Consider the following 115,343-nt stretch of genomic DNA (forward strand, 5'->3'; position numbering starts at 1 on the left):
CCGAAGCACCGGGGCGCGGAGAAGAGCACCACGGTGGAGGTCAAGACGACCGTCACGGAGCAGGGCGGCTCGCACGCCGTCACCGGGACGAACCTCACCCCGGAAGGCCAGGCCTGCATCCAGAAGGTGGTGGACACCCAGGTGAAGCTGTCCGCGCTGCCCAAGGGCGCGCAGCCGGTGGAAGCGGCCATCCCCTTCGAGCACACCACCAGCGGCCTCAACTCCGTCACCTTCAACATCAACGAGGGCTCGGACTTCACCGGCGCGGTGCGCCTCGCGCAGCAGAGCTGGTGTGACTGCTACGCCAACTTCAAGGAGCAGGTCCCGCCGCCGCTGACGGCGAAGATCAAGCTGCTGAAGACGCAGCCCACCCCGGCCGAGGTCACCTTCGCGCCCTCCGGCAACACCGAGGCGGACCAGCTGGCCGCCTGCCTCCAGCCGAAGATCGCCGCGCTGCCGGCGAAGCTGACCTCCGACGAGCTGGGCTTCTCCTACCGCTTCGTCCACTTCGACTCGTCCGCGCCGGACGCCGCGTCGGCCGCCCTGCCGCCCGAGCTGCGCTTCCTCCAGCTGGACCTCAACCGCACCCAGCGCGCGGCGGACTCGGCCATCGCCGACGGCGCCCGCACCCCGGCGGCCCTGGCCTACGCCGAGGTCGTGGACCGCTACCAGAAGACCAAGAACTGGCGCCTGTTCGACGAGATGTCCAGCAAGTGCGACGCGCTGGTGAAGGCGGACGCGGGCGTCATCGAGTCCATCAAGGCCCGCCAGGCCACGGACCAGGCCGCGCTGGCGCTGGCCACGGAGATGGCGGCGAAGGACGCGGAGAACTGGGGTGACGTCGTCATCGCCACCCAGAAGAACGTCGACGAGTCGGTGAAGGAACTGGCCGACGCGGAGAAGATGGCCGCGCAGGACAAGGCCGCCTGCCCGAAGAAGAAGTTCTAGGAGTCCCCGCCCCACGGCGGAAAAACACGAAGGCGCGGGAGCCCGGAAGCCGGGGCCCGCGCCTTCTGTGTTTCGGGGAGAAACCGTCGCCGCGGGGCGGACACCGGAGGCCCGGTGCCCCGCCTGCCCGGGACGGGCCTACGCCGCCGTCACCTTGTCGTCGTTGGCCGCGCCCGCCTCGCGCATGCGCACGCTGACGAGCTTGGAGATGCCCGGCTCCTCCATGGTGACGCCGTAGAGGGTGTTGGAGACCTCCATGGTCCGCTTGTTGTGGGTGATGAGGATGAACTGCGACTGCTTGCTCATCTCCTTCACCATGTCGTTGTAGCGGCCCACGTTGCCCTCATCCAACGGCGCGTCGACCTCGTCGAGGAGGCAGAAGGGCGTCGGCTTGATGAGGAAGATGCCGAAGATGAGGCCCACGGCGGTGAGGGCCTTCTCGCCACCCGACAGCAGGTTGACGCTCTGCAGCTTCTTGCCGGGCGGCTGGGCGACGATTTCCACGCCCGGCTCCCCGCCCGGCCCCTCGTTGGTGAGGATGAGGCTGGCCCGGCCACCGCCGAACAGGCGCGGGAAGATGGCCTGGAACTTCTCGTTCACCACGTCGAAGGTCTGCTTGAAGCGCTCGCGGCTGGTGGCGTCGATGCGCTGGATGGCCTCCTTCAGCTGCTCGATGGAGGACTGCAGGTCCTGCTTCTGCGCGGTGAGGAAGTCGTAGCGCTTGGACAGCTCCGCGTGCTCGTCGATGGCGGTGAGGTTGATCTCCCCCATCTTCTCCACCTGCGCGCGCAGGTCCTTCAGCTCCGCCTCCGTCTCCGGAGCCAGCGCGGCCAGCATGTGGTACTTGTGCAGTTCGTTCGCCAGCTCCACCTGATGCCGCTCGCGGATGCCCGCCGCCAGGTGCTCCAGCTCCAGGGCGATTTCGCGCTCCCGCAGCGAGATTTGCGACAGGCCCTGCATCAGCTCGTCCACGCGGCCGCGCAGCTCGCGGAACGTCGCGTCCTGCTCACGCACTTCCGCGGAGGCCGTGGTGTGCGCCGCGCGGCGCGCCTCCAGCCCTTCCGCGGCGAGCCGGTGCTCCTCGGCGCGCTGGGACAGGCCGCCCTCGGTGTCCGTCGTGCGCCGCGCCAGCTCCTCGACGCGCGCCCCACCCTCCACCACCGTGGCCTGGAGCCGGGTGATGCGCGTCTCCATATCCTTGCGCTGGGAGACGAGGCTGTCCAGCTCCTTGCGGGCCGACTCGCCACGCTCGCTGCCGGCGGCCACCTTGATGCGCAGGCCCGTCAGCTCGCCGTTGGCCGTCTCCGCGCGCAGGCGCAGCGACTCCTGTTCGGCCACCAGCTGCTTCACCCGCTCCTCACGGCCCTCTCGGTCCGCCTGGCCGTGCGCCACCTCGCCGCGGCTCGCCTCCTCCTCGTGCTCCAGGGCCTGGTGGCTCTGGGTGAGCTGCCCCTCCTCCACTTCCAGGGCCCGCACCCGCTCGCGCACGCGGGCCAGGTCCTCGCCCGCCTTGTGCAGGTCCTTCTCCTGGCTGGCGAGGTTCAGCTCCTCTGCGTGCTGATTCTTCGCCAACCCCTTGAGGACGCCCTCCGCGTGCCCCATCTGCTTCTGGAGCGTGTAGTGCCGGGTGAGAATCTCGTTGTAGCGCTCCTCCACGCGGGCCACCTCGGTGGCCAGCTCGGCGATTTCGCGCTTCTTCTGGAGCGCGCCCACCGCCGCGCCCTCGCTCTCACCGCCGACGATGGTGCCGTCCGGGCGGAACACCTCGCCCTCCACCGTCACCAGCGTGCACGCCGGGCCGCCCGACTCGGTCCACGCGCGCGCCGTGGACACGTCCTGGACGATGACGACGTCCCCCAGCAGCAGCTGGACGAGCGGCGTCAGCGCCTCCTCACACGTCACCTCACGCAGGGCATGCGCGAGCACGCCGGGCTGGCTGAAGTCCGGCTCCAGCGGGGCCGGCAGCGCATCCAGCGCGGGCACCGGGAGGAAGCTGCCCCGGCCCTCGGCGTGGCCCTTGAGGTAGTCCACCAGCTCCACGCCCTTGTCGCGGCTCTCGACGATGACGTGCTGAAGCCGCTCCCCCAGGGCGGCCTCCACCGCGCGCTCGTAGCGCGGGGTGACATTGATGACGTCCGCCACCAGGCCGAAGATGCCCTGCTCACGGGCCTGCACACCGGCGCGCGTCATCACGGCGCGCACGCCGCGGTCGAAGCCGTCGTAGTTCTTCTGGATGTCTTCCAGCGTGGAGAGGCGGCTGCGCTTGTCGCTCAGCTCCTCCCGCAGCGCGATGACCTCGATTTCGTTCTCCGTGAAGGCCGCGCGGGTGCGGGTGAGCGCGTCCTCCTCCTGGCCCTTGCGCTCGGCCAGCTCCGCGGCGAGGTGCCGGGTGTCCTCCACCCGCTTCGCCACGTCGCCCCGGACGTTCTCCAGGGTCTGCTCCTGGGCGCGCAGGGTCTCCAGCTCGCCCTGGAGCTTCGCGCGGCGGGCGCCCAAATCCCCCCGCTGGCGGGCGAGGTTGACCAGGTTGCTCTCGTGGTTGGCCAGGCGCGTGGCCACGGCCACCAGGCCGGCGCGCTCCTGCTCCAGGCGCAGCGCCACCTCTGTCTGGAGCTGGGACACGCGGCGCAGCTCCTCCTGCGCCACCTGCATCGCGACCTCGTCCTCCTTCCACGAGCCGGCGATGCCCGACAGCTCCGCCTCGCGGGCGGCCATGGCCTCGGACATCTCCGCCTTGCGCGCCAGGAGCCCGTCCAGCTCCACCTGGGCGGCGGCCACGCGGGCCCGCGTCTCCTCCAGGTCGCGCTTGCCGTAGGTCATCTCCTGCGTGTCGCGCTGCAGGGAGCTCTCCAGCGTGTGCACCTCCGCGGCCAGCGCCTGGAGCGCGGCGGACTCCGCCTCCAGCTCCGCGCGGCGCCGGGTGATGGTCTCCTCCAGCTCCTTCACGCGGTCCAGGCTCTCCCGTTCCTCGGAGCCCAGGTTCTCCAGCCGCGACTGGAGCATCTTCTTCTCCGCCATCAGCTCCAGCTGGCGGTGCGTGGCCGCGTGCAGGTCGATGTCCCGCATGCGCGACTTGAGCTTCTTGTACTTCTCCGCCTTCTTCGCCTGGCGCGACAGCGCGTCGAGCCGCTTCTCCAGCTCGTTGGTGATGTCGGTGACGCGCAGCAGGTTGGCGTCGGTCGCCTCCATCTTGCGCTCGGCGGCCTTGCGGCGGGCCTTGTACTTGGTGACGCCCGCGGCCTCCTCCAGCAGATGGCGCCGGTCCTCCGGCTTGCTGGACACGATGAGGCCCACGCGGCCCTGTTCGATGATGGAGTACGCCTTGGTGCCCACGCCGGTGCCGAGGAACAACTCGGTGATGTCCAGCAGCCGGCAAAGCGTCTTGTTGATGAGGTACTCGGAGTCGCCGTTGCGGAACAGGCGCCGCGTCACCGTGACTTCGGAGAAGCCCTGGTACTGGGGCGCGAGCTGGTCCGTGTCATCCACGATGAACGTGAGCGACACCTCCGCCATGGACAGCGGCGGCTTGTTCTCCGAGCCGTTGAAGATGACGTCCTCCATGCCGCGGCCACGGAGGTTCTTCGCGCTCTGCTCACCCATCACCCAGCGGATGGCGTCCACGACGTTGGACTTGCCGCAGCCGTTGGGCCCGACGATGCCCGTCACGCCTTCATCGAACGTGAAGACACTCCGTTCCATGAAGGACTTGAAGCCGGTGATGTCCAACCGCTTGATTCGCATGCCAGCGGGCTCCTAGAGCGGGCTCGGTACGAGGAGAAAATCGCGCGCGAGGCCGAAAAATCGGCCTCTGAGCGTTCAGCAGAAAGGAGTACCAGCCACCTTCCAGACGATCAAGCATGGCCATGCCACGCATCGCCATACGTTCGGTTGCCTGGTCTGCGACAGAGCGGACGTGCTCTGTAGCTGTAGCGCGCGCACTGCGAGGCGGCGGCGTGTGCACCGCGCTTCTACGCTCCCATGACGTCCTCCCGCCGGTGTGGCTGCTTCAGCCCTGTTGAGTCCTGTTGCGCCACGCGAGCGCGTGACCTTCCGCGGGACGTAGCATTCCGGTCTGACATGCCCTCGGTAGACGCTGGGTTCCTTCGGCGCGGCCCCACCCGAGCCCACACGAACGCGCCGCCCGTGCCCACCTGACAGGCAGGCGTGTCGACGCGATGCGGGAGGGCCACGTCGAGCACGCGAACGTCGATGTGGCAGCCGCGCGTGACGGGCATCACGCACGCATCATGACCAGGGGCAGGGTGAGACAGAACCGCCGCGTCGTGAAGCGCGGATCGCCCGCAGCGAAGAAGCCCCAGCCAGGAACCAGCGTCGACGGGCTCAGGAATCGTTCGAGGCGCTCGGGGGCGGCTCACCGGAGCCCGCCGAGCCGTCCGACACGGTGCGCGCGGGCGCCGTCCGCGACTGCGGCTCCACGGTGACGCGCACCACGCGTGGCCCTTCCACCGCGTCCACGACGATGCGCCACATGTCGAGCCGCAGCGTGTCCCCCTTCACGGGAACACGGCCCAGCCGCGTCATGAGGTAGCCGGCGATGGTCGTCACTTCGCCCTCTTCGTCCTCGTCCAGGTCGAAGTTGACGTCCAGCCGCTCCTCCAGGTCGTCGAGCTGCGCGGTGCCCGGCAGCTCGAAGCGGCCGCCAGGCAGCGCGCGGACCTCGTCCATGCGGCGGCCCAGCTCCGCGACGTCGCCCACCACCTCTGCCACCACGTCGGCGATCGTCACCAGCCCGGACGTGCCGCCGTGCTCGTCCACCACCAGCGCCGTCTGCCGGCGCCGGCGCCGGAACTCCGCCAGCAGCTGCTCCAGCGTGGCGCCCTCGGGGATGAACAGCACCGGCCGCTGCACCTGCGCCAGGCTGCGCAGCTCGCCCCGGGACAGCAGGAAGAAGAGGTCCTTGGCGTTCACCACGCCCTCGACCTCGTCGAGGTTGCCCCGGCACACCGGCAGCCACGTGTGGCCCGCCGCGCGAGCATCCGCGATGCACTTCTCCAGTGGCTCTTCCACGTCCAGGAACTTCACCTGGTTGCGCGGAACCATCACCTGCCGCGCCGTCTTCTGCGCCATCTCCAGCGCGCGCTCCAGCAGCTCCGCGCGTGCCGTCGTAATCGCGCCCGCCTGCGCCGAGCTGTGGAGGATGACCAGCAGCTCGTCCTCGCTGTGTGCCTCGTGCGCCTCCCCTACCGACTGGAGGCCAAAGACGCGCAGCACCCACGCCGCCAGCCCGTTGAGCAGGACGATGGCCGGGTAGAACAGGACGTAGAACACCCGCATGGGCAGCGCCACCGCGAGCGTCGTGTCCTCGGGCCGCTGAATCGCCAGGCTCTTGGGCGCCAGCTCACCGAGGACGATGTGCAGGAAGGTGATGATGCTGAAGCCAATCACCACCGCCGCGGAGTGGGCCAACGTGGTGGAGGCGCCCTCTGGTACCAACGGCACCAGCACCGGCTCCAACAAACGCGCGAAGGCCGGTTCACCCAGCCAGCCCAGGCCCAGGGAAGCCAGGGTGATGCCGAACTGCGTGGCGGAGAGGTACGCGTCCAGCTTCTCCACCATCTTCATGGCCGTGGGCGCACCCGGCGCACCTTCGTCCACCAGGGCCTGGAGCCGCGTGGCGCGGATCTTCACGATGGCGAACTCGGTCGCCACGAAGAAGCCGTTGGCGAATACGAGGAGGATCGCCAACCCCAGGAACAACCATTCGTTGCCCATGGCTCAGAACAAGGCTTCGAAGTCCGGGTCACCCTTGAGGGCGTCGAACATGGGGTCGGTGGACAGCCACCCCATTACCTTCGGCCGGTCCGCCGTGAGCGACTTCTGCAGGTACTGCACGGCGTCCTTGGGACGCCCCCACAGCGCGAACAGGGCGGACAGGTTGTAGTTGAGCAGCAGGTCTTCCGGGTTGAGCGCCCGCGCCCGCTCATAGGCGCGCTCCGCCTCCGCGTAGAAGCCCTTCTGCGCGAAGCAGATGCCCAAATCCAGCTGCGCCTCGAAGTTGTCCGGCTCCAGGCGCACCACTTCCTTCAACTGGGTGATGGCGGAGCGGTAGTCGCCCTCGTCCATCATCAGCGCGGCCAGCTCGTGACGGGGGAAGGCATCCTGGGAGTCCAGCTCGATGGCCGTCTGGAGCTCGCGCATCGCCTCCTCCACGCGGCCCTGGTCCGCGTAGGTGAGGCCCAGGTTGAGGTGGGCGTCCGGATACTCCGGGTCCAACTCGATGGCTTCCTTGTACTCCTCCACCGCCATCTCCCCCGCGTGGGTGGAGAGGAAGCAGGCCAGGTTGTAGTGCGCCGTGGCGCTCTCTGGCTCCAGCTTCAGGGCGGTGAGGTACTCCGACAGCGCCTCGCGGAAGAGCTTCTTCTCCGCGTAGACGGTCGCCAGGTTGTCGTGGGCGTGCGCGGAACTCGGGTCGAGGTCAATGGCCTTCTTGAACTCCTTGATGGCCTCGTCGAGCCAACCCCGGTCCGCCAGCTCGATTCCACGAGTGTTGTGCTCGTCGGAGAGAGCGATGTTGTCCTTTTCGCGGGCCATGAGCGCGCGGGCAATCTACGCGCCGCGCTCCAAGAGGTGCAAGGTAGAGTTTCCCCTCGCCCATGCGCCACGTCGCCCTGCTGCTGCTCCTGTTGTCCGCCTGTCACCCCCGCGCCGTCCCCCCGCCAGAGCTATCACCGCCGGAGGAGCCCGCCCGACAGTCCCCCGCCCCCGGGGATGCGGGCCAGGCGCCCGCCCCCTCCGCCGAGGCACCGGTGGCCGAGCCCCAGGCCCGCTCCGTGTCCATCATCGTGGGCGGCGACGTGACGCTGGGCCACAACTACCAGACACACTACGACGCGGAGACCGCCAAGGGCCGCCCCCGGGACGCCCTGCTGTCCTACGGGTTCCAGGAGGTGAAGCCCCTGACGGACGCCGCCGACCTGTTCGTCGTCAACCTGGAGTGCCCCTTCACCGAGCGCGGCGAGAAGCTGCCCAAGAACTTCAACTTCCGCGCGAAGCCAGAGCTGGTGGGCATCCTCACCGCCGGCGGCGTGGACGTGGTGAGCCTGGCCAACAACCACCTGATGGACTACGGCGCCCAGGGCCTGCTCGACACGCTGGACACCCTGGACGCGGCGCACATCCCCTACTTCGGCGCGGGCCGGAACCTGGCGGAGGCCCGGCGCCCCGCCATCCTCACCGTGGGTGGCCAGCGGGTGGCGCTGCTGGGCTACTTCTTCCTGGGCACGCGCAACATCGAACCGCCCGGGGTCTACGCCACGGAGACGACCCCTGGGGTCGCCGGCCACTTCTCCGACGAGGCCGTCATGGAGCAGATGCTCAGGGAGGACATCGCCGCGGCCCGGGCCCAGGCGGACATCGTCCTGCCCTACTTCCACTGGGGGCGCGAAGGCACCTACACCCCGGAGCCCTACCAGGTCCGGCTGGCCCACGCCGCCATCGACGCGGGCGCCGCGGGTGTGCTGGGCGCCCACCCGCACGTCCTACAAGCCATGGAGCTGTACCAGGGCAGACCTGTCGTCTACTCGCTGGGGAACTTCGTCTTCGGGGGGAACTGGAACCCTCGCGACAAGCGCGGCGCCCTGTGGAAGGGCCACTTCGGGCCCGACGGCGGCTACGTGTCCAGCGAGGTTCTGCCCTTGAGAACCGACCGCTTCCCGGAGTTGCCCTTCCAGCCGGTGCCCGTCACGGGCGAGGCGGCGGAGGCGGTGCTGCGGCTCCTGGCGGAGTCTTCAGAAGGCGTGGAGCGGATGCTGCCCGAACTGGAGCCGTGGGCCCGTCCGCCTCCCTCCCCCTGAAGTCCGAGGGAGGGAGTAGCCAACGCACTAGACCTTGTTGTTGGACTGGCCCTTCTTGGCGCGGCTGCGGCGGCGCTTCAGCTGGGCCTTCCGGCCCTTGGCGCGGTTGGCGACCTTCTTCTTGGAACGATTTCCCTTCTGGGCGGGCATGTGGAAGGACTCCGTGTAGGTGATGTGAAACCGACCGCTCAGCGCGGTGAGGGCGGCCCTTTTTTCATGCTCCCGCCCAAGCGTCCAAGGAATTTCTTGACTCCGCCCGCCCTTGCCAGAGGCCGTGCAAAGGGGCAATACCCCCCGGAACGACGATGATTGACAAACTCGAAGACGTCGAACGCCGGTTCGAACGCCTGACCGCCGACCTGTCGAACCCCGACGTACTCGCCGACTCGGCGAGGCTCCAGAAGGTGTCCAAGGAGCGCGCGGGCCTGGAGAAGCTGGTCGAGGCCTTCCGGGCCTACCGCAAGGTGCTCGCCGACCTCAGCGAGGTCGAAGCCTGGCTCGGCAGCAGCGACGCCGACGAGAAGGCCTTTGCCCGCGAGTCCCTGCCCGGCCTGAAGGAGCAGCGCGACGAGATGGAGGCCAGCCTCAAGATTCTCCTCCTGCCCAAGGACCCGAATGACGAGAAGAACGTCATCCTGGAAATCCGCGCGGGCGCGGGCGGTGACGAGGCGGCCCTCTTCGCCGAGGAGGTCATGCAGATGTACCTCCGCTACGCGGACCGCCGGGGCTGGAAGGCGGACATCCTGGACATGAGCCCGGGCAACGCCGGCGGCGTGAAGGACGCCACGGTGACGCTGTCCGGCGACGCCGTCTTCAGCAACATGAAGTACGAGTCCGGCGTACACCGCGTGCAGCGAGTGCCGGCCACGGAGACGCAGGGCCGCATCCACACGTCCACGATCACGGTGTCGGTGATGCCGGAGGCGGAGGACGTGGACGTGCAGGTGAACCCGGCGGACATCGAGATGCAGGTGATGCGCTCCACGGGCTCGGGCGGCCAGAGCGTCAACACCACGGACTCCGCGGTGCGCCTCATCCACCACCCGACGGGCATCGTGGTGAAGTGCCAGCAGGAGAAGAGCCAGCTGAAGAACCGCACCATGGCCATGCGCATGCTGCGGGCGAAGCTCTACGAAATCGAGCAGGAGCGCATCCGCAACGAGCGCGACTCCGCGCGCCGCGCCCAGGTGGGCACCGGTGACCGCAGCGAGAAGATTCGCACCTACAACTTCCCGCAGGACCGGCTGACCGACCACCGCATTGGCCTCACCGTGCACAACCTGCCGGGCGTCATGGCTGGCAACGTGGACGACGTCATCACCGCCTGCCGGACCTACTACCAGGCCGAAGCGCTCAAGGCGCAGACGGCCGGCGGCCCGAAGCCCTCCGCATGAGCAGCGACCCCTGGACCATCCGCAGGGTCCTCACCTGGACGACGCAGCACTTCGAGAAGCGACAGGTGGATGCCCCGCGGCTCACCGCGGAAATCCTCCTGTCGTACGTGCTCAAGCTCAGCCGCGTCCGGCTGTACGTGGACCTGGACCGCCCGCTCTCCAAGGACGAGCTGGGCGCCTTCCGTGCCCTCATCGAGCGGCGCATGGCGGGCGAGCCCACGCAGTACCTGACGGGGGTGCGTGAGTTCTACAACCGCCCCTTCAAGGTGGACGCCCGGGTGCTGATTCCGCGCCCGGAGACGGAGCTGCTGGTGGAGGCGGCGCTGCGCATGCTTCCCAAGGACGCGCCCGGCCGCGCGCTGGACGTGTGCACCGGCTCCGGCTGCATCGCTATCAGCCTGGCGGCCGAGCGGCCACAGGCCACCGTCATCGCCACCGACCTGTCGCCGGACGCCTGCGCGCTGGCGCGGGAGAACGCCCAGGCGCTGGGCGTGGCGGACCGGGTGACGGTGCTGCAGGGCGACCTCTTCGCCCCGGTGCCCGAGGGCGAGCGCTTCCAGGTGGTGGTCTCCAACCCGCCGTACATCGCCTCCGGGGAGATTCCCGGCCTGTCCGCCGAGGTGCGACGCGAGCCGAAGCTGGCGCTCGACGGCGGGCCGGACGGACTGGTGGCGGTGCGCCGGGTGGTGACGGGCGCGCGCCAGTGGTTGGAGCCTGGCGGCCTCCTTGCAATGGAGATTGGTGAGGACCAGGGCCCCGCCGTCCTGGAGCTCCTGCGTGCCGCGGGTTACGCGGACGCACGGGTGGAGAAGGACCTGGAGCGGCGGGAACGGATGGCATTTGGGACACAGCCCGTGGCCAGCGAGCCACAGGGCTGAAGACGCAGGGAACCATGGACAAGATCGTCATCAAGGGCGGCCAGGCGCTGCACGGCGAAGTGCAGGCCTCGGGCGCGAAGAACGCGGCGCTGCCCATCCTCGCCTCGGCGCTGCTGGCCGACGGCACCTCCACCTACCGCAACGTGCCGGACCTGGCGGATGTCGCCACCATGCTCAAGGTGCTGCGCACCATGGGCTGCGACGCGGAGCGCGACTCGGAGAAGACGGACGTCTGCCGGGTGGGCGTCAACGGCCACATCACCCCTGAGGCGCCCTACGAGCTGGTGAAGACGATGCGCGCCAGCGTGCTGGTGCTGGGGCCGCTCGTCGCCCGCTTCGGCCGGGCGCGGGTGTCCATGCCGGGCGGGTGCGCCATTGGCGCGCGGCCCATCGACCAGCACCTCAAGGGGCTGAAGGCGCTGGGCGCGGACATCCACCTCACGGAAGGCTACGTGGAGGCCACGGCGAAGCAGCTCAAGGGCGGCACCGTCAACTTCGACGTCATCACCGTCACCGGCACGGAGAACGTGATGATGGCGGCGGTGCTGGCCAAGGGCCGCACCCGCATGGAGAACTGCGCCCGCGAGCCCGAGGTCGAGGAGCTGGCCAAGGTGCTCAACAAGATGGGGGCGCGCATCGAGGGCGCGGGCACGTCCATCATCACCATTGAGGGCGTGGACGGGCTGAAGCCGGTGGAGCACGCCATCCTCCCCGACCGCATCGAGGCCGGCACCCTGCTGGTGGCGGCGGCCATCTCCGGCGGCGACGTGCTGGTGAAGCGCGTGGTGCCCGAGCACATGGACGCGCTGGTGGAGAAGCTGCGCGAGGCCGGGTGCACGATGACCACCGAGGGCAACGGCCTGCGCTGCAAGGCGCCCCAACGGCTGGACGCGGTGAACATCACCACCACGGAGCATCCAGGGTTCCCCACGGACATGCAGGCCCAGCTGATGGCCCTCATGTCTGTCAGTCAGGGGACGTCCGTCATCAGCGAAAACATCTTCGAGAACCGCTTCATGCACGTGCCGGAGCTGCACCGGCTGGGCGCGGACATCACCATCCAGGGGCACACCGCGGTGGTGAAGGGTGTGAAGGGCCTGAGCGGCGCGCCCGTCATGGCAACGGACCTGAGGGCGAGTGCGTCACTCATCCTGGCCGGGCTGCGAGCGGAGGGCCGCACCGACGTCAGCCGCGTCTACCACCTGGACCGGGGCTATGAGCGCCTGGAGCGCAAGTTGAGCGCCCTGGGTGCGGACATCCGCCGCGAGAAGGCGTAGGGCTGGGGGGCTGGGGGGCGACGGGACGGCGCGTTGCCAACAGAAGGCGCAAGGCGGGTTGCATCCGAAATTTCGCGCGACCTATCATTCTCCCATCGACTGGGGAGAACACCACTCCCCCCCAACAGGAGAATGGAACCGCCCCATGGATTGCCCCAGCTGCAACGTCGAGATGTCCGATCTCGAGGGGGATGATCAGACGTTGCGAAAGTGTGGAGATTGCGGCGGCCTTTGGATTGACGTCGCGGACCTCAACCGGGTCCTGCTCCACAACAACCTCCCCGGGCTGGAGAGCCAGGGCGGCAAGGTGGATGCAGAGGCACTGACCGGTCAGTGCCCCGAGTGCCAGGTCGACCTCGTCCGCGTGGACGGTGGCGACCGCCAGCATCCGCTGCATTACGACACCTGCGAGTCCTGCGGCGGTATCTTCCTGGAATCCGAGTTCCAGGACGCCACCGACGTGAAGATCGCGGTCGAGGAAATCATCGCGTTCTTCCGCCACTTCGGCGCGAAGCGGAAGATGGCCGCTCTGTAGGCGGAGTGCCTCGCCCCCCCGGGAAACCGGGCGGGCGGCAGCCAGCCCGTCAGCTCACCGCTGGCTGCGGAACTCGTCGCCCCAGGCCTCGGCGACGGGCCCGTCGAACGCCAGCGACGCATCCGGCGGGCGTGTCCCCTCGGAGTCCCCTCGCGGGAAGCGCACAGTCACCCGCCCGTGCGGGGGGACGTCGAGGGACAGCTTCTCTCCGGACAGCGTATAGGCGCCACTGACTGTCGTGGACACCTCGCCCTCCAAGGGCTCCTCGGTGAGGCTGTAGGTTCCGTCCAGGTAGAAGGACAGGAAGCGGTGCGGTGCGCCCTTCAGGCCACCGAACCAGGTGCCGAGCAGCGGCGCCAGCCGGCCGTTGTAGCGCAGCTTGGGCGCCAGCCAGGTTCCATTGAGGGCCTTCCCGCCGGCGTAGAAGACGATGTCGGTGACGCACACGGGCGCGTCGTCCTTGGCGCCCGGGAAGCGCTCCGACACCTCCAGCGTGAAGCGAGCGCCCCGAAGTCCGGGCTTGAGGGGCACCACCTGGAGCCCGCGCTTGTCCTCCACACTGACGCTGCGCGCTTCCTTGATGCCGGTCAGGGTGAGCTTCCGCGCCCGGGCGCGGGCCTTGAACGCGGCCCGGTCCGAGCCGTCGCCCGTGTACACGCGGACCTCGTCCACGGTGACGATGTCCTTGAAACCGAAGGTGAAGGACGCGGGCGCGTCTCCGCTGACACACCACGCGGTGGAGTCGCGGCCGTCGAGCACGTTGAGGGGCCCGTAGCGCTCCGGCTGACTGGTGCGGTCGAGCCAGTCGGAGGCCTGGACGTAGCCTGGCGGGACATTGGATGCGGCGGAGGCCGCCGTGGCGGACAGGAGGGAGGCGAGGAGCAGGCGTCGCATGTCTCCGCATCTTTGATCGCCTCGCGAGCGCGGCTCCAGTCCGAGCACGCACGGAGCGGCCGGGTAGATGCGGATGAAAGCGCCCGCGCGGATGTTGGGGTGCTTGACACTCCGTCCCTGACGGGAAGGATGGCGGCCTGTTCTGGAGGAGACCGTGATGAGACGCTGGGGGTGGGCCTGTGTGCTGGGGCTGATGCTGGCCGGCTGCAAGGAAGACAAGGCGCCGGAAGCTCCGGACGCGGGTCCGGTGGAGACGGGACCGGCCGCTCTCACGGAGAAGGAGCCCAACGACCGGCCCGACCAGGCCCTGGACATCACCCGCAACAGCACGGTGAGCGCGGAGCTCACCGCGCAGCCGAACAAAGCGGACGAGGACTGGTACCGGCTGGCGCCCGGCGCGCCGCGCATCGCGGACGTCACCGTGTCCGGCCTGCCCGGCGGGGACATCACCCTGGAGGTGTATGACCGCGACCGCAACCGCCTGGTGGGCGTCAACAGCGAGGGCGAAGGCAAGCCGGAGCGGTTCCCCAACCTCTACGTGGAGAACGAGCGCTTCATCCGCGTGGTGCCCTCCCGCAAGGGTGTGGGCGGCGCGTACACGCTCGAGGTCCGCATGCGCGCGCCCGAGGACGGCGAGGAGCGCGAGCCCAACGACCGCGCCGTAGACGCGGTGAGCCTGAGCTTGGGCCAGACGGTGACGGCCTATCTGGGCCATGCCGGCGACGAGGACTGGTACCGCATCGAGCTGCCCGACCCGACGCAGCCCTCGGCTCCGCAAGGCGCGGGCCCGGGTGGGACGGCGGAGGACCCCTCGACCGCGCCCTTCGGCGATTCGCCGTCGCAGGGCACGCCGTCCCCGGGAGATGGCACCGCGCCGCAGGGGATGGGCGGCACGCTGCCCGGCGCTGGAGGCGCAGGCGCCCCCCTGGGGCAGGACGACGCGATGGGCGGCGGCCTCGCCGGTCAACAGGGCACGACCGGCGCTGGCGCTCAGAACGGACAGGGCAACCCTAGGGCGGGCGCCGCTGGGGCGAGGCAGGACCTGACTGGCAACGGTTTCGAGACCGAGGAAGGCGCGGCCCCCCGGGGCACCGAAGAAGATGGAACGCCCGGCCTCACGGCACAGGAGGGCAGGCGGGGCGCGTCGCCCGGCCAGGGCGGAGTGGATGGCTTCGCGCGTGACGAGGCGCCGCCCTCCCCCGCCGTGGAGGGCACCTTCGCGGGCAGCGAGCCGCCGCCCGTGGGCAGCCAGGCGGTGGGCGAGGCCATTGCCCGCGCGCTGGACGCGGGCACGGCGGTGCCCGTGCCCCCCGAGCCGCCCTCGGTGGCGCTGAAAATCGAGCTGACCGGCGTGGACGGCGTGCGGCCGGAGCTGTCGGTGCTGTCCGCGGCGGAGGCGCCGCTCTTCACCCTGCGCGGCAAGGAAGGCGAGACGCTGTCGCTGCGCAACATCGGCGTGCGCGCCATGGACCGGGTCGTCTACGTGGTGGTGAAGACGAGCTGGGTGGGCACTGGCAAGGAGGCCCGCAGGCCGTTCAACACCACCATGCCGTACACGCTCACCGTGTCGCAGGAGGAGGCCGGCGCCAGCGCGGAGTTGGAGCCGAACGACGAGCTCCACAAGGCCACGACCGTCACGGCCGGGGGCTACCGCGAGGGTTTCCTGGCGCCCAAGGGCGATGTGGACCACTTCGTCCTGAAGACGTCCGAGCCGGTGCTGGCGAAGGTGGAGCTGACCGGCGTGGAGCGCCTGGACCTGGTGCTCTCCATGGTGGAGCCCCCGGAGGGGGAATCCGGCAAGGAGACGGTGCTGCTGCGCGCCAACGACGGCGCCATCAAGGAGCCCGAGCGCCTCAACAACGTCGCCTGCAACGGCGCCTGCTACTTCCGAGTGGAGGGCGCGTCGCGCAAGGTGGACGGCAAGTGGGTGAAGGACTTCGAGAACGCCGAACAGCCCTACCGCATCACCGTCACCACGGTGCCGGACAACGGCGGCGAGGAGCGCGAGCCCAACAACACCGCGGACCGGGCGCAGGACCTGACACTGGGGCAGCCGGTGCGTGGCACGGTGTATCCGGTAAAGGACACGGACTTCTTCCGGCTGGACCTGTCGGACCGGCCGGTGCGCACGCCCATCCGCGCCACGCTGCTGGGCATCCTGAAGGTCGACGTGGGGCTGTACCTGCACCGCGTGCAGCCGGACGGGAAGCTGTCGCTCGTGCAGACGGCTGACCGGGCCAAGGGCGACCAGCCGGAGAGCATCCGCTACAGCGCCGAGCCGGGCGTCTACCTCTTCGAGGTCCGGGACGCGCGCAACCGCGAGTCCAACTTCCAGGACTCGTACCAGCTCACCGTCGAGGAGTCGGAGTAGGCGCCTCACTTCCCGTTGACAAGCCTCAGGGCGGCCCGTACTTTGCGCCCTGCTTCGCCTGCGGTGGTAGCTCAGTTGGTAGAGCACGAGCTTCCCAAGCTCGGGGTCGAGGGTTCGAATCCCTTCCGCCGCTCACTCATGAAGGCCGGTAGTCCTTGAGGAAACTCGGGACTGCCGGCCTTCGTGTTTTGGGGCCTCGGGACGTCTTGCAGCAAGGATGCAGCAAACGGCGCGAAGCTGGTCCCGCCGCGCCCCTCCCCGGCTCGCGCCTGCTGCACCTCCGGCGGTTGCTGGGGATAGGCGCGAAGGACAGCTTGTCGAAATCGAAGCTCCTCCTCACCAGTCCTGCCCCGTCCACTCGCGGCCTCCTCTCCTTCATCGGCTCCTTCCTCGCCGCTGCCTGGGGCGCCACCATCGCCTCCTCTCCTGCTTTGGGGAGGAGCTGTCGAATCACGGCCGCTGCGGGAGGGGGCTTGAGATGGGAGGGCGTATCCGCAGCAATGGTGAGAATTTTCAGCGAGGCTGAGAGGGATTGCTGCACGCCTGTCTGAAGGGCGCGCTCGATATCAATTGAGAAATGGCAATGGGAATACACTTTCAGGTGAAAGGGTATTCGCGCCCGCAACACCGCTATCGAGTCGTAAACACCGCCGGTCCTGACGGAAGCGAGACGCCCAGCGCGGGGCGTGGGTCGCTGACGGGGCGCGGGCCTGCGGTCTGGAAGCTAACGCGCCGCTGGGGGACCGCGGCGCGCCGGTCCGGCATCGTCCGCCCGGTGAGTCGTGGCTCCTGGTGGTCTCACTTGAGGTATCAACTTGAATCCACACCACAGGACCTCATCCCGGGGGGATGGATGCACCTGCCCGTGTGCTCGCGCTGACTGCCCTTGCGCTCGCGACGCCCGCGCTAGCCGCCGAGGGATTCACCTCCGTCACCGCCAGTGGGGATGACGGCAACGTCCCCGCCAACGCCATCGACGGCGACCCCACCACGCGCTGGTCCAGCAACGGAGTGGGAGAATGGCTCACCGGCGACCTGGGCGCGGTGAAATCGCTCAGCGCCGTGGACATCGGCTGGCACCGTGGCAACGAGCGCGTCAACAACTTCGCCATCTCCACCTCCACGGACGGCACGACCTTCACGCAGGTGCATTCCGGCAGCTCATCCGGCAACACCGCCGCGCTGGAGCGTTACTCGTTCTCCCCGGTGAGCGCGCGCTACGTGCGCATCACCGTGAACGGCAGCTCGATGAACACCTGGGCCAGCATCGCGGAAATGCAGCCCGGCACCGGCTCGACCCCGCCCACCAACCCGCCCACCGACCCACCTGGCGAGCAGGGCCAGGACAAGTTCGGCGTGACGATGATCTATCCGACCAAGTCGGGCGGCGAGCAGTGGTTCCTGGCGGACAACGCTACGTCCGACAAGCGCTTCGACCCGCAGAACACCATCAGCCGCAACTCGGACGGCTCCTGGAAGATGAGGAACAGCAAGGTGCGCATGTCCGTGTTCACCTCCACGGGCTACAGCATCCAAGATTCCGACCTACGACCGCGACGTGCTGGCCAGCCGGGGCTACATGCAGGCGGCGAACGACTGGCGGAACATCGAGATGACTGGCTTCGTGAAGGTCAACTCGGTGTCCGACGTGTCGGACAACTTCGCGTGGTACGCGCGAGGCGGCAAGCACAACGACAACCACTCGGGGTGCGAGGGCAGCAGCTACAAGGGTTCGCTGCACTATGACGGCCGGGTCCGCTGGAAGAAGGAGACGTGGCACGTCTCCTACAACCAGGCGTCGTACAAGTCCGGTACCTCGGCGCTACGCGGCCGCTGGGTGGGATTCAAGTCGGTGATGCGCAACACCAAGGTCAACGGAAAGGAGGCCGTGCGCCTCGAGATGTACCTCAACGAGAACGCCGACAAGAAGACCTGGAAGAAGGTCTACGACATGGTGGACTCGGGCAGCTGGGGTGGTGACGCCAGCCACTGCGGCGGCGCGGTGAACGCAATGCCCATCACTTGGGGCGGCCCCATCGCGGTGTTCCGCTGGGACAGCGCCAACGACGTGGACTTCAAGTGGCTGTCCGTGCGCGAAATCTCGCCGGAGCAGTGAGCCGCTGACCACGTGACGCCCGCCCCGGTGCTCCTTCCTTGGAGTGCCGGGGCGTGGCGTTTTCAGGGCATTCGATGGGCGCCATCACCGGCGTCCGAGCACTCCACGGGGACCGCCAACAATCCCCCATCACCGCGAACTTCGCCACGAAGAGCGGCCATCTCCGGTGCATGGCACAGCAATCGAGCAATCCAATATCAGCCCAACAATGAGCCGATTTCCGGCCAGCACCGACCGAGCCTGCGACGAGCAGAGTCCGCGCCCTCTCGCCATGGATTGATGGCGGGCCCCCCTCCGGCTCCGCCGCCGGATGAGCGGTCTCGGGTCCCGTGGGTGCGGGGAGGCCAGAGCTGGAGGTGTCTCCACATGGAATGCCCGCATGAATTCGCGAGCCCTCCCGCACGCTGCGGGAGATGCCCTGCGGGATGAGGAGTGCGCCGAAAAAGTGTTCTCCACTGCGTGGAGGTCACGGCCCCCAAGGCGGTTGTGATGAAAGCCGCAGCACATCATCCTCCGTAGCCGCAACAATTATCGGAAAGGCTTGCGGTTCATGCAGCCTGACCGGTTCCGGGGGGTACCATGAACACACTGAAACAAAATGTACGGATGGCTTGCGGTCTGATTTTCGGCTCGCTGCTGATGGCGGCCTCGCCAGGCTTTGCCCATTCCTCTGATGCAGCCGGCTGCGCGGACCGTCAGCGTGAGGGATTCAAAGACATCGCGCGCTGGCCTGACATCGCGGGGTGCGCCGGTGCATGGCGGATTCCGGGCCTGCACACGGACAACCCGGGGATTGCTCCGGCCTGCCCGGGCCTCGTGACCTTCGACACCCTGACCCCCGCCTGCGGCCGCAAGGGCGGTGACGATGGCCCGAAGCCGGGTGGCGCCGGCTGCAACGTGGCCGACCTCTGCGCGAGCGGCTGGCACGTCTGTACGAGCGACGCCGAGGTGATGAGCCGGTCCTCCACCGGTTGCAAGGGAGCCACCAAGGCGGGAGACCAGGCCCTCTTCTTCGCCACCCGGCAGAGCACCAATGGCTGCGGCGTCTGTGCCAACGGAACCTCGACAGGTCCGGAGTGCGACTCCGACAGCTGCACTCCTGGCTGCCTGCAGACCGCCCGAACGTCGAACGACTTCTTCGGCTGCGGCAACTTCGGAACCGAGGCCACGTGTGGCCCCCTCAACCGGTTCTCGGAGAACCTGTGCTCGGGGCTTGAAGGCTCGCCATGGTCGTGTAACGCCGCGACGACCGCTGACGACAACGGCCTCTGCGAGGCCTACACGGCCATCAAGACGGGCTCCCGCTTTGGCGGGGTGCTCTGCTGCCGCGACACCTGCACCGATTCCGACAAGGACGGCGTCTGCGATAGCGCGGACCGCTGCGCGGGCACCGTGCTCCCCGAGTCCCTGTCCACAGGCTCCCTGCCGGGCATGAACCGCTTCGCCGATACTGACGGCGATGGCACCTTCAACACGCTGTCGTCGAACGACGGCGAGCCGGAGCGCCGCTTTACCCTCGTGGACACCGCTGGTTGCAGCTGCGCGCAGATTGTCGATGCGCTGGGGATGAGCCAGGAGCACGCCCAATCTGGATGCAGCCTCAGCACCCTGGAGAGCTGGGTGTCGCGCGTGAAGGAGAACTAGAGGGTCTGAAGTTGCCCCCATCCTGATGGGCCCCTCCAGCTCTCCTTTGATTTGGATACGAGTTGTGCCGCGCCTTCTGGTTCCAGGGTAGGAATTCTCCTGGCAGACGCCAATGACCGGCGACTCTCCTCCATCAGCGAGGTCTCCGTGGCGGCCGGAGCAGGCACGTCCAGTCTGCCGCCCACGGCCATCACCTTCTCACGTGCATTCCCACAGGGACGTACCACATCGTGCTGCTGGCGGATGTGCATGAATGGATTGCCGAGAGCGATGAGAACAACAACGGCGCGCACCGCGGGGGCTCGGCGGAAGAAGTCGTGCTCGGAGAGGAGAGGTGGTGGTCAAGGTGCCTTCCATTGGGCGCTGGCTTCGTCGCGTGGACGGACAGCCGCGTGCTGATCGACTCACATGGAGAGCGTCGCTCGCTCGAACGGGAGTCGCGCAACGAGAGCATCCCCGGTGATGTTCAAGCCAGACGGCGCCGCGTGGCCATGGGACGCTCCGTCCAGCATGGCCCAGCCCCGTGTGCGAAACCTTAAGCCCTGGCACCATGCGGTCCGCGGTCCCGCTCCCCACCCAACAAGCCGTTGAGGTCAGCTCACGCATGTCCAAGACCAACACCCCTTCAGGACTCGGGTCTGAGTACCACCCGCTCGACTCTCCCCAGCTCGAGAATCCTCATCCGTTCCTCGCGCGTGCACGGCGGGAGGAACCGGTGTTCTTCAGTCCGGCGTTGGGGGCGTGGGTGGTGACGCGCCATGCGGACATCAGCGCCGTGGTCGCCGATACCACACGCTTCTCGTCCGCAGAGTCCATCACGGTGGGCGCCGCGACGACGCCGCCGGAGGTGGTCACCGCGCTGATGGACGGTTACCCTCTGGTGCCCAGCCTCGTCGACAATGATCCGCCAGCGCATGGCCGCTTCCGGAGCCTCGTCAGCAAGGCCTTTACCGGGAGGCGCCTCGCGGAGAAGGAGCCCTTCATCCGCACCCTCGTGGACGCGCTCATCCACTCCTTCAGGCAGGAGGGGCAGGCGGACCTGTTCCTCCGGTTCGCCCATCCGCTGTCGTGCAGCATCATCGCGGAGATTCTCGGAATCCCCAGCTCGGACATCCACCGGTTCCGGCGCTGGTCCGATGAGCTGACCACGGTCCTCGCGGCGCATGGCCCCATCGAGCACCAGGTCGCGTGCGCGCGAGGTGTGGTCGAGTTCCAGCGCTACCTGGCCTCGGCGCTCCAAGAGCGGCAGGTGTCCCCCCGAGAGGACCTGCTGAGCGACATCGTCACCGGGGCGCAGGGGATGACGCCGCCCATGAGCATGGCGGAGCTGGTGAGCCTGCTGATGCAGGTGCACTTCGCGGGACATGAGACGACCGCGGGCCTCATCGTGGGAGCGGTGGAACTCCTGCTCGAGCATCCGGAGCAACTGCGAGCACTTCAGGACGACCCGGGCCTCATCGCGGGCGCGGTCGAGGAGGCGGTACGGATGATCTCCCCCGTGCATGCCATGTTCCGTACGGCGCTGGAGGCGGTGGAGATTGGGGGCGTGCCCATTCCCAAGGGAGCCCACATCCGCATCGTCTACGCGTCGGCCAACCGCGACGAGGCCCGGTTCCACGAGCCTGAGCGCTTCGACATCCGGCGGCATGAGGTCAAGAAGCACCTCGCCTTCGGGCAGGGCCTCCATTTCTGCATCGGCGCGCCGCTCGCGCGGCTCGAGGCACGCCTGGCAGTGGAGGCATTGCTTCGAAGTCTCCCGGGGCTCCGGCTCGTACCTGGGCAGAAGCCGGGCTTCCTGAGGAGCGTCACCGTCCGGAGGCACGAGAGCCTCGAGGTCGCGTGGGACACCCAGGCGCTTCAGGCCCTCTGACGACCCGACGCACAGGCCGGTGAAGAGACGGCCCTCCTCCAGCCCAGACATCAGATACGCGACGAGCGCGTCGATGTCCGAGGAACGGCCCCTCTCACGAGGCGCGGTTTGGAGAATGACAGACATGGACGGTATACCCCCCTCCATACGAGCCTGCCGCCCAATCGGTGAGCGGTGAGGGTCCGTGCCCATGAGGGGGAACATGAATCGAGTCGCATCGAAGTGGAGGAGCAGCACACTCGCGCTGCTCCTCGTACTCTGCGCCGCATGCGGTACGCAGGAGGAGCCGCGGACGGAGGGTGCCCTGGCGCCGGGCCAGCGCGAAGCGAGTCTGAGTGTGGACACCGGCTCCATGTCGGTCACCCGGTATGCCTTCTCCACCACACTGCTCACCAACGGCAAGGTGCTCGTCGTGGGCGGAAGTGGAGACGCCACCCTCGCGAGCGCGGAAATCTATGATCCGGGCACGGGGACCTTCTCGGCCGCCGCGAGCATGCCCAATTCACGCCGCAGCCACAGAGCCGTGCGCCTCGGTGACGGCCAGGTCCTGATCATCGGAGGCATGGGCTCCATCAGTTCCGACTACCCGACGCTGGTCCGGCGCTACGACCCTGCCACCAACACCTGGAGCACCGCGGGTAGCCTGACCACGGGCCGCACCAGTCATACCGTCACGTTGCTCGCGGATGGGCGCGTGCTCGCCACCGGCGGCTCGGCCAGCAACTACTCGGGGCTGGCGAGCTGCGAGCTGTTCAATCCCGCCACCGGAACGTGGACGAGCGCGGCGCCACTGAGCGTGGCGCGCGTGGGGCACTCGGCCACGCTGCTTCCGAGCGGCAAGGTGCTGGTCGTGGGTGGGAACGCCGCCGCCAGTGCCGAGCTCTACGACCCGGCCACCAACACCTGGAGCGCCACCAGCGCGCCGCTCCGTGCGCGCCGGTTCCACGAGGCCTTCCTCCTCCAGGACGGGCGTGTGCTCGTGGCCGCGGGCGAGGACCCGGGAACTTTCGAGCTCCCCACGAGCACCGAAATCTACGATCCGGCCACCGGCAGTTGGACCCCGGCCGGCGCCCTGAGCCAGGCACGCAAGCAGCAGGCGGGGGTGCTCCTGTCCTCGGGCAAGGCGCTGCTCTTTGGCGGTTACGCCAGCAACTACCTCGACAGCATCGAACGGTTCGACCCCGCCACGGGAACCTGGAGCACCGTCTCTCCCCTGCTTCGCCCTCGGGGAAACCACGGCACGGCGCTACTGAGCGGAGACAAGGTTCTGTTGGTGGGCGGCCTGTCCACCAGTCCGATGGGAGGGAGCGCGGAACTCTACATGGAGGAGAACACCTGCATCCCCACCACCTGCGCGGAGTCGGGCAAGGATTGCGGCACCCTCTCCGACGGATGCGGGGGCACGCTCATCTGTGGCGGCTGCGCGAGCGGTCAGTACTGCTCCGATGACAACGTGTGCACGGTGGGCTCGAACGGGAACGCGCACTACGACGCCCTCCTCCAGGCGCCCCGCTGCACGGAGAACGGGGCGCTCTGCGACTCCATCGGCCTGCTGGTGGGCCGCAGCGGGCTGGGCCCCGAGCCCCATGCGCCCAACACCCTTGCGGGCAGCTCATGCTCGGATGGGAACCTGGGGACCTTCCACGTCTACGCGTCGTTGGATCGCCTGAAGATGTCCACGCTGGACGGCACGCCGCTAGCTCCGGGCAAGCAGGTGCGCATCGAGGCCACGGTGTGGGCCAACTCGACCAGCAACAAGCTTGAGCTCTATCTCACGACCAACGTCAACGCGCCCTCGTGGACGTACATCACCACCCTCACCCCGAGCGGAACCGGGGCCCAGACGCTCTCCACGACCTATACGCTGCCCTCCTCGGCGACAGCGCGGTACGCCCTCCGCGGCGCCTTCCGGTCGGATGGCCAGACGGGGCCCTGCAGCTCCGGCTACTACAATGACCATGAAGATCTGGTGTTCCCGGTGAGCAGCGTGTCGGGGGATCTGCCGCCCACCGTGGCGCTCACCGCACCGGCCGCGAACGCCCAGGTCCAGGGGACCGTACTCATCACCGCGGACGCCACGGATGACGAGGGCATCGCGAGGGTAGAGTTCTATCTGGATGGGCAGTTGCTCGGCACCGATACGAGGGCCCCCTATACGTACTCCTGGGCGACGCAGAACTCCGCCAACGGTCAGCGTCAGCTCCAGGCCAAGGCGTATGACTCCATCGGCCAGGAGGCGGTCTCCTCGCGCCAGGTCCAGGTCTTGAACCACAACCCGGTTCCCACAAGCGCCATCCTGATGCCCTCCTCGGGGCAGTGGACAGCGGACCTGCTCTCCATCCAGGCGCGGGGCTCCGATGACACGGGGGTGACCCTGCTGGAGGTCTACGTGGATGGGACCGTCATCCACTCCTCCACGTCCAGCTTTGTGAACTTCAGCTGGAGCACCAGCGGCTTGTCCGAGGGGTCGCATACAATGTTCTCGCGCGCGTACGACGCCGCGGGGCAGATGGGCGAGTCCGCACTGGTGTATTTCTTCGTGGACAGGACGGCGCCTGTGGCCACCATCACCTCGCCCCAGTCGGGCTCGACTGTGCAGGGAGTGGTGACGGTGACGGTGGACGCGACGGACGAGCTCGGGATCAACACCGCGGATGTGGTGCTGGTGGGCCGCAACACGACCATCGCCCCCTCGAACAACTCCAGCCCCTTCCTCTTCACCTGGCATACCCAGTCCTATGCCAACGGCACCTACACCCTTCAGGCACGGGCCCGCGATTGGGCGGGGAACCAGGGGCTGAGCACGCAGGTGCAGATCACCGTCGCCAACTCCACGCAGCCCTCCGGTGGCGCCACCTACGACAGCACGAGGAAGGCGCCGGGCTGCACGCAGGCGGGGGTGGCCTCATGTGACTCGGGGAGCTTGCTGGTGGGCCGCGCCACGCTGGGGCCCGAGTCCAATGCCCCCAACACGCTCTACTCCTCGTGCCAGGACGGCACGGCGGGTAGCTTCCATGCGGACGAGTCGTTGGACCGGCTGAAGGTGTCCACGTTGGACGGGACAGCACTGGCCGCGGGCAAGACGGTGCGCATCGAGGCCACGGTATGGGCCTGGAGCGCCAGCGGCTCGGACGTGCTGGACCTCTACTACGCCGCTGACGCCAACAGTCCGTCGTGGGCCTACCTGACCACGCTCACGCCGTCCGCCAGTGGCCAGCAGGTGCTCTCCACCATCTACACCCTGCCGGGCGGCGCGCTGCAGGCCGTGCGCGGCGTGTTCCGCTATGGCGGCTCGCCGGGGTCCTGCGTGACGGGCAGCTACAACGACCACGACGACCTGTTCTTCGCGGTGCAGTAGGCAGCGCTGAACGTGTTCGCGGGTAACACCTCGAATCCCTCCAGGCGTTCGTTCTGGAGGGACGCGAGCACCAGCAGAGGCGGGTAGGGCTCATGCGCCAGGCGATGCGGCCATCCTCCGCTCGTGACAAACGCTCCAGCGCCAGCGCGCCACGTAACGGCCTCCCTCGAGGCCGCCAGTGTCGCGCGGAGGGGGTGCGCCGCGGGACGCCCCGGCCAGCGGGGCCAAGGTGACCGGGGCCAGCGCTCGACCAACGAGGCGTCGCGGCGAGCACTGGGGACCTGCTGTGCTCCGGGCGTCAGTAGTCCCAGCGGTAGACTTCCAGCTCCTTCACGTCATACCGGGTCGCGCCGCTCATGCTCAGACCGAAGTACTGGTACGTCTGGTCCGACGTGAAGGAGTGGACGTGCGTGCCACCGCCCGCGCCCGTGCGGGTGGCGAGCGTCACCCAGGAACTCATGCCCGGCGTCCAGCCCATCAGCGTGTAGCCGGGGGGCACGAAGCTGCCCCATTTCACGACGACGCGGCGCGCGGCCTCCGCCCGGCCCAGGTTGACGTTGAGCCACACCGTGTCCGAGGTGTTGGCGTGGTACGCCGAGCGCCATGCGCTGCGATAGTTCTCCAGGTGGTAGGCGCCATTTCCGTCCACGGCGGCGCTGGGGGCGCTGATGCCCGTGTTCTCCGAGTCGCTCGCGCTGGCCGCCATGCCGAAGGCGAGATTGGGGTTGGAGTCCAGATCGAGTGAGCTGCCGAGGTCGTTCACGACTTCGAAGTCGACGATGAGGTTTTCCGTCTCCGGCTTCGTGCTGCCCAGCGCCTGTTTCACGCCCGGGGTGACGTCAATCCAGCACCCCAGGGGCTTGTAGGGGGATGCCGCGCGGCCTCCCAGCGCGGCGTCACTGAGGATCCTGTCGGCGGGCCCGGAGTCCTGGAGCGTGGTGAGGACGCTGCGGCCGTAGCCCGCGTGCCCCGGGTGGCGGTTGGTGATGCGAATCTGCGTGCCCCACTTCAGCGAACGCGTGCTGCTGGTGCGCAGGTCCGACTGGGCCGCGGTGACGCCAGCCAGGTTGACGATGGTGTTGTTGGCGGCGTTGTAGCCGTAGTCCAGGGGGAGCGCGACGTAGAGCGCGCTCCAGGAGATGGTCTTCCCACTGGCGCCGGTGCCACCCCAGAAGCTGGAGGCATAGGCGCGGCGCTTGCCGGTGAACTGCGCGTTGGCGGTGCCGCAGAGGAGCATGGCGAGCATGAGCGTCCAGATGGGCAGGCTGCCGCGGGACAGGGATGGGAGCATAGAGCGAAGCCTCTCGGGGGAAGGGACCGGGCGAGCTTCGGAGCCATTCGGTGCGGGTGTCAAAAATCCGCCGAGGCCAAGGTTTCGGAGCGAATGCGCGCCCTGCTCGCCCGGCGTCGGGCAATGAAGGCGTCCACATCCGCAGGCAGAACGCGGATAGCGTTGCTGCCCCGGACGTGAGCCAGCTCGCCCCGCTCACACCGCCGGTAGACGGTGGCGGACCAAGCCTGGACGCCGAAGTGTGCAGCGGCAGGAACGCAGTTGCGTCCTCCCGTGACGCAGCAACGCCCCGCTTCCGGTTAAAAAATGCGCCCGCACCTGGAGGTCGTTGGGTGCACGAATTGCAGTGAGTCTCGGCTGGGGCTTCTCCCTGAGAAAGAGACATCAATGCCAAGCACGAGCGCTTCTGGAACCTGGGTGCAGTTCTTCGACATGTGGGGCTACCAGCACGCCTACATCAACTTCACGGGCGCCCAGAACGTCTCGGATCTGGATGACTACAAGTTCACGCTGTTTGGCTCCAGCGCCCCAGGCAGCGCCAAGGTGGGGGACCACATCGAGTCGCTGGTGACCGGCCCCCAGACCTGGCTCATCGTCTACGAGGATAAGGACTACAACAAAAAGCACCCGAGCAAGACGAAGCTGTATTTCGGCCCCAACACGCTCGTGTCCGACTTGGAAGGCGAGTACCGCTTCGGTGACAACATCGACAGCTTCCAGATGTTCAGCGCCCAGCCCGCGGACTGGCCCGGTGCGTCCGCGGCACGGAATGGAGCCATCACCCAGTTGGCGATTGTCGAAGAAAAAGCGCTCTTCGCCACCATCTCGAACGATCTGGAGTCGCTGGTGGGGGCGCTCATCAACCTCATCCCGGACATCGGAGGGTTCCTCAGCAGCTTGATGGGCATTTTCTGGCCCTCCACCACCAACCCCAACCTCATCTGGGAAGCCATCCAGCGGTACATCGTCAAGGCCGTCTACCTCGGCGTTGAGTCATCGGTGATGAGCTCCGTTGAGAATGAGTTCCGGGGCATCCTCAACGCCATCAAGCTGTATCAAAACGACCGGCTCTACAATGAGTACGACGGCCTGTGTCAGCTCATCGCGGACCGCGCTCCGTATTTCACCTACAACGCCAACTACCCCGCGTCGCAGTATCCCTCGCAGAAGCTGCCCTATAGCTCCGCCTATTTCACGATCGCGCTGGCCATCTACAGCGCGCGCTGGCGTTACTTCGACCAGATCTATGCCTCGGCGCCTTGGTATCCGACAGAGGGGCCCGCGAAGCGCGAGGCCTTCAGGTTGGCGCTGGACTCCTTGCTGGAGCAGGCCACGGCCGCGCTGAAGGTGATGGCGAAGCAAGCCTTCAACGAGCAGAAGGCCTGGGCGGAGTCGAAGGCGCAGAACCAGTACCGCGAGCGGGAGGCGTTCCTCTATACTCAACAGTTCGCCGTCAATACGCTGGGGTGGTTGGCGCCCTCCTTCATGTGGCCGTGCTTCGGCTCCACCGGCCAGCTCCCCGTCCAGAGCGTCATTCACGCACTGACGGGTCCCTACGGTGGCGCGGAGAACATCTCGGGAGGGGGCCGTGCGAAAGACGCCGCCGCCAGTGGCCAGAACATCTCCCGCGTCCTCCTTCGCACGGGCAGCCGGGTGGATTGTCTCCAAATCTGGATTGACGGCTCCGAGCAACCCATCCGGGGTGCCGCCGGCGGAAGCAATGTCTGTGACGTCACCTTCGCGGAAGGGGAGTATGTCGTCGCTGCCTTCGGGTATGGCGGCACCCTCGACGCCGGCTCGCTCAATCAACTCTACCTCCGCACCAACCTGGGGAGGCAGTTCGGTGGAGGCGCTCCGGGGAGCACTCGGTTCCAGTCGCTGGCACCCCAGGGCGTCGATGCTCGCCTGTCGGGTTTCACCAGCGCGCTCCAGCCCAATACCCTCAACAGCATCTCCTTGATCTGGCGCTTCGAGACCCCCACCACGCCCGGGTTCGACCCTATCGCGTGGCTGGACCTCCCGGGACTCACCGGCGGGTAGCGCCAGCCAGATGGCCCTTCGGCGCCGAAGGCTCCCGCGGTTGGGGAGCCTCGGCGCCTTTGTTCCGGAACGCGGGTCAGCAAGGCGCTGGGACAACAACGGCGGCCAGAACGTCGTCACCACCCGGTAGGCGACTCGCCGCGCGACGCTGCCGCGGCGAGCCCTTGAAATGAACGGCCGCGACTTGCGCTTCGCCTCCTCAATCGCGCGACGGTGTGCCCAGTCGACGGTCGCGTCTCACGACGCGCGCGAGCGCGAGCAGCGCCATGGGGAGCAACGCCTGCGGTCCCCCCTGGCAGCCGCAGCCAGACGCTGGCTCCGTGGGAGGCGCTGGCGAGCCTCCATCGTTGGAGCCCGCGTCCACGGCCGGAACTCCCGAGTCCGGCGTGGAAGTTCCCCCATCCGTGCCCGTGTCTCCTCCATCCGTGCCCGTGTCTCCTCCATCCGAGCCCGTGTCTCCCCCGTCCGTGCCCGTGTCTCCTCCATCCGAGCCCGTGTCTCCTCCATCCGTGCCCGTATCGCCCCCGTCCGTTTCAGGGATGGGACCGCCGTCCACCTCACCGGGCCCACCCGCGTCAGGGGTCCCCGCGTCCACGGGTCTGCACTCGCCCTGCTGGCAGGTCCCTCCCGTGCACTCCGTGCCGTCTTCCACGGGAGTCGAAGCGCAGGTGCCCGTCTCCGTGCAGTTGGGCAGATGGCATTCATCGAGCGCCACGCAGTCGTTCGCATCCCGGCACTGCGCACAGACGAAGTCCTCGGTCTGGCTCACACAGTACGGCGTTGATGCCCCACACGGAGAGCACGACGCGCCACAGGAGAGCGACGAATCACAGGGAGCGCACAGGGCCGCCGCGTTGCAGCGATAGCCCGCTTCGCATCCCCCATTCCCTGGCCCGTTGGAGAACTGGCGATTGCATTGGGCGCACTCGGTGAGGGTGGGTAGCAAGGACTGCCCCGACTCCGTCTGATGAAACATCTCGGGCGTGACGAGCACGAAGCCCGCTGCAGCCAGATTGATGACGGGCGGTGTGTTCGCGGCCCTCTCGAAGTCCGCGAAGTCGCCGTCGTACATCGAGATCTCAAGTGCGGAGTGCTCGCTCATGTTCGTGTGGAGCACCTCCACGCCGTAGAGTCCAGGCTGCTCGAAGTAGACCGTCTTGGTAGCGCGCCACGTTGGTGCGCCGAGCGTCGGCGGACGGTTGATGACCGGGTAGCTCATCTGATTCCGGTCAAAGAGCGTCAGGCTCACAGAGTCGTCGGCGTAGAACCCGAAGTGCAGGGGTCTGTTGAGCATGTCGTTCGTGACCGCGATGAAGCCACGCAAGCGGGTCGCGAAGGATGTGAAGTCATCGTCGTCGCCGAAGTCACATCCGCCGAGAGGGCAACCTGCGGCGACCCCGGTGAAGTCGCCGTAGCTCAGCGTCCTCCCATCATTGAGGTTGTTGGACAGGTCCAGGGGCGTCCGAAGCACCGACGTGACGCGATTGCTCCGGTTCGCCTCCATGAAGGCATTGATGCCAGCGACGTAGGTCGACTGAGTCTGCGGGAAGTCAGCTGCGGGATTCCGCGAGACGCTCGTCGCGGCGCAGAGGCCCAACCCCGCTGTTTCGGGAAGGGGCGCCACGGGAGGTCCGCTCACCGTGACGAACTGGGCACTGGCGGGGAGAGGGATGGACAACCCACACAATAGGGGAAGAAGGACGCGGAGCAATCGCATCCGCGGATCTTACTCATGACAAGAGAGCTCCGACCAGTCGAATGCCACCAGTCGCTTGGGCCGTCCAAACGTGCTCAATGCCTCTCCGAGCGCATCGAGATGCCGAGGGCCGTCCACCCTCACAGGCGTCATGTCTGGGGGGATGGAGCCGCGGGCCGGGGAGGACTGCCGAGGCGCGCCCTCACAACGCACCTGCGATGTCGCGACATGAAAATCCCCTGGAAATCACCGACCGAAGACTTTCCGGAGGGGTCGTTCTTCAGGGCGCGGGATGACCTCGTTCCAGGATGAATGGACCGGCGCACCGCGCGCAGTGTCGCGAGAGCCGACTCATGGAGAGTCGCTCGATGCGATTTCAGAAAAGGAAAGAAATATGCGTAGCGGAATGAAGTGGCTCGCGATGGGAAGCCTTGGCCTTGCGCTGTGCACGGGATGCTCGGGGGCGGAGGTGGAGCAGGCCGGCCCCGGTGACTCCGAGACGCCCGTCAACACGACCACCGAAGCCAGCGTCGTGCTGCGCATCGAGGTCGAGCCGGGCCACACCGTCACGTTCCATGAGCCCGCGCCGGGCGCCCTGTACCTGGCTGAGCACAAGCTGCCGGCCCAGTCATTCGTGCTCGGCGACAAGGAGTCCGCGAACGCGCTGCTCGCATTCGAGCGGCTGCGCCCCGGTGCGCCGGTCCCCGCGGAGCTCCAGGCCGCATACGACCGCGCGCTGAACCTTCCGAGCGACGTGAATGAGCAAGAGTCCTACGCGGGCGGAGGTGAAAGGGAGGACGCGTCCGCGCGGGCGCAGCGCCCTGGCGTCAGCGAGCAGGCGCTGACGTCTTCGAGCAGCGCGGCCACGTTCGTCAACAACGGCGGCTGCAATTGGGGACCGAAGTGGAGCACCTGCGCGGTGAACTGGGCCAACGGCTACTATGCCTATTCGACCTCGACGTCCGGCCTGTGTGGCGTGGACCACTACTCTGGCAATGGCGTGATCATCCAGATCACCGTCGGGAGCACCATCTCGTCGGTGTTCCAGGGGGCGGGAACTCACGCCCAGTACAGCCTGGGCTCCGCCGGCGTTTCGACCACGCGCCGGCTCGACATCACGAATGCCTCCGGCGACAGCTTCCACGTGGGCTGCCGCTGGGGCATCTGAGGTCATGAGCAGGTGATTCGTGGCCCGTGCTGCCGCCGGGGACTCCTCCGGCGGCGGCATCCACGACCGGCGAAGCCGGAGTCCTACGAGGCCACCGGCTTCAGGCAGTAGAGCGTGGTGCGCTCGCGCGAGCGCGCCATGTGCAGCGGGTCTGACGTGTCCTTCGCTTTCGAATGCCGCGCCGGGGTCGACCGGGCCCACTGCACCGACAGGCCGCACCGTTCGAATTCCGCTTCGAGCCACCCGGGTGGGCGCAGGCCGAGCAGCACCGCGAGGTCCGACAGGAGCAGCAGGCCCACTCCGCCAGGAGCAAGCGAAGCGGAGAGTCCTTCGAGAAAGCGCCGCAGGAACTGGCTGTCCTCGTCGAACACCGCGCGGTCCACCCGGTTCTTGGGCGGTTCGGGAATCCAGGGTGGGTTGCACACCACGAGGTCCGCCGTGCCCTTCGGGAACAAGTCGGCCTCGGCCACCTGGAAGCGCTTGCCGAGCCCGAGCCGCTCCGCGTTCTCCCGGGAACAGGCCACGGCGCGGGAGTCACAGTCAGTCGCCTGCACGGACGCCGCGCCCCGCTGGAGGAGGATGAACGAGAGCACGCCGGTTCCTGTGCCGATGTCGAACACGCGCGTGCCCTTCACCTCCGTGAATGAGCTCAGCAGTTCCACGTAATCCGTGCGGGTCGGAAGGTAGACGCCATAGTGCGGGTGAAGCAGCCCCGTGAGGCCAGGAACAGCGAGTCCCTTGCGGCGCCACTCCGCCGCCCCGAGCATACCGAGGAGTTGTTTGAGCGGGACCACGGTGGTGTCCGTCGTTGGAGCCCCCCACACCTGATGGCATGCCAGTGACGTGTCCGGTGCCCGCGCGAGCCCGAGCCGGTAATCGCGGTCGAGAGACACCACGATGCGCGACAGCGTCTCGTGTTCGAGCTGCCGGGCCCGCCGCTCGGCACGGAATGCCTCCAGCGGCGAGCGCGCCTTCGCTGGCTGCGGTAGCCGCCGGCTCAGCGCGCCGAGGAGCTGCTTCGCGTTGTGGAAGTCACCGGAGTACAGCAGGAACTCGCCTCGGCGCACCCGCTTGAGCGCCGTATCCGCGCTGAGCCGGTCATTCACGGGAGACAGCCGAGCAGGCGCGGGTTCCGCGCTCTCTGAGTGCCAGGTGAAGGCGGAGTCCAGCGGCGGCTCGGACGGAGAGGTGGAGGGGTTCGGCCCCTCGGGCGAGGCATCGGTTCGGGGAGCGCGAGGCATGGCGATGGGGTAGCACGTCCGCGCGCTCCCGTCGCGTGTGGGAAACCACCGGCGCTCCCCGCGCCCTCAGCGCTTCTGACGGCGACGCTGTCGCCCCGACGCACGGCGCTTCGAGCCACCGGCAGGCGGGCCGCGCCTGAAACGTTGTGCGCCGGAACGCTGCTTCGGGGCAGGGGCCGGCTGCGGCTGCCTTCGCTCGCGCCTCCCGCCGCCGTTGCCCTGTGGGGCGTGCTTCGAACGCTTTGAACCGCCCGCTTGCATCGAGCCACTGAGCGCCTGGCTTGCGTCTTTCGCCACGCCTTCGGGCCCGACCGTGCCCTTCACGGCGTCTCGCACGGGTCCACCAGGCCCGAGTGCCTGGTCGGCCACGCGGTTCACCGTCCCGCCGGGTTCCAACGCCCCCTTCGCCGCCCCTCCCACGTCCTGGACGGCCTCGGACACCGCTCCGCCAGGCTTCAGGCTCTCATGGGCGGCTTCCCCCACCTCGCCTATCGCATGCCCCACGGGCCGAAGCAGGCTGGCGAGCAGTTCGGGGTTGTTGTCGAGTGTCTGGAGCGCACGGTCCAGGATTTCATAGACACGCTGGAGCCGGACCTTGAGCAGCGCCTGGGCCTCCACGCCTTTGATGGTCAGCTTGACCCGTTCGATGCCCACGTCAGCGCCCACATCGAGGCGCACGAGATTGGCCAGCTCGGCATGCAGTGAGACGCGTGCACGCAAGTTCTCCACGTCGAGCGTAATCTCATCCACCTTCACCGTCGGGACGTCGAGCAGCACGTCGGGCACGATTTCGATGGGCCCCTCGTCGACGCCCGCCTGCGCGAGCGCATGCCGGGTCTCCTCTCGCGTGGCTCCGCCTTCCCGCTGCGAAGGCCGCTCCTCGGGATTGTCATGCTCCGTCTTGTTCGCGGACTTCGTTCCCCGTAATCGCCATGCCCCCCATCCTGTCTTTGCCACGTTCGACCTCCTCCCTCTGTCAAGAGTGAGGAGCGGACGACGGGCCTGACACCCGGTGTGGCCAAAGGGCCTCGTCCCACTGGCCTCAGTCCCTCGAAAGGAACTGCCGGCAGCCCGCAAGGCTTCTCACGCAGGCAGCCAGGGACCCCACGGGAGCAGGCCACGCCCGCCTTGCCACAGCCTCCCGAGCAACGCGTCTCCAGATTGAAAGGGAGCTGTTGGCCCATGCCCCAGGGAGTTCCCCATGCCGGTACGTCGACCACCGCAATCAAGTCACGCGCGTTTCCAGAGCGCGCCATTGAACGACCAGGAATCCGAGCTGAACGATGACGTCGCCATTGCCGCAAGCGCCCGGGGCGAATCGCTCATCGTGCATGCAATCCATGGCGTTCATGTTCGCACCTGGTCGTCTCCTGGCGTCGAGAGCGTCCACACCTCGCACCGGACGGGAGTACCGGCGCCCCTCACGACAGGGCACTACGGGCCCTTCGAAGCATCCATGCATGTGGGAACACGGTTTCAGGAGCCTTCAGCGCCCCCACGGAAGCGCTCCGGGCGGAGACGCGACTGAACCTCCATCGGCCGCCAGGGCGGGCCGCCCCCCGTCCCCCACCCGCCCGGCGCTCACCCACCCTTTCGGTCCACCCGCTCCAACTTGCGCCGCGAAGGACCTTCCTCGGGCTCGGGCCTCAAAGAGGCCAGCTGCTCGACTGCCGCGTCCGCCGCCATCTGTCGTACGGCCGCCAGGACTTCTTCGAGTCGCCCCGGTGCGTCCAAGCGGTCGGCCAGGTCCCGCGCCTTTCCCGCCGCACGTGTATAAGCGCGACGCTCCAGCGCCGAGGCCGGCAAGAGGGAAGCCGACAGGAAGCCCAGGGCCAGGACCCCAAGTCCCGCCCCCACGGGATGCTGTCGCATCGCCTGCGCTGTCCACGTCTGGGCTCCCACCGCGCGGGAGCGCGCATCGTCTCGCGAGGGAAACTTCTCTCGGAGACTCCCGGCAACCGCCCGGCCCTTGTCGCGGACCGTCCGCAACGGCGCCAGTCCCCCTTGCGTCTGACCTGGAGCGCCGCCGTTCCGTCCCTCGCCCGCAGCCGTCTTGTTCGCGCTACGTCTCATCACTCAGCCTCCCCTTCCACATCGCCAGCACCGCTGGCGCGAAACATCCGCCCCGCGAGCAGGCCTGCCCCCAGCAGTCCCGTGAGCAACCATCCCGGGCGCTGCCGCACGAACTGTCCCGTGCGGTCCATGAATGCCGCGATGGATTGCTCATCCAGCCGCGAGGAGGCGCCGCGGAACATGCGCTCTCCCGTCTCCAGCATGCGTTGCGATGCCGGGCTCGGTGCACGCCGGGTGGCGCTGCCCAGCCCCTCTGCCACGTCCTCCAGCACCGACACGAGCAAGCCCCGCTGGAAGTCCAGGCGCTCCATCACCCGACCCCGCGCGTATCCCGTGACCTGTTCGAACTGCTTCTGCGCAGCTTCCATCCTGGGTGATGCGTGTCGCGCTGGGCCGCGCGAGCGCTTCCTCTCCTTTGTCTTCGTCGAGGCCATGATGTGCGTCCTCCTGACACCGAAGGTAGACACCTCCGCGTCACGTCCGGGCAACCAGACCACTCACGGCGTGGTCGTTCGCACGCACGTCCCGTGGGTACCTTGCGGACATGGCCGTCGCCACGTTGATTCATCAGGAGGCGAACATGAAGCCAGAGCAGGAGAAGACGCTTCACGAAGAGGCCGTGGCAACGGTGGACCGCCTGGTGCTCAAGCACCCGGAGCTGAAAAAAGAGCTGGAGCAGGTACAGGGCTATGCCGTCTTCCCCTCGCTGGGCAGGGCATCGCTGGTCCTCGGCGGCTCGTACGGCCACGGCGAGGTCTTCGAGAAGGGCAAGCCGATTGGCTTCGCCACGCTGAGCCAGTTGACCCTCGGAGTCCAGGTGGGCGGACAGACCCTGAGCGAGCTCATCTTCTTCGAGGACCGTGATGCCATTGAAGCGTTCAAGGGAGGAAAGGTGGCCTTCGCCGCCAACGCGTCCGCCGTGCTCGTGAAGGCGGCGGCGTCCGGAACCATCAACTATGCGAAGTGCGTTGCTCACGCCTACTCGCTTGGCGGCATGCTGCTCGAGGCCTCCCTGGGCGGACAGAAGTTCACGTTCATTCCGCGTTCGTCGGACGCATCGGAGCGAGGGAACGGCGGCCTGGTGCAGCGCTTCCGCAGGCAGGGTGCCTCCGAGGAGAACGGGGCCGATGACACCGGGCCGCGTTCGCGGCTGCAAGCGGCGCAGCCCCCTCCTGCCCTGACCACGGGGCTGACGGCTGCCGCCCTGCTGCTCACCCGGATCCTCAAGGCGCAGGCCAGTGCTCGCCACGAATGAAGCGCCCATCCGAAGCAAACTGGCGATCCAAGGCCAGCGTCTGTTGAAGCTCGCGCGGAAGGAGCTGGACGTCCACCGCAGACTGCATGGTGACGCACGGGCGGCATTGCACCGGCTGGAGGCCCGCTCACCGGAGCTGGCTCGGGCGAGGGCTCGGGCCTACGCCTATGCCGTCTTCCCTTCGCTAGGCCAGGGGAGCGCCGTGCTCGGAGGCACCTGGGGGATGGGCGAGGTCTTCCGTCGGGAGCGGCTGGTCGGATACGCGGCGCTGGTCCAGCTGACCGTGGGAGTTCAGCTGGGCGGACAGACATCTTCGGAGGTCGTCCTCTTCGAGGACCAGGAGGCTTTCCAACGCTTCAAGCATGGCGGGACGGGACTGGCACTCAACGCGGCCGCGACCCTGGTCAAAGCAGGCGCGGTGAAGGCGCGGGGCCCGGCTGGCAGCACGGCGGTCGCGCTGGCCACGGATGGAGGAATGTGGGCGGGCGCCGCGCTCGGCGCCCAGCGCGCCTTCGTCGTGCCGGCCGTCCTCACCCGCAGCAGTACATTGCGCCGGCTTCTCTTATCCATACCTTCTTTGACACGAGGAACGTCGGCCCCCAACGAGGGCGAAACGAGGGAAAGCGCGATGGCCAAGCCGCAGACGAGTAAATCCGGGGGAAAAAGGTTGGGCAAGCTCACCGCGGCCTGGAAGCGCCGCAAGGCCCAGGCCGAAGAGAAGACAGGCCCCCAGAAGGTGGCCGCGCACACACGCGAGGCCATGCAACGGGTCAGCACCCGGGGGCGCGAGACACTGGAGCATCTGCGAGACCGGGTCCCCAGTGGAGACAGACTCCGTGAGCGAGCAGGCAAGGCACGCACCTGGGCAGCCGACCAGTTGGGTGAACACGCGGTGGCCATCGGACTGACCACGCTGGCAGCAGGCGTCGCGGGGGCGGCGCTGCTCCCCGTGTCGGACCGGGAGCGCCGCGCGTTGAGCTCCGTGTCCCACAAGGTGCAGGGACTGACCCACTCCCTTGGAGCCGCCCCCCGGGTTGCGCGGCTGACCCGGTCCGTGAGCGGCGCGGTGGCACGCGTCCGCCGCGGTGACGGCGCTGCCACGGAGGAGGAGAAACCCCGGGCCCCCCGCCCCAAGAAGCTCGCGGCGACGCGTGGCAAGAAAGCCGCGGGGAAGCCAGCGGCGGCCGCCAAGACATCGCGCCGTTCCCGGAAGGGCGGCCCTCCGCCTCAGGCCACTAAGTAGGGACGCAGGCCGGAGCGCCCAGCGGAACGTCGCCTGTTCCCGTTGCGCGGAAGGTGAAATCGGACGCGGTGTTCGTGGAGGGACTGGAGGCCAGCGCATCGCCATTGCGGGTCCACAGGGGGCGCGTAAGGTGGCGGGCGAAATGGCCTCCATTCGCGCTATCGCGCTCTCCTGCCTCGTCGTGCTCGGCTTCGTAGCTGCTTGCGGTGACGATTCCCCCCCCACCCCCACCGATCCACCCGACGCGGCTGTGCCAGAGACGTGCGACAGCGTTGGCGTCGCGCTGTGCGGCGACACCTGTACGAGCATCGAGACCGACCCGGCGCACTGCGGAGGTTGCGACCAGGCTTGCGGGACTGCCGAGGCCTGTGAGGGTGGCGTCTGCGTCGCGCGGTGTCAGATCGGCGACCAGCAGGTCGCCTCCGGAGCAGTGAACTCGGCGAATTCGTGCGAACAGTGCGAGCCGGCGACGTCCGCGACCACGTGGACGCAACGCACGGACGGGACGCAATGCAACCCGGGACAGGTTTGCTCGGATGGCGTGTGCAGCCCGAAGTGCTTCATCGACGGCACGCTCTACGCCGAGGGTACGGCGAACCCGGCCAATGCCTGCGAAACGTGCTCACCGGCGGCGTCGACGACGAATTGGACGGCGCGCGCAAGCATTCCGCTGCTGAACGGCGGCGACGACATCACGGAGCAAGGCTGGACGACGGTCGCGCAGACACCGAACACGCTCACGTACGGCGCGGACTACGTTCGCCTCTCGACGTCGACGAACAGCGACTCGGCGACGAGTGGGCAACTGCTCATCACGCGGGCAGACGCGTTCGACGGAACGAAGCCGTTCAAGCTTCAAGTGACGATGCAGGTCGAATCGGTGAACGATCACAACCCGCTCGACAGTGGAGCGGCCATCCTTGGGAGCTTCACGAGGCCGTTTGGCAACGCCTTGGATCGTTCGCAGATGATCTACCTCGACAGCGCGGCGATTGGCTGGGCGGATGACACTCAGTCCGCGGCGTTCTCAGTGACCGACGGCGCGTATCATGTCTACGAGCTCGCGGTGGATGCGGCGAAGGTGGCGACGGTCAGCATCGACGGCGTCGCGAAGCTCACGCGGACCCACTTCACGACGAACGGCACCCTCGCCATCGGCGACCAGACAAACGATGCGAGCGTCAATGGCGCGGTGCGGATCAAGTCGGTCGCGTTGATGTGTCCCTGAGTATCTGCGAAAGAATGGCCCGACGACGAGGGGGCAGGCCGCGCCGCTGCCATCAGTCCCGACCTGCCAACCTTCGAAGCCTGCCCGACGCTGCCGGTACCTGAGTTCGCACGGCCACCTTTCGCCACATTTCAACGGCCCCCAAGGTCGCGAAGCAACCCCCACGTCCTCTCGCAAGTCGCTTCCGCAGCCTGAATCAGGAGCCACGCAGGCCTTCTGCCATGCAAGCCCCGCTGGCTCCTGACAGGATTTCGAAGGCGGCGCGTTGGCCAGAGAAGAGCGCCCCCTCCATCCAACCGGGCATGGGAGAGGTTTGGTCGCCGGCGAAGTGGACCCGGCCTTCGCGCGTTGCGAGCGCGTGTCCCCACTGCGTGAGTTGCGTCGGCCGGAACCACGCAAAGGCGCCCCGTGCCCAAGGGTCCAGGTCCCAGGTGTAGGAGGTTCCGCTCTGCACTTCGGAGGACAGCTCCGGCGCGAACTGGCTCAAGCCCCGGACAGTCATCACGATGCGCTCCTCCTCGGAGAGAAGGCCCGCCGCGCGGGCGCACGGGCCCGCGCGATACGCCTCGAGGATGCCTGACGGCGGAGGTTGAGTCGGTGCCGCGTCGAGAACGTGCATGATGGGGAGGTCCGTCAGCCACCCATTCGACCACCCCCACTCTGTCCAGAGGCGGCGCCGGTATTGGATGAAGGTACGCACGACGGACGTATGCTCGAGCTCGCGAATCGCCCGCATCTTGTCCGCCGAGAAGACGGGGGCGAGTTCGATGTCGCGAAGGACCGAGAACGGTATGGCGCACACGAGCCGCTCCGCCGTGAACGTTCTGTGTTCTCCCGTGCTGCCGCGGCAATACACGCGGACGGCCCCCTGCTCTTGCTCAATGCGCTTCGCTGCCCATCCGAACTGAATCCTTCCGCCGAGCGTTTCCGCCAGGGCGGCGGGGAGCCGGTCACTTCCGCCTCTCACGGTGTAGGCGCTCGCGCCTCCTCTGCCGACAGTCAGCAACTCCCGTCGAAGAACGCCAAGCGCCGAGCTTGCGTCGATGCCATCACCAACGAGGTCAAACCGCCCCAGGCTCACCGCGTCGATGGCCGCTGAAGAAGCGCCCCGTTCCGCGAGGGCCTCACGCATCGTCAGGCCATCGAGGCGGGTCGCGCCTGGACCGGGCCAAGTCTCATGGAAGGGGTCGCCGACAGCCTCCACGAGGGGGGCCACGTACCTCCGATAGAGGCCTGAGAGGCCGAGCTGCTGCTCATCCGCCCTCAGGACATGCGGGAGGCCCGTATCATCACCGATGGGGGCCAGGATGCGACGTCCCCGAAGATGGAGGGGCCGCAAGGCCGACGCGTGCGGAACTGGCAGCGGGTCGAGCTCCAGGCCGAGCCTCCTCGCAAAGCCGAGGACCGTCGAGTGCCCGCTGAGGACATACTTCGCGCCCGCCTCGGCGTACATTCCGTCCAGGAACGGCTGCCGCAGGGTCAGGACCCGGCCACCGACTCGAGAGCGCGCCTCGAGCACGACGACGTCCTGGCCTGCGAGGACAAGCGCATGCGCTGCCGCCAGTCCTGCGAGGCCCGCGCCCAGAATGATGACGCGTTCGCTCATTCGAGACGTCGCCTCGCGCCTTCGGTGAGACTCATGCCAGCGGAAGCAGGTACGGATTCAGCAGTCCTCGCCTGAGCTTGAGCGGCGATGAGGGCGGCTTCGGATTCCGCGGGGGAAGGCGGCGCGGCAGCAGCCCGCTCCCGAGGCGTAACAGGCTCGGACAGAACGCCAGAGGCTGCGTCCCAAGGACCAGCGCCTGGCAAGTCCGGAACGGAGAGGCCGCCGCCAGTGTGAGATTGATGACCAGGGTGCGCAGCCCATGCTGTCGGAACCTCGTGACGAGCGCCCCCGCCGCGTCGGGGACCCGAACACGAGGGAGCGCCACCGGGGGACCCTCCAGGAGCAGGTCGACAGCGCTCCGCATCGCGGGGTTCAAGTAGAGCAACGTGATGTCGAGGAGGGAGTCGATGAGCCAGTAGTTCTCCAGGACCGGGGGCCGCCGGAGCGCCTCGAAGTCAATCGCAAGCTGCCGACGAAGGGCCACCGCCTCCGTCAACATTCGCATTTCACGGAGCGCTCGGTGCACGGCCACTGCCGGGTCCCCCGCGGCCGCGGCGGCGAGGAGCGTCCCTCCTTTGGGGAACGCACCCTCTCCTGTCGCCTCGGCGATGAGTGCGATGACGTGAAGGCCGGCGCGACCGGGCAGGTACGAGAAGTGGAGGGTCCAGCCCGAACCCTTGAAATGACTCGACACCCCCTCATCAATGTCGAGCGTGGCCATGTCGAGGCGCCGCGCCCCTTGACCTCGGTACCAGGCGAGCTGGAGCGCATCGCGCTCTACCACCTCCAGGAGCGCGGACCGCAACGCGGCGTCATCGCTCGTATGCGTCGCGACGCCATTGGATGAGGCACACAGGAAGCGCGGGCCCACGAGCCGTTCGGAAGTCGTGAAGGCTGCGGGAACGAGCAAGTGCTCACCGGTCTCCGCATCCGTGGCCCTGACCCAATCCAGTGGCGTGTCCTGGGTGACTGGCGCGTAGGGGAACCCCGGGCTTGCGTACTGCTCCGGCGTGTAGAGGTCCCAATCACGCATGGACAGGAAAGGCTGCGCGAGCGCACGCGCCGGAGTCGCGCAGACGTCGGGCACACGCAGGAGGGACGAGGCACGCTCGATGGCCTCTGCTCGCGCGGTCAGCCTCCGCTCTTCCAGGGATGCTCCGACGCCCACCTGGGCCAGGGAATGTCCTGACACCACGGGACGACCTCGTTTCCGAAGACGCAGGGTGGCGGCACCCCAGGTCAGGGTGACAATGGGAGGAGCCCCCCGCCTGCCGCGGACCGTGGCTTCGCGCGTCGCGATTCCCACGCGACCCAGCGCGGCACCAGCCATCCGCGAGCCCTCCAGCTTGCCGATGCGGTTCGCCGCGCCCCAGTTCGCGGAGCACGCGCATCCCGCCGCAGGCCGGGACCGGATGCGTCTGGCGCCTGGCCGCCCGTAGGCGCCCTCTGTCCAGGCACGCGCATCGAGGGAATGCGGCTTCATGGCTTTCCGGAGGGCCGTCAGATCGGCTGCCCCCAGCGCAATCACGGCGCGGAGAGGGAGCGCATTCGCCACGGCGGCTGCCTCATCGGGCGCATCCGCGCTCTGGACCTCCCAGAGCAGACCACAGGCGACACACACACCACTGCCAGCGCTTCGCCAACGTGTGGCGCTCAGTTGGATGAGCGCTCCGCTGTTCTCGGAAATGTCGGCCGTGCGAAGAGGCCCCAGTCGCAGCCTGCCGGTGATCCCCAATGCCTTGCGGAGGGCTTGCTCGTCCATCAAACGTGGAGCGCCTCGCCCCAGCGCCCCTTCCTCTTCGAGCCGCGCTCCGAGCTCCCTGGCGCCGGTAGGGTCGACGCCCGCCTTCACCAGCGCGCGGACGACCGCGGCGCGCCCTCCGCGGCGAACGTCTCCGAGGATGGAGACGAGAAGAGCAAAGGGGAGGCCCCGTATCTCCATCAGCGCCCTGCGGGTCTGAAGGATGGAGATTCCCCTCGCCATTTCGAGGAGCACGACACCTGACTGAACTCCCATGTCGTGCCCGGGACGCCGCTACTTCGAAATGTGGGAAATGCTGGACACGGTGGTTTCAAATGCCTTGAGCGCGGACACCTTCAGAACGCGCACCGTGACCTTGAGAGTCTTTGCACGCTTCGTACGAGCAGGCTTCTTCATGTTCGGCCTCCCTGGGTGAGTAAGAAGTGTCCCCTTAAGCCACACTTCGAGTCAACAACAGGCCAGGGCACTTTGAGCCGTGATGGGAATTGCCGTGGCCCACACAGGAGATGGGCCTACCTGTCAGAGCGCAACACCATGCGCGCTGACAGTCCATTTCAGTTTCGAGCTGACCTCAGGCACGCCCCGAGGTCAGACAGGACTCACGACCAGAGGATTGGCAACGACGATATGTCCGCGCCGGGCTCTTCGTTCTCAGAGGGCCAGCCCCTTCCCATTCTGGGGGCGCGTCACAACCCGCCTTGAGTGAAACTGAAGGGGCCCCGCATGTCCCGTCTTGGTCTTTCGTTCATCGTATTGTTCGCATGCACGTCCGCATTCGCCTCCCCACCTCCGCGGATTGAAACCGAAGCGGAATCGCTCGCGTCGACTCCGACACCGTTCCCCGTGCTGCGTGAGTTCGTGACCGAGGACATCTATCACTACCGATTCGACATTCGTGTCGGCACCGCCCCCAACGCCATCGTGCGGGTCCATCGCGTCGTCCGAGAGCGCGCGCCGTGGCGGCCTCGGTCGCCCGCCCACGCGATCATGTTGCTTCACGGAGACTTCGCCAACTTCGTCACGAACTTCGTGCCGACGCTCGGCAATCCCGCGTCATCGGCGCCGGGGCTCGCTCCGTACCTGGCGGCCCGGGACATTGACGTCTGGGGTGTTGACCGTCGCTGGACGCTGCCCTCCGCCAACGGAGACATCTCCGACCTGGGCGAGATGGGGGTTGCCCAGGAACTCGGAGACATCGCCATCGCGCTCACCTTCGCACGGGCAACGCGGCCCAGCGGCGACCGCGATACGAGCCGGATCGTGCTCGGCGGATTCTCGCATGGCGGCGAGCTCGCCTACGCGTATGCCGCCGCCAACGGCCGCCACGTGTCTGCGGTCGCCGTGCTCGACGCCTATTACGACATCGCGCCTGAGCACGCGGAACTGCGCGAGCTTGCGTGCGCCAATGCCGCCGCGGGACGTGAGGCGCTTGCTCAAGGCGTGACCGACTCCGACAACAGCTTCTTCATCACGTTGGGCGAGCTGGCCCGGAGCGCGCCCCAGGCGCAGTCTCCCGTGTTTTCGAGCTACACCAACCGCGGTGCACTGCTCGCGATGAATGGACTGACCTACCTTCTCGCGCCGTACACGCCGCTGTACCATTTGAGTGCGCCCATCCTCGACGCCAACGGCAACGTCACGGCATTGCGCGAGTCGTCCGAGGACAGCGTGAGCGCGTGGTTCGCCAGCGCGCCGCCGCACCAGTCGCTGCGTGAGACCGTGGAACTCGACGAAATCTGGTGCGGGACGACACCAAGGCCCGAGCTCTCGAACATCCGCGTTCCGTTGCTCTACCTCGGTGCCGCTGGCGCGTTCGGTGACTACGGGTTGTATTCGACGACCCGGGTGTCATCGACGGATGTCACGGCGCTCGTCGTCCGCCGCTTCGGTCCGGCGCGAGTGGCCGAGGACTTCGGCCATGGCGACCTCTTGTACGCGGCAGACGCACCGGCGCTCGCGTGGCAACCGCTCGCGACGTGGTTGCTGAGCCACTGAGGAGAAGCATCTCTCGGGAGACTGGGGCGGCCTGGAAGAAGTCCGCGGGCATCTGCCGCCCCGGCTCATGACTCACGGAGCGGACCGGCCCCAGACTCGACAGTCAGAACCTCGCCCTGCCTCATGATGATTCCATTCGACGCCGGAGGTAAGACAGCGTTAGGACCCGGCTCATCGTCGTCAGAGAGCGAACGCGGCGTGCGGACGGGATGCCTCTGTCGGGCGCGCCGGGGCTACGCATCGACCCCATCAGGATGCGCCCCGAGGACCCACGGGGCCACGACTTCCACGCCAACCGAATCGAGGGACTCGATTACGAGTTCATGCAAGAACAAGGTTGGCTGTTCCCATGCGAGCCCCCCGGATACGAGTGGCTGTGCCGCCCAGCAGGCAGCGAGGTTGCCACCACGAACTTCAAGTTCGTGGCCCCACTCATCCAGTACCCGCCCCACGAGGCCGCATGAAGAAGGCTCTCGGCCCGCGAGGGCGGAAGTGGGAGCCCTTCGCATCGGACAAAGGGCCCCATCACCTGAAGTGCCGTTGGGCTTACGGCCCGTCGAGCACGGCCAACATGCGCGGCAGCACGTCGAAGAACGCGTAGTTCCAGCAACTGAAGTTGTGCCCGCCGTCACAACCGAAAGGCTTCTGGCCCGGCGCGGGGCGGCCATACATCTCGTAGTGGTGCGGCACGCCCGCGGCATTCAGCGCATGGTGGAACCGGTCCGTGGACGCCCCCGGGACGCGTTCGAGCACGTCCCCATCCCAGATGCCCGAACCCGCATACAAGGCGACGGCCACGCCCCGCAGAGACGCCGCACGCGGAATGGGGTTGTTCATGTTCCATGCCTGGTCGAAGGGCCAGAATGGAGAGCCGAACGCCCCATCCGGGTTCTGCAGCCACCGTGTCCCCTCCTCCGTGATGGTGGCCCGGATGGCGGCGTCACCAAGGTCCAGGGCCCCCGAGAAACTGGCCGCATAGGCAAACAGGTCGGGGCGCCGCGCGGCGTAGCTGATGGCCCCGAAGCCGCCCATGGACAGCCCCGCGATAGCACGGCCCCGCTTGTACGCCAGCGTGCGAAGGTTCTGGTCCACCCACGGAATGAGCTGGTTGAGGTGGAACTCCTCCCATGCCTGATTCACTCCGCGAGGGAAGACCCAGTTCGTGTACCAACCGACCTTGCCGCCATCCGGCATGATGGTGATGACGGGCATGTTCTCGGTAATCGCATACGCCGCACCGAACTCCACCCACTGAGCCGAGTTCGCGCCTCCACCGCCGTGCAACAGGTAGACCGCGGGGTAACGCACGCCCGGGTTGTTGTAATACCCCGTCGGGAGGAGCACCCGAACGTGATGGCGTGGGTCATAGACCGCGTGAGGCGCGATCAGCGGCGTGGAGATTTCCACGTCGATGAGCCTATCCGTGATGTGCCGCACCGCATGAACCGTAATGCCATGCCCCGAATAGAAGTTCGGCGCGAGCGAGGCATCTGATGCCTCCGCGCCGCCTGGCACTCCGAGGAACAGGGCGACGAACAAGACTCCGACGAGTCCGCGTGCGGCACGGGCGGGAGACTCGCATCGCTCAAGAGCGGTGCTGGAAACAAAGACGTCCTGGGGCAGCAATCTGCGCATCCTCTGACCTCGGAGAGTAGGTGGGGCGACAACGGGCTCTTCATCCGCCAATGACAGGTGCGACGCTAAGGGGCGTATCTGACCATGGCAACGCACACGTTGGAGCGACCGTGTAATTCCCTGGCGAGGGCCGCTGAGGCTGTGTCTTTCCCGCGACTGTGGACGCGAGCTGTCCGTTACTGCGCGGCGTGGCGGGCTGAAACCCCACCTGCCCGCGACCCGAGTTGGTAGAGACTCCGCAGCCCTGAGCCCCGAAGTCATCGAGCCATCCATGAACGTCGTCATCACCGGTGCCAACCGGGGCATCGGCCTCGAGTTGGTGCGTCAGTGTCTCTCCCGCGGTGACGTGGTGCACGCCGGTGTGCGCGCTCCCGTGCACGCAGCGGAGCTCACCGGCCTCATCCGGGGCGCTGGCGGGAGACTCCATGTCCACACGCTCGACGTCGCGGACCCGGCGAGCGTGCGTGCCTTCGCGATGGGGCTCCCCGGTCCCGTGCACCTGCTCATCAACAACGCCGGCGTGCGCAGCCGCCCGGACGAACTCTCCGACCTGGACGGCGACGACCTCACCCGCACCTTCCAGGTGAACGCGGTGGCGGCATTGCGCGTGACGGCGGCCCTGCTGCCGCAGCTGCGCGCGGCCGGTGGCGCGAAGGTGGCCAACCTCAGCTCGAACCTCGGCTCCATCGCGGACAACAGTTGGGGTGGCGCCTACGGCTACCGCATGTCCAAGGCGGCGCTGAACATGGCTACGCGCTCGCTGGGACACGACCTGAAGGAGGACGGAATCCTCGCCTTCGCTCTCAGTCCCGGCTGGGTACAGACAGACATGGGCGGAAGCGAGGCCCCCACGGCCGTGGACACTTCGGTGGCGGGGCTGCTCGCCGTGCTCTCCCGCTTGAGGCCCGAGGACTCCGGAGGCTTCTTCGACTTCGAGGGCAAATGCATTCCTTGGTGACTCACTTCGTCCCGGAAGGCCCCACCCTCGAATGACGGAGTCCTCGAACGGGACACAGCCGCGCCCTCGCCCAAATCGTCCTCCCCCACGCAACTCCGTGCGCAGATGAAGGACAATTCCCACAAAGGCATGAAGGAACGCACCTCATGCTTCAGACCAGGGGGGTCTACATCATGGGTACCATCTCGAGGGTAACGACGACGTTCTTGAAGCAGGGCGCGCGAGGAGTGTCCCACTCCGGCGGCCACGGGGCGCCCGCCCGCGTGCTGCAGCAGGTCGCCCATCATTCCACCAAGGCTCCAAGCCCGTCTCAAATTGCGAGCGAGACGCGGGCGCGGAACAACAGCCTGGACCTGATGAGCGACATCATGGAGGCAATGGACCGCCGTGATGGCGGCAACAACGCGGCCATGCCTCGTATCAAGTTGGATGTTCCGCTGTCGCGCCGTGAGAACTTCGCGTTCGACGCCATCCAGCCGGGGTACGGAACCCCGAAGTCCGCCATCGACAAGCAGGGCAAGCTCCAGCCCGCGGGCGACAGCGTCACCGTCAGCGCCTCCGACCACGTCGATGGCGAAAAGTCCGTCAAGGCGAAGACGCCGTATACGTCCTTCAGCGGCCCGCCGGTGGGCGTGGACGGCACGGCCACGGGGCCCCTGGTCGACAACCCGCTCTACGGCAAGGACCGCATCGTCACCAACCCGGCCAAGGACCCCAAGAGCGGTGTGGTGCTCGACCAGTTCGACATCCAGCGCGACCTCCGGACGAGCACCAAGCCCGGCTTCGACGAGACCGCGGTGCTGCGCTCCGAGCCACGTCCGCAGCCGCTCTGGCAGCCCACGCCCGAAGAGCGCGCCATCATGCCCCAAGTCGGTGTGGACCCCGAGAAGCCCTCGTTCACGTTCCGCGAACGCGCGATGGTGAACTCGGCGCGGGACAACGAGTACCTGGTCAAAGGCACCATCCACGAGTTCGACTTCTTCCAGGGCCAGCCGGACGGCTCGCTCAAGCCCCTCTCCATGCAAGAGGTGATTGACGAAGCCAGGAAGAAGCTCTGAGCCACCGCGCATCGTCCCGCCACAGTGCCAGGAGAACCTCGACCCTCGCGGCGACATGTCGCGCCGCGAGGGCCGTGAGCCCGTCAGCTCATCGTCGTACGTGCCGGTCGGTGGCGTCTTCCCGGCGATCCAGCGGACCCGCTCAGGCCCCCTCCCGGACGACGCCACCGGGTCCAGCGCACCGAAGTCCGTCTCGGCGCTGGGGCGTCCCCACGTCGTGGCGATCTACAGCGTCGGTCCAGGCTACCCCATGACGCAGACCCCCGACGAGCAGGTCTTCGCCGCCGGACAGACAACGCCGCAGGCGCCGCAGTTGTTCTCGTCCGACGACACATCCACGCACTGCGCGCCACACTGCACCCGGGGAGCCGGGCAGGAGCCACCCACGCAGTCATAGCCACCCGGCGTGTTGACGCACACCTGGCTGGGATTGCACGCGGCAGTCCCGTTCGAGCACTCGTCGATGTCACTGCACGTCCAACCATTTCCCGAGTAGCCCGGCCTGCAGGTGCAGGTGTAACTACCCGGCGTATTCGTGCAAATCGCATTCACCGAACACTGCGCAGTGCCATTCGTGCATTCATTGACGTCCGTACAGACACTGGGCTGCATGCCATTGCAGGTGTACCCCGGCTCCACCCGGCAGATGCTGCTACAGCCATCCGACGAAACCCGGTTGCCGTCGTCACACTGTTCCCCATTGCTGATACGGCCATCACCACACACGGCGCTCACACCGCCGCCCGTATCCTCCACCGCGTCCAATCCGTACAACGAGGCAATCCCACCGCGCAGCCTCACGTAGCGGTACGGCGTGGAATTGCTGAATGGCACCAGCGTGGAGTGGGTCCCGAGCCCCAGGTCCAGCAGGTTCGCCTGCCCCGTGCTGATGATGCTCATGTCCCCACGAAGGAATTCCACCTGGGCAATGACCGCCAGCGAAAGGCCCTGGTAGTAGATGCGCAGCGGCCCTGTGCCCTCTTCGCCCAGGCCCATGTCCAGAACCATGGAGCCGCCCAGGAGCCCCAGGAACGTCGCGGCGTTCCCATCCGGTGCGCCCACGGCGTTGTTCGGATTGAGGACGGCGATGACACCGCTTTGGACGACTGCGTTGGCATAACGATCACCGGCCATCGCCGACACCGCGTCCGATGACGACTCGCCGTCCACCGGTGCCTCTTCGGAAACAACGGACTCGTCCTCCAACTCAGGACCGCATGCGCTCATCACGCCGAACGCCAGGGCCGCACTCAGCATTCGCCACATGGGGGCCACTCGACTGACCTTCATTGTCTTGCTCCAATCCGCTTGGACTTGGGGATGGCGGTCCAACGTGAGCACAGCCACACCGGATAACCGCCACAACAATGAACGCACGAATTCCTTTTTCAGCTTTAAAGGCACGCACGTCGAAGCCAGAACGCGTGTGCCATTGGACAGCTTCTTCTCCAGGTATCGCCGCGTCGACCGCAAGGCGACACCCACCCTGGACACGAAGGCTGAGACTTCTGTCCCAGCACGAGGCTGCCTTCTCGATTCTCGGGAGTGGAGAGAAAAGACAGCGGCGGCGCGCCCCCTCAATCCCAGCCACGAAGTGGCACGCGGCCGCGGCGAACGCACCGAACAGCCAACTGCGTTCCACCTCGCCCAGCGTCGCATGCAAGAGTCCGGAGCCACCCGCGAGCATCAGCCCACTCGCCGCGAGCCACGTGTCGCACCCTCCACGACAGGCCGCCCCCGACGCCTCCGCGCCCACGCCTGTGGGGCGTTGATCGCCCGCACCATTCGCCCATCGTATGCTTGGGGAAACGCCTCACCCTTTCCCAAGGCCCCATGCGACTGTCACTGACGAGCTTGCTCTGCCTCCTGGTCTCCGCTGGCTGCGGAGACGATCCGTCCCATTTACCGAATTCCTCGCTCGCGGCCTGCTCCTTCACCGACGCATGCGCGAACGCCGACGAGGAGTGCTACGTCAGCCAGGTCTGTGGCCCGCCCGCCCCTGACGAAGAGCTCTACTGCCAGGCGGAGAAGGGCGACCGCCAGTGTCACCGCCGCTGCCAGGACAATGACGCCTGCGGTCCCGGTGAGACCTGCAGGACAGTCGAATGGGTCAAGCGAACGGACGTGCTGACCACGACCACCCTTTGCTTCAATTAGCCGGCGCAAGCATCCCAGGGACCGACGCCGGTGACGCCCCCAGCTCCTCACCGGCGCAGGGTCCCCAGGGCGCCCGGTGCTTAGGTCGCCACCCGCGCGCTCAATCCCAACCGCGAAGCTGGACGCGGACCCGCCGCACGAGCAGTTCCCACTCCTGACGCTTCAACGTCGTCAGGACGCGCCCGCCAATGAGTGTGAGGCCGGTGAGCGTCATCACCAGGAAGCCGATGCGGTGGTCCCTCAGCCCAGCGTCGAGCAGCGTGGCCGCGACGTCCAGCGTGAGGAACAGGGTCCCCAACGCCAGGTAGGCGCGAATCTGGAACACCATGCCCGCCACCACGCCGAGCAGACACACCCCGCCAAAGGCGAGCGCATACGTGCCGTCGGGAGACTGGCCCACCTGGACCGCGATGCGCGCCGCCGCGGGCACATACAGCAACAAGCCCCCGAGGATTCGCACCGTGTTGCGCGCGGCGTGCGGCAGGCTCTCCGCGAAGAGCTGGCCCAGCATCAACAACAGCAGGCCCATGGGCGCCAGGTAGATTTCCAGTCCCTCCAGGCCAAAGGCCAGCGCGGAGATGAGCAGCGCGAAGTTGCACGCCGCCGCGGCGAACGCACCGAACAGCCGGCTGCGCTCCACCGCGCCCAGCGTCGCGTACAGGAGTCCGGAGCCCCCCGCGAGCATTGCCGCCTCTTGCGTCGCCTCGCCTGGCAGCACCAGCGCCATGCCAATGGGTAGCAGCGCCGCGAAGCGCCGGGTGGCCGCCTCCACGGGCTGCACGCCGGCCCGCCGGGCCAGCACCGTCACGCCTACCAGGATGAAGCCCAGGGCCAACGCGAAGAATGCGTCGTGCTCGGCGCGCAGGCCCGGTGCATACAGATTGCGCACCAGGGCGTAGACCCCGACCACCGCTGTCTGCACGAAGTAGACGTGCCGGCCGGTGTGCTGGCTCCAAGCGCAGTGCAGCGCCACCAACACCAGGATGCCAATGGAGGCGATGGCCAGCGGAAGAGCGCCGTCGGAGGCGGAGCCCCCCACCGCCAGGGCCGCGAGCATCAGCCCACTCACCACGAGCCCTGTGTCGCGCCCCCACGACAGGCCGCCCGCGACATCCGGCCGGCGCCTCCGCACCCACTCCTGGGCGGCATGGAGGGCCAGCACGCCCACGGAGGCGGCCAGGGACAGGGCCGCGCCATGGAGGATGAAGAGCGCGCCATAACGCAGCCACGGGCCGACCAGGCTCGCGCGAATCGAAAGGAAGGCCATGAGGGAGGCGACAAAAGTGCCACCCACCACCCAGGCCCCCAGCGTCGCGACGAGCGAGGCGAGCGTGCCCTTCCACTGGAACGCCGCCACGAGCACCGACGCGGCAACGAGCGCCAGCGTCACAGGCAACGCGGGAGAGACCATCCAGCTCCCGCCCATGCTCAGCAGCATCTCCCCCAGGAGGTTGAGCGCGGCGAGCGTCGACGACGGCGTTCCATTCGTCGCCAACGCGTACACGAGCGCTGCCAACAGATAGATGGCCATGGACTGGTGGATGCGCATGCGAGCGGCGCTCTCGGACAAGCCCCTGCGCCGGACAATCCACGGCCCCAGCGTCACCACCGCCAGCCCCACCAGCGCGAGCACCGGGCCGGGCCACACCTCGAAGATGTCCACACGGTGCGCCAGCGCGTGGACCAGCAGGAGGATGCTCGCGCCAAGCACACCGCGCCCCTGCGCCCTGCCCCCTCCGAAAAGCAGTACCAGACCGGTGATGCAGACCAGGCCTGCTGCCGTGAGCCCGGGCTGGAAGAGGGCCGCGACGAAGACCACGCCCACACTGATGACCGAATGGCGCTGCAACAGGCGCTGGAAGGAATCGGGCAGCCCCCGGAGCGAGGCAACGGCATAGACGAGCCCCGCGGCGGCGATGCCCGCGAAAGCCCGCTGCCACATCAGGAACACCGTGTCTCCTGGTGCGAGCCACGCGGCCTCATCGAGCCAGTGCAGGGACTCGGCGCCGATGCGCACCCACATGCCTTCGGACGACCACGAGGGCATGAGCCTGGGCCCGAGCAGCGACTGCCTCGCGGCCCAGAGCGCCGCACCGGGCAGGCCGAGCCAGAGCCCCACGCTCGCGAGCCGCACCGAGCGCGCGGACACGGAGAGCAGCAACATCAATACCGCGGGCCCCAGCAACATCAGGGGCGGAATGAGGGCCAGCGCACGGGACGGCCGGGGCAGGCCGACGAGGAGCGCGCCTTTCAGGAGCACACCTGCCAGGACCGCCACGCCCAGATGGGGAACCCAGTGGTAGAGCTTCCCGTGACGAGGCTTCTCCAGAAGCCCGGCGACCCAGGGCCCGAAGCGCCGTGTCGCCAGCGCGACGCCCCAGAGCGCGATGCCGATGAGCGAGGTCCGCAGGGCGGCGACATCCGGCGGCGACGGCCGGCCCGCGCGGTTGAGCAGAGCGGTGAGCGCGATGAGCCCGCCCAGCGACGCGAGCGTCACCACCGAGCCGCGCAGGTACCAGGCCTCGAAACCGCGCGACACGAAGGCCACGAGCGCGACCAGGAGGAGCAGACCGGCCGCGAGCAGGCACGTGGCGCGCTCGGCATCCGTGGGCCTGCCCAGCCACCCGGCCAGCGTGAGCGCGGCGATGACCGTCTGCACCAGCGCCGCCGTGGCGAAACCATCCGTGAAGAGCGGCAGCCCCCGCGCACCGAGCGGCAGCCTGAAGAGATCGAACATCCTCCGGCCCCCGCGCCCGGCAGCGGTGTCCGCGGCATCCAGCGGAGTGCGGCCGCGCAGCGCGGAGAAGGCCGCGAAGCCGAGCGCCAATGACGCGGCGACCAGGGCAGCTCGCGGGGATGCGAAGTCGGAGACGGTGCCCATCACCTGGGAGACCGCGAGCGCGAGCCCCGAGGCCGCGAGGAACCCGACGAGCCTGCTGCCATCCCGCCGGACACGCAGCAGCAACCAGGCCGTGACCACGGCCGTGGGAAGCGCGGAGAGCACACTGGCTGACAGCCCCGTGGCTGACACGAGCAGGTCCGGAGCGCTCGGGGAAGAATCCACGGCCAGGAGGACTCCCGCCGCGGCCAGGCAGAGGGCGAGGTCATCCAGGGGTAGCAGCCCGTCCTTGCGCGAGACGGGCTGCGCCCACGCGCCCTGCACGAGCCCCGCGACACCGTAGAGCCCACTTACGAGCGCGAAGACCGCCAGCCGGCCCCAGCTGCCCTCCAACGCCGGTGTCCCCTCGGCGAAGGCGAGCACACCAAAGAGAAGACCCACGCCGCCCAGGTAGTGCAGGCCCCGCCAGCGCCAGCCGCCAGCAACATGCGCGGCCCCAGCGATGACCAGCCCCGTCAGCACCTGGGGCCACGGCGAGGCGGCGCTGCCCACCTGGCTCACCAGGGGCATTGCCACCAGCGACCCAAGGATGGTCCAGGCGAGCAGGCGGATACGTCGTCCCGGAAAGGCACTCCAACGCGCCAGGAGCATCAAGCCCGCGGTCGCCACCGTGCCGCCGAATACCCACCAGCCCGGCTCCGTCGGCGCCTGCGTGCGAGCGAACAAGGCTCCGGCGAGGAGCGTCGTCATCACCATGAGGTGGACCAGGGCCCCCCGCCGTGGCTCCAGCAGGAAGAAGACACCCGTCGCGATGAGTGGCGCGAGCGCCGAGGCAAAGTCGACCTGGAAGTCCCCTCCCGGCTCGATGGAGAACGCACCCAGCGCGCCCACGACCGCGCCACTGGCGAGCACCGCGTAGGCCACAATCTCCAGCACCGGACTCACGCGCGGATGGGCCTCGCGAGCGGCGTCGGTGGTCGCGGCCACGGCGATGACGGTGGCCAGGGCCTGGGCCCACAGCGTGAGGCCCGCGAACAGAGCGCTACCTGGCTCCAGGGCGTCGAAGCCCGACGGTGCGCTCACCACACAGAAGACGGCGAGCCACAGCGCGCCATAGAGCGCGGCGCTCGCGCTGACGAGCGCCGTGTTTCCCTCCGTCGCCTTCCGTGCGCGCCATACAGTGGCGGCCAGGGCCAGGACACCCACGGAGGCACAGAGCGTGCGCAGCCAGGGCGCGTCCTCGAGCGCCATCAGTGGAAGCCCCGCGAGCAGCGAAGGCAGGAGCGCCAACCCCAGGGCCGCGGCGGAAGTGCCATGCAGCAGCCGTCCCGCCGCCCTCAGCGGCACCAGGCCCAGCGCGGCGACGCCAAGCGCCACCGAGGCACCGAGCCCAGATGACAGGGCGAACAGTGACGACAGCGCGATGAAGGCGACGGGGAGCAACGCGAGGCCAATGCCCGCGAGCACGCGGCCGACCGGCATGGAGCGCCGGGACAGGAACACACCGAGCCCGATGAAGGCCGCGTGGTACCCCCACAGGGCGCCCGTGACGAAGAGCTGGCGCGGGACGCCACCAAGCGCGCGCCAGGCCTCGCGCACGCCCATGAGCGAGCCGCCCAGCACCAGCATCGCGCCGAGGAACCACCAGATGAACTCCTGGAACCGGGGAGTGCTCTCCGGCCGTGCATCGAGCGCCACGACGGCCTCGAGCCCTCCGCTGAGCGGGCCTGACGCATCCCGGTCGAAGTACGTCTGCCCGGAATCCAGCGCCGCGCCCAGGTCGTCCTCTCCCGCCTCCGAGCCAGGCCGGAGCCCACGACGCTTGCGCGCCTTCTGCTCCCGCTCCGCCTTCGCGGCTTCGTCCAACGAGCGCGCGAGCGCCGCACCCCAGCCCCACAGCCGCCATTCTCCCCCGTTGCGAAGCGAGGTCGCGACGCCATCCGCCCAGGCCTCCGCGCGGGTCGCCGCGTCCACGGGAGGGACCGCCTTCGCTTCGAAGAAGTCCTGGGCGGGTGCCTGCTCGCCCTCCTCGGCCTTCGGCGCTCCGGGGTCAAGGCCATCCGCGCCAGGCGTGAGGGACTCGGCGAGCCGGGCCGCGGTGACGACATCGATGAGCGCGCTGGCCTGCCAGCCTTCGATGTGACGCCGCAGGCTCTCCCTGACGAGTGCGTCGAGATTCGGCTCGGTGGCGGGCACGAGCGGGGCACCACACTCCTGACACATGGCCCCCGAGGCCACGTCACGGAGCCGAGCGCAGGCTTGGCAGATCATGATGTGACAGCATAGCCCCAGTTCCATGAGGCCTGCTTGATGCCCGGCGCCCTACCCCTCAGTGCAAGAGCGAGCTGACGCCGCCATCCGTAATCATTGAATGGCCGGTGACGACGACGCGGGTGCCCTCTCGCGCGAAGTCGAGCGCCGCCGCTCGACCGATGCCCGGGTTGCCACCCGTCACCAGAACGACCTTGTTCTCGAACGTCTTCATGGATTGGACCCACCTTGCAGCAAGATGTTCAAATACTTGTCCGACCCGAGCAACGTCGCTCGTCGAGCACGCCCACGGATGCCTCGCGAGCCGCCCATCGTCCTTCCCGTTTCACTGCCGCTGCTCCGGCATGCGAACCCGTGGGCGCTGCTTCTCTCCGAGGAGGAAGGCTATCCACTCTCCACCGCCGCCCTCCTCTCAGAGCGCTATGCCCTGAAAAGCGACGAGAAACCCTTCGTACGAGAGCTGCTCAATCGCAAGCGGAACCTGTGGGTCTTCCGCTGTGACCAGCGCCGCTTCGCCGGAGACTTCGTCGTCGTGGACATGGCGGAGCCCCGTCCCGCTCGACGCCGGGTAGTGGTGCTCGACCTCAAGATGGGGGCGCCCCTCGTCCTCGGCGGCGGTGGTGCCGGCATGCAGCTCACCCATGCCCAGGATGCGGTGAACGGTGTCGCTGCACGCAAGGGCCTCATCGCACCGGGCACACCCTACGTACTGGCCACGGGTGGAAAGGACGCCATGCTCGCGTATCTGCGGGCGTGACCTCTCCAGGCGCGACGCTGCATTCTTTGAAGTGCCATTCAGCACCCACAATGAGGCGGTCCACATGGAACTCTCTCCAGGAAGCAAGCGAGGCAGTTCGCGACGGAGCAGATGTGAATGCAGCCGACGAATACGGTGAAAAACCCCTAACGGAGTCCGTCGCAGTCGGAGCAGGAGTTCAAACATCAACGAAACTCGTCAAATATCTACTCTCCCAAGGAGCGCTCCTTGCAAATGAGAACTCCAGGACGGGTTCTGGAACATCGATTCATCGCGCGACAAGAAGCGGGAGCATCGAGAATTCTACTCAAGAAAGATGGACACGCAGCCCTTTCGCAGTTTGACGTTCTCGGCCTCACGTCACTGGCAGTCGCCATGTTCAACGATTCGATTGAAACAGCACGGCTGCTGATTGATGCCAAGTCGCCGCTCAACATACGTGACAAGGAGGAGCTAGGAGATCCGGCGCTGCCCCATGCGGTAGGGAATCACAACGCGGCCCGCATGCGCTTGATGCTAGGATTCCCCAGCCGGGAAGATGAGGCCCCCCGGTCAAGCAGGCGTACATTCAGGCCAAGGACATCGTGGGTGGAGTCCTGTCCGCTGGACTGCTTCTGGTAGGCTGGTGGAGCAGATGCGAGCATGGGCGAGGATGCGCTGCCCTTCTGAGGCAACGATTCGTACTGGATTGACTTCTATTCAGACGCGAGCCTCACGCGGTTGGCCGGCGTCAAGTCCTGTAGTTGTTACGAGACGGCACACATCTCCGGACGGCAGACGGCGTTCTGCCGTGACGGACTTCTACTCCGTCTGTCGTTAGCCTTCGTCTCCGTGGGCTCCCAGCGCCCGGCCCTTTCACCTGATAGGGCCGGGTCGTTCCGTCGATGACACAGACACCGCAATGCGTCATCCAGCGACGCAATCCGTTTCAACCCACCGGGTGTCAGAAACACACCATTTACATTAAGTGAAAACCCCCATACACACCGCGTGTCTCCAATTCGGAGACAACTCGCAATGAGGGGGAAGTCATGAAGAAGCTCAATACGTTGGGAGTTGTGGGTCTGCTGTCTCTGGCTGCCGTTGGCTGCGGTGGGGATTACACGCCGGAGGACGAGCAGGCCATGCAGCAGCCTGAGCTGAGCGATGTGGAGCAGGCCATGGAGTCCGCGTGGATTGACGCTGGTCAGACGCGCGATTTCTCGACCTGGCTGTTCGGCGTGACGCCGTTCTCCATCCAGAACGTCGGTACCGCCCCCACGTCGTATTACGCGTACTGCGGGAGCAACAACATCTCCGGTACCGTGGGTGTCGGCCAGACGCACAGCAACCTGAACCTCAACTGCGCGTGGCCCGGGGCGCGGCTCTACGTGAGCAACACGAGCGGCACCGTCGGCACCCACAAGCTCTACGTCTGGACCTGGTAGCGCGCTGTTTCAGCAGCCCACCATCCGGATGATGCACTGGGGGAACTCTCTGCAGGGGGTTCCCCTTTTTCGTTGTCGCTCGCCTCTTGACTGAACGTGCTTTCAGGCCCACGGTGGGCGCATGAAGGCGCGTCCCATCGACAATCCGCCCAACCCCTGGGCGAGCACCGCGGTGGAGTACCTGGACGAAATCCCGCCGTCCAAGCTGGAGGTCTTCGAGGACCACAGCCGACAGGTGCTGTCCCACAACGACAGCCCGGACGTGGGCTTCAGTTGGAGCGTCAACCCGTACCGGGGCTGCCTCCACGCCTGCGCGTACTGCTACGCGCGGCCCACGCACCAGTACCTGGACATGGGCGCGGGCACCGACTTCGAGACGAAGCTGGTGGTGAAGCCCCGGGCGCCGGAGCTGCTCCGCGAGGCCTTCGAGAAACCCTCCTGGAAGGGTGAAACCGTCGTCTTCAGCGGCGTCACCGACTGCTACCAGCCGCTGGAGGCCTCCTTGCGGCTGACGCGAGGCTGCCTGGAGGTCTGCGCCGAGTACCGCAACCCGGTGGGCATCATCACCAAGGGCGTGCTCGTCGAACGGGACTTGGACGTCCTCCAAAGGCTGGCCCGGGACGCACGCCTGTGGGTCAGCATCAGCCTCCCCTTCCACAACGCGGAGCTGGCCCGGGCCATGGAGCCCTATGCCGCCTCCCCCATGCGCCGACTGCTGACCATCCGCCGGCTCACCGAGGCGGGCATCGACGTGGCGGTGTCGGTGGCCCCCATCATCCCGGGCCTCAACGACGAGGACATCCACCGCGTGCTGGCCGCGGCGCGTGAAGCCGGCGCCACCCGCGCGCACCACATCCTGGTGCGGCTGCCCGGCCCGGTGAAGGACGTCTTCGCGGAGCGGCTGCGCGCGAAGCTGCCCCTGCGCGCGGAACGGGTGCTCCACCGCATCCGGGAAACCCGCGGCGGGGAGCTCAACGACAGCCGCTTCAAGCACCGGATGCGCGGTGACGGCCTCTACGCGGAGACCATCCACCGCCTCTTCCACACCGCGGCGCGCAAGGTGGGCATCCGCGCCTCGTACATCACTGAGGACGCCCCGGACACCTTCCGGCGTCCGGAGCGCAAGCCGCCGCCCACGCCGCAGCTCAGCCTCTTCTGAGCGCGCACGCGGGCGGCGGGCGTCATTTCCGGATGGCTTGGACGATGGAGATGAGGATGACGGAGCCCACCGTCGCCACCAGCAGTGACCAGAGGTTGAAGCCCGTCACCCCGGTGCCGCCCATCAGACTGAAAACCCAGCCGCCAATCATGGCCCCGACGATGCCGGTGGCGATGTTGGCGAACATGCCCATGCGGGCGTTGGTGCCCTTGATGATGCTGGCCAGCCAGCCCGCGATGCCACCCAGCACCAACCACGTACAGATACCCATGACGACCTCCTTCGTGCCCTCCGGTTGCTATCAGACCTCCCGCCCTCGCGCAGCGGCCGACCGCCCTCCTCATGTACGCACGGGCCGTGGACGCATTGCATCCGGCCCCTGAAACGACGACGCCCCGTGCCTCGCTCGGAGACACGGGGCATCCGCGGCGCGCGCGTGTGTCACTCAGTCCTTGCCGAGCATGCCGTCGCGCAAGCTGCCATCCACCGGGCTCTTGCCCACGAAGACGGAGAAGAGCGCGTCGGAGAAGTCCTTGCCCTCGACGGAGATCTCCTTGCCCGTCTTGCTGGACACCTGCGTGCCCTGGCCGGGGATGTACGTGAGGATGAGCTCGTCACCCTTCTTCACGTCCGGGATGGCCGCGTTGAAGGTGTCCAGCTTGGGCTGGAGCTCCGGCAGCTTGGAGCCCGCGTTCTTCTTGAAGCCGTCGCCAATGGCATCGACGATGGTCTTCTTGTCCAGATCCCTCAGCATGTACATGCGCACACGCTTGATCTGGTCCGAGCTGATGATGGCGGCGCCGTCCTTGGACGGCGTCTCCAGATAGAGCCCCGCCGTATAGACCTTGAACACCAGCTTGCTGCGCAGGCCCACGCCGTTGAGCTTCAGCTCCTTGCCGGCAACGGACGCGGTCTCCGGGTACTTCACCCCCGCAACCTCCTTGGCGAAGGCCGGAACGGCGAACATCAGGGACAGCACGACGGCGGTCAGCGAGGCTTTCATGAATCCTCCGGGTGTGGGTAATCCGTGCGGTTGGACGCAGCCTACCCGCGTGTCTTCACGAAGTGGTCCATGAAGGCGGCCAGCGTGCGCACATTCTCCACGCTCACCGCGTTGTACATTGAAACGCGGATTCCTCCGGCCGTCCGGTGCCCCTTGAGGCCCACCATTCCTTGCTGCTTCGCGTCAGCGACGAAGGCCGCATCCAACGCATCCGAGGGCAACTGGAAGACAGCGTTCATCACTGAACGGGACTCGCGCTCCACCGGCGCGCGGTAGAAGTCCGGGTACCGGTCCACGGCCCCATAGAGCAACGCCGCTTTTTCCCGGTTCCACTGCTCCAGCTGCGCGAGGCCCCCCACCGACTGCACCCAGGCCAGGACGTTGCGCACCAGGTAGACGGCCAGGGTGGGCGGCGTGTTGTAGAGCGAGTTGCTCTCCGCGTGGGTGGTGTAGCGGAAGATCTTCGGAATGTCCGTCCGGCCCCGCGCGATGAACGCCTTGTCAGCCACCACCAGCGTCACGCCGGAGGGCCCCAGGTTCTTCTGCGCGCCCGCGTAGATGAGGCCGAAGCGGCTGACATCAAAGCCCTTCCACAGGAAGTCCGAGCTCATGTCCGCCACCAACGGCACGTTCCCCACGTCCGGGAAGGTGTGCCACTGGGTGCCGAAGATGGTGTTGTTGCTCGTCAGGTGGACATACGCCGCGTTCGAGTCGAGGCGCAGCTCATCCTGGCGGGGCACCCGCGTGTAGCGCTTGTCCGGCCGCGCCGTGCTCACCGCGACGCGCGGCGTGCCGTAGTACTTCGCCTCGTCGAAGGCCTTCTCGCTCCACACGCCCGTCATGAGGTAGTCCGCGCTGGCGCCGGGCGGCAGGAAGTTCATCGGCACCTGGGCGAACTGCTGGGAGGCGCCGCCGGTGAGGAACAGGACCTGGTGGGTGTCGGGAATCCCCAGCAGCCGGGTCAACAGGGAGACGGCTTCGTCGTGGACCCCCTCGTATTCCCGTCCCCGGTGGCTGTGCTCCATCACCGACATGCCGGAGCCCTGGAAGTCGATCAGTTCGTCCCGAGCCCGCTCGAGGGCCGGCAGTGGCAGTCCGGCCGGGCCGGCGTTGAAGTTGATGACGCGCATGGCAGTGTCCCTTCTTGAAATGAACGGCCGCGGAGACATTCTTCCCCCCAGCGCCCCCCCGGGTGCCAGCGAGAAAAAGGTTGCCCGCCTGCTTCCATGGAGACGGTGGCGTCCACCGGCCCTGTGGCCGGCGGGCCTTTGCGAGGGTCTGGAGGACAGGTGGCTGCGTCGGAGGGACTGACGGAGTGGGTGCGGCGGGCATCGCAGGGGGAGGCGTCTGCCTACAGCGAGCTCTACCGGCGCACGCGTCCTCTGGTGACGCGGCTGGTGGGCGGCTTCGCCCAGTTGGACGCCGACGAGGTGGAGGACGTCATCCAGGAGACCTTCGTCCGGGCGTTCCGGGCGCTCCCCCGGCTGAAGGAGCCCGGGGCCTTCGAGTCATGGCTGCTGTCCATTGCCCGAAACCGGGCCCGGACGCGGCTGGAGCGGAAGTCCAGCACCCGGCGGCTGGAGGAGGACGTGGCGGACCCGGAACCGGAGACGGTCCCCCACATTCCCGAGGCGCTGCAACTGGAGCGTGACATCGCGGTGGTGCGGCGGCTCATCGCGGAGCTGCCCGAGGGCGAGGAGAAACGGACGGTGCACCTCTTCTACGTGGAGGGTGAGCTGTCCGCGCGGGAGATTGCGGAGAAGCTGGGCGTGGGAAAAAGCGCGGTGACGATGCGGCTGGAGCGGTTCCGGTCTCGAATCAAGCGCGAGCTGCTGCGGCGAGTCCTCGCCGGCCGGTGGGAGTGAGTGTTCATGAAACACCTGGACGATGGCGCACTGAGCGCCCTTTCCCGCCGAGAGCCCGAGGCCGTGGCGTACTTCGCCGGACACCTGGCGCACCCGTGTGAGACTTGCGAGGCGTTCCTCGCCACGCACCCGGGCCCGGGCCTGCTCGACGGTCAGGCGGACTCGCTGCTGCTGGGGCTCGCTCCAACCGGCGCGTCCGCTCCGCCCCTGGATGAAGTGGGTCTGGCGCGCGTGCGGCGCGCGCTGCGAACCCATCGGCCCGCGGCCGGGCGCTGGGGCATGATCGCCGGCGGTCTTGCCGCGTGCCTGCTGGCGGTGGTGTTGCTGCCCCGCATGCGGGGGGCGGGGCCCTCCGGCCAGGAAGGCTCGGCGGAGGAATGGACGGGTGAGAAGGGACGCTTGGCGCGCATCGCCCTGGAGCTGTCGGTGGTGGCACGCGACAGCGCGGGAGGACTGCGGCGCCTGGACCCGGGCAGCCCGGTGAAGGATTCGGATGTGCTGCTCCTGCGCTACCACGCCACCGAGGCGGGCACCGCTCTGCTCTTCGAGCAACGGCGGGGCGAGGCGCCGGAGCTGCTGGGCCAATTCCCCCTGGTCGCGGGCACCCATGACCTGCAGGGGCCGCAGGGGCTCGCGGGCGTGAGCCTCGCGGGCGAGGCCGGCCCGGTGACGCTGTGGCTGGTGGGCTCCACCGGTTCGCCGCCCGAGGCCGCGGCGGTCGGTGAAATGTTGGAGGGAAGAAGCGGCGCGGGACTCCAGGGCCCACTGGCCATCATCCGGTTCGACGTGAGCGTGCGAAGCAGCCAGAATCGTCCCTGAACGGTTCCACGTGAGGCGACTCCTTCCCATCCTGCTGGCCTGTCTGGCCGCGTGCGCGACGCCCTCCTCCTCCGGGGAGAAGGGCGGACTGGTGCCGCTGAAGCTCGATGAAGCGTCGCTGTCCAGCGCCTACAAGCCGCGCCGGATGGCCCTGCTGGTGGGCATCGCCTCGTTCGACGACCCGCGCTGGAAGGAGCTGCGCTACACCGGCAAGGACGCCCGTGATTTGGGCGCCGCGCTGAAGGACCCCGCGCGCGGCGGGTTCGACCAGGTGCGTGTGCTCACCCGCCGCGAGGAGACGACGCGCAAGGCCATCCTCGCGGCGCTCCGGCAGCTCAAGAAGGAGGCGAACCGCCCCGATGACGTGGTGGTCGTCTACTTCTCAGCGCACGGCACGCTGGCGCGCGACGCGAAGGGCGAGCTGCGGCGCTACCTGGTCACCCGCGACGCGGCATACCGGGACATCCCCCAGACGGCGCTGAGCATGGACACGCTGAAGGCGGAGTTCGACGGGCTGGCCAGCCGGCGCCGCATGCTGGTGCTGGCCACCTGCCACAGCGGCAGCGGCAAGTCGTTGCTGCCCAAGGAATTGAAGGCGGAGCTGGAGGGCATCAAGTCCGGCTTCTACACCCGGCCGCTGGAGGAGTCGTCGCGCGCGTCCATGGTGTTCGCCGCCTGCGACTGGGGTGAGACGGCGCGAGAGGACGAGAGCCTGCGCAACGACATCTACACCCACTTCCTCATCGACGGCTTGAGCGGCGCGGCGGACCGCAATGGTGACGGCGCCGTCACGGCCACCGAGGCCCATGACCACGCACGCCGCCGCACCTTCGCCTTCACCGAGGGGCGGCAGCGGCCGTCGGCGGAAATCCTGGAAGTGGGCGCGGACCCCGTGGTGCTCTCCGGCAGCATCACCCGGACGGGCCGCCCCGAGCTGTTCTCCTACAACCCGCGCCTGGACGGCTTCACGCTCAAGGTGGACGGCGAGGCGCGCACGGACCTGCCCGGCGGCGCGGCGGTGACACCCGGCAAGCGGACGGTGGAGCTGACCAAGGGCGACGCCGTCCTCATGCGCCGTGACGTGGAGGTGGGGCAGGGGGACCGTCTGCCCCTGGAGCGGCTGCTGGCGGAAGCCTTCCCGCGGCGTTCGCTGTCGCTGCTGGGCGGCATCTTCAGCTTCGCGGACGCCCGCAGCCGCACCGAGCTGCTGCCCATGTCCCCCGAAGTCGCCCTGTCACTGCGGCTGGAGGACCAGCCGCTCCAGGATTTCGGACTGCTCTTCGACGTGGCCTTCAGCACTGGCAACCGGGCCCTGCAGCTGACGCCGGGCAGCGAGGTGCCCTTCCGCTACACCACCGTCTCCGCCGGAGCGGCCCTTCCCTACCTGTGGCGCTGGGAGCGGCTGACGTTGTTCGCGGGGCCGCGTGTGGCCGGCCTGTACCTCAGGCGGTCCTTTGACGTAGAGGCTGCCGCCAACGGGCAACGGTTCTTCACCGTCAGCCCCGGCGTGGTGGGCGGCATCGTGTGGCGGGTGGGTGAGCGGCTGGAGCTGATGTCACAGGCCCAGTTCATGCTGACGTATGTCGTTGTGGATGGGCAGGGGCAGGCCGTGGGTTTCACGGGTGGCTGGGCCGGCGCGGGATATCGTTTCTGATGCGCTCGACGTTTCACATCGCGGTAGCCACCCTCCTGGCCTGCTGCGCCGCGGGCTGCGGCAACCTGGAGAACGCCCCCTTCCGGGTGGGCACCGTGCATGGGCAGCTCACGGAGAGCGACCCCTCGGTGGCCATGGTGTCGCTGGTGGACCAACCCGGCGTGAGCAGCCATGTCGACGCGGACGGGCGCTTCACCCTGGAGGACATCCCCACGGGGATGGCGGAGCTCTTCATCGTCGCCACGGCCGAAAAGGCCGCCCGCGTCCAGGTGCAGGTGCTGGGAGGCCAGTCCGTTCAGGTACAACCGGTGGCGCCCACGCCCGCGGGCTTCCTCGACCTGCGCGTGAAGACGACCAACGGCTTCCGGCTGTCCGCGGCGGAGGTGTCCGTGAAGGGCACACCCTTCCAGCGGCTGCTGCTGGACGCGAAGGGGCGGCTGCGCGTGGGGCCCCTTCCGGACGGCTGCTACTCCGTGACGGTGACGGCCCTGGGCTTTCCGGCCACCCAGGTCGAGGACTGCGCGGGCCCCGGCGAGAAGAAGGAGCTCAAGGTCGACCTGGAGGCGGACGAGTCGCTCCTCGAACAGGGCTGCCAAGAGATTGGCTGCGAGGAAGGCCTGGTGTGCGCGCCGAACAAGAAGTGCCTGGAGTGCTTCGGCAACTCGCAATGCGGCGCGGGCCTGACGTGCAAGGGCAACCGCTGCGAGGGCCCCGGTCCCCTGTGCGCGCCCTGCACGGGCGACTGGCAATGCGCCGCTGGGACGCACTGCGAGGTGCTGCCCGAAGGAAGCGCCGCGTGCGTCGCCCGGTGTGGCGACGACGATGACGCCCCCCCCACGGCCCAGGCCTTGTCGGTCGACGATTACTCGGCGCGGTGCGCGCCGGGCTTCACCTGCCAGTCCGGGCGGTGCTTGCCAGATGCCGCGAACTTCGCGGGCTGCCATGCCCTGCGGCGGATGGACGCGCCCTGCACCGACGACGCGAACTGCCACGAGCTGGGACTGCCCGGCGGGCGCTGTGTCAGCGGGGCCTGCACGGTGCCCTGCGCAACGGACCGTGACTGCCCGGACACCCGGTGGTGCGTGACTTCATCGGCGGGCCGCGTCTGCCAGGTCGGGACGTAACACCGTGGCGAGCCAAGGCACCCCGCGGCTCCGCATCATCCTGGTCACCCTGTACACCGTCACGACGTGGGGCTGTGAGCCGGCCCCCCGCCATCCTTCGACGGTTCACAACACCCCTCCCCGGCTCGAAGTCAGCCCCACCCTGGACATCACCCCGCTGCGAGTGGGCCAGGCCGTGGAGTTCGTGGCCTCCGTCGAGGATGCGGAGGACGGCGCCGCGCTGGGCGCCAACGTGCTGTGGGTGTCCTCCGTCGAAGGGCAACTGGCCCGCGGCGCACGCGCCACCCTCGCCTTCAGCGAACCGGGAGAGCAGCGGCTGACCGCCTCGGTGGTGGACGCCGGTGGACTGGCCGCGAGCGCGTCACTCCACTTGAACGTCCTCGCGCGGGGCGCTCCCGTGGCCACCGTGCTGCGCCCCGCCCCGGGCAGCACCTTCAACCTCGGCGAGGTGTTGGGCCTGGAGTGCGTGGCGATGACGGAGCGTGGCGCGCGGCTCCAGGGGCGCGCGGTGCAGTGGACGTCCGCCCTGTCCGGGCCGCTGCCTGCCGGCGACGTGGTGCGGGCAACCCTGTCCGTGGCCGGCGAGGACAGCCTCCGCTGCACGGCGGTGGACTCCGCCACGGGTGTCTCCGCCACCGCCGCAGTGCGCGTCACCGTCCGCGCCACGCGCGCTCCCAGCGTGCGCATCCTCCGGCCCGAGCCCGCGGAAATCTTCGTGAAGCAAGGCGAGGCACCACCCCACGGCGCCTCCGTCCGCTTCGCGGCCACCGCCCAGGACTTCCACGCCGAGGGCGGCGCGGGCAACCTGGACGGCGTGGTGGAGTGGCGCTTGGCGCCCACTGGGCGTCCGCTGGGCCGAGGCCCAGCCCTGACACACGCCTTCACCGCGCCCGGCGTCTACACGGTGATGGCGCGGGTGGTGGATGGGCGCGGCAACACCGCCTCGGACAGCGTGCAGGTGCGGCTGGTCACCAACCTTCCGCCCCGGTGCGAGCTGGAGCTCCCCGCGACCGAGAATCCACGCCTGCTCGTGGGCGTCCCCAGCCGGCTGCGGGCCCGCTGCGTGGACCCGGAGACGGAGCAACCGGTGGAGCCCACCTGGACCACCAGCGCCGAGCCCACGCCCCTGGGCACGGGTGAAGCCGTGAGTGCAGTGCTGTCCGTGGCCGGTGCGCAGGTGTTGTCGGCGTGCGCCGTGGACCCCGAGGACACCGAGCTGCGCGGCTGTGTGGAACGGCCGGTGCGCGCCATCGTCAACACGCCCCCCATTGGCTGCGCCATCCAGGCACCGCTTCCGGACGCGGTGGTGAACGCGGGTGTGCCGCTGACGCTCACGGGTTCGGCGTCGGACGCGGAGGATGCGCGGACGGGCCTGCGCTACACGTGGGTGTCCTCGCGGGACGGCGCCCTGGCCCAGGGCCCGAGCACGCACACCGTCCGGCTGTCCACGCCCGGCCACCACGTGCTGACGCTCACCGCGACGGACCCCTGGGGACTGGCCTGCGCGGCGACCGTCGCCGTCACTGTGAATGGCGCGCCCGACGTGCGGGTGGAGAGTGTGCTGCAAGGCGTGCTGGATTGCGGCAGAGGCCCATGCCTGGAGGGGCAGCCCGTGTTCCTCACCGGCTTCGCGAGGCCCGCGGCCCCTCAGGGGCACATCGCGGAGCTGACGTGGCTGGACAACCTGGCGGGGAGTCTTTTGGCGGTCGCGCTGCCGCTGCCCACCGCCACCCTCGCCTTGCCCCTCGCCGGTCGCCACACGACGGTGCTGGCCGCCACCGACCAGAACGGCGCGGTGAGCCGCGCGGCAACGTCCTTCACGGTGCTGCCGCTGGGAGGCGCGCGGCTGATGGAGGACGTGCCGGACGCGCAGCGGCCCGTGGTGGCCCTGGCACTCACCCCGGAAGGGCTCCGCTACGCCGACGGCGCATCCCCTCGGGTGTATGCGGAGCGCGCCTCCACGACGGTGCTGGACGTGGACGCCCCGGCCCTGTCGCTCCATACGTTTCAAGGAGGAGACGGCAACGTGCTCTTCGTGGGCACCGACGGCGGCGGCGTGCTCCGGTGCGTCCAGCACACCTGCACGCGACACACGGGCGCCATGCTGGGCGCCACGGGCGCGGCGGTGACCGCGGTGGCCGCGTGGGAATCCCCGGACGTGCTGCTGCTGGGCACCCGCCGGGGCGTGGTCCTCACACGCGCGAGCGACCCCGCCTCCGGAGGACGCATGGGCACCGTGGGCGGCCGCCGCCTGCTGGACGGACGCGAGGTGCGCCAGCTCGCCATCTCCCCGGACTCCAGCCCGGAACGCGTGACGGCCTGGGCGGCCACCTCGGGTGGGCTCGCGGAAATCACCATCTTGGCGGACGACGACTTCGAGCCCGGGCTCGCCGAAGTCGTGGTGCGGATCCACACTCCACCGGCCATTCCCGATGACGACGTCCTGTCCGTGGCCGTGGGGCCCGAGGGCCAGGTGTTCGCCGGCACGAGGAAGGGCTTCAGCGCGCTGGGACAGCCCGGTCCCGCGCTGCGCGACGCGCCCTGGGGACTGCAGGACGAGGAGATTCGCGCGCTCCACTTCGAACGGCAGACCGTGGGCGCGCGCACCCGGGACATCCTCTGGGCCGGCACGAAGAACGGGCTGGTTCGCTATGACGTGTCAGTAGACATCGCCACCCACTTCGGAACGGAAGAGGGCTTGCCGGACCCGGACGTGAGCGCCCTGCTCGTGGCGCCCGGAGGACCGCGCTACGTGGGCACGGCGCGAGGCCTGGTGACGTACCCCTGGCACTGAGCGCCCGGACAGCGCGGGCCCTTCAACCCCCGCTGCCGTCACCCGGGAGGAGCACCAATCCATCGCGGCCGAAGCGCGCCACTGTCGCTCGCAGGTCGGCCTCCGCCATGCCCGTGGCCGCCACCACGTCCGCCAGTGCCAACCCCTCCACCGCCATCTTCAGCACCAACAGCGCCGGCGGCGTGGCGGCCATGTAGAGCGTCTTCAACTGCTCCGGGTGGCGCCACAGCAGCGCCAGCTCCGCGCCCGACGCTGGTGACGTCGCGACGCCTCGGGCCCGCACGTACGCGCACAGGTGGAAGTCGTGCTCCAGCACCACCAGGGTGGGATTGGCCGTCAGCCGCTCCACGCGTTCGGGCGAAGGCTCCAGGGACGCGAACACCGCGAAGTCGGTCCACTCGAAGCGGGCCAGTGCGGGCACGAACAGCGCCAATCCCCGCGAGGCCGCGTCCGCGAGAAACGCGGGAAAGCCTTCGCACAGGTGGTTGAGCTCATGGTGCCGCGCGGGCCGCTTCCGCGTGAAGGCCGCCACCAGGCCGTCCCATGCGTCCTGCCCCAGGGCCTGGCGCGTCAGCGGAAACACCTTGTCCAGCGCGGAGCGCACATGGCCGAGCACGAAGCCGCCGTAGAGAGACACCCGCTCACGCGGCGCCTCCCACCCCGGGTGCCTCGCGTACAGCGCCGCCAGTGACTCCGGGCCGGGCTCGGCGAGGTAGCTCCCCATGCTGTCGAAGAAGTCGCGCAGGGACGGCTTCATCGGCCGGCGACCTCCCGCAGCGCGGCTCGCGCCACATCCGCCTCGTCCAGCACCGCGTCCAGGGAAGGAATGTCCTGGTCCCACTCGATGAGCGTCGCTACCGGACCGGTGCGCGCCAGCACGTAGCGGTAGAGCGACCACACGTCGTCGCAGACGCGGTCGCCATGCGTGTCGACGATGACGTCCGGGTAGCACGTGTGGCCGGCCAGGTGAATCTGCACCACGCGCTCCAGCGGCAGGGCGTCCACGAAGGCCCGCGCGTCGTAGCCATGGTTGCGCGCGTTGACGTAGACGTTGTTCACGTCCAGCAGCAGCCCACAGTCCGCCTGCTCCACGACGTGGCGGAGGAAATCCGCCTCCCGCAGCGTGCCGCCGGGCATCCGCGCGTAGTAGCTCGGGTTCTCCAATAGGAAGGGACGGCCCACGCGGTCCATCACCTCACGCACGCGGGGCACCACGTGCTCGACAGCGGCCTCGCTGAACGGCAGCGGCAGCAAGTCGTGCAGGTACACACCGTCCAGCCGCGAAAAACAGAGGTGGTCGGAGAAGAAGGGCGCGTCCACCCGCTTCACCAGCGCCGACAGTCCCCGGACATAGTCGTCATCCAGCGCGTCCGGGCCGCCGATGTTCAACCCCACGCCATGGGGCAACACGGGCCACCGCTCCGCGCATGCGTCCAGCGCGCGCTGCGAGCGCCCCCCCAGCGACAGGAAGTTCTCCGGGATGAGCTCCACCCAGTCGAGCGTCCGTCCGGTGCGCGGCAGCTCCGCATAGAAGCTCCTGCGCAGCCCGATGCCCGCACCCAGCGGCTTCAGCCCATGTCGCTGTGCGTACGTCACCACGGCAGAAGCCCTCTCGAGGCGTGGGAAACAACCCGGGCGGCGGTGGAGCTGCTCAACCGCCCGGCAACAAGGGCCCGGCCTTCACCAGGCCCTCGGGACTTCGGTCCGGAGGAACTACTCCTTCTTCTGGCCGCCGCAGGAGCCGGAGCCGCACGAGCCGGCGCCACAGCTGCCCTCGGCGCCCTTCTCCTCGGTCGCGGCCGGAGCGGCCTCCTGCGACTCCGTGGCTCCGCTGCTCTCCGCGCCAGTCTCCTCGGCCGTGGCGGGCTCCATCTCCGCCGACTTCTTGGTCACACAACCCGTGGCCAGCGCGGCCAGGGACAGGGTGCCGACAACCGCTGCAAGCGCCTTGACGTTCATGGATGAGACTTCCTTTCGGTACTGCGTGGGGGGTGTTGTGTGGAGGTCACGGGTGCATTCAGGGTGTTTCGCCGTGGCTGCGCCGACCGACCACCGAATCACGCAACAGACTGTCTCGGGCGGGTACCAGCGAGACGCCGTTGGGTCCGTCCTGGACACCCAGCGCTTCTAGCAGACCGGCCTGTTCCGCAAAAGCAGGCCGCGGCAAGTGCCGCTCCAGCAGAGCATTGAACAGCGGCTGTCCCGCGACGGCATCCACCGCGGCACCGAATGCCCCGAAGGTCGAGGAACTGCCGCGAGCCGCGAGCAACTCCAGCACGTCATCCAGCCCGCGCGTGTTTCCAGTGATACGGCGCAATTCCACATCCAGATGCAACGCGAAGAGCGCTCCCGTCCAATAGACAGCGAGCGAAAAGCTGTCTTGAGACACGGCCTCCTGCATGGTTCGCGTGTCATTGCCCTCTCGCCCCCGAGCGAAGCCGCCCAGCAGTTCCTCCCAGGCGCGCCGCGAGTCCTGCCGCCCGGAGCGCGCACGCGCGACCTCCGTGTAGTAGGTGGCCAGCCCCTCCGACAGCCACGGCACGCGGGGCACGAAGACAGGATGGGTCAGGTGCAGCATCTCGTGGACGGCCACCCAGTCCCGCGCGAAGTCCTCCGGCCGCGCCTCCTGCCCCACGCTGATGGAGATGCTGGGCGGCGAGCTCCAGCGCACCATGCCGAAGACGCTGGGCCCGCGGTGCCCAGGCGCGGGGATGACACGCACGGTGATGCGCGGATGCGGGAAGGCGCGCCGCACGGTGCGGACTTCCTCCGCGGCCTTGCCCAACCAGGTGCAGACGGCCGCGTCGCTCAGGTGCGTGAAGTGTCCGAGGACGGCCACGTCCAGCACCGCGTCCGGCAGGCGCACCTGACACCGGCGGCCTCCGAAGCCGTGGAAGCCCGAGTCCACCAGGTCCTCGCCGCGCAGCCGGTACACGCCACTCTCCCCGGGCTGCCACGGCAGCAACGCATCGGTGCCCACCAGCGACAGCTCCACGCGCAGGCCCGGCTTCACCACCCGCGGCCGGATGAGGTACGCGCGGCCCGCGACGTGCCGCGCATCGCCGTCTCCGGAGCCCTGGAAGAAGTCAGGGCCCCGCTCCCGGATGGAGGCATCCAGCGGGTAGCGGTAGCGCAAGAAGCGCGTCCCCCGAGGCAGCAAGACGCGGCCCTCCCGGACGGGCAACGTCTGGACGCCCCCATCCTCCCGGTGCACGGACACCGTCGTCACGGCGCCCGGCTGACTGAAGAGGAACTCTCGCGGCGTTCCCCGCACCAGCACCACCTCCACATCCACCGCGTGCTCGGGCTCACGCACGTAGGTGAGGTTGTAGCGCAGCGCCGCCGCATCCTCCCTGGGGTGGTGGCGCAGTGGCGCCTGACACGACATCAGCGACAGGCCGAACAGGATGACGGCGGCGGCTCGGGCACGCATGCGCAGCGGTGCCCTGCTCCACGTTCGCGGCCATCCATGCCCACCGTCCATACACGGTGAAGGTTCGCCCATGACGCGCCGGAGGTGAATGGCGATGAGGCCTCCGGGAGCGCGGGCCGACACTTCTCCAGCGTCAACCCACACTCCGTGGCACGGCGGGGCAGCCCGAGCGTCGTGCTCAGCGGGGCTTCTTCCGGGCGGGAGCCGCGGCCGGGTCACCCGGACCAGCGGCATGGCCCCGAAACGAAGCGCCAGCGTCGCCAGCGCGCGCTTGCGCGCCGTGACACCGCCCTCCCCTGGCACACGGGAGCGGCTACATCAACGCCCCTGGCACATCGACGGACCTGGGCGACGCCCTGGAGATGGAGGGCATTGCCCGCGTCTTCGGGGACGCGGCGCGCTCGGTCGCCGTCTCTTCGACCAAGTCGATGACGGGCCACATGAACGGCGCGGCCGGCACCGCGGAGGCCATCATCAGCGTGCTGGCCCTCACCCGTGGCCTGCTGCCGCCCACCATCAACCTGGAGCGGAAGGACCCGCGCATCCAGCTGGACTGCGTGCCCCACACGGCCCGCCCCGCGCAGGTGGACGCCGTCACGAGCAACTCGTTCGGCTTCGGAAGCACCAATGTGTCCCTGGTGTTCCGGCGCCGATCGCCCACGGCCTCCTCCGCCAGCCTGTAAACCCACGCTTTCGCGTTTACCAGAACGTGCCCCACCCATGCTGCAATGCATCAGTAAATGTTTGACAAGGCGCTTTGGAGAGAGAGGCGGCAGGTTCCCCACACGCCCTGAAGGGCAGTGATTTCATGGACTTGAATGTACCCGGCGCCCTGGTTCCGACCGCCGGCCAGCCGGTCCGTCGCCGGGCCGACAGGGGTCCTCGTGGATGAAAACGATCATTGCAAATCGGTAAATCGATTTGCAAAGTGGGTGAAGAGCCCGAGGCGCGCGCGGCCATTCGCGATCGCCGGGGGCATCAACGCATCCGGCCATGAACGACAACGCACTGAACGCCAACGTGGGCCTGAAGCTTCGGGGTCTGCGCCTAGCACGGAACATCAAACAGGCGGACGCAGCCAAGGACCTGGGCGTTTCCCCCGCGTACCTGAACCTCATCGAGAAGGGCAAGCGGGTGATGCCCTTCCCCCTGCTCTGGAAGGCCCTGCGCTACTTCGACCAGGACCCCGAGCAGTTCATGTCCACGCTGGGCGAGGGCCGCGTGGACGAAGCGCTCGCGAAGCTGCTGGACGAGCCGCTCCTCAAGAGCCTCGACATCGACCCGGAGTCGCTCCAGTCCCTCTCCGCGGAGCCGAAGCTCGCGGGCACGGTGGCGGCGCTCTTCAACCTCTACAAGAACACCCGCACGCAGTTGGAGAACGTGCTGGCGCAGCTCAACGTCGAGGAGCGCACGCGCGCCCAGGGCGGACTGGGCAACGGCGCCGCGCCCGGCGTGCGCTTCGACTACTCGCCCTTCGACGAGGTCAGCGACTTCCTGGAGAAGCACCGCAACTACTTCCCGGAGCTGGAGGAGCAGGCGGACGCGCTGCGCCGCGACGTGCGCCTGGAGCGGCAGCTCACCAGCGGTCAGCTCATCCGGCTCCTGGAGGAGCGCTTCGGCTACCGCGTCCTCTTCGACGACCCGTCTCCCTCCGGCTCGTCCGTGGTGCGGCGGTTGGACCCGGAGGAGCGGACGCTGACGCTGTCGCCCTTCCTCACCGAACAGCCGCTGAAGTTCCAGATTGCCGCGTCCATTGGCCTGCTGGTGATGGACCGGGAGAAGCTGCTGGAGCGCGTGCTGGACGCGGGCCGCATGCGCCACGGCGAGACGCAGCGGCTCATCAAGGTGAACCTGGCCAACTACTTCGCCGGCGCGCTGATGCTGCCCTACGGGGACTTCTTCAAGGAGGTCCAGCGCACGCGCTACGACGTGGAGCTGTTGTCCAGCATCTTCGGCTCCACCTACGAGACGGTGGCCCACCGCCTGTGCAACCTGTCGGACCCGAAGCGCCCTGGGCTTCCGTTCCACTTCCTGCGCGCGGACATCGCCGGCAACATCTCCAAGCGCTACAGCGGCACCGGCATCCGCTTCGCCACCGGCGGCGGCAGCTGCGCCAAGTGGGCCGTGCACCTGGCCTTCCTCAACCCGTCCCAGCTGACGCGGCAGTACTCCATCATGCCGGACGGCACCGCCTATTTCTGCTTCGCCAAGGTGCAGCTCCAGCCGATCGAGGGCTCCATCGTCAAGGGCACCGCCTACTCCATCGGCCTGGGCACCCACGCGGAGAACGCCAAGTACCTGGCCTACGGCCTGCCCACGACGGACCTGCGCAAGGACGCCATTCCGTCCGGCATCTCCTGTCGCTTCTGCGAGCGCACCGACTGCAACCAGCGCGCGGCGGCCAGCTACCGTTTCGCCTTCGCCTTCGACGAGTACACGAAGAAGGACTGCTTCTTCTCCCCCATCCTCGTCCACGAGAAGGCCGACAAGGTGGAGAAGGACCGGCACCCGGGCGCCCATTCCCTGGCCGTGGCCGCCAACGGGACTGACGGGAGCGAGAAGGACGATTCGTTGGACAAGACCTCCCGCCGCCGCAAGGGTGGCGACGCCTGAGGCCCCCCATGCACCACCCGCCCGAAGACACCCAACGCACCCACATCCTCGACGCCATCCAGAAGCAGAAGAACGCGCTGGCGCCGCTGCGCATCACCGGCTCGCCCACCGAAGTGGGCCAGGGCCTGGTGAACCTGGCCGAACTGCACGGCCTGCTGGAGGACCACGCCGCCAGCCGGCAGTTCTACGAAGAGGCGCTCGAGAAGTTCCAGGAGGCCAAGTACAAGCCCGGCCAGGCGCAGGCCCTGATGGGGCTGGGCGTGGTGAAGGCGAACTTCGAGGATCACCGCGGCGCCATCGAGCAGATTGCCCGCGCCGCCATGCTCTTCAACGAGTCCAAGGACCGTGAGGGCGAGGCCCTGGCCCGCGCCTGCATCGGCGAGTCCCTGCGCTCGTTGGGCCAGCCGGAAGCCGCCGAGGAGAAGTACCAGGAGGCGCTCATCCTCCTGCGCCAGACGCGCAACACGGAGCGGGTGGCGCGGCTGCTCATCGACATTGGCGACATCCGCATGGAGAAGGGCGACTACGAGCCCGCGCGCAAGCGCTTCCTGGAGGCCGTGCCGCTGCTGGAGCAGGGCGAGGACCCGGAGGCGCTCGCGCTGGGCCACCTGCTGCTGGGCGAGTCCGAGGGACTGCTCGGCAACCACGAAGGCGCGCGCCCGCACCTGCTCCGCGCGGTGGAGCTGTACCAGGAGCTGCACGACCACGCGTATGAGGCCCGCGCCCGCTGGGATTTGGGCCTGTCCTGCTACTACCAGCAGGACTTCGCCGCGGCCCGCAAGCAGTTCGAGACGCTGATGCCGCTCTACGGGGATCTGGGTCAGACGGGCGAAGTGGCCAAGGTCCAGAACATCCTGGCCCACTTCACCGCGCGCGGCGTGTGAGCGCTCTTCCCTGACACCGGGGAGAGCGCCGTCACACGCGCTCTTCCTAGGCTTGGATGCCGGTGCCCACCGCGATGGCGAGCAGCCCCAGCACGCCCGCGGCCATCGCCATGTAGCGCCACTCACCCCGCAGGCCCAGCAGCGTGCCCGCCACCGCGAGCCGCGCCACGGGCGTCACCAACAGCAGGGACGCGGCGCCCTTTCGCAATAAATCGATGGCGACGTGCACGCGCTCGGATTGGGGCATGGCCTCCAGCCCTAGCGACAGGACGAACATTCCGCCGCTGACCACCGCGCCGACGCGCAGCACCCGTGCGATCCACCGGTCGCCCACCACCGCGCGCTCACGGTGATGATGCCGCACCTGCTCCGCCGCCCCCGCGTCCGGTTGCGCCATGGGCGCTCCGTCCATGGGGGGCGTCAGCGACGCGGCCCCTCCCGTGACTGCCACATTGCGCGCGACGACGGGATGCTCCGCTGTCACCGCCGACACGGAAGCACATGCCGCGCGCGCTTCCTCGGGTTCACTCACTTCAGGATGCTCGGCCACAATCCCTCCCCTCCCTTCCACAGCATCTGTCCCGCGACCACCAACAACACCACCGCGAACAAACGCTTGAGCACCGCCGTGGGCACCCTCGGCATCAACCGGCTGCCCACGTATGCGCCTCCCAGGACACCCACCACCAACGGTGACACCAGCGCCAGTTTCAGATGGCCCCTCAACGCGTACGCGGCAACGCTCGCGGCGCCCGTGACGCCAATCATCAGGTTGCTCGTCGCGCTGGCCACCTTGAACGGCACGTGCATGCCGTACGCCATCAGCGGCACCTTGAGCGGTCCTCCGCCCACCCCCAACAGCGAGGACAGGCCACCGGCCACGAAGGAGCCGGAGATGCCCAGCGGGTAGTTGGCGGGCGCGTAGTCGTCCAGCGCGGCGGGCTCCTGGCGCGGCGAACGCAGCAGCAACATCTGCAGCGCCACGTAGAGCGTGAAGAGCCCGAACACCACCGCCACCATCGCCGGCGCCACCATGGCCGCCACCATGCCGCCAGCGATGGCACCCATCACCGTCGCCAGCTCCAGCGACAGCCCCAGGCGGATGTCACTCAGGTGTTTGTGCACATAGCCCGCGGCGGCGGAGCACGAGCTGGCCACCACGCACATGAGGCTCGCGGGGATGGCTTGCTCCAAGGGAATGTCGAACCCCAGCACCAGCGCGGGCACCAGGACGATTCCGCCTCCGATGCCGAGCATCGCACCCAAGGTACCCGCGAGTGCGCCCACCGCGATGAGGAGTAGGACCGTCATTCCTCTTCGAGGATAGGAGCGGCCTCGCGCTTCGGACAGCGCCATTCCCCGAGGGGAACCGGGCTCGCCAGGACGCCTGCTCTGCGGGTGTCACGCCGCCCGTGCGCCCAGCGTCCCTTCGGGGAAGGCCTCCATGAAGCGGGCTCGCGTACGGGGCGTAAAGGTGCCCCTCGCCATGTAGCCGTGCAACCGACGCAGGACGCCACGCGCCGTCTCCAGCGCGCCTTCCACCTCCGCGGCGAAGTCGAACGTGTCGTTGCGGTACAGCTCCTGGAACGACAGCCGCGCATAGGCCGGCAACGCGCGCGCCCGGCCCATGGGGCTTGAAAGGAAGAGACCGGAGACGTAGAGGCCGCGCACCCAGCCATCGACCTCCGACTTGCTGGGCGCCTGGCCCACACGCTCCTGTGAGGACAAACGGACCAGCTCGTAGAGCCCGCCGCCAATGCCCCGCCACGGGAAGCCCGGGCTCTTCACCACCTGACACTTCTCCCGCAGCCGCGGCGTGCCGAGCAGCTCCATGCCGTGCAGCTCGCGCAGATAGAAGAGCGTCTGCGCCCATTCGATGTCGCGGTGCGCCTCCAGGGCGCGCTCACCGCGGCGGCGGTGTCGCACCACCAACCTGTCCACCACCGGATACAGACGGCGGTCCAGGCACAGGTGCGTGAAGTAGCCCGAGAGCACCGCGAGGCCAGGCTCGGTGCCCACCAGCGCGCCGGAGGCCACCAGCTCCGCCATCTTCAGCCCGAAGCCCACCGGGGCGCGCTCATGGTACAGCCGCGCGAAGTGCGGCAGCTCCCGTTCGGGCAGGAAGGCGGCGAGCCCGCCTCGGATGCCTTCGCACAACGGGAGGTCTGGCAGCGCCGCGCCGAAGCGCGCATACGGCAGGTCCTCTGACAACGCACGCACCCAATCCGCCGGCAGCTCACCCGGGTTGGCGGCCATCCGTTCAATGGCGGTCAGATGCATCAGCAGCGTGGGCATTCCCCACACTGCTACCCAGTGCAACGAAGCAATGCAATGCTCGAATGAAATCCAACGCTTTGCGTGTAACAGGGCGGGCGTTACAGTCCGCGCCCTTTCCATCAGCCCTAGCCTTTTCACTGTTCAGGAGTTCCACGGCCCATGAACTTCAGCTTCGTCTCCGGCGATGCCACGCGGACGAGCGGCGACCTGCTCGTCATTCCCCTCTTCGAGGGTGAGCTGGGAGACAGCGCCCCGTCCTCCCTCTCCTTGGCGGATGGCGCCCTGGAAGGACGCCTGCGCGGCGCCGCCACCCAGGAGGGCTTCAAGGGACGCGCGGACCAGAGCCTGGTGATGCACACCCTGGGGCGCACGTCGTCCGAGCGGGTGCTGCTGCTGGGCCTGGGAAACCGCGCCCGCTTCCACTCAGAAGTGCTGCGGCTGGCCGCCGGCCGCGCCGCGAAGACGGCGCAGCGGCTCAAGGTCACCTCGGTGGCGTTCGTCCTGCCGGCCACCGAGTCCGCGCAGGACGCGGTGCGCGCCGTGGTGGAAGGCGTGGCGCTGGGCCTCTACCGCTTCGACAAGTACAAGTCCGCCGCGCGCGAGGAGAAGAAGGGCGCCGCGAAGCTGGGCAAGGTGTCCCTGGTGCTCCCCGAGGGCACGGAGCGCACGCGCGAGTTGGATGACGCGCTGACGCTGGCGCAGCGCGTCGCCGAGGCGACCAACTGGGCCCGCGACCTCGTCAACGAGCCGCCCAACGCCGTGACGCCCACGGTGCTGGCCGAGGCCGCGCGTCAGGCCGCGAAGGAAGGCGGGCTGAAGGTCACCATCGGCAACCGCCGCGACATCGAGAAGCTCGACATGGGCATGTTCCTCGGCGTCACCGCGGGGAGCACCGAGGAGCCTCGCCTCATCCACCTGACGTACACGCCCAAGAATGCGCGCGACGCCAAGCAGCCGCCGCTGGCGCTGGTGGGCAAGGCCGTCACCTTCGACTCGGGCGGCCTGTCGCTCAAGCCGACGGACGGCATGGTGGACATGAAGACGGACATGGCGGGCTCGGCCGCGGTGCTGGGCGCCATGAAGGTCATCGCCGCACTCAAGCCGCCCTTCCCCGTGCACGCCTTCATCGGCGCGTGCGAGAACATGCCGGCCGGCAACGCCTACAAGCCGGGTGACATCCTCACCTCGCGCCTGGGCAAGACGGTGGAGATCACCAACACGGACGCGGAAGGCCGCCTGGTGCTGGGCGACATCCTGACGTGGGCCACCGAGCACAAGCCCGCCGCCATCATCGACCTGGCCACGCTCACGGGCGCCTGCGTCGTCGCGCTGGGCAACTACATCGTCGGCGCCTTCGGCGACCACGAGGAGACGGTGACGCAGGTGCTCCAGGCCGCGCGCACCGCGGGCGAAGAGATGTGGCGCATGCCCATCAGCGACATGCAGAAGGACGCCCTGCGCTCCGAGGTCGCCGACATGAAGAACTCCGGCGAGCGCTGGGGAGGCTCCATCAACGCCGCCATCTTCCTCCGCGAGTTCGTGGGCGAGACGCCTTGGGTGCACCTGGACATCGCGGGTCCGGCGAGCAGCCCCAAGGAGCGTGGCTACCTGAACAAGGGCGGCACCGGCGTGGGCGTGCGCACCCTGGTGGAGTACGTCCGCCTGCGCGCGCAGACGCAGGACACCGCACCCGTAGAAGCAGCGCCGGAGCCCAAGGCCAGCAAGGCCAAGCCGGCCCGGAAGCGCGCGAAGTAGCGCGGACTTCCAGCCAGAGGGCGTCCCGGATGAAGGGGCGCCCTCAGCGCTGAGGCACCTTCCACGCCGTCGCCGGCCCCACCAGCGGGCGGACGCCCTGGATGAGCGCATCCACGCTCTGGGGCACGTCCGCCGCGGCCTGCGCCGGCCAGGTGGCCAGCATCATCAACACGCGCCCGGGGATGCCTTCACGCACGGCCACCTTGCCGTGCACGCCATCCCCCACCTGGAAATCGAAGCCCACCGCGGTGTCCGACAGCGGAATGGGCTCCGGGTCCGTGGTGGTGAAGCCCGGGTGCTGGCGGAGCCCTTCGGTGAGCCGCTCCGCGAACTGCGTGGGAGATGCCACCGCGGGCGCCACCTGCAACACCACCTGCGCTCCGGAGACGTTGTGGCGGAGGATGACGGGAATGGCGAGCCCCTCCGGCGTGCGCTCATTCGTCTCGTCCAGCTGCCAGTCCGCCGTGGGCCGGATGATTTCGAAGCCCAGGTCCTCGTCCACGTAGCGGCGCGTCGTCGAGCGGCTGTCCTCGCTCGTGGCCTCCGCTGATGGGGCGGGCCCGGAGCCGCCGGTACCCTCGTGCTTCACCGTCTGGCGAGCGCCACCGCAGGCCGTCGTCAGCGCCAGGAGTCCCCACACCCACTTCCGCATCGCGACCATGCCCGCTCCCCGCCCCAAACGCCGTGACGGCGAACGTGGGCACGGGCAAACCCCTAGGCCAGTCCTCCTTGGAGGGTGCGGTAGGTGTTGGACAGCCGCTCCGCCACGTCCGCGGGCAGGACGTTGCGCGCTGAAAACAACGCATAGGACACGAAGGCGTCCAGGGCCTCCAACGTGAGCGCCCGGCCCACCGCCTCGCCTCCCGTGGAGAGGTTGGCCCTCAGCCGCGCCACGTCCACGCGCCCGTCCGCTGCCAGCGTCACCCCGGCGTACGCGTCCTCCAGTCCCTGCGGCGGCGCGTCCAAGAAGCCGCGCAGCAGGTCCGTGTCCTTTCCGGCGTCGCGCAGGGCCCGGTGCACCAGGGACAACAGCAGGTTGTAGCGCTCCTCGGCGGACAGCAGCTCCCAGGCCATGCCCTCCACGGCGGGCGCCTGTGCCGGAGGCGGCGCCGCGGGGTGGACGGCCACGTTGCCGCCACGCACGGCCTCCTCGAGCCACGTGTAGAAGGCGTGCGGGCCTCCTTCATAGGACGCGCGCAGGCTGGCCAGCGGCAGCCCGTCCGCCAGCCTGGCGAACAACCGCGATTCACCAGGCAGCGGTCCTTCGGGCCCCAGCGTGACGCGCGTGTCGTCCGGGAAGCGCCGACGCAGGCGCGACACCAACTCCGCCCGTTTGATGCCGGTGAGGACCAGGTCCCGCGTGCGCTCGGGCAGCTTCACCACGTCCGCCATCGGCGCGGGGCCTTCGACGAAGACGAAGCTGCCGTCCTCCAGTTCGAAGAGGCTGAGCACTACCTCACGCACCACGTACGTCATGGCGCTGTACAGGTTGGCTTCGGAGACGAGCCCTTCCGACGTGAGCACCTGGCCGATGCGGCGCGACGGCGTCACGCGCGACAGCGCCTGCGTCAGCTGCGCCTGCGTGAGCAACCCCAGGCGGAGCAGCGCCGCGCCCAGCCGCTCCCAGCGCTCCGTGGAGGTGGCGAACACCACCTGTCCGTCCCGGAAGGACACCGTGCGGCGCCCCGTGGCGTGCTGCACCGCCAGCAGGCCGCTGCGGATGCCGGACAGGACGTGGGCGAAGACCTCCTCCACCGACAGGGTGCGCAGGCTGCCGGCGAGGAAGCCAGCGAAGCCGGGCGGCTCCTGGAGGAGGACCATCCCCTCCGGCCCGTGGAACCAGGCCTGGAGGGGACGAGACGGGGACAAACCCTGGGCGAGCGGCCGCTCCAGGTCGAGCGATGCCGCATCACCCACGAGGCGGGGCGTGGCTTTGGGTCGTGTCGCCACTGCCCACCTCTCCGACTGCCGGGGACTACTTCTTCGGCGCGTTCAGCTCCGCGTCGATGATGCTCTTGAACTCTTCGAAGGGCTGCGCGCCGGACAGCAGGATGCCGTTGATGAAGAAGGCCGGGGTGCCAGACACGCCCGCCTGCTTGCCCTCGGCCAGGTCCTTCTGAACAATGGCGCCCTTCTCACCCGAGTCCAGGCAGGCGTTGAACTTCGCCGTGTCCAGCTGCAGGTCGGCGGCGTACTTCTTCAGGGAGTCCACGCCCAGCGCCTGCTGGTTGGCGAAGAGCAGGTCATGCATCTCCCAGAACTTGCCCTGATCGCCCGCGCACAGCGAGGCCTCGGAGGCCTTCGGCGCCTCCTTGTGGAAGTCGAGCGGGAAGTGGCGGAACACGATGCGGACCTTGTCGCCGTACTCCTGCTGCACCTGCGCCAGCGCCGGGTTGGCGCGGCTGCAGAACGGGCACTGGAAGTCGCTGAACTCGACGATGGTGATGGGCGCGCCCTCAGGACCACCCTTGGCGGCGCCCGTGGCGGCCACCTGCTTGCGGACAACGGGGGGACGCGGCGGCTCCGGCAGCGTCAGCTTGACATTGGCGGACTTGCGCAGCTCCTCGAAGAGGGCCTGCGCGCGCTCCTGCTTCGGCTGCTGCGTCAGGAACTCCACGATCTGCGGCTTCATCTGCTCGTAGGTGGAACCCTCGGGCAGCTGGCCAGCGGCACCGTCGTAGACTTCCTTGATGCGCTCCTCGGTGGGCGCGGGGACCTTGTCGTCGATCTCCGCCTTCAGGTACGCCTCTTGGGAGAGGCCGCGCTTCTTGGCCTCGGCATCCACGAGCTTCTCCGTCACCATGCCGTCCAGGCCACGCTTCAGGAGCTGCGACTTCTGCTTCTCCAGGTTGGCCAGCGGCTCCTGGAGGCGCTCGTTGAGCTCCTTGTAGGTGATCTTCTGCCCGTCGCCGAACGTCGCGACGACAGTGTCGGGCGCGGGCTCACCGGCGGCCTGCTGCGCCGCGGGAGCGGTGGCCGGCGCCTTCTCCTTGTTACAGCCGGCGGTGAAGGTGGCCGCCAGGAGCGCGGCGAGGATGACGCGGGTGGGACGGTTGAGCATATCCCGCCCACTTAGCCGAGCCTTACCGGACCTGCAAGTTAATGACGTCAGGCGACAAGCGGCTCGAACTCCAGCGCGCCGGCCAGTCCGGAGAAGCCCAATCCCATGCCCTCCAGCTCGCGGCGGCGGGCGGGAACGATTTCGTAGCAGCTCGGGTCGGACATCACCTTGCGCACCAGCTTGTGATTGAGCGCGTGGCCCGTCTTGTACGCCGTCATGTGGCCGATGACGGGCCGGCCGAACAGCGACACGTCGCCGATGGCGTCCAGGATCTTGTGGCGAACGAACTCGTCCGGGAAGCGCAGCCCGTCCGGGTTGAGGATGGAGACCTCGTCCACGACGATGGCGTTCTCCAGCGAGCCGCCCCGGGCCAGGCCCATCTGCTTCAGCTTCTCCACGTCCCGCAGGAAGCCGAAGGTGCGCGCGCGGGAAATCTCACGCGCGAAGTCCCGGTCGCCGAAGTCCAGGTCGAAGGACTGGCCCTGGATGACGGGGTGCTCGAAGTCGATGGTGCAGCTGATGCGGAAGTGCCGGGCCGGCGTGAGCGAGGCCTGCTTGTCGCCGTCCACCACCGACACCGCCTTGCGGATGACCAGCAGCTCCTTGGGCGCCTCCTGCTCCCGCACGCCCGCGCTCTGGATGAGCGCCGCGAAGGGAGCCGCGCTGCCGTCCATGATGGGGACTTCCGGGCCGTCCAGCTCCACCCGGAGGTTGTCGATGCCCATGCCGGCCAGCGCCGCCATCAGGTGCTCCACCGTGCCCACGCGGACACCGTCACGCCCCAGCGTCGTGGCCAGCGACGTGTCCACCACGTACTCCGCCAGCGCGGGGATGCTCACCGGGCGGGCGAGGTCCGTGCGCACGAAGACGATGCCATGCCCCGGGGGCGCCGGGCGCAGGGTGAGCGTCACCCGGGCACCCGAGTGGAGCCCCACGCCCTGCAGGGAGGCGATCTTCGAGAGAGTGCGCTGGTTGTAGGAGGACGGTCGCATTGTGGGTGTCGCCTCGTGGCTTCTCGGTGCTGCGGAGCTTCCGCTCCAGACCCGCCGGAGGGGCTGGAAACGTTCATCAGTGGTCTGATGTGACGCGCGAGTCGAGCAAGCAGCATGCCACTTCCGTGTGACATGCCTGGCAGCGCCGCGGGCTTGAAATTCAGCTCCAACCCCTTGGAGTTGCTCGGCTTTTTCGTGCGTCATCAGGGGCACCGGTTCCGGCCTGGCGCCCCTCCCCCCGTGGCGGATTGCTGATTCCCTCCTGAACCGCGACACCGATGTCGGGGATTTGTCATCCCCGTCCTTGGCATCCCCGCGCCCTCCCCCTCCTCACCAACCCGTGTCTTCCATGCAACACGGGCGCGTCCATAGCGCAAGGAACTCAACGACGCAAACACCGGCCGTGACAATCCCCCCCACACAGGGACTGTTATGCGGGGTGGCCAGTAGCGCCGCGACAGGGCTGTATCAGCGTGCGGGGGTGGTGAGGAACCTGTCCCGCAGGGCTTCTGCGTCCTGGCGATCAAAGCCCCTACCCAGGAGGTGGGTGCGGCGGCTGACGGCGTGGAAGGTGGACTCCAGCGTCTGGATGAAGCGCCGCAGGTCCTCGCCGAGCCGGGCGCGGATGCCGGGCCCCTCCGGGGGCCAGGGCAACTCCACCAGCAGCGAGGTGAAGCGGTCGAAGGCGTCGTAGTCGCCGTAGCGCAGCAGCTGGTAGCTGCCGTCGTGGAAGTAGCCCAGGAAGCCCTTGAGGGCGTCCAGCACGCGCTCGGCGGCGGGGACGTCCTCGGCGCGCAGGTGGGACTCCGCGGCGCGACACAGTTGGGCGTACACCCACAGGTCCTTGCGCAGGCGCAGCGCCGCCTCCTGCGGGCTCATCAGTTCGTCGAAGACGCCGTCGGCCAGGCCCCCGTTGGGCGCCAGCGCCTCCACCAGCGCCACCACCTGCGTGCGCAGCACCGCCGTGAAGGCGGACGCGGCGCGCAGGGGGGCTTCCGCGTCGCGGTCCAGGTTGACCAGCACCTCGCGGGCCACGCGCTCCGTCTCCCGGGCGATGTCGCGCGCGGCGCGCAGCGTGGCGGCCTGCAGGGACTTGGAGCCGGCCTTCGGGGACAGCTCCGAGTGCATCCACGACGCCAGCGCGGTGGCCTCGCTGCGCACCAGCGCCAGCAGCACGCGCACGCGGCGGGAGAAGGGCGGCTGCTCCTCCGCGTCCACATAGGCCAGGTAGTGCAGCAGCCGGAAGAGGCCCAGGAAGGCGGTGGTGAAGGCGGTGCGCTGCTCCTCCTGAAGGGTGACCAGCGTGTCCAGCAGCCGCACCGAACGGAGCCGGTCGTATTCGACGCGGAACTCCAGCGGGCGGAAGGGACGGAAGTAGCGGTTGAGGACGATTTCCCGCAGGGACAGCTTGCCCACGTCCTGGAACAAGCCGAGGTTCGCCGCCGGCAGCTTGAGCAGGTGGTCCAGCAGGTTCTTCAGCGCGTCGAAGGCCTCGCGCAGCACGAAGAGGCTCTCGGGCGGCGTCTCCTGGTCCAGCTGCTCTTCGATGAGCGCGCGCCGGACGCGGTCGTCCGCGAGCTGGGTCTCCACGTACTTGCGGAAGACCATTTTCTGGTCGCTGTCCGGGTCCTGCAGGTGGCGCGCGACGCGGATGGCGCGGTCCATGGCGTCGCGCACGTCCGCCAGCTCCTCGCGGAAGTCACGCGTGACGAGCGGCCTGTCGCGCGCGTCCACCACCGTGTTGAGGTTGAGATAGCGCTCCACCGCGCGCAGCAGCATCTCGAACTCGAACAGCAGCTCCTCCCGCCCCTCCACGGGCACGCCCCGCAGCCAGCGCTCGCGTTCGGCGAGGAAGCCGGCGCGCGACGTCTGGGAAGCGCGCATCAGGTCGGCGTAGAAGTCGCGGGGGACGCGGGGCGGTGAGGAAGGCGTGTCCTGGCTCATGGCATCTCAGAAGAGGCTGCCCTGGGGCGTGGGCGGTGGTTGCTTCTTGAAATATTGGTACGTGCGGTGCGTGGCCATCCGGCCCCGCGGCGTACGCTGGAGGAAGCCTTCCTGCATCAGGAAGGGCTCGTACACGTCCTCAATGGTATCGCGCTGCTCGCCCACGCTGGCGGCGATGGTCTCCACGCCCACCGGGCCGCCGCCGAACTTGTCGAGGATGGTCAGCAGAATCTTGCGGTCCATGGAGTCCAGGCCGCTGGCGTCCACCCCGAGCCTGTCCAGCGACTTCTGCGCCAGCTCCAGGGTGATTCTGCCATTGCCTTCCACCTCCGCGAAATCACGCAGCCGGCGCAGCAGCCGGTTGGTGATGCGCGGCGTGCCCCGCGAGCGGCTGGCCACCTCGCGCGCGGCGTCCTTGTCCAGGGGAATGCCCAGGATGCGCGCGGAGCGGTGGAGGATGCTCTCCAGTGCCTTGGCGTCGTAGTACTCCAGCCGTTCCTGAATCTGGAAGCGGTCGCGCAGCGGCGAGGTGAGCAGGCCGGTGCGCGTGGTGGCGCCAATCAACGTGAAGGGCGGCAAATCAATCTTCATCGCCCGGGCGGCGGGCCCGGTGTCGATGGTGATGTCCAGCCGGAAGTCCTCCATGGCCGGGTAGAGGTATTCCTCCACGGCGGCGTTGAGGCGGTGGATTTCATCGATGAAGAGCACGTCGCGCGCGTCGAGGTTGGTGAGCAGGCCCGCGAGGTCCCCCTTGCGCTCCAGGGCGGGGCCGCTCGTGACGTGGATTCCCACGCCCAGCTCGTTCGCGATGATGTGCGCCAGCGACGTCTTGCCCAGGCCCGGCGGGCCGGAGAACAGGCAGTGGTCCAGGGCTTCACCCCGGCTGCGCGCGGCCTGCACGTAGACCTTGAGCTTTTCGACGACGGGCCCCTGGCCCACGTACTCGTCGAACGAGCGCGGACGCAGGGAAGCCTCGAGCCGGACGTCCTCGGGCAGGACGTCTTCCGAGAGTGTGTCGGACTTCCTCGCCATGACCATCCGGACCCTATACAGGAAGGCCGCGCGTGTCGCCGCACATCTGGCGGCGATACATCCCGTGGGCCGCCGGGCCCGCCAGCCAGGCGGGCGCGGGCAGGGGAAGGTGGGCCCCTCTCCCAGCGTTCCAGGCACAGCCCCCGCCGATACTCCGAGGCGATTGAAGTGCGCCTGCCGTGTGCGAAAGTCGAGCCTGGAGACCGCATGAACACGAGCCCTGCGTTTCGTCCCCTCCCCTCCCTGGCCGGTGCACGCGCCGAACCCGTGCCCGGGCTCCGGCTCCAGAAGCTCCGCCGGGCCGCGTTGGATGCGCGGGAGGCCTTCGTGAAGGAAGGCCCGGTGGCCGCGGTGGCCACCTGCGACCTCGTCACCTTCCCCTACCCCGCCCAGTTCGCCTTCAGCGGCGCGGCGTCGTCTCCGGCCCCCTATGTCATGCTGACGAACCGGATGCAGGTGGTGCAGTTCGTGGACCGGGAGGGCGCGCGGCGCACGCTGCTGTTCAACCCCTCCGACTACGAGCGCGGCGCCTCCGCCCCCTTCTACCGCGCGCTGCGCGAGCGCTACGGCGCCTTCGTCTCAGACAAGGTGATGTCCACGCGGCACGGCTCGGTGCAGAGCCACCTGGCCGCGCTGGGCCTCACCCCGGCGGATGTGGACTACCTGGCCTTCGACCACCTCCACATCCAGGACCTGCGCGGCTGGCTGGGCGGTGACGGCATGCCCGCGTACTTCCCCCGGGCCCGGCTGCTGGTGCAGCGCGCCGAATGGGAGGTGGCCCTGGAGCCGCACCCCATGCAGGCGGTGTGGCTCGTCCCGGGCGGCGCCGACATCCCGCGCGAGCGCGTGGTGCTGCTGGACGGTGACGTGTGGCTGGGCCAGGGCGCGGCGCTGCTCAGCACGCCCGGCCACACGCGCGGCAACATGTCGCTGGCGGTGGCCACCTCGCGCGAGGTGTTCGTCACCAGCGAGAATGGCGTGGCCACGGAGAGCTACACGCCGCTCCAGTCCGCCATCCCCGGCGTGCGCCGCTTCGCCGAGCACATGGGCTGGGAGGTCGTCCTCAACGGCAATACGCGCGAGGACTCCCTGGACCAGTACTCCTCCATGGTGGTGGAGAAGCTGTTCGCGGGCACGTCCTCCGTGGAGGGCGCGTTCATCAACTTCCACCCGTCCTCGCAGCTCACCGCGCACGTCATGGCGCCCGGCTTGTCGCCCACCATCGTCCTGCCCGCGCCCAACTTCGGCGACGTGCGGCCCACCCCCGCGTCACGGCGGGCCGCCTAGCGCTCAGCAGTCCCGGCTGAAGCAGAGCCACCAGGGGCGGAAGGGCACCGCGTACAGCTCCTGGTCCCTGTCTCCGTCCGACGCGGCGAAGAAGATGTTGAAGCCGGCGCGCACGAAGTTGAACGGGTTCGACGACGCAGCCCCCGGCGCGATGTCCAGCAGCCGGCTCGTCACCCAGGGGCGTCCGGCGCTGTACCAGACCTCGCGCCCGTGCCCCGCCGTCTCCGCGGAGAAGAACAACCAGCCGGACTCGGCCTTGAGCCCCGTGGGCACGCTGCCCACCGGCCCCGGCTCGATGTCGCGCACCATCATCGTGCCCTGCGCCGTGCCGTCGGTCCGCCACAGCTCGCGGCCGTGCACGCCGTCGTCCGCGGTGAAGTACAGCTCGCCCCCCAGCGCGACCAGCTCCTTGGGCATCGAGCCCTGGGGGCCGGGCCAGAGGTCCCCGACGAGCCTCGTGCCCTCCACCGAGCCGTCACTGCGCCACAGCTCGCCGCCGTGCACCGCGTCGCCTGGGTTGCCGTACCAGTCGCTCGCCCCCGCCAGGAAGTACAGCGTGTCATCCAGCGCGGCGAGGTACGCCGGGTAGTCACCTGGAAAGGTCCGCACCCGCTCGGCCGACGGCGGGGCCGTGCGCGCCACCCACAGCTCGGCCTGCTCCGTGCCCGGGTCCAACAGGAAGAACAGGTGCCGGCCCGCCGGCGTCAGCCCGAAAATCACCCCGGCGCCCTGCTGGGAGAACAGCCGCGTCGGCTGGCCCTGGAGGTCCACCCACCAGAGCACCGTCTCCGCGGCGTTGGCCGACACCAGCGCCAGGCCCTTGCTCCACGCCGTCAACTGGCTCAGGGCGAGCGAACCCGCGCCGGGCAGGAATTCGTGCACCCGCTCCGTGCCCTTCTCCGTGCCGTCGGTGCGCCACAGCTCGCGGCCGGACACCCCATCATCCGCCGTGAAGTAGAGGGCGCCGTCCACCTCGGTGAGGAACTCCGGCGCCGCGCCCACCGTCCCACGCCGCACGTCCCGCACCAGCACCGTGCCATCCGCCGTGCCGTCCGTGCGCCACAGCTCCGCGCCATGCACGCCGTCGTCCGCGACGAAGAAGACCCAGGGCCCCACCCGCGTCAGGTTCCGAGGCTGCGAACCCGCCGGCCCCGGCCTCAGGTCCTTCAGCCTCATCGTCTGCCGCGCCCCGTCGATGCTGGCCCACAGCTCGCGGCCGCTCACGCCGTCATCCGCGCTGAAGACGAGCACCTCGCCCGCCCGCGCCAGCTCCTGCGGCTGCGAACCCGTCAGTCCCGGCCGGATGTCACGCAGCCGCTGGGCCGTGTCGCTGCACACCGCCCAAGGCTGCGGAAACAGGACGGGCGCCTTGCGCCCCGACGACTCCGTCGACACGTCGACAGGTGCCTGCGACCCAGGGACGGCCCGCGCCCATTCCTCCCCCGCCTCACCTTCCACCAGCGGCTCACACCCCGCCGCTCCCCCGCCAAGCAGCAACAGCCCCACAGGAATGGCACGCCATGACGTCATGTATGCAACCCTCATCCTCGGCGCCGTGCCGGCCCTCGCCGCTGGAGCTGGAAAGTGTCACCCATGCCGGATGCTCCTACTCGGACTCGGGTAGGAAATCGCGTCTGCTGTCCGGCATCACGCGACGCCTGACGACTTCTGCAGACAGGGCAACACTGGGGCCTTCTGGCCCCAGCGCCTTTCAAGCTCTCAACGGAAGAGAGGACGGTACGGCCCAGCCGTTCTCCCGGATTTTGCCGTCACAGCGCCGTCACACCGGCGTGTCGTAGCGCTCAGCCGCCGGAGCGGAGCGCCTTGAGGGCCTCGCGGAACAGCGCCTGGAAGGTGGCCTCCGCCCCCAGCCGTTCGCCAGCCAGGTCCGCGGCCTTCTCCGCCTGGGGCTGCTTGTAGCCGAGGTTGAGCAGCGCGGAGACCAGGTCCGCATGGGCGCCGCTGACGGCGGCGGGCGCGGTGCCACGCGACACCGCTTCCAGGTGAATCGTCTTCACCTTGTCCTTGAGCTCCAGCACCAGCCGCTCGGCGGTCTTCTTCCCCACCCCGTGAATCTTCGCCAGCCGGGCCACCTCGCCCCGCGACAGCGCCGCCACCAGCTCCGGCACCTCCATGCCGGACAGCACCATCAACGACAGCCGGGGCCCCACCCGCGACACGCTGTTGAGCAGCAGGAACACCTCTTCCTCGCCCTTCGTCAGGAAGCCGAAGAGGTCGAAGGCGTCCTCGCGCACCACGGTGCGCACGCGCACCTCCACCGGCTGTCCCTCCGCCGGCAGCTTCCCCAGCGTCAGTGAGGAGAAGTTCACCCGGTAGCCCACGCCGCCCACGTCGATGGTGGCGTCCTCCAGGTCCTTCTCCAGCACCGTCCCACGCAACCGCGAAATCATCTCGCCTCCGGACGCCGGTACGCGGGCGCCAGCCGGTCCGCCAACAGCGCCGCCGCGCCCTTGCGCTTCTTGCCCGACGCGGACGCCGCCGGTACCGCGGCCCGCCCATGGTTGAGGTGGCACAGCGCCACCGCCAGCGCATCACTCGCGTCCGCGCGCTCCAGCACCGACGCCTCCAGTTCCAGGAAGGTCCGCACCATCCGCGCCACCGCGTCCTTCCCGTCCGCGCCGCCCGCCCCCACCGCCTTCTTCACCTTCGCCGGCGCGTATTCGAAGACGGGCAACCCCGCCTGCGCCGCCGCCAGCAGCGCGACGCCGCGCGCATGCCCCAGCACCAGCGCGCTGCGTGCGTTGCGGAAGGTGAACACGCCTTCCACCGCCACCGCGGCCGGGCGGTATTTCACCAGGGCCGCCGTCAGCGCGCCGTGCAAGTCCCGCAGGCGGTCCGACAACGGCAGCGCCGGGTCGCCCTTGATGACGCCGTGGCCCACGTGCACCAGCCGGCCCCGCTTCTCCTCCACCACCCCGAAGCCCATGAACCGGCTTCCCGGGTCAACGCCAAGCACGCGCACGTTCCACTCCGTTCCAGGACTCCGCTACTGCAACAACGAATCCAGCATCGCGTCTTCGATTTCGTAGTTCCCGTGCACGTTCTGCACGTCGTCGTTCTCCTCGAGCGCGTCCAGCAGCTTCAGGAGCTTCTTCGCCGTGTCCACGTCCAGCGCGACGGTGTTCTGGGGGAGGAACACCCACCGCTGCTGCCCCAGCGGCAGGCCCGACTCCTGGAGCCGTCCCGCCACCGTGTGCAGGTCCGCCGCCGCGGTGCGCACCTCGGAGCCTTCGTCCCCCAGCATGATGACGTCCTCGGCGCCCGCGTCGATGGCCTGCTCCATCAACTGGTCCTCGGAGGGGCCGTACTTCACGCTGATGACGCCCTTCTTCTGGAACATCCAGGCCACCGCGCCCTCGGCGCCCAGGTTGCCCCCGTACGCGTTGAAGGTGGAGCGCATGTCGGCCGCGGTCCGGTTGCGGTTGTCGGTGAGGCACTCCACCAGGATGGCGACACCGCCGGGGCCGTAGCCCTCGTACGTCACCTCCTCGTAGTTCTCTCCCTCCAACTCGCCCGTGCCCTTCTTGACGGCGCGCTCGATGGTGTCCTTCGGGATGTTGGCCTCGCGGGCCGCGGCCAGCGCGACGCGCAGGCGGGCATTGCCGGAGGGCTCACCGCCACCGAGCCGCGCGGCGACAGTGATTTCCTTGATGACCTTGGAGTACAGCTTCCCCTTGGTCGCGCCCATCGCGGCCTTCTGGCGCTTGATCTTCGACCACCGATTGTGACCGGACATGGTGGGTGTGCCTCAGCGGGCGCCCAGCGGATGGAGCACCCCGCGCCGGGCCTTGTCCCCTACCGGGGGCCGCCGAGTCAAACCCTTCAAACGCCCGCGTCGTCGGACCGGACAGCCCCCGCCAGGTCCTCCGCGCCACTCGACGCGCCGGGGACCTTCTTGGGGAAGTCCAGGATGACGGGAGGCTGCGCGTCTCCGACCAGGGTGAAGGATGCGGAGGACCCATCCCCACCGCAGGCAGCGGGGGCCGTCTCCTGAGCATCCACCGGCACGGCGTCCACGGAGGGCTCGGGCTCGAAGAAGCCGGGCACCGTGGCGCCACAGCGCGCCCGCTCGCGTTCCTCCAGCAGGCACGCGGGCACCAGGATGCCCAGCGCGAACAGCCGCGTGGACGCCTCGTACGCCACCGCCTCCGGGAACTGGCACTCCAGCAACATGGCGCGCAGCGTCCGGCGCCCGTCGAAGAGGCGCACCACTTCGCCCACGTCCTCCGGCAACGACGCCAGCATCTCCGCCAGCCGGGCGAAGTCCACCGTCAGCCGCGACGCCAGCGGCAGGCCTCGGGCACGCAGCGCGTCGAAGCGCTCCAGGCCCTGCAGCACCGTCTCGCACAGGTAAGGGCGGTCCATGGTGAACGAGCCCTTGTGCAGCTCGGGCCCCAGCACCACCGAGTAGTCCCCCGCGCCGAAGCAGAGCATCCGCCGGAAGGCCAGGCTGCCGCGCTCGCCATTGAAGACGGCGTCCACCACCAGGCCGTGCCGGAAGGCGAACCAGCCCTGGCCCTCCGCCATCACCACGCGGCCAGAGCGGACGCCCGCCAGCAGCGCTCGCGCCACGTCCGTCAGCGGCAGCCGCTGCGTGTCCGACTCGAAGGCCGCGTCACCGCTGCACCGGCCCGCCTTGAGCCGGGCCAGCGCCACCACGTCTCGCGCGTCCACGGGATGGGCCAGATAGTCGTCCGCGCCCACGCCGCCCGCCAGGTCCCGGTGGAATTCCTCTTCACGCCGGGCCAGCAACAGCACCGGCAGGTGCGCCGTGCGCGCGTCCGCGCGAACCTGGCCACACAGGCTGAAGCCGTCCCCGTCCTGGAGCTCCACCTCGGTGACGACCAACTGCGGCGCCGTGCCGCCTTCCACCAGCGACGCCAGCGCGGCCTGCGCGCCCGCGACCAGCAGGACCTCGAAGCCCGCCTCCGCCAGCGCAGCGGCCAGCACGGCCTGCGCGCCCGGCGCCGAATCCACCAGCAACACCCGAGGCCGGCCCCGTGACGCACGGCGACGCGCACCCGCCTCCGCCAGGGCTTCCGGTCCGGCATACGTGGAAGGTTGTGGGAGCGCGGTAGCCATGAATTACGAAATCTTCGCGCTAAGCCGGACAAATACGCAAGGTGCAGACAAGCCCCTGGAATCGTTGGGTTTCCGCCCGCCACGGTGCGGGGTAGGGTGTCCACATGATGCGTCCCGGCTGCTTCGGCCCTCTCGTGTCCGCGCTGTTGCTCGTCTCCCTGGAGTCCGCCGCCCAGGCGCCGGCCCCTGGCCCCGCCGACGAAACGCCACGCGTCACGACGTTTGACACAGCGCTTCTGCGCGGCACGAGCGAGGACCCGCTGGGCGCGGTGCTGGCACCGGTGACGCTGCCGGACGGAGCCACGGCGCTCTATGGCTTCGTGGGCGCGCCGGAGATTGGCGTGGGTTTCCGGCAAGGCATCTCCGGCTTCGAGTTGGAGGCGCGCGCGCGGCTCCAGTGGTTCCAGCTCTCCGCCTCGCTGGAGCTCGCGGTGCGGCGCAAGGTGCTGGAGCAAGGCATCCTGTCCCTGGCGCCCACGCTGGGCCTGGGCGTGGTGCTGAACTCGGGTGCCACGTACATGGATGACCGGAACTACTCCGGCGTGCTGTTCCGCGTATCGCCCGGGCTGGTGGCGGGCTGGCGCGTCGCGGACACGGTGTCCGTGCTGGGACTGTTGGACGTGCCGGTGGACATCGGCCTGTCCAATGGCCAGTCGCGGCGCATCCAGGCGCTCGGCGGAGGCGGCGTGGAGGTGTACCTGGGCAGCAACCTGTCGGCGCTGGCGGCGGGCCAGCTCGGCGTGGAGTCCTTCCAGGAGCGCTCGGGTGAAAGCCACACGCGCCTGGGCTACAGCGTACGGCTGGGCCTGGGCGCCCGGCTCTTCTGACTCACGTCAGTCCGAAGCGCTCCAGCTTCTTGAGCAGGCCCTGTCGCGACAGGCCCAGCGCCTCCGCCGTGTGCGTGCGGTTGCCGTTCAGGCGCCGCAGGGCCTCCTCGATTTCACGCCGCTCCAGCGCTTCCACCTTCTGCGCCAGCGTGGTGGTGCCCGGAGTACTGGAGGGCCGTAGCCGCTCGGTGCCGGTGAAGGACAAATCCTCGGGTTGGATTTCGCGCCGCTCCCCCGCCAGCACGGTGGCACGCTGCATCTCATGGCGCAGCTCGCGCAGATTCCCCGGCCACGCATGGGCCAGCAGGGCCTCCGCCGCGGCGTCCGACAACAGCCGGGCGCGGCCGTCCGGGCACAGGTGCGCGCACTGGTTGAGGAAGTGCTTGGCCAGCAGCGGCAGGTCCACGGGGCGCTCTCGCAACGGCGGCAGGCGGATTTCAACGCCCTTCACGCGCCAGTAGAGGTCCTCGCGGAAGGAGCCCTCGTGAAGCATGCGGCCCAAGTCCTGGTGGGTGGCGGAGATGAGCCGCACGTCCACCTGGACAGGCCGGTCCGCGCCCACCGGCAGGATGTCGCCCGTCTCCAACGCGCGCAGCACCTTCACCTGGAGGGACGGCGACATGTCGCCCAGTTCGTCCAGGAAGAGCGTGCCTCCGTCCGCCTCCGCGAAGAGGCCACGGTGGTCCTTCGTCGCCCCAGTGAAGCTGCCCTTCACGTGGCCAAACAGGGCGCTCTCCAGCAATGACTCTGGAAGCGCGCCGCAGTTGATGGGGACGAAGGGCCCGTCGTGGCGGCGGCTCTTGAGGTGGACGGTGCGCGCGAGCAGCTCCTTCCCCGTCCCATTCTCCCCGGTGACGAGCACTGGCAGCTCACTGGCCGCCACGCGCTCCGCCAGGGACGTGGCCGCCAGGAAGGATGCGCTCTGCCCCACCAGCGAGACACCGCCCGCCGCGCGCGTCAGCGAGCTGCGCAGCGTCTCCACCTGCCGCTCCAACGTCACCCGCGCGAGCGCCCGCTGCACCACCACCAGCAGCACGTCCGGGTCCACCGGCTTGGTGAGGAAGTCGTACGCACCCAGGCGCACCGCCTCCAACGTGTGCCGCGTATCCCCTGCCCCGGACACGACGATGACCTTCGTCCCGGGCTTCGCGCTCAGCAGCGCCGCGAGCCCTTCCAGCCCCGCGGAGACACTCCCGTCGGGAGGCAGCATCAAGTCGAGCAGCACCAGGGGGAAGTCGCGTGCGTCGAAGGCGGCGCGAGCGGAAGGACGCTCCGCGGCTTCCACCACCTCGTAGCCCGCCTCGCGCAGCAGTCCGCCGTAGACTTTGCGGAACGCGGCGTCGTCATCCACGAGCAGCAACGGGTGCGGTGCGGACATGCGTGTGGCCTCCATCTCAGTCCGGAAGCGGCGCCTGGCGTGGCGTCCCCATCAACTCCAGGGTGCGCAGGGCCACCTGGATGAGCGTCTGGGCACACGGCTCGCATCCACCACCACAGCACCGAGGCCAGCGGCCTTCCGGGTTGCGCAGCAGCGGGCGCACACACGACTGGTAATAGCTGGGGAAGCCGAGCTCCTCGCTGGCGCGAACCAGCGCGGCTTCGAACGGAGGTGGCGCGGATGGGGTGACGTCGGACACGGGGCCGTTTTAGCAGCCACCGTGTCCGCTGCCCACTCGCCCGCGCCACCCGCTTGGACTCAGGGTGTCACGAGCATCCGGGAGCCCACACGGCCATCGTTGGCGGGCGTCAGGTCCGGCGCGCTGCCCGCACTCGCGTGCGCGCCCACGTACCAGACATCCCCGCTGCTCACGTTGGCCAGCGACGACACCGCCAACGTCTGGCATTGATTCCGGGAGAGCGTCACGCTCGTCTGCCCGACACGGACGTCACTTGAGGCGTCGAGTCGTGAATCCCGGGACAGGTAGGCCCTCACCGTAGCGGAGCCTGACAGCGTGCCGTGATTGCAGACCCTCACCGACGTCGTGTACGCGCCTCCGGTACGGACACTTTCGGGGGCGCTCACGGCGGTAACGGTGAAGTCACTTCGATTGCCGACGCCCATGGGCACTGAGAACGAGAGCGCACGCCGCTGCGCCTCCGTCATCGCATCCGCCCAGTGCCCCAGCCGCGTAACGACGCGGTAGGCCCCGTCCAAGGGGACGCTGGCCGAACCCGACAACGTCACCTGCGCACAATCCCCCTGCGCCAGATTGGGAGGCGCCCCTCGCGCCGGCAAGTGGGTGACAGGGAAGCCATCCGCCGTCTCCAACGCGAGGTGAATCAGTGTGTTGGACGGCGCATAGGGACTCCGGTTGCACACCGTCGCCACCGCGCTGACGACCTCACCCTGCCGGACGGCAGTGGGCGCTTGGACTCCGGTGATGACGTAGCCTGTGAACAACGTCACCCGGAACGCCTCACCCTCCGCCAGGTTATTGGATTCCACCACCTCCTGGATGGCATTCCTTTCGTCCACGATGCCCCTGAGGCGCCAGCCCCCCACGAACTGTGGCGCCATCATCTGCACGTCCAGTTCGGCGCACGCGCCCGAAGCCAGGGAGTCAATGGGCACGGTCGGCCCCACGACGACCGACTCAGAGCCCACGTCCTCCTCCGGAACGATGAAGGTCGCCAGGGACGCTCGCGGGGAGCGGTCATTGCCCAGATTGCAAACCGTCACTGCGGCGGCCACTGGGACGGAGGGCCAGGTCACCGAGACGTCCGGCGTCAGCCGCGTCACCACCAGGTCCGGGCCAAGACCAATCCCCACCATGGGGCCGACGAGCGCGTTGTCCTCCAGGTTCAGTTCCCCCCCTTGCGGCGCGATGAGCTCCACGCGCGCCTTCACATGGACCTCTCCCCCAAGCCCCTGAGTGGGAACCGTCCCCACCACGGGAACCACGGCGCACCCCTTCCCCAGTGCGGCGAAGGTCCTCATTCCGACATGCGTGCCCACGTCCGGGTCCTGGCTGTCCTCCGACAACAGGACATGAACGCGCAGTTCACTGGCGGCAATGCTGCCGGTGTTGCAGACGGTGACCTCCGTGGTGAACGTGGTCCCCGGAGCGAGCCCGTTCCTTTCCGGCGCGATACGAGTGACCGCGAGCTCCGCCAGGTCTCCCACGCGAACGTCCACGGCCCTGACGTTGTTGTCCGTGTGGGCCTCGGTCGCCACGCCCTCCGGGTCCACCGTGGCCACCAACTGCCATGCGCGAGGCGCATTTCCGACCGAGCCCAATGACTCCTCCCACTCGGCGCACTGATTCGCGGCCAGAGCGGGAACGCCTCGGGACGAGACACGCAGGACGCCTTCGGCCAAGGGGCCGTTGGCTTTCAACTGGAAACGCACGCCGGTGGCCGGCGCGGGCGCGGTGCCCTGGTTGCACACGGTGATTCGAACCGGCAGCGGCCCGCTGCGCGACTCCACCGGCGGCGCCGTCAACGCGGCGACGGTGTAGTCCGGCAGCGAGCCCACCACCAGCGTGGACACCGGGCTGGAGTTGTTGCCGTCATCATCCTCGGAGTGCTCGTTCAGCGGATCCGCGATGGCCGCCAGGTACCAGCGCCCCGGCTGAGGCACCCAGCCCTCCAACGCAATGGCCACACACCGCCCGGCCGGAACGGAGAAGCCATGCCGCGAAGCCAGCTCGATGTCCGCCGAATCGACGAGCGCGTCGGGGGACAGGTAGAGGGCCACCGACGTCGCCCAACTCATCCTGCCCCGATTGCAGACACGGACCAAGGCCGTGAACTCCGCATTCGGGAGCACCACGGAAGGCAGCACGACCGACTCCACGACGAAGTCCGTTCCGCTGCCTTCGACATACACCTGCGAGGCAGGTCCGACGTTGTTCGTCTCGTCGTACTCGCGAACCTCGCCCCTGGTGCTGGCGACCGCCGCCAGATGGAAGGCGCCCACCCCCTGGAGGACCGCCGGGATGGCGTGCTCCGCGCACTGGCCGGGCGCCAGGATGCCCAGGGACACCTCCCCGAGCAAGGGGTCCGAGGGCGTCACTTGGACGTCGCGCGACGCATGCAACGTCACCTGCGCGGGCGCGGGCCCGCGGCCTTCGTTACACACCCGCACCGATGCCGTGAAGGACTGCCCCGGTTCGAGCGGGGACGGCGCACGCACGGCCTCCGTCACGAGGTCCGCGAGCCCGTCCTCCACGGAGACAGGATGGCTGACGCGCTCGTTGTTGTGCTCGTTGAACTCCAGCACCGTGTCGTTGGGGTCCACACTGGCGACGACGTACGTCGTGGGCCACGACGGTTCGTAGTCATGGAGCGGCAGCGACAACGCCACACGCTTGCAGGTGCCAGGTGACAGGGACACGGAGGCCGTCGCCGCGAACCCGCGGTCCAGCCTCAGCTCCGGAAGCATGTGGACGTTGAGTCCCACCAGCGCGTTGCTGACGGAGGAGGTGCCCTGGTTGCACACCGTCGCCTCCACCGGGAGCAACGCGTCCGGCCGCGCAACGGCGGGCGCCTCAACCACGCTGATGACCAGGTCCGGCCTGAAGCCGATGCCCAGGGGACGCCCGGCGCTGGCATTGTTGGCCGTACTGGCTTCCTCCCCCCACCCCTGCGCATCCACCACGGCACCGAGGTACCAGAGGCCTTCTCGTGAAGGCATGGCCTGGATGGACAACTCGCGCAGGACACAGGCACCGGGAGACAACCCCGTCACGGTCTGCGTGCCCGCGACCTGGGCATCGTCCCGGGAGATGACCGCGTCCAGGGAGAGGTAGGGCGTGAGCGACGCACTTCCGGAAGCCGTGCCCTGGTTGCAGACCGTCACCTGTGCCTGGAACGTGTCGCCGAACGCCACGCTCCCGGGCGCCACCACCGTGGAGATGACGAAGTCGGGAAGCGAGGCGAACCGCACGGGCACGCCGTCGTGCGCATTGTTCGCCTCCGACAGCTCGGCCACCTGGGCATTCCGGTCAACCAGCGCACCCACAAACCACGTTCCCGCCCGCTGCGAATCCCGGGGGACGGTGACCGGGAGCGTGGCGCACTGCCCCTGCCCCAGCGCCCCGGTCGGCACGGAGCCGACGTAGCGGTCCTCGACGGAGGGGCTCGAATCCCGAGACACGAACACCGTCACATCCGACTGCCCCTCCACGGTGCCCTGATTGCACACCGTGACGTCCACCTGGAACGCGTCATCAGGCCGCACGCCCGTGGGCGCATGAACCGACGCGACGACGAAGTCCGGCAGGTGCCCGACGCGCACGGGGAGCACGGGCCCCGTGTTGTTCTCAGCCGCGATGTCCTGCATGCCAGGGACGGGTTTGAGCTCGGACGACAGGAACCAGAGGCCCTCGCCCTGGCTCGCGGTCAAAGTGCTGACCAGGGTGGCGCACCTTCCCGGGAGCAGGTGCGGAACATCCAACTCCCACGATGGAGCGCCGCGCGAGGCCCCCGCACCGCTCCGAGCGAAATAACCGCTCACCACACCGTAGGTGGTCTCCTGGTTGCCCTGGTTGCACACCAGGGTCGCCACCTGGAACGACGCGCCAGGAAGGACGCCAGGCGGCGCGTCCATGCGGCGGATGACGAGGTCCGGCCCCGAGCCGATGCTCACGGGAACCACCGGGCTCCCATTGTTCGTCTCTGACAATTCGGCCCGCGCCTGCCCCACGTCCGCGAGCGCCCCGACGTAACGAACGCCCCAAAACAGCGAGGGCGGCCCCGTGACAAGTGAGACCTCCGCCGAGGCGCAACGACCCGGGTTCAACGTGCCGAAGCTCCACGTCTGCAGCAGGGCGTCCTCGGCCGTGACGTTCTCGTCGGCCGACAGATAGAAGGACACGTCCACGGTCTCCGCAGTGGCGCCCACGTTGCACACCTCGACGAGGGCGGGAAGCGACATCCCGGGCTCCATGCTCGGAGGCACAGACAACCGGGTGACGACGAAGTCGGGCAGCAATCCGATGCCCACCGGGACACCGATGCTCGTGTTGTTGTCCCTTCGCAGCTCGGGCGCCGCTCCATATGGATCCACCACCGCGCCCACGTGCCAGACTCCAGTCGAAGGAACCCAGAGGCTCACGGGCACGTCCACCGTGGTGCACGCCCCAGCCGCCAGTGGCCCCAGGGGCACCGCGCTCAGGGGCATGTCCGCGGCGGTGATGGTCGCATCCTTGGACAGCACGAACGCCAGCTCCGCCTCCCCGGCCACCGTCCCCACGTTGCACACCTGCACGGCGATGGTGGCGACATCCGCCGACGCGGCCACGGTGACAGGCACATGCACACTCCCCAGCGTGAAGTCCGGCAACGCGCCTACGCCCAGGCGGGCCGTGCGGACGTTGTCGTCTTCGTGCAGTTCCGCCGTGGCCCCCTCTGGGTTCGCCACCGCGCTCACGGTGTACATGCCGTCGAACGACACCCCCGTGAGGACCTGCACGCTCATGGCGGTGCACTGTCCAGGCGCAAGGGACTCTGTCATCGCCTCGCCCAGGGTGTGCTGGGGCGGGGCATAGAAGGGGGACCAGTCACGAACCAGTCTCACGGACGTGGCTCCTGCTGCGGTCCCAGAGTTGCACACCGTCACTTGCGCTGAGAACGGTTGGTCCGGAAGAACCGAGGAAGGCACGTCGAGCGCCGTGACGGAGAAGTCAGGTACCAGGCCGACGTTCAAGGGGCGGGCATCGAAGTTGTCGTCCCAGTGGAGTTCCTGCTCCGCCCCGTGGGCAACCACCGCAGCACCCCAGAACCAGCGGCCATCTGGGAGTTCCCACCCGGGCGTGTAGTTGGCCACTGGGACGTCGACGACCTGGCATTGCCCCGGCGCAAGCTCGTCGAAGTACTGCCACCCCTTCAAGGTGTCAGCGCTTGGGGAAATGACGGCATCCGCCGACAGGAAGACGCGGACCTCACCAGGAGCAGTCAGCGTCCCTGCGTTGCAGACCCGAACCTTCGTGGTGAACGGAACATGCGAGGGCTGGACGGACGGCAGCTCCACGATGTCGACGGTGAAGTCCGGGCCCAGGCCCACGGCCAAGGGCCCTCCCGCCAACGCGTTGTTGTCTTCCCGGGGCTCCATCTGGAGGTCCAGTGAATCCACCAGCACGCCCAGCTCTCCCTGAGTGGCCGCGGACGGAGCCATTAGTGAGACATCCCGAGTGACGCACTGGCCCCGCTCCAGGGTGCCCACCGGCATTCCACCGAGCGGCAGGTCCGTCCGGGAGATGCGCGTGGACTGAGACAGCACGAAAGCCACGTCCGTCGAACCCCGGGCCGCGCCCTGATTGCACACCGTCACCTTCGCCGTGAAGGCGGCGCCAGGCGCCACTGCCTTGGGCGCGGACACGGACGTCACGGCGAAGTCGGCCACACGCCCGAGCGAAACCTGGCCTCCCGCCAGGACGTTGTTGTCCTCGCGCTGTTCGTTGCGCAGGTATGGATCGCCAAACGGGTCCACGATGGCGCCCACGGTGAAGACACCGGGCCACAGCGAGCCCGCGTGCGACGGCACCTTGACGGGCACGCACTGCCCCGCCTGGATGAGCCCGGTCTCCGCCCAGCCTGCGAAGAGGTCTCGGACGGAGACCTCGGCATCCTGGGACAGGACGACCATCACGTCCGTACGCCCATCCCGGAGCCCCTGGTTGCACACCGTCACGTCCGCGAAGAAGCCCTGTCCTGGGGAGACACCCGCGGGGGCCACGACGGACGTCACCGTGAAGTCAGGCCGTTCTCCCACCCCCACGTGCACCAGCGGGGAGGTGTTGTTCTCCTCGACCCCATCCCCCGTCCAGACGTGCGCATCCAGCAGCAATCCCATCACGTGGTTGAGTGGGAGTTGCACTGGCACTTCGAGCCGAAGACACGCGCCTGGCGCGATGGAGGGCAAGAACGCGAGTTCCATCGTTCCACCCCACGGCGTGGTGGACGTCCACTGAGAGCGAATCGCGATGCTGGTGTCGGGTGACGCCTCGTTGCCTTGGTTGCACACCGTCGCCCGGACCAGGAACTGGGAGCGCTCGTGGACACTGACAGGCGCCTCCAGGGAAGTAACGGAGAGGTCATGGCCACGCCCCAAGAGCACGCGCCTGCCGACGTACGTGTTGTCATCCTCGTTCAGCTCCGCCCAGAGCTCGCCAGCATCCGCGAACGCCACCAGGTACCGGAGCCCGGACAGGGTGTCATCTGCATGGACCGACACCGGCTCCGTCGCGCATTGCCCGGGCGCCAGGAAGCCGAATCCCAGGCTGCCCGCGCTCGGCTCGGGGAGGAGGAGCTCTTCGTCCGCGGACCAGTAGAGGCCCACGTCCACGGGCGCTCCCACGGTGCCGTGATTGCACACCGTCACACGAGCCGTGCCGTCGGACTCCCACGGAGCGAGCGCCCCGGGCGCTTCGATGGCGACGACCCGGAAGTCCGGCGCATCCCCCACCAGGAGCCGGGTCCCCGGCCCCACGTTGTTGTCCTCAAAGGCCTCCTCCACACGCGACCACGGCGCGTCCACGACGGCGCCCACGTGCCAGGTCCCGTCGACGATTCCAGGAGCCGACGCCTCCACCCGCACCCGAGCACACTGCCCCGCCGCCAGCGGCGCCACCTGCGCATCACCGATGACCAGGTCTTCGGCCACCACCACGGGATGGGCGGACAGCAAGAGCGCTACCTCGAATGGTGTCAGCGTGGGCCGAGTCCCCTGGTTGCACACCGTGACCTCCGCATTGAACGGCAGGGTGCCCGTCACGCTCGAAGGCACGTCCACCCGCGTGACGATGAGGTCTGGCAGCTCCGCGAACGTCAGTCGCCCACCCACCCAGAGGTTGTTGCCAGGAACCAGGTCGGCAGGCTCCCCGGGATAGGCATCCACCAGGGCGCCCACGTGGACAGGCGGGACAAGGTCCGGGAACATGGCTTGAAGCTCCACGTCCTCACACTCATCGGGAAAGAGGAAGAGGCCGCTCGTCGAGGTCTCGACCCTGTCATCCGCCGTGAGGACGGCATCCTCCGAAAGAAGGAGGTCGACGGTGCCATTGGCCACGAGCGTGCCGCGGTTGCACACCGTCACCGTCGCGAGGATGGGCTGCCTTGATTCGATGACGGCCGGCGCACGCAGGGCAGTGATGACGTAGTCGGGCCCGTTCCCCACGCCCAGGGTTTCCCCCTGGAACAGGTTGTTCGCCTCGTCGGCTTCTTCCACCTCGCCATCCGCGTCCACGACGGCGGCCACGTAATGAGCCCCCACCAGCGCCGCGTCCACCTCCACCCAGTCCCAGACTTCCGCACAGAGCGACGCGCCCAGTCCATTCACGCCCAGCCGCACCAGTTTGGGGTCCGACGACGTGAAGTCGCGGTCCACGGAGAGGCGAACCTCCACCTGGAAGGGACCCGCCGGAAATGGCGCGCGGTTGCACACCTCGACCGTGACGGCGATGTCGTCACCCACGCGCGCGGAGGACGGCACCAACAGTCGGCGCACCACGAGGTCGGGAAGCACACCTGGCGCGAGTGCTGACACCGCTCTCTCCGACTCCGCGGGCATGCGCGAAACGGACACGTCCTGTGGACCACACGCGCTCAGCGACACTTGCAGCGCGAGCCCCAAAAGCCACGCAAACCTTGACGGCATCACTCCCCCTCCACGTCCGAGGCGGACCTGGACTCCTGGCTTCAGCGCCCCTGACAGCTTGGGCTGCGCTTTAGCAAACATCCCCGATGGTTGAGGAGGTGGACCATGACGAATACACACGGAGGTCAGGACAGACATCGGTGTCAGGCGGCACCCGTGCATGACAACTCCTTGAGAACTGGAACGTCTGTCTGGAGTTACGGGATTCGAGTCCTGAAAAAGCCCCCGCCGCGAATCACAGCAGCGAGGACTGCGCGGGGACTTCGGGAGCGCTCATCAGGGGCTGACAGGTGGCACACCAGTATGTGTTCCGCCCGCCGATGCGTTGATGGGAGACCGGCGTGGCACAGCGCGGGCACGGCGCTCCCGCGCGGCCGAACACGTTGCGCCGGTGCTTCGCCTGGCCTTGAACGCCGAAGAGGTCTCGCTGGGTGCCGCGCAAACGGAGCCCTTCATCGAGCACCGCCTGGATGGCGCGGTCCAGCCGCACCACCTCATCGGCCGAGAGGGACGACGCCAACCGGCGTGGCTCAATCCCCGCCTGCCACAGACTCTCGTCCGCATCCCGGTTGCCGAGCCCCGCCACCACCCGCTGGTTGAGGAGCACCGTCTTGAGGGGACTTTTCCGCCGCCGCAGTTGACGCGCCAGCACCGCTGGGGTGAACCCCGCTCCCAGCGCCTCCGGCCCGAGTTCGTCCAGCTTCAGGCGCGCGGCCAGCTCATCGGAATGCGCCAGGGCGATGCGCGCGTAGCCCAGCGAGTCCGTGAACTGCAACTCCTCGCCGCCCTCCAGCTCGAGCACCACCAGTGTCGAAGACGGGCGCTCACTCCCCTTGGGGCGCAGCGCCAGCTCACCAAAGAGCATGAAGTGCAGCGCGAGCGTCGTCCCGTCATCAAGCGCGAGCAAGATGAACTTGGCCCTTCGGTTCGCGGCGGTGACCTGCCGCCCCTTCAACGCTTCGATGAAGTCCGGCGGCGACGGGAAGCGAACGACGGCGGGCACCAGGACCTCCGCCGCCACGAAGCGGCGGCCCACGACGGCTTGCCGCAAGTCCTGGGTGATGATTTCGACTTCAGGCACCTCTGCCACGCGGACGTCTCCTCCGCACATGCATGGTGCTGGCGCCCGGCGTCGTGCCACGAAGACGCCCACCCGCCACGGCGCCTGGCTGCCTTCCGAGCGGAGCGCGTGACGCTGCACCCCAGGGCCGTCCGCCGACGGACGCGCCCCTGGGGCTCAGGCGCGGACTTCCACATCGCGGACGTCGCGAGATACCTCCCGCACCTCGACCTTCACATCCAGGAACTGGGCGATGGTGTGGAGCTGCGTCTCGGCGTGTCCGTCCAGCGGCAGCGTGCGGAACGTGCCACCCTTCGATAGGGCCAGGAGGAGCAGCAGCTGGTCACACAGGTGCTCGCCCACCGGCACGCCCGCATCAAGGTAGCGCTTCACCTCTTCAGCGACCTGCTCGGCCACGACCTCCGCCCGCTTCCCGCGCTCACCGAAGCCGGTGAAGACCTCCGTCACGTGATCGCTCTCCACCTCGGCGACCAGCACGTTGCCGGGCCCCAGCGGACGTTTCAGCTCCTCCGTCCGGAGTTCATCGGGCCGCCACTTCAGCGCCGCCCCCGCCGTGCCCAGCTCGCGCTGCGCCACGTCGAACGGAATCATCGCAATCACGGCCTTCAGGTCGCGACGGACCACGCGCCCCCGCTCCAGCAGGTGCAGCGGCTTCAGCGGCGCGGGTCGCACGTCGACCCGGAACCGCCCGCCCCCGGCCGGGAAGAAACCGGCACGCTCCAGGGTCGCCTCCACGGACGGCCCCATGCGACGGACCAGCGGCAGATACGCCCGCTGGAGGAAGTCGAACGGTGGTGCCATGGGGTTGTGCGTCCCCCCCTCCAACATCAGCGTGGAAGGCCCGTCCGCCAGGAGCAGCGCCGGAAGCACCGTCTGGAGCACCAGCGTCGCGCTGCCCGCGGTGCCTACCGCGAAGTGGTAGTTCCCCGCGGCCAGGGCACTCGGCCGGAAGGTCAGCTCGCGAGAGCCGAGCTCCGCGCCCGACACCTCCGCGGCCCCCACGGCCTCCGCGGCCTTCACCGACGTCAGGTGCTGGCGCAGCAGGCCCGGCTTCTTCCGGCCCGCGCGGATGTTCTGGATGGTGAAGGGCTTGCCCGTCACCAGCGACAGCGCCAGCGAGGTGCGCAGCACCTGCCCCCCACCCTCTCCCAATGAACCATCGATGCGCACCATGACGATTTCCTCCTTGCTGCTCGCGACTCACGAACCACCCGGCACGCACTGACACCACCGTGAAAATAGCGGCGCCCGCGTCCCCATCCTGGCGGCCTTTCGGCCTCTTGGGGAGCGCGGGCGCCTCGGTGTCTTCATCCCGGCATGGTCACCTCTGGGTTTCTAGCCCTTCACGCACACGACCTGCTTCAAGGTATGGACCACTTCCACCAGGTCCGCCTGCGCCGCCATCACCGCATCAATGGGCTTGTACGCAGCCGGCGTCTCGTCGATGACGTCCACGTCCTTGCGGCACTCCACGCCGGCGGTCGCCTTCACGTGGTCCTCGACCGTGAAGCGCCGCTTCGCCGCCTCACGCGACATCACCCGGCCCGCGCCGTGGCTGCAGGAGTGGAAGCTGTCCGCGTTCCCCTTCCCGCGGACGATGAACGAACGCGCCCCCATGCTTCCGGGGATGATGCCGAGGTCGCCCTCGCGCGCCCGCACCGCCCCCTTGCGCGTCACGAAGCAGTTCTTTCCGAAGTGGTGCTCACGCGCGATGTAGTTGTGGTGGCAGTTCACCGCCGCGTCCTTCAGCTCGAACGGAGGCAGCTCACCGCTCAACTGCAGCGCATCCACCGCCTCTTGCAGCATCAGCGCGCGGTTCGTCGCGGCGAAGTCCTGCGCCCAGCTCACCGCGAAGACGTAGTCCTCGAAGTGCTCCGTCCCTTCCGCCAGATACGCCAGGTCCCCGTCCGGCAGGTTGATGAACCAGCGGCGCATGTCCTCCTTCGCCAGCTCGATGAAGTAGCTTCCGATGCGGTTCCCCACGCCGCGCGAACCGGAGTGCAACATCAGCCACACGCCATCCGACTCATCGAGGCACAGCTCGATGAAGTGGTTCCCCGTTCCCAGCGTCCCCAGGTGCGACAGCTCCGGCCCACGGCCGATGCGCGGATGCTTCCCGACGATGCGGTCGTACCCCTCCACCAACCGCGCCCACTCCTTCTGGTGCCGTGCGGGCGCCACACGCCACGCGCCCACGTCGTTGCGGCCACCATTGTCGGAGCGGCCATGTGGCACCGCCCGCTCAATCGCCGAGCGCACCCCACGCAGCGAGTCCGGGAGCTGGTCCGCCCGCAGCGTCGTGCGAACGGCGATCATCCCGCAACCGATGTCCACGCCCACCGCCGCCGGCACCACCGCCCCTACCGTGGGGACCACGCTTCCCACCGTCGCGCCGTAGCCGCGGTGCACGTCCGGCATCACCGAGACCCACTTATGGATGAAGGGGAGGCCACGCAGGTTGCGGAGCTGCTTCTTCGCCTCGTCCTCGAACGGCACACCCACCGTCCACGCCTTGATGGGGCGGCCCGCCTCGTCCGACAGCACCTCGTAGTTCCCGTTGATGCGGCTCATCGTCTCCACCTTTCAGTCGTCCGCCGGGCGCCGTGTCCCGGTCACGGAGGAGGCCTAGAGCAGCCGGCGTGCCAACACGGCTCCCGAGGGACGCCCTCCAAGCGAGCTGGCATTCCCTATCTGGCTGGATAAAGTCCTATCCCCATGGCGAAATCGCGCGCGCGCAAGACGGTGGTCCTGGGGATGCTCGGGACGACACTGGACAACGGGCAGGGGCCACAGCGCTGGACGCGGTGGCGGCCCACGGTGGCGCTGTGCCAGCAGGAGGACCTGTTGGTGCACCGGCTGGAGCTGTTGCATCCGCCGAACGCGACCTCGCTCGCGACCACACTGGTGGGGGACATCCGCCAGGTGTCACCGGAGACGGAGGTGCGGGGCAGGCCCCTGGACATCCAGAACCCGTGGGACTTGGAGGAGACCTACGGCGCGCTGCTCGACTACGTGCGCGGCTATGCCTTCAACCCCGAGGCGGAGGACTACCTGGTCCACATCACCACGGGCACGCACATCGCGCAGATCTGCATGTTCCTGCTGGTGGAGAGCCGGCTCATCCCCGGCAAGCTGGTCCAGGTATCACCCGACCCCAGGGACCGCGCGGGGGCGGGCACGCACACCCTCATCGACCTGGACCTTTCCCAGTACGACACCCTGGCCGCGCGCTTCCGGCAGGAACAACGCGAAGGCCTGGCCTTCCTCAAGTCCGGCATCGACACCCGCAACGCAGCGTTCAACCGCCTCATCGAGCGCATCGAACAGGTGGCCGTCCAGTCCCGCGCGCCTCTGCTCATCACCGGTCCCACCGGCGCGGGCAAGTCGCAGCTCGCGCGGCGCATCTACGCGCTGAAGAAGTCGCGGCGCGGGGTGGCGGGCCCCTTCGTGGACCTCAACTGCGCCACGCTCCGGGGCGACGGCGCCATGTCCGCCCTCTTCGGCCACGTGAAGGGCGCCTTCACGGGCGCGCTGAGCGACAGGCCCGGTCTGCTGCGGCAGGCGAATGGCGGGGTGCTGTTCCTGGACGAAATCGGTGAACTGGGCGCGGACGAGCAGGCCATGTTGCTGCGCGCACTGGAGGACAAACGCTTCCTGCCAGTGGGCGCGGACCGCGAAGTGGAGAGTGACTTCCAGCTCATCGCCGGCACCAACCGGGACCTCCAAGTCGAGGTCGAGCGCGGGCGCTTCCGGGAGGACCTGCTCGCGCGCATCAACCTGTGGACCTTCCGGCTGCCCGCGTTGCGCGAGCGTCCGGAGGACATCCCACCCAACCTGCTCTTCGAACTGGACCAGTCCTCCGAGGCCGTGGGCACGCGCGTCACCATGAACAAGGAGGCGCAGGAGCGATTCCTGGACTTCGCCACGTCCTCCGAGGCGCGATGGGCGGGCAACTTCCGCGACCTCAACGCGGCGGTGCTGCGCATGGCCACGCTGGCGGCGGGCGGACGGATTACTCGGGACGTGGTGGACGAGGAGCTCGAACGGCTGCGCGAGCAGTGGCGGCCCTCCGGAGCGAAGGCGGCGGTCGTCGCCGGGGACCTGGTCGCGGAGGTGCTGGGGGAGAACCTCGCCAGCGAGCTGGACCGCTTCGACCGGGTCCAGCTCGCGGACGTGCTGAGCGTCTGCCGGGCATCACGCTCGTTGTCGGACGCGGGCCGCGTGCTGTTCGCTCAGTCACGCGCCCAGAAGAAGAGCGTCAACGACGCGGACCGGCTGAAGAAGTACCTGGCCCGCTTCGGCCTCACGTGGGCGGACGTCAGCGGGCGAGGCGCGTAGGCCGGGCTCAGAGCATGGGCATGCCACGCGTCGTCACGCCCTTGCCTCCCTTCGCGCCCTGACTTCGCTGCCCTCCCTGCCCATCGCGGCCCAGGAGGTAGAACGACTCCTGCCGGGACACGAAGAACTTCCAGCCCTCCTCGGTGAGGTAGGCCGGATCCTCCTGCATCACGAAGACCTTCTGCCCGTCCCACTCCGGCACCGAGGTGGCGGTGTTCAGCTCGATGGCGATGTACGAGCCCAGGCGAAGTGTCTTGGCCTCCTCCTGCCGGCTCGCCGAACGGAAGTCGATGCTCGCGCCCAGCGCGTGGCCCTGATTGCCCAGCGGGTGGCTGTACACCATGGCCTCGATGCCCTTCTCCTTCATCTCCGCCATCGTCTGCGTGTACACCTGCGCGGAGGTGCGGCCCGGACGGGAGGCGCGCAGCATCAGCGCGTCCTGGAGTTCGATGGTGTTGGCCAGCGCCCGCTTGAGCCCCTCCGGCGCGTCCGTCTCCCCCTCGTTCAGCACGTAGGCCATCTTCTGCCAGTCGGAGTTCAGCCCCATGTAGGTGATGCCGAAGTCCACGTGCAGCAGGTCGCCGCGGAGGATGACGACGTCCTCCTTCGCGGGCGCCAGGAAGCCTCGCGAGCTCGATCCGTCCATGCCCTTGCGCTGCACGCGCAGGTCCGGCTGGAACCAGGTGTCCACGCCCAGCTCCCAGAGCCTGTCATAGAGGAAGCGGCGCACGTCACCGACGGTCGTCTTCCCCAGCACCACCACCTCCGGAGAGAAGGCCTCCTTCACCACGGCCTCCGTCAGCATCACCAGCCGCTGGTAGTGCAACCACTCCTCGGGGATGCGCGTGTCCAGGTACTCCTCGATGAGCGGCGCGGCGCTCACGAAGCGGGCCTCTGCCTCCGCGCCCAGGGACTCCACCAGGAAGGCATAGCTGTCCTTCGTCAGGCTGCGCGTCACCCCGCGCTTGCCGCCAATGCCCAGGGCAATCGTCCGGGGCTGATAGCGCGTGTTCAGGTCCGCCAGGATTTCCTGCGGCTTGCGCGCTTCTTCGGGCAGCTCGAAGAAGCGCGCGAGCGTGGCCTCCGAGTAGCCGGAGAGCGCGACGCGCTTGAGTCCCTCGGGCCCGGCGTCGACGAACACGAAGATGTCCCGGTTGCCCGCATATGGACGCGGCGGCGCGATGAACTGGGTGAGCGGGTCGTCGTGGAACTCCTCGTTGACGACCACCCACATGCCCACGCCATGGCGGCGCATCATGTCCAGCAGCATGCCGTGGCGCTTCTCCAGCCAGGCTTCGCGCTCGGCGATCTGCTCCGACCAGGACATGAGGCGCGGCGGCGACTTGTCAGCAGCGCCCTGGCGCCCCGTGGTGGCACAGGCGGCCAGCAGCAACAGCGGCAGGGCCGCCCACTTCACGGACTTCATGTGAGGACTCCCATCGAGAAGGAGGCCGCACCGTATCGCATGAAAGCCAGGGGGCCTCCGCCTCCAGAGCCCTTGGAATCTCTGGAGGCAGAGGGCCTGGGGCGCGCCCCCTCCCTCACTCCCTGGAAGTCCGCACTCCAGCGCCTCTTCGGATGAACGCGTCCTCAACGCCCGCGTCATGTGGTCGTCGGCCCCCCAGTCCCACCGCGGCCACCCTTCGAGATGACGGCTGTCCCCCGACGCCGTCTGCTGGAGCGGGGCTTCGTCCCCCGCGCGCCGAACTCAGAAGCTGGCGATCCGGAACTCGAAGTCGCTCTCGTCGAACGCCTCCAGTCCCTGCCCCCCCAGGTCCTCCGCGTTTCCCCCCGCCTTCACAACACTCCGCGCGTCCCCCCAACCGCCCCGCTCCCCCCGGCTGGAGCTCCCGTTCGACCAGGCCGCCCATCCCCCGCCCATCGCCCCACGCCCCTCCTCAGGTGCCCAGATACCGCTCGCATCCCCTTGGCCCCGCGCGTCACCACGAAACATCTGCTCCCCCTCTTCTCAGGGGCTCGCGACCAACGCCCCCTCAATCTCAGATACGGACCCAGCCCTTTTTCTTGTGCATTCTGTTCAAAAAAATCCGGGACGCCCCGAGCGGGAGCGTCCCGTAAAACCTGTATCGCCAGCGCGACTCAGGACAATCCGGAAAACTGTCACTTATTTACGACGTGAGCTGTCCGAGCCATCTGGTTGAGACGCCGTATTCACGGACGGAACGACGGACATCCTCGCCGAGAACGGCGGGTGCGCCGTCAGGCCCGGGGTGGGCTCCGGCGGTGGGTCATGCGGGTTGATGCTCACCACCGCCCCATCACGCTTCGACTTCTTCGAGAGCTTCTTCACCATCGCATCCCCCTCTGCGCGGCACCGGCGAGGACAAGCGGCATGCCATCCCCCGCCTCCGCACCGGTACAACGCGCCGAGTCGGATTCCTTGGCCATCATTCGAAGAGGAGGATGCCGTGGACCCAGTCCGCGGAGGGGTGGGCCGCCAGCCATGTGCGCCGCTCGTCGCGGAGCGCGAGGGCCGCCGGCGCGCCGGCCCGGATGCGCTCACGGACCGCTTCGAAGAAGCGCCCCGCCGAGTCGGGGATTTCCGCCGTGGAGGCCAACACCGTGGCCGCGCCGGCTTCGATGAAGGCCACCGGCAGGCTGAAGGACTCATGAAGGAAGGGCGTGGCCCGTGCCGCGCTACACGTGGCCAGCAGCACGAGCGGCGCGCGCTCCAGCTTCAGCGCGCGAACCTGGGGGGCGGACAGCGCATATCGGCCATCTGTTTCAGGCGCCAGCACCACCAGCGAGGCGTCCGACATCTCAGGGCTGAAGGCGCCGTGCGCGTGGATTTCCACCTCGCTGGCCTGCGCCATGGCCGCCAGCACCCGCGTCGGCGTGGCCTGCATGCCCGACAGCTCGATTCGCTGCGGGTCCGGCGCGTGCGGCGGCTCCAGTGGAAGCAACCGCGGGAGGCCCAGCGACGCGGGCGCCTCCACCCCATTGACGACCAGGTGCGGCCCGCTGCCACGAGCCAGCACGGGAGACGCTCCTCCGGGCCGCCCCACACGGTAGCTCCAGGCGAGGTCCGCGGGCAGCAGTCCCCGCAGGCCATGCACCGGCGGCAGTGCGAGCACGTCCACCCGCTCGCAGCCCTTCAAGGCGGCCTGGAGCGACGGAGGCACCAGCCCGAAGGCGTCCCGCCCCAGGGGCTCCGCGCGGCTGGCGTCGAAGTGCCCCTGCAGCTCGCCCGTGGCGCCGCGCAGCGCCACCACCGAGCGCTCGTAGTCCACGGCGACGCCCAGCACACACCGCGCGGGGACCTCCACCTGAAGCGCGGCGCCCATGAGCGCCAGGGCCTCACCTGGGGCGTCCGTGCGTCCTGCCTCGTGCGCCAGGACGTTGTAGGCCCCCATGCGCGTCTTGCGCGCGTCCACATCATTGGGAAGGGACTCCGCCTGTTGGATGGCGCCGCGAAGCAGCTCCAGCCCGGTCGCGCGATCGCGCTCCAGCACGAACTGCCCCTCGGCGAAACGCATCTGCGCGAGCTTGCCCGGTGAGGGCTGCCCCCGGTGCAGCTCGGCCAGGGTGCGGCGCAACAGGTCCGCGTCCTGGCTGTCCGCCCCGAAGCGCGCCAGGTACGACAGCAACAGCGCGCCGGGCAGCCCCAGCGGCCGGCCACACTCCTGCGCCAGCTCCAGCTCGTTCCGCGCCTCGTGCGCGTCGAACTCCAGCCACGACAGGTATGCCAGGTTGCGGTGCACGTAGGTGCGCTGCTCGCAGGCCTCGGGCGTTCGCGCCAGGGACTCGCGCAGGTAGGCGCGCGCGCTGGTGACGTCCAACCGATAGCGAGCGATGTGCGCCAGCTCCTGGAGGAACTGCTGCTCCAACTCCCATTCCTCCAACTCCCGGGACGCCAGCCAGCCACTCCATGCCTGCTCGAACGCCTCCGCCGGGCGGTTGAGCGCGAGATAGAGGTCCGACAGCCGCTTCTTCAGCGTGGCGCAGCGGTAGGACAACCCCTTGCCCTGACAGGCGCCCACGGCCGCGCGCAGCCGCGCCTCCGCCATCCACCATTCGCCCGCGCGCTCCTCGGCGCCCGCCAGCTCTCGCTCGGCCAGCAGCGACAACCAGGGGTCCTCGGCCGCACGGGCCAGCCGCGTGAAATCCTCCAGGTGGCGCGCGCCTGCCGTCTGATTGATGAGCCCGCCCAGGTACAGGTCGTCCTCGCCCGAACGCCGCAGCGTCTCCAGGAAGCGCTCTGGCGAGGACAGCTCGCCCCGCACGAGCTTCGCGTAGTCCGCCGCCAAGGGTGCACGGCGGCTGAAGTCCCGCTCCGCCACACGCTGCACGTAGCCGCGAAGCACCTCGCCGCCCTGGACGCCGTCCAACACGTCCGCCAGCGGCAGCAGGCGCAGGGTCCACTCCCGCGACGGCGCGGCCCTCACCGCGTCGTAGAACGCCAGCCGGACGATGCCAGGAAAGCGCTTCGCCTCCTCCAGCGGGAGCCGCGCCTGCGCGTCCACCATCAGGTCCCGCACCGCCGCGCGAGCCCCCTTCCAGGCCCGCCCACGCGCCTGCGTCTGATGCCGGAGCGCTCGCGCGCGGATCCGCGCCTCCTCGCTCCAGCCTGGCTCCCCGCGCTTCACCACCGCGTCGAATGCCTCCGCGGCCAGCAGCGTCAGCCCCATCTCCCGCAGCACCAGCGCCCGGTTCCACTGCGCCTGGGCGTGCTCGGGCGCCTGTCGCAACACCCCGTCCAGCAGTGCCAGCGCCTGTTCCGGATGCCCCTGTTCCAACGCGACGATGGCCAGGTCGCTGTCCCGGTCCGGTGACGGCGACATCCGGTGAAGGAAGTCGGAGGCTTGCCGCAGGTCCTTGCGGACCAGGTACGCGGCGGCAATTCCATGCAGGTCCCCCTGGTCCTCCAGATCCGCCAGCGCCCGGAGCGGCAATGCCGCGCCAGCCCCGCCCGGAGGGCCACTGACAGCCGCGCGCAGGGGCACATAGGGCCGGTGTCCGTCCGCGCGTGCATAGGCCACCCTCGCCTCGATGAGACGCGACGACGTCTGCGCGAGCCAGACCTCCTGCTGGGAGCCCCGCACATCGGCGCTCTTGACGACGAGCACCAGGACGATGGCCGCCGCCACGGCGCCCACCGCGAACGGGGCCCAGCGCCAGTGAGGGCGCCCCGGCACGTCGGCCGTGTCACGTGTCTTGGGCGCGTCGGACGCCATCCTGGTTTCGGGCGCGCCCTCCTGCTCGTGCGCCAACGCCTGCGGGTCCCCCATCACATGGAAGCCCAGCAGCTCCAGTTGCATGGCTTCGTGCAGGCCGGACGCGCAGGGGTCACAGCGAGCGAGGTGATGCCGGAAGTTCTCCTCGTCCACGGGCGGCAGCTCGCCATCCAGGAAGAGGGACAGCCTGTTACAGAGCGTCCCCATCACGCGCTGCCTCCTCCGTCGCTCCCGGTGAGCGGCAACAGCAGCGCCTTCAACTCCTTACGGGCCTGATAGAGCCAGCTCCCCACGGTGCCTTCGGGGACGCCCATGCGCAGGGCGATGGCGCGGTAGCGCAGCCCCGAGGCATGCAGCGAATACGCCTCACGCACCCTGGGATTCGGCAGCTGGGCAATGGCCGCCTGGAAGTCCTTCTCCGAGATGTGCTCCCAGACCTCCATGGCCTCCGGTTCGGGGGCTGCCACCCCCTCGCGCACCAGCCGCAACTCTGGACGGTCCTGCTCCAGCAACTCCGAGCGCCGCTTGCGGCACTGGTCGAGGAAATGATTGGTCATCGCCCGACACAGCCACGCCCTGTAGACGGGCTCCGGCTGCGCGGCGAGTGCCCCGTGATGCAACAGTCCGCGCGTGAGCGCCTCCTGCACCAGGTCTTCCGGATCGAGGCCCCCCTGACCGCACAACCGTCTCGCCAGGGCCAACAGCATGGGCCTGACACGATGCGCGAACGCCTCGAACCCGTCGGGATGCACATCCGTACTGTAGGCCACAGGAATGCGAATGACTGTGGCAATGCGTTGGCCGCTCATCGACCCGGACTCCTTCCACGCCTATCGAAACGAAGTCCGGGGCAATCCTTGGAAGGCCGTCGTGAAGCAGACTTAATCGTATCAAGTTGCGCTCGCTCACCGACATCCCTGCCGCCCTGCGGACCAGGGACAGGCCGGCGTCAGGCCAGCGCGGCGGAAATCGAGGCAGGCTGCGCCACGGGTAATTCCAACGTCAACGCCGCGCCCCCCAGGGCTTCCGAGCGTCCCGCACTCAAACGTCCGCCATGCCGTTCGGCGATGCCTCGCGCGATGGCCAGCCCCAATCCCGTCCCCGGCCGAGGTCCCTCGCGCTTGCGGCCCGTCACGAAGGGCTGGAAGAGCCGGGGCAACAGCTCCGGTGGAATGCCAGGCCCGCTGTCCTCCACCCGGACGAGCAACCGGCCGTTCGCCTGCTCAATGGATGTCCTCAACCGCGGTGCGGGCACGTCTCTCAGGGCGAGCAGTGCATTCTCCAACAGGATGACCATCACCTGTGAGAGCTGGGACTGGTCGGCCTCCACCGTGAGCGACGCGTCCTCCTCTGACTCGAAGGAGACGTCGGGCGCGAGCGAGCCCAGTCCCTGCCGCGCGGTGGAGTACGCCAGCGCGACGGTGGCTGAGACATCCACTCGGCGCAGGTCCAGCGGGCGCGGGCGACCGTAGCGCAGCAGCTCGTCCACGAAGTGACTGGCGCGGTCAATCTGCTCCCGCATGGCCGCCACCGTGTCCGGGTCCCCGCCCCTTCGCTCCAGCAGCTTGAGGTGCGCGGCGAGCACGCCCAACGGATTGCGGACCTCGTGGGCCACCGCGGACGTGAATTGTCCCAGCTCCGCCAGCCGCGCGGATTGGTCCGCGCGCGCCTCCTCACGAGAGAGCGCCACGGCCAGCTCGTCACTGGTGGCGCGGCCCTTGAGGAGGCGGCGCCCCAGCCAGGCCTGAAGCGCCTGACGCACGGGCTCGAATGCGAGCGCGGCCAGGGCCAGGAGAAAGAAGGCACCTACGCGGTACTCGGTAAGGAACGGCTGGCCGCTGCCCGACAGCAGCGTCAATACGCCAAAGAGGAAGCCCGCGGACAACACCGCCGCCACCGCGGAGTAGACGAGGCTGCGTTCAAGCAGCCGTCGGTCCGCGGCTGGCTGATGGGCATTGATGACGTGCACCAGCACCAGCAGCGCCGCCAGCACCAGGTACATTCCGAACGGCAACGCGTACCCGCCCGACAGCAACAGGGCGTTGCCGATACTGCCCAGGTACGCGAGCAGCCCGGCAATGCCCAGGCTGAGGAGGATGGGCCGTCGCTCGGGAGCTTCGCCGCGGTACGCGCGCGACAGATGCACCAGCGGCACGCTCGCCGCCGCCACGGCGAGCACCATGGTGGGCCAGAACAGGGGACCTCGCCCCATCGCCAGCGGCCCGTGCAGGACGTTGGGGAGGAACGCGCCAATGCCCGTCACCACCACCGCCACGCCGTACGCGAGCACCACCAACCGGTAGGAGCGCTGCCGGGTCACGTCATAGGCGGAGTGCAGGTATGCCGCCGCGACGAAGGCCCCACCCGCAACGAAGCGCTCCCCCACCCACGCCATGGACGGGATGCAGAGGAGCAGCAGCGCGCCCGTCCACCCCGCGGTCGCCAGACAGTAGAGCGCCAGGCCTCGTGCGTTCTGCCCCCGAAGCGCGGCCGTGAAGAACAGCAGCAGCGACACGGAGAGGACAGGCACGAGGCTGTAGGCGAACAAGGGCCCCATGCCCGTACTGTGACAGATCAGCGAGCGCCGTGAGGCGGACTCGCCGCCAAGGTATGGGCGGTGATGGCCCGGGTCATCGTCTCCCAGTCATCCGGGTGCAGGTCATGCCCCGCGTCCTGCAGTGTCACCAGGCGCGCGCCCTTGACGGC

83 protein-coding genes, 1 tRNA gene and 1 pseudogene (2 of these 85 running past the window's edge) are annotated in these 115,343 nt (G+C 68.7%); 36 read left to right on the forward strand and 49 right to left on the reverse strand.

Going from position 1 to position 115,343, the window contains the following annotated elements; translation table 11 throughout:
* On the forward strand, window positions 1-948 hold the 3' portion of the coding sequence (locus tag OZ403_RS25950; RefSeq protein WP_140876375.1) for a hypothetical protein. Its footprint begins 246 nt before the window's first position; the window shows 948 of its 1,194 coding nt (coding positions 247-1,194); its start codon lies beyond the left edge, outside the window; the stop codon is at window positions 946-948.
* 138 nt (window positions 949-1,086) lie between these two features.
* Here OZ403_RS25950 and smc read toward each other — a convergent pair whose 3' ends face one another.
* From smc to OZ403_RS25965, 3 genes are all read right to left on the reverse strand, one after another.
* A complete protein-coding gene (gene smc / locus OZ403_RS25955) occupies window positions 1,087-4,689 on the reverse strand; it encodes a chromosome segregation protein SMC (RefSeq protein WP_268782042.1) in 3,603 nt (1,200 codons plus the stop codon).
* A 600-nt stretch (window positions 4,690-5,289) separates the two neighbouring features.
* Window positions 5,290-6,681 carry a hemolysin family protein gene (locus tag OZ403_RS25960; RefSeq protein ID WP_140793944.1) on the reverse strand — a complete coding sequence of 464 codons (1,392 nt, stop codon included), beginning with the start codon at window positions 6,679-6,681 and terminating at the stop codon, window positions 5,290-5,292.
* A 3-nt stretch (window positions 6,682-6,684) separates the two neighbouring features.
* On the reverse strand, window positions 6,685-7,500 hold the full coding sequence (locus OZ403_RS25965) for a tetratricopeptide repeat protein (protein WP_011554885.1): 816 nt from the start codon (window positions 7,498-7,500) through the stop codon (window positions 6,685-6,687).
* A 62-nt stretch (window positions 7,501-7,562) separates the two neighbouring features.
* On the opposite strand from OZ403_RS25965, the gene OZ403_RS25970 reads away from it, so the two are divergent.
* The gene (locus OZ403_RS25970) at window positions 7,563-8,762 is read left to right on the forward strand and encodes a CapA family protein (RefSeq protein WP_268782043.1); all 1,200 of its coding nucleotides are present in this window, start codon (window positions 7,563-7,565) and stop codon (window positions 8,760-8,762) included.
* A 27-nt stretch (window positions 8,763-8,789) separates the two neighbouring features.
* Here the strand turns inward: OZ403_RS25970 and OZ403_RS25975 are convergent, their stop codons facing one another.
* Window positions 8,790-8,912, reverse strand: coding sequence for a hypothetical protein (locus tag OZ403_RS25975; protein WP_013941470.1), 123 nt, complete (start codon window positions 8,910-8,912; stop codon window positions 8,790-8,792).
* A gap of 155 nt (window positions 8,913-9,067) precedes the next feature.
* Between OZ403_RS25975 and prfA the strand changes: the two genes are divergently transcribed.
* The 4 genes from prfA (at window position 9,068) to OZ403_RS25995 (ending at window position 12,846) form a co-directional block, all read left to right on the forward strand.
* Entirely contained in the window at window positions 9,068-10,156 is a 1,089-nt protein-coding gene (prfA, locus tag OZ403_RS25980) for a peptide chain release factor 1 (RefSeq protein WP_140793948.1), read from the forward strand.
* Entirely contained in the window at window positions 10,153-11,034 is an 882-nt protein-coding gene (gene prmC / locus OZ403_RS25985; RefSeq protein WP_140855981.1) for a peptide chain release factor N(5)-glutamine methyltransferase, read from the forward strand. The genes prfA and prmC overlap by 4 nt, the downstream gene beginning before the upstream one ends.
* Window positions 11,035-11,048: 14 nt before the next feature.
* Window positions 11,049-12,311, forward strand: a complete 1,263-nt coding sequence (murA, locus tag OZ403_RS25990; protein WP_140793952.1) for a UDP-N-acetylglucosamine 1-carboxyvinyltransferase — start codon at window positions 11,049-11,051, stop codon at window positions 12,309-12,311.
* A gap of 145 nt (window positions 12,312-12,456) precedes the next feature.
* Window positions 12,457-12,846 (forward strand): zf-TFIIB domain-containing protein, encoded by a 390-nt coding sequence (locus OZ403_RS25995; protein WP_140793954.1) that lies wholly within the window; start codon window positions 12,457-12,459, stop codon window positions 12,844-12,846.
* Window positions 12,847-12,900: 54 nt separating this feature from the next.
* Here the strand turns inward: OZ403_RS25995 and OZ403_RS26000 are convergent, their stop codons facing one another.
* Window positions 12,901-13,740, reverse strand: a complete 840-nt coding sequence (locus tag OZ403_RS26000; protein ID WP_237077404.1) for a discoidin domain-containing protein — start codon at window positions 13,738-13,740, stop codon at window positions 12,901-12,903.
* Window positions 13,741-13,897: 157 nt separating this feature from the next.
* On the opposite strand from OZ403_RS26000, the gene OZ403_RS26005 reads away from it, so the two are divergent.
* The 7 genes from OZ403_RS26005 (at window position 13,898) to OZ403_RS26030 (ending at window position 25,099) form a co-directional block, all read left to right on the forward strand.
* The gene (locus tag OZ403_RS26005; RefSeq protein WP_268782044.1) at window positions 13,898-16,111 is read left to right on the forward strand and encodes an ABC transporter substrate-binding protein; all 2,214 of its coding nucleotides are present in this window, start codon (window positions 13,898-13,900) and stop codon (window positions 16,109-16,111) included.
* A gap of 60 nt (window positions 16,112-16,171) precedes the next feature.
* A tRNA-Gly gene (locus OZ403_RS26010) sits at window positions 16,172-16,244 on the forward strand.
* Window positions 16,245-16,978: 734 nt separating this feature from the next.
* The gene (locus OZ403_RS39810; RefSeq protein ID WP_442929616.1) at window positions 16,979-17,857 is read left to right on the forward strand and encodes a discoidin domain-containing protein; all 879 of its coding nucleotides are present in this window, start codon (window positions 16,979-16,981) and stop codon (window positions 17,855-17,857) included.
* Window positions 17,760-18,227 carry a hypothetical protein gene (locus OZ403_RS39815; RefSeq protein ID WP_442929617.1) on the forward strand — a complete coding sequence of 156 codons (468 nt, stop codon included), beginning with the start codon at window positions 17,760-17,762 and terminating at the stop codon, window positions 18,225-18,227. Before OZ403_RS39810 ends, OZ403_RS39815 begins: the two co-directional genes overlap by 98 nt.
* Before the next feature lie 606 nt (window positions 18,228-18,833).
* A complete protein-coding gene (locus OZ403_RS26020; protein ID WP_140876381.1) occupies window positions 18,834-19,871 on the forward strand; it encodes a hypothetical protein in 1,038 nt (345 codons plus the stop codon).
* Window positions 19,872-20,475: 604 nt separating this feature from the next.
* Window positions 20,476-21,741, forward strand: a complete 1,266-nt coding sequence (locus tag OZ403_RS26025) for a cytochrome P450 (RefSeq protein ID WP_268782045.1) — start codon at window positions 20,476-20,478, stop codon at window positions 21,739-21,741.
* Window positions 21,742-21,943: 202 nt separating this feature from the next.
* Window positions 21,944-25,099, forward strand: coding sequence for an Ig-like domain-containing protein (locus tag OZ403_RS26030; protein ID WP_268782046.1), 3,156 nt, complete (start codon window positions 21,944-21,946; stop codon window positions 25,097-25,099).
* A gap of 298 nt (window positions 25,100-25,397) precedes the next feature.
* Here the strand turns inward: OZ403_RS26030 and OZ403_RS26035 are convergent, their stop codons facing one another.
* Window positions 25,398-26,390 carry a galactose-binding domain-containing protein gene (locus tag OZ403_RS26035; RefSeq protein WP_268782047.1) on the reverse strand — a complete coding sequence of 331 codons (993 nt, stop codon included), beginning with the start codon at window positions 26,388-26,390 and terminating at the stop codon, window positions 25,398-25,400.
* A 387-nt stretch (window positions 26,391-26,777) separates the two neighbouring features.
* Here OZ403_RS26035 and OZ403_RS26040 point away from each other — a divergent pair, with 387 nt between their 5' ends.
* Complete coding sequence (locus tag OZ403_RS26040) at window positions 26,778-28,430, forward strand: jacalin-like lectin (protein ID WP_268782048.1); 1,653 nt, start codon at window positions 26,778-26,780, stop codon at window positions 28,428-28,430.
* A 199-nt stretch (window positions 28,431-28,629) separates the two neighbouring features.
* On the opposite strand, the gene traA is transcribed toward OZ403_RS26040, so the two are convergent.
* Window positions 28,630-30,054, reverse strand: a complete 1,425-nt coding sequence (gene traA / locus OZ403_RS26045; RefSeq protein ID WP_268782049.1) for an outer membrane exchange protein TraA family protein — start codon at window positions 30,052-30,054, stop codon at window positions 28,630-28,632.
* A gap of 493 nt (window positions 30,055-30,547) precedes the next feature.
* On the opposite strand from traA, the gene OZ403_RS26050 reads away from it, so the two are divergent.
* Complete coding sequence (locus OZ403_RS26050; RefSeq protein ID WP_140793976.1) at window positions 30,548-31,294, forward strand: hypothetical protein; 747 nt, start codon at window positions 30,548-30,550, stop codon at window positions 31,292-31,294.
* Window positions 31,295-31,377: 83 nt separating this feature from the next.
* Here the strand turns inward: OZ403_RS26050 and OZ403_RS26055 are convergent, their stop codons facing one another.
* From OZ403_RS26055 to OZ403_RS26065, 3 genes are all read right to left on the reverse strand, one after another.
* On the reverse strand, window positions 31,378-32,535 hold the full coding sequence (locus OZ403_RS26055; RefSeq protein ID WP_140793977.1) for a 50S ribosomal protein L11 methyltransferase: 1,158 nt from the start codon (window positions 32,533-32,535) through the stop codon (window positions 31,378-31,380).
* A 66-nt stretch (window positions 32,536-32,601) separates the two neighbouring features.
* Window positions 32,602-33,492: a hypothetical protein gene (locus OZ403_RS26060; RefSeq protein ID WP_268782050.1), complete on the reverse strand. Its 891-nt coding sequence runs from the start codon at window positions 33,490-33,492 to the stop codon at window positions 32,602-32,604.
* 1,115 nt (window positions 33,493-34,607) lie between these two features.
* Window positions 34,608-34,976, reverse strand: a complete 369-nt coding sequence (locus tag OZ403_RS26065; protein WP_140793980.1) for a hypothetical protein — start codon at window positions 34,974-34,976, stop codon at window positions 34,608-34,610.
* 212 nt (window positions 34,977-35,188) lie between these two features.
* Between OZ403_RS26065 and OZ403_RS26070 the strand changes: the two genes are divergently transcribed.
* From OZ403_RS26070 to OZ403_RS26080, 3 genes are all read left to right on the forward strand, one after another.
* Window positions 35,189-35,863: a lipid-binding SYLF domain-containing protein gene (locus tag OZ403_RS26070; protein ID WP_268782051.1), complete on the forward strand. Its 675-nt coding sequence runs from the start codon at window positions 35,189-35,191 to the stop codon at window positions 35,861-35,863.
* A gap of 43 nt (window positions 35,864-35,906) precedes the next feature.
* Window positions 35,907-37,106: a hypothetical protein gene (locus OZ403_RS26075; protein WP_268782052.1), complete on the forward strand. Its 1,200-nt coding sequence runs from the start codon at window positions 35,907-35,909 to the stop codon at window positions 37,104-37,106.
* 142 nt (window positions 37,107-37,248) lie between these two features.
* Window positions 37,249-38,334 carry a hypothetical protein gene (locus OZ403_RS26080; protein ID WP_268782053.1) on the forward strand — a complete coding sequence of 362 codons (1,086 nt, stop codon included), beginning with the start codon at window positions 37,249-37,251 and terminating at the stop codon, window positions 38,332-38,334.
* 196 nt (window positions 38,335-38,530) lie between these two features.
* Here OZ403_RS26080 and OZ403_RS26085 read toward each other — a convergent pair whose 3' ends face one another.
* Together OZ403_RS26085 and OZ403_RS26090 are read right to left on the reverse strand one after the other, a co-directional pair.
* Window positions 38,531-39,940 (reverse strand): flavin monoamine oxidase family protein, encoded by a 1,410-nt coding sequence (locus tag OZ403_RS26085; protein WP_268782054.1) that lies wholly within the window; start codon window positions 39,938-39,940, stop codon window positions 38,531-38,533.
* Between the two features lie 31 nt (window positions 39,941-39,971).
* Window positions 39,972-41,132: a YcaO-like family protein gene (locus tag OZ403_RS26090; protein ID WP_268782055.1), complete on the reverse strand. Its 1,161-nt coding sequence runs from the start codon at window positions 41,130-41,132 to the stop codon at window positions 39,972-39,974.
* A gap of 1,293 nt (window positions 41,133-42,425) precedes the next feature.
* On the opposite strand from OZ403_RS26090, the gene OZ403_RS26095 reads away from it, so the two are divergent.
* Window positions 42,426-43,697, forward strand: coding sequence for a hypothetical protein (locus OZ403_RS26095; RefSeq protein ID WP_268782056.1), 1,272 nt, complete (start codon window positions 42,426-42,428; stop codon window positions 43,695-43,697).
* A gap of 546 nt (window positions 43,698-44,243) precedes the next feature.
* Here the strand turns inward: OZ403_RS26095 and OZ403_RS26100 are convergent.
* The gene (locus OZ403_RS26100; RefSeq protein ID WP_140793991.1) at window positions 44,244-45,236 is read right to left on the reverse strand and encodes an alpha/beta hydrolase; all 993 of its coding nucleotides are present in this window, start codon (window positions 45,234-45,236) and stop codon (window positions 44,244-44,246) included.
* A gap of 367 nt (window positions 45,237-45,603) precedes the next feature.
* On the opposite strand from OZ403_RS26100, the gene OZ403_RS26105 reads away from it, so the two are divergent.
* Window positions 45,604-46,290, forward strand: a complete 687-nt coding sequence (locus OZ403_RS26105) for an SDR family oxidoreductase (RefSeq protein WP_268782057.1) — start codon at window positions 45,604-45,606, stop codon at window positions 46,288-46,290.
* 146 nt (window positions 46,291-46,436) lie between these two features.
* A complete protein-coding gene (locus tag OZ403_RS26110) occupies window positions 46,437-47,348 on the forward strand; it encodes a hypothetical protein (RefSeq protein ID WP_268782058.1) in 912 nt (303 codons plus the stop codon).
* A 243-nt stretch (window positions 47,349-47,591) separates the two neighbouring features.
* On the opposite strand, the gene OZ403_RS26115 is transcribed toward OZ403_RS26110, so the two are convergent.
* From OZ403_RS26115 to OZ403_RS26125, 3 genes are all read right to left on the reverse strand, one after another.
* The gene (locus tag OZ403_RS26115; RefSeq protein WP_268782059.1) at window positions 47,592-48,614 is read right to left on the reverse strand and encodes an EGF domain-containing protein; all 1,023 of its coding nucleotides are present in this window, start codon (window positions 48,612-48,614) and stop codon (window positions 47,592-47,594) included.
* A 991-nt stretch (window positions 48,615-49,605) separates the two neighbouring features.
* Window positions 49,606-54,615, reverse strand: coding sequence for a hypothetical protein (locus OZ403_RS26120; RefSeq protein ID WP_328285464.1), 5,010 nt, complete (start codon window positions 54,613-54,615; stop codon window positions 49,606-49,608).
* Window positions 54,616-54,673: 58 nt separating this feature from the next.
* Window positions 54,674-54,829 (reverse strand): SDR family NAD(P)-dependent oxidoreductase, encoded by a 156-nt coding sequence (locus OZ403_RS26125; RefSeq protein ID WP_140793999.1) that lies wholly within the window; start codon window positions 54,827-54,829, stop codon window positions 54,674-54,676.
* A 78-nt stretch (window positions 54,830-54,907) separates the two neighbouring features.
* Here OZ403_RS26125 and OZ403_RS26130 point away from each other — a divergent pair, with 78 nt between their 5' ends.
* The 3 genes from OZ403_RS26130 (at window position 54,908) to OZ403_RS26140 (ending at window position 57,958) form a co-directional block, all read left to right on the forward strand.
* Window positions 54,908-55,372, forward strand: a complete 465-nt coding sequence (locus OZ403_RS26130) for a hypothetical protein (protein ID WP_140794001.1) — start codon at window positions 54,908-54,910, stop codon at window positions 55,370-55,372.
* Between the two features lie 1,031 nt (window positions 55,373-56,403).
* A complete protein-coding gene (locus OZ403_RS26135; protein ID WP_140856009.1) occupies window positions 56,404-56,799 on the forward strand; it encodes a hypothetical protein in 396 nt (131 codons plus the stop codon).
* A gap of 121 nt (window positions 56,800-56,920) precedes the next feature.
* Window positions 56,921-57,958, forward strand: a complete 1,038-nt coding sequence (locus tag OZ403_RS26140) for a PA0069 family radical SAM protein (RefSeq protein WP_140794007.1) — start codon at window positions 56,921-56,923, stop codon at window positions 57,956-57,958.
* Window positions 57,959-57,980: 22 nt separating this feature from the next.
* Here the strand turns inward: OZ403_RS26140 and OZ403_RS26145 are convergent, their stop codons facing one another.
* From OZ403_RS26145 to serC, 3 genes are all read right to left on the reverse strand, one after another.
* Window positions 57,981-58,229 carry a GlsB/YeaQ/YmgE family stress response membrane protein gene (locus tag OZ403_RS26145; protein ID WP_140794009.1) on the reverse strand — a complete coding sequence of 83 codons (249 nt, stop codon included), beginning with the start codon at window positions 58,227-58,229 and terminating at the stop codon, window positions 57,981-57,983.
* 174 nt (window positions 58,230-58,403) lie between these two features.
* Window positions 58,404-58,961 (reverse strand): chalcone isomerase family protein, encoded by a 558-nt coding sequence (locus OZ403_RS26150; protein WP_140794011.1) that lies wholly within the window; start codon window positions 58,959-58,961, stop codon window positions 58,404-58,406.
* A gap of 41 nt (window positions 58,962-59,002) precedes the next feature.
* On the reverse strand, window positions 59,003-60,091 hold the full coding sequence (gene serC, locus OZ403_RS26155; protein ID WP_268782061.1) for a 3-phosphoserine/phosphohydroxythreonine transaminase: 1,089 nt from the start codon (window positions 60,089-60,091) through the stop codon (window positions 59,003-59,005).
* A 159-nt stretch (window positions 60,092-60,250) separates the two neighbouring features.
* Here serC and OZ403_RS26160 point away from each other — a divergent pair, with 159 nt between their 5' ends.
* Genes OZ403_RS26160 through OZ403_RS26180 form a run of 5 tightly spaced genes read left to right on the forward strand, consistent with a single transcriptional unit; the run spans window position 60,251 to window position 67,217 of the window.
* Window positions 60,251-60,826 carry an RNA polymerase sigma factor gene (locus OZ403_RS26160; RefSeq protein WP_174258892.1) on the forward strand — a complete coding sequence of 192 codons (576 nt, stop codon included), beginning with the start codon at window positions 60,251-60,253 and terminating at the stop codon, window positions 60,824-60,826.
* A 6-nt stretch (window positions 60,827-60,832) separates the two neighbouring features.
* Window positions 60,833-61,645, forward strand: a complete 813-nt coding sequence (locus OZ403_RS26165) for a hypothetical protein (protein WP_237077414.1) — start codon at window positions 60,833-60,835, stop codon at window positions 61,643-61,645.
* A 10-nt stretch (window positions 61,646-61,655) separates the two neighbouring features.
* Complete coding sequence (locus OZ403_RS26170) at window positions 61,656-63,299, forward strand: caspase family protein (RefSeq protein ID WP_140794019.1); 1,644 nt, start codon at window positions 61,656-61,658, stop codon at window positions 63,297-63,299.
* Window positions 63,299-64,423 carry a carboxypeptidase-like regulatory domain-containing protein gene (locus OZ403_RS26175; protein ID WP_268782062.1) on the forward strand — a complete coding sequence of 375 codons (1,125 nt, stop codon included), beginning with the start codon at window positions 63,299-63,301 and terminating at the stop codon, window positions 64,421-64,423. Before OZ403_RS26170 ends, OZ403_RS26175 begins: the two co-directional genes overlap by 1 nt.
* Window positions 64,424-64,427: 4 nt before the next feature.
* Window positions 64,428-67,217, forward strand: coding sequence for a hypothetical protein (locus tag OZ403_RS26180; RefSeq protein WP_268782063.1), 2,790 nt, complete (start codon window positions 64,428-64,430; stop codon window positions 67,215-67,217).
* A gap of 22 nt (window positions 67,218-67,239) precedes the next feature.
* On the opposite strand, the gene OZ403_RS26185 is transcribed toward OZ403_RS26180, so the two are convergent.
* From OZ403_RS26185 to OZ403_RS26200, 4 genes are all read right to left on the reverse strand, one after another.
* The gene (locus OZ403_RS26185; RefSeq protein WP_140856017.1) at window positions 67,240-67,974 is read right to left on the reverse strand and encodes an HvfC/BufC N-terminal domain-containing protein; all 735 of its coding nucleotides are present in this window, start codon (window positions 67,972-67,974) and stop codon (window positions 67,240-67,242) included.
* Window positions 67,971-68,816 (reverse strand): MNIO family bufferin maturase, encoded by an 846-nt coding sequence (gene bufB, locus OZ403_RS26190; RefSeq protein WP_140856019.1) that lies wholly within the window; start codon window positions 68,814-68,816, stop codon window positions 67,971-67,973. The genes OZ403_RS26185 and bufB overlap by 4 nt, the downstream gene beginning before the upstream one ends.
* 114 nt (window positions 68,817-68,930) lie before the next feature.
* Window positions 68,931-69,176, reverse strand: coding sequence for a hypothetical protein (locus tag OZ403_RS26195; RefSeq protein WP_140794029.1), 246 nt, complete (start codon window positions 69,174-69,176; stop codon window positions 68,931-68,933).
* Window positions 69,177-69,234: 58 nt separating this feature from the next.
* Complete coding sequence (locus tag OZ403_RS26200) at window positions 69,235-70,650, reverse strand: hypothetical protein (RefSeq protein ID WP_268782064.1); 1,416 nt, start codon at window positions 70,648-70,650, stop codon at window positions 69,235-69,237.
* A 311-nt stretch (window positions 70,651-70,961) separates the two neighbouring features.
* On the opposite strand from OZ403_RS26200, the pseudogene OZ403_RS26205 reads away from it, so the two are divergent.
* The 3 genes and pseudogenes from OZ403_RS26205 to OZ403_RS26215 all read left to right on the forward strand — a co-directional run.
* Window positions 70,962-71,333: pseudogene (locus tag OZ403_RS26205) on the forward strand (beta-ketoacyl-[acyl-carrier-protein] synthase II); the annotation flags it as partial.
* Between the two features lie 310 nt (window positions 71,334-71,643).
* Window positions 71,644-73,263, forward strand: coding sequence for a helix-turn-helix domain-containing protein (locus OZ403_RS26210; RefSeq protein WP_140794031.1), 1,620 nt, complete (start codon window positions 71,644-71,646; stop codon window positions 73,261-73,263).
* Between the two features lie 8 nt (window positions 73,264-73,271).
* On the forward strand, window positions 73,272-74,147 hold the full coding sequence (locus tag OZ403_RS26215) for a tetratricopeptide repeat protein (RefSeq protein ID WP_140794033.1): 876 nt from the start codon (window positions 73,272-73,274) through the stop codon (window positions 74,145-74,147).
* 46 nt (window positions 74,148-74,193) lie between these two features.
* Here OZ403_RS26215 and OZ403_RS26220 read toward each other — a convergent pair whose 3' ends face one another.
* From OZ403_RS26220 to OZ403_RS26230, 3 genes are all read right to left on the reverse strand, one after another.
* Window positions 74,194-74,679 (reverse strand): hypothetical protein, encoded by a 486-nt coding sequence (locus OZ403_RS26220; protein WP_140800766.1) that lies wholly within the window; start codon window positions 74,677-74,679, stop codon window positions 74,194-74,196.
* A complete protein-coding gene (locus OZ403_RS26225) occupies window positions 74,676-75,458 on the reverse strand; it encodes a sulfite exporter TauE/SafE family protein (protein WP_140794035.1) in 783 nt (260 codons plus the stop codon). Before OZ403_RS26225 ends, OZ403_RS26220 begins: the two co-directional genes overlap by 4 nt.
* A 90-nt stretch (window positions 75,459-75,548) precedes the next feature.
* Complete coding sequence (locus OZ403_RS26230) at window positions 75,549-76,442, reverse strand: zinc dependent phospholipase C family protein (protein WP_140794037.1); 894 nt, start codon at window positions 76,440-76,442, stop codon at window positions 75,549-75,551.
* Between the two features lie 141 nt (window positions 76,443-76,583).
* On the opposite strand from OZ403_RS26230, the gene OZ403_RS26235 reads away from it, so the two are divergent.
* Window positions 76,584-78,179, forward strand: coding sequence for a leucyl aminopeptidase (locus OZ403_RS26235; protein WP_140794039.1), 1,596 nt, complete (start codon window positions 76,584-76,586; stop codon window positions 78,177-78,179).
* A 43-nt stretch (window positions 78,180-78,222) separates the two neighbouring features.
* On the opposite strand, the gene OZ403_RS26240 is transcribed toward OZ403_RS26235, so the two are convergent.
* From OZ403_RS26240 to ruvB, 6 genes are all read right to left on the reverse strand, one after another.
* Window positions 78,223-78,840 (reverse strand): hypothetical protein, encoded by a 618-nt coding sequence (locus OZ403_RS26240; RefSeq protein WP_140856024.1) that lies wholly within the window; start codon window positions 78,838-78,840, stop codon window positions 78,223-78,225.
* A 53-nt stretch (window positions 78,841-78,893) separates the two neighbouring features.
* Complete coding sequence (locus OZ403_RS26245; protein WP_140794043.1) at window positions 78,894-80,129, reverse strand: DUF4388 domain-containing protein; 1,236 nt, start codon at window positions 80,127-80,129, stop codon at window positions 78,894-78,896.
* Window positions 80,130-80,154: 25 nt separating this feature from the next.
* Entirely contained in the window at window positions 80,155-81,240 is a 1,086-nt protein-coding gene (locus OZ403_RS26250) for a thioredoxin domain-containing protein (protein ID WP_140794045.1), read from the reverse strand.
* Window positions 81,241-81,287: 47 nt separating this feature from the next.
* Complete coding sequence (gene lpxC, locus OZ403_RS26255; RefSeq protein WP_140794047.1) at window positions 81,288-82,232, reverse strand: UDP-3-O-acyl-N-acetylglucosamine deacetylase; 945 nt, start codon at window positions 82,230-82,232, stop codon at window positions 81,288-81,290.
* A gap of 468 nt (window positions 82,233-82,700) precedes the next feature.
* Window positions 82,701-84,176 (reverse strand): hypothetical protein, encoded by a 1,476-nt coding sequence (locus OZ403_RS26260; protein WP_268782065.1) that lies wholly within the window; start codon window positions 84,174-84,176, stop codon window positions 82,701-82,703.
* Between the two features lie 6 nt (window positions 84,177-84,182).
* Window positions 84,183-85,214: a Holliday junction branch migration DNA helicase RuvB gene (gene ruvB / locus OZ403_RS26265; protein WP_011554947.1), complete on the reverse strand. Its 1,032-nt coding sequence runs from the start codon at window positions 85,212-85,214 to the stop codon at window positions 84,183-84,185.
* Between the two features lie 201 nt (window positions 85,215-85,415).
* Between ruvB and OZ403_RS26270 the strand changes: the two genes are divergently transcribed.
* The gene (locus OZ403_RS26270) at window positions 85,416-86,495 is read left to right on the forward strand and encodes a hypothetical protein (protein ID WP_140794051.1); all 1,080 of its coding nucleotides are present in this window, start codon (window positions 85,416-85,418) and stop codon (window positions 86,493-86,495) included.
* 3 nt (window positions 86,496-86,498) lie between these two features.
* Here the strand turns inward: OZ403_RS26270 and OZ403_RS26275 are convergent, their stop codons facing one another.
* The 5 genes from OZ403_RS26275 to OZ403_RS26295 form a co-directional block, all read right to left on the reverse strand.
* Window positions 86,499-88,025, reverse strand: a complete 1,527-nt coding sequence (locus OZ403_RS26275) for an ELWxxDGT repeat protein (protein ID WP_268782066.1) — start codon at window positions 88,023-88,025, stop codon at window positions 86,499-86,501.
* Window positions 88,026-88,297: 272 nt separating this feature from the next.
* Window positions 88,298-88,906, reverse strand: coding sequence for a Holliday junction branch migration protein RuvA (gene ruvA, locus OZ403_RS26280; protein WP_140794055.1), 609 nt, complete (start codon window positions 88,904-88,906; stop codon window positions 88,298-88,300).
* Window positions 88,903-89,478, reverse strand: coding sequence for a crossover junction endodeoxyribonuclease RuvC (ruvC, locus tag OZ403_RS26285; protein WP_140794057.1), 576 nt, complete (start codon window positions 89,476-89,478; stop codon window positions 88,903-88,905). Before ruvC ends, ruvA begins: the two co-directional genes overlap by 4 nt.
* Before the next feature lie 24 nt (window positions 89,479-89,502).
* Entirely contained in the window at window positions 89,503-90,252 is a 750-nt protein-coding gene (locus OZ403_RS26290; protein WP_140799371.1) for a YebC/PmpR family DNA-binding transcriptional regulator, read from the reverse strand.
* Between the two features lie 86 nt (window positions 90,253-90,338).
* Window positions 90,339-91,598 carry a response regulator gene (locus OZ403_RS26295; protein ID WP_140794061.1) on the reverse strand — a complete coding sequence of 420 codons (1,260 nt, stop codon included), beginning with the start codon at window positions 91,596-91,598 and terminating at the stop codon, window positions 90,339-90,341.
* 104 nt (window positions 91,599-91,702) lie between these two features.
* Here OZ403_RS26295 and OZ403_RS26300 point away from each other — a divergent pair, with 104 nt between their 5' ends.
* Window positions 91,703-92,425, forward strand: a complete 723-nt coding sequence (locus OZ403_RS26300; RefSeq protein WP_140799372.1) for a hypothetical protein — start codon at window positions 91,703-91,705, stop codon at window positions 92,423-92,425.
* A gap of 1 nt (window position 92,426) precedes the next feature.
* On the opposite strand, the gene OZ403_RS26305 is transcribed toward OZ403_RS26300, so the two are convergent.
* The 6 genes from OZ403_RS26305 to OZ403_RS26330 form a co-directional block, all read right to left on the reverse strand.
* On the reverse strand, window positions 92,427-93,803 hold the full coding sequence (locus tag OZ403_RS26305; RefSeq protein ID WP_268782067.1) for a sigma-54-dependent transcriptional regulator: 1,377 nt from the start codon (window positions 93,801-93,803) through the stop codon (window positions 92,427-92,429).
* Between the two features lie 16 nt (window positions 93,804-93,819).
* Complete coding sequence (locus tag OZ403_RS26310) at window positions 93,820-94,062, reverse strand: hypothetical protein (protein ID WP_140794067.1); 243 nt, start codon at window positions 94,060-94,062, stop codon at window positions 93,820-93,822.
* Between the two features lie 59 nt (window positions 94,063-94,121).
* The gene (locus tag OZ403_RS26315; RefSeq protein ID WP_268782068.1) at window positions 94,122-101,912 is read right to left on the reverse strand and encodes a CARDB domain-containing protein; all 7,791 of its coding nucleotides are present in this window, start codon (window positions 101,910-101,912) and stop codon (window positions 94,122-94,124) included.
* A 346-nt stretch (window positions 101,913-102,258) separates the two neighbouring features.
* Window positions 102,259-103,113, reverse strand: a complete 855-nt coding sequence (mutM, locus tag OZ403_RS26320; protein WP_268782069.1) for a bifunctional DNA-formamidopyrimidine glycosylase/DNA-(apurinic or apyrimidinic site) lyase — start codon at window positions 103,111-103,113, stop codon at window positions 102,259-102,261.
* A 147-nt stretch (window positions 103,114-103,260) separates the two neighbouring features.
* Window positions 103,261-104,277 (reverse strand): RNA 3'-terminal phosphate cyclase, encoded by a 1,017-nt coding sequence (gene rtcA / locus OZ403_RS26325; protein WP_268782070.1) that lies wholly within the window; start codon window positions 104,275-104,277, stop codon window positions 103,261-103,263.
* A 162-nt stretch (window positions 104,278-104,439) separates the two neighbouring features.
* Window positions 104,440-105,675, reverse strand: a complete 1,236-nt coding sequence (locus tag OZ403_RS26330) for an RtcB family protein (RefSeq protein WP_011554960.1) — start codon at window positions 105,673-105,675, stop codon at window positions 104,440-104,442.
* A 144-nt stretch (window positions 105,676-105,819) separates the two neighbouring features.
* On the opposite strand from OZ403_RS26330, the gene rtcR reads away from it, so the two are divergent.
* Complete coding sequence (rtcR, locus tag OZ403_RS26335) at window positions 105,820-107,442, forward strand: RNA repair transcriptional activator RtcR (RefSeq protein WP_268782071.1); 1,623 nt, start codon at window positions 105,820-105,822, stop codon at window positions 107,440-107,442.
* Between the two features lie 7 nt (window positions 107,443-107,449).
* Here the strand turns inward: rtcR and OZ403_RS26340 are convergent, their stop codons facing one another.
* From OZ403_RS26340 to OZ403_RS26365, 6 genes are all read right to left on the reverse strand, one after another.
* Window positions 107,450-108,868 carry a M24 family metallopeptidase gene (locus tag OZ403_RS26340; RefSeq protein WP_268782072.1) on the reverse strand — a complete coding sequence of 473 codons (1,419 nt, stop codon included), beginning with the start codon at window positions 108,866-108,868 and terminating at the stop codon, window positions 107,450-107,452.
* A 699-nt stretch (window positions 108,869-109,567) separates the two neighbouring features.
* Window positions 109,568-109,756, reverse strand: a complete 189-nt coding sequence (locus OZ403_RS26345) for a hypothetical protein (RefSeq protein ID WP_140794082.1) — start codon at window positions 109,754-109,756, stop codon at window positions 109,568-109,570.
* A gap of 94 nt (window positions 109,757-109,850) precedes the next feature.
* On the reverse strand, window positions 109,851-112,847 hold the full coding sequence (locus tag OZ403_RS26350) for a CHAT domain-containing protein (RefSeq protein WP_442929619.1): 2,997 nt from the start codon (window positions 112,845-112,847) through the stop codon (window positions 109,851-109,853).
* Window positions 112,844-113,344, reverse strand: a complete 501-nt coding sequence (locus OZ403_RS26355; RefSeq protein WP_442929620.1) for an RNA polymerase sigma factor — start codon at window positions 113,342-113,344, stop codon at window positions 112,844-112,846. The genes OZ403_RS26350 and OZ403_RS26355 overlap by 4 nt, the downstream gene beginning before the upstream one ends.
* A 242-nt stretch (window positions 113,345-113,586) precedes the next feature.
* Window positions 113,587-115,194, reverse strand: a complete 1,608-nt coding sequence (locus OZ403_RS26360) for a sensor histidine kinase (protein ID WP_268782075.1) — start codon at window positions 115,192-115,194, stop codon at window positions 113,587-113,589.
* A 17-nt stretch (window positions 115,195-115,211) separates the two neighbouring features.
* Window positions 115,212-115,343, reverse strand: partial view of an alpha/beta fold hydrolase gene (locus tag OZ403_RS26365; RefSeq protein ID WP_268782076.1) — the 3' portion only. 741 nt of this gene lie beyond the right edge of the window; the window shows 132 of its 873 coding nt (coding positions 742-873); its start codon lies beyond the right edge, outside the window; it ends in the stop codon at window positions 115,212-115,214.

This window comes from Myxococcus sp. NMCA1, assembly GCF_026810205.1.
GTDB lineage: Bacteria > Myxococcota > Myxococcia > Myxococcales > Myxococcaceae > Myxococcus > Myxococcus xanthus_A.

Coding starts and splice junctions, on each gene's coding strand:
- OZ403_RS25975 (WP_013941470.1), bottom strand. CDS start 8,912: ATGCCCGCCCAGAAGGGAAATCGTTCCAAGAAGAAGGTCGCCAACCGC.
- OZ403_RS26125 (WP_140793999.1), bottom strand. CDS start 54,829: ATGAAGACGTTCGAGAACAAGGTCGTTCTGGTGACGGGTGGCAACCCG.
- OZ403_RS26175 (WP_268782062.1), top strand. CDS start 63,299: ATGCGCTCGACGTTTCACATCGCGGTAGCCACCCTCCTGGCCTGCTGC.
- OZ403_RS26055 (WP_140793977.1), bottom strand. CDS start 32,535: ATGCCTCGCGCTCCCCGAACCGATGCCTCGCCCGAGGGGCCGAACCCC.
- OZ403_RS26360 (WP_268782075.1), bottom strand. CDS start 115,194: ATGGGGCCCTTGTTCGCCTACAGCCTCGTGCCTGTCCTCTCCGTGTCG.
- OZ403_RS26035 (WP_268782047.1), bottom strand. CDS start 26,390: ATGCTCCCATCCCTGTCCCGCGGCAGCCTGCCCATCTGGACGCTCATG.
- OZ403_RS26110 (WP_268782058.1), top strand. CDS start 46,437: ATGCTTCAGACCAGGGGGGTCTACATCATGGGTACCATCTCGAGGGTA.
- OZ403_RS25995 (WP_140793954.1), top strand. CDS start 12,457: ATGGATTGCCCCAGCTGCAACGTCGAGATGTCCGATCTCGAGGGGGAT.
- OZ403_RS26040 (WP_268782048.1), top strand. CDS start 26,778: ATGCCAAGCACGAGCGCTTCTGGAACCTGGGTGCAGTTCTTCGACATG.
- OZ403_RS26235 (WP_140794039.1), top strand. CDS start 76,584: ATGAACTTCAGCTTCGTCTCCGGCGATGCCACGCGGACGAGCGGCGAC.
- OZ403_RS26200 (WP_268782064.1), bottom strand. CDS start 70,650: ATGCGTGCCCGAGCCGCCGCCGTCATCCTGTTCGGCCTGTCGCTGATG.
- lpxC (WP_140794047.1), bottom strand. CDS start 82,232: ATGCGACCGTCCTCCTACAACCAGCGCACTCTCTCGAAGATCGCCTCC.
- OZ403_RS26080 (WP_268782053.1), top strand. CDS start 37,249: ATGGCCTCCATTCGCGCTATCGCGCTCTCCTGCCTCGTCGTGCTCGGC.
- OZ403_RS26290 (WP_140799371.1), bottom strand. CDS start 90,252: ATGTCCGGTCACAATCGGTGGTCGAAGATCAAGCGCCAGAAGGCCGCG.
- OZ403_RS26270 (WP_140794051.1), top strand. CDS start 85,416: ATGAACACGAGCCCTGCGTTTCGTCCCCTCCCCTCCCTGGCCGGTGCA.
- OZ403_RS26240 (WP_140856024.1), bottom strand. CDS start 78,840: ATGGTCGCGATGCGGAAGTGGGTGTGGGGACTCCTGGCGCTGACGACG.
- OZ403_RS26135 (WP_140856009.1), top strand. CDS start 56,404: ATGAAGAAGCTCAATACGTTGGGAGTTGTGGGTCTGCTGTCTCTGGCT.
- OZ403_RS26070 (WP_268782051.1), top strand. CDS start 35,189: ATGAAGCCAGAGCAGGAGAAGACGCTTCACGAAGAGGCCGTGGCAACG.
- OZ403_RS26260 (WP_268782065.1), bottom strand. CDS start 84,176: ATGAGCCAGGACACGCCTTCCTCACCGCCCCGCGTCCCCCGCGACTTC.
- OZ403_RS26340 (WP_268782072.1), bottom strand. CDS start 108,868: ATGAAGTCCGTGAAGTGGGCGGCCCTGCCGCTGTTGCTGCTGGCCGCC.
- OZ403_RS26140 (WP_140794007.1), top strand. CDS start 56,921: ATGAAGGCGCGTCCCATCGACAATCCGCCCAACCCCTGGGCGAGCACC.
- OZ403_RS26005 (WP_268782044.1), top strand. CDS start 13,898: ATGAGACGCTGGGGGTGGGCCTGTGTGCTGGGGCTGATGCTGGCCGGC.
- OZ403_RS26130 (WP_140794001.1), top strand. CDS start 54,908: ATGCCTCGCGAGCCGCCCATCGTCCTTCCCGTTTCACTGCCGCTGCTC.
- ruvB (WP_011554947.1), bottom strand. CDS start 85,214: ATGGTCATGGCGAGGAAGTCCGACACACTCTCGGAAGACGTCCTGCCC.
- OZ403_RS26065 (WP_140793980.1), bottom strand. CDS start 34,976: ATGGAAGCTGCGCAGAAGCAGTTCGAACAGGTCACGGGATACGCGCGG.
- rtcA (WP_268782070.1), bottom strand. CDS start 104,277: ATGGTGCGCATCGATGGTTCATTGGGAGAGGGTGGGGGGCAGGTGCTG.
- OZ403_RS26185 (WP_140856017.1), bottom strand. CDS start 67,974: ATGAAGCCGTCCCTGCGCGACTTCTTCGACAGCATGGGGAGCTACCTC.
- OZ403_RS25965 (WP_011554885.1), bottom strand. CDS start 7,500: ATGGCCCGCGAAAAGGACAACATCGCTCTCTCCGACGAGCACAACACT.
- OZ403_RS26215 (WP_140794033.1), top strand. CDS start 73,272: ATGCACCACCCGCCCGAAGACACCCAACGCACCCACATCCTCGACGCC.
- serC (WP_268782061.1), bottom strand. CDS start 60,091: ATGCGCGTCATCAACTTCAACGCCGGCCCGGCCGGACTGCCACTGCCG.
- OZ403_RS26300 (WP_140799372.1), top strand. CDS start 91,703: ATGATGCGTCCCGGCTGCTTCGGCCCTCTCGTGTCCGCGCTGTTGCTC.
- OZ403_RS26230 (WP_140794037.1), bottom strand. CDS start 76,442: ATGCCCACGCTGCTGATGCATCTGACCGCCATTGAACGGATGGCCGCC.
- OZ403_RS26275 (WP_268782066.1), bottom strand. CDS start 88,025: ATGACGTCATGGCGTGCCATTCCTGTGGGGCTGTTGCTGCTTGGCGGG.
- OZ403_RS26085 (WP_268782054.1), bottom strand. CDS start 39,940: ATGAGCGAACGCGTCATCATTCTGGGCGCGGGCCTCGCAGGACTGGCG.
- OZ403_RS25960 (WP_140793944.1), bottom strand. CDS start 6,681: ATGGGCAACGAATGGTTGTTCCTGGGGTTGGCGATCCTCCTCGTATTC.
- OZ403_RS26030 (WP_268782046.1), top strand. CDS start 21,944: ATGAATCGAGTCGCATCGAAGTGGAGGAGCAGCACACTCGCGCTGCTC.
- OZ403_RS26330 (WP_011554960.1), bottom strand. CDS start 105,675: ATGAGCCGCATCAACGGGAACTACGAGGTGCTGTCGGACGAGGCGGGC.
- OZ403_RS26355 (WP_442929620.1), bottom strand. CDS start 113,344: ATGCTGTTGGCCCTGGCGAGACGGTTGTGCGGTCAGGGGGGCCTCGAT.
- OZ403_RS26305 (WP_268782067.1), bottom strand. CDS start 93,803: ATGTCCGCACCGCACCCGTTGCTGCTCGTGGATGACGACGCCGCGTTC.
- smc (WP_268782042.1), bottom strand. CDS start 4,689: ATGCGAATCAAGCGGTTGGACATCACCGGCTTCAAGTCCTTCATGGAA.
- OZ403_RS26025 (WP_268782045.1), top strand. CDS start 20,476: ATGTCCAAGACCAACACCCCTTCAGGACTCGGGTCTGAGTACCACCCG.
- OZ403_RS26150 (WP_140794011.1), bottom strand. CDS start 58,961: ATGAAAGCCTCGCTGACCGCCGTCGTGCTGTCCCTGATGTTCGCCGTT.
- OZ403_RS25970 (WP_268782043.1), top strand. CDS start 7,563: ATGCGCCACGTCGCCCTGCTGCTGCTCCTGTTGTCCGCCTGTCACCCC.
- OZ403_RS26000 (WP_237077404.1), bottom strand. CDS start 13,740: ATGCGACGCCTGCTCCTCGCCTCCCTCCTGTCCGCCACGGCGGCCTCC.
- OZ403_RS26165 (WP_237077414.1), top strand. CDS start 60,833: ATGAAACACCTGGACGATGGCGCACTGAGCGCCCTTTCCCGCCGAGAG.
- OZ403_RS26105 (WP_268782057.1), top strand. CDS start 45,604: ATGAACGTCGTCATCACCGGTGCCAACCGGGGCATCGGCCTCGAGTTG.
- prmC (WP_140855981.1), top strand. CDS start 10,153: ATGAGCAGCGACCCCTGGACCATCCGCAGGGTCCTCACCTGGACGACG.
- OZ403_RS26095 (WP_268782056.1), top strand. CDS start 42,426: ATGTCCCGTCTTGGTCTTTCGTTCATCGTATTGTTCGCATGCACGTCC.
- OZ403_RS26145 (WP_140794009.1), bottom strand. CDS start 58,229: ATGGGTATCTGTACGTGGTTGGTGCTGGGTGGCATCGCGGGCTGGCTG.
- ruvA (WP_140794055.1), bottom strand. CDS start 88,906: ATGATTTCGCGGTTGCGTGGGACGGTGCTGGAGAAGGACCTGGAGGAC.
- OZ403_RS26250 (WP_140794045.1), bottom strand. CDS start 81,240: ATGCTCAACCGTCCCACCCGCGTCATCCTCGCCGCGCTCCTGGCGGCC.
- murA (WP_140793952.1), top strand. CDS start 11,049: ATGGACAAGATCGTCATCAAGGGCGGCCAGGCGCTGCACGGCGAAGTG.
- OZ403_RS26295 (WP_140794061.1), bottom strand. CDS start 91,598: ATGGCTACCGCGCTCCCACAACCTTCCACGTATGCCGGACCGGAAGCC.
- OZ403_RS26020 (WP_140876381.1), top strand. CDS start 18,834: ATGGCTTGCGGTCTGATTTTCGGCTCGCTGCTGATGGCGGCCTCGCCA.
- OZ403_RS26225 (WP_140794035.1), bottom strand. CDS start 75,458: ATGACGGTCCTACTCCTCATCGCGGTGGGCGCACTCGCGGGTACCTTG.
- OZ403_RS26195 (WP_140794029.1), bottom strand. CDS start 69,176: ATGAACGTCAAGGCGCTTGCAGCGGTTGTCGGCACCCTGTCCCTGGCC.
- prfA (WP_140793948.1), top strand. CDS start 9,068: ATGATTGACAAACTCGAAGACGTCGAACGCCGGTTCGAACGCCTGACC.
- OZ403_RS26050 (WP_140793976.1), top strand. CDS start 30,548: ATGGGAAGCCTTGGCCTTGCGCTGTGCACGGGATGCTCGGGGGCGGAG.
- OZ403_RS26345 (WP_140794082.1), bottom strand. CDS start 109,756: ATGGTGAAGAAGCTCTCGAAGAAGTCGAAGCGTGATGGGGCGGTGGTG.
- OZ403_RS26115 (WP_268782059.1), bottom strand. CDS start 48,614: ATGTGGCGAATGCTGAGTGCGGCCCTGGCGTTCGGCGTGATGAGCGCA.
- OZ403_RS26210 (WP_140794031.1), top strand. CDS start 71,644: ATGAACGACAACGCACTGAACGCCAACGTGGGCCTGAAGCTTCGGGGT.
- OZ403_RS26120 (WP_328285464.1), bottom strand. CDS start 54,615: ATGATCTGCCAAGCCTGCGCTCGGCTCCGTGACGTGGCCTCGGGGGCC.
- rtcR (WP_268782071.1), top strand. CDS start 105,820: ATGGCGAAATCGCGCGCGCGCAAGACGGTGGTCCTGGGGATGCTCGGG.